Here is a 109,347-nt window from a genome sequence, read left to right on the forward strand (position 1 = left end):
TTCCGAGCATTCCATGCAGCAGGGCTCCAATGCAGCGGCCATCTGCTACATGGAAATGCAGCATCCTGGCGGAAAGCTGTTCGGTGTCGGCATCAACACCAACATCGTGGCGGCATCGCTGGAGGCAATCGTGTCGGCGGCCAATCGCATGTTACGGCACTAATTTTCCTCGTAGTGACGAGGAAGGGGCGGTCCTCCGGTCCGCTCCTTTTCATGTGATGCGGCGGCGAAGCGGCGTGATTTCGCCTTTGTCGCGTGGTAATCATTGGTTAACCACAACCGTGAGCGCCGGAACCATCGCCATGACCGACAGCGCAGAAACCCGAACGAACCAGCACGGCGGCCCCGACTTGCGCGCCGCAATTCGTTCGGTGAAGAACGACCTCGCCGACCGTGACGACGTGGTGGTTGATCTGAGGGAGATGCAGCGCGCAAGGCTGGAACTGCTTGCCGAGGAACTGCAATCCGTCTTCGCCCAAGTGCCCAGCGAGGACGATCGTTTCGACTTTGCCATCTCCGCCGGAGTCCAGCCCAGGCTATGGATCGACGCCGTCGCGCATGTCGCCATGGGTCGCGACCGACGCAGCTATCGCTTCGTCCGCGATACGCGCCTCGGGCGTGTGGTGCTGGCCGAGACACTGGACGTGAAGTCCGTTGCCGAACGTGTCACCCGATACGTGGCGGAGCGCATCGTGGAACGCGAACGCGTGCTCGAGGGAGAGGCGGAACCCGTACGTCTGGAAGCGGTCCCTGCACAGCCAGATGCGCAGCCTGCCAGCTTGCCATCGCGAAGCGATGGACGCGCGGAAGTTTCCGTCTCTTCGTCGCCGTCCGATTTCGCCCAGCGGAAGGGCCCGGACACGCGGGAGCGAACCGGTCAGGTCATGCGGGGATTCGGCATCGTGCTTCTTGGGCTGGTGGTCGGTGCCGGGCTTGCGGCTGCGATCGCCTGGGAACATGTCGCGCCGATGCTCGGCCTCGTGCCTTAGGGGCGCTTTGCGCCCTCGCCAAAGAGCTGTTCCCTCTTTACCGTTTCCACGCGTGTGGCCGGACCCGTGATGCCGCGTCGTTGCAGTTGCACAGACCAGGCGCCCGGCGATCCACCGATCTCGAAGAGGTTATACTGGGCCGGAGTGCGGCCTTCCTCGTGGCTCTGACCGCCAGCTGGAACGCCGACGACCGGCACGGTGTGCGCTCCGGCTGGGCTGGCGATCCACGAGGTGGTCGCCAGATGCGTGTGACCGTGCAGAACGAGTTCCGCGCCATGCTCGGCAATCATCTTCTGAAACCGGCGGATGCCGAATAGGCGCTTGTGAGCACCGGTCGCTCCCCGCACGGGTGGGTGGTGAATCATCACGACCCGGAACAGGCCCTGCTTGCCAGTTTCATCCAAGACGGAAGCCACGCGCGAGGCCTGTGCCTGCTCGAAGAAGCCGGCGGCGACGAACGGGGCAGTCGCGCGGGCCGACGATATGCCGATGAAGGCAGTGTTTTCGCGCACGCGCAGATAGGGGAAAGTGTCCCTGTGCGCGCCGAGGCTCATGCCGTCGCCCGTCATCCAGGGCGCCCAGGCCCGGCAGGCCTTGTCGTGCGCGCCGGGAACGTAGGCATCGTGATTGCCGGGAATGACCGAGACATGATCCGTTTCGAAAGGGAGCTTTTCCAGCCACTGACGGGCTGCCGCGATCTCCTTGTCGAGGGCCAGATTGGTGAGGTCGCCCGTCAGCGCGACATGGTCGGGCGCATTGGCGCGCATGTCTTCGACAATCGCGCTGATCACGCCGTCATGATAGCTGTCGCGGCGCGTGCGGTGCCAGTTGATGTAGCCCGTGATGCGCTTTGAGATGAGATCGCGATAGGATACCCCCGGAAGGGGACCCAGATGGACATCGGAAAAATGAGCGAGTTTGAACATGAGGCACTTCTAAGCGAGCAAAACAGCACGTGCCAGTCCTTGCGTTGCGCAAGCCACGAGGTCCGGCAGTGCGTCTGACAACGCGGTTTCGCAACCGGCTGTTCCACGGCTGGTTCCTCATCCGACGACCGATGACGCTCGGTGTGCGCGGGATCGTCCATGACGAAACGGCGCAGACAGTGCTCTTGGTGCGCCACACCTATGTGGCGGGTTGGCAGTTTCCCGGAGGTGGTGTCGAGAAGGGAGAGACCGCCGAGGCGGCTCTCGGGCGCGAGATCGAGGAGGAGGGCAACGTGGCGATTACCGGGCCGGCCGCGCTGGTGTCGCTGCATCAAAACAGGCAAGCCAGTCCGCGCGACCATGTCGCGCTCTACCTGGTGCGCAGTTTCGAGGTACGGGGTCCAAAACGACCCGATCTCGAGATCGCGGAGGCCGGGTTCTTCCCCCTCGATTCCCTCCCGGACGGAACCACGTCTGCAACGAGGCGCCGGCTCGCCGAGGTCTTCGGCGGCGAGCCGGCGGCAGCGGAGTGGTGAGAGTTACGCGGCCTTCTTGAAGCGGTCGCGATCGTGCGGGGCATTGAGGTCCAGCATCGGCCCCTTGGGAACGATACGGGTCGGGTTGATCGTTTCGTGGCTGCCGAAATAGTGATGCTTGATGTGCAGCATGTTCACCGTCTCCGCCACGCCGGGCACCTGATAGAGCTCCCGCACGTAGTTCGACAGGTTGGGGTAGTCGGCGATGCGCTTCAGATTGCACTTGAAGTGCGAGTAGTAGACCGCATCGAAACGCACAAGCGTCGTGAAGAGGCGCCAGTCGGCTTCGGTCACCCGGTCGCCGACCAGATAGCGGTCATGCGCCAGTCGCTCCTCGATTTCCTCCAGCGCGTCGAACAGTTCGTCGAAGGCTTCCTCGTAGGCATGCTGGGTGGTCGCGAAGCCGGCGCGATAGACGCCATTGTTGATGGAGGGGTATACGCGCTCGTTGATCGAGTCGATTTCACTGCGCAGGGGCGACGGATAGAGGTCGAGGGAGGCATCGCCGAAATCGTCAAATGCGGCGTTCAGCATGCGGATGATTTCAGACGACTCGTTTGATACGATCGTTTCGGTCTTCTTGTCCCAGAGCACGGGCACGGTCACCCGTCCCGTGAACTCAGGGTCGGCCTTGGTGTAGATCTCGCGCAGGAACTCCTTGCCGTAGAGCGGATCGCCCGTGGCGCCGTCTTCCTGCAGGAACGTCCATCCGTTCTCGCCCATGAAGTGGTGCACGACGGAATAGGAAATCACGTCGTCGAGCTTCTTCAGCTTGCGGTAAATCAGTGTGCGGTGGGCCCAGGGACAGGCATAGGAAACGTAGAGGTGGTAGCGGCCCGCTTCCGCCTTGAAACCACGGCTCGAACCCTCGGCGGGCTGCCCGTCCCTCGTGACCCAATCACGGAATTTCGATTCCTGGCGCACGAACCGACCCTCGGTCTCCTTCGTGTCATACCACTTGTCCTGCCATTCACCATTGACCAGAAGACCCATCGTCGTTGCTCCTTGTGTTGCCGGGGATTTAAGTGCCAACGGCCCAAGGGCAAACGGGTTGCGGTGTTGACGCATTGTCAACGGGCGCGGATGAAGGAGCGCACCGGGCCATTTCGTTGCTGGACGCCTCATGGAAAGGGTGCTAGCCAGCTTCACGATTTCGGGAGAGACAATGTGAGACGAGTTTCGGTTCAGCGACGACGATCGATGGAACGCGCCTAGCGGGCGCGCGCGGCCAGTCGTGGCCGTCTCCATTTTTGTCTCCTCGATCCGGAATCCTCAGCCATGAGCCTCGCAGATGTCGCCTACGTGCCGGAAGACGCCGCGCACGACCCGGAAATCGAAGCCATCAACGAAGAAGCGTTTGGCCCCGGCCGTTTTGTGCGCGCCGCCTTCAAGATCCGTGAAGGGGGGCCGCACGCGCGGGACCTTTCGTTCGTGGCGCTGCATGGGGACAAGGTCATTGCCTCGGTCAGGCTGACGCCGATCAACGCCGGCGAAGGGCAGGCCCTGCTGCTTGGACCGCTGGCGGTGAGGCCGGCCTGGAAAAATCTCGGCATCGGAAAGAGGCTGGTGCGCATAGCGGTGGAGGCAGCCGCGGTGGCGGGATGGGGGGCCGTGGTGCTCGTCGGCGATGCGCCCTATTACGGTCCGCTCGGTTTCAAGCCCATACCCCGCGGTCAGCTGACCATGCCGCGGCCCGTCGACCCGGCACGCCTGCTGGCCGCCGAACTACACTCCGGCGCCGTCGAGATGTTGACTGGAGAGGTTCGCCACGCCGCACTGGCGCGCGCAGCGGGGGAGCGCGCCTAAGGCCACTCTTCGAGCGTTCGAGCCGGGACGCCTCCAACGGCCCAAGAACACGAAACCAGGACACGAAAAGATGACCCGCTGGCGGACCGTCTTCGACAGGGACCGGCTTGTGATGGCTTGCTTGCGGTGCCTGGTTTCTTAGGCGACTACCGCCCCTCGCGATACCACATCGAGCCGATCACCGTCAGCAAGAGGGCCAGGCCGAAGAAGCCAGCAAATAGTGGGACGCGGCTGACCGAGCGCAAGACGCTGTCATCGGTCTGGCGCAGGCCCATCCAGTCGCGGCCGGCGGTCTCCGCACCAGGGCGTACGGGAACGATGTTCGGAATTTGCAGATTGCCGGTCAGGCCGGCCTCTATGCGGCGCGCGATCCCGCCCGTGGCCCCGGCGACGGGATCGAGGAGTTCCGTCGTCGACACGGTGCCTTCGAATTCCGGTGCGTTCACGGGCCCGACATGAGCAAGCGTTGTCAGGTCTCCATGCCCGATCTGGTAGAGCCCGATCTCCTCGACCTCCGCGCTGCCCGTGAAGGTGCCGGGGGCGGACTCGCTGAGCGCGATCTCAAGGGTTTCTCCGGAAGGGGCGAGCACCGTCGCGCTCCCGACTTCCTCGGCCATGGTCTGGCGCGTGACGTCGAGCGTCATGCCGCGACCATCCGCCGTAAGGCGCTCCTCCTCGAGTTCTGGTTCCTTCATCAGCCAGTGGGCCATGCGACGGTAAAGCGAGACGTGCGGGCCACCGCCTTCGAATCCTCGTGCCCAAAGCCAGCCATGGTCTGAAAGGAGCAGGCCGACACGACCTTCGCCACGCCTGTCCAGTAGAAGCAGGGGTTCCTCGTTGGCGCCCTGCATCACCACGTCGGCACCGTTGACCGGGCTGATGCCAATCTGGCGGAACCAGCGGCTCCATTGCGGGGGCTCGGCCTGCGAGCCCTCCAGGCCGCGCGTCACGGGGTGGCGCTGTCCGGTCTCCGTGAGCCGCGGGTAGAAGGCCTGTTCCACGACATCGCCCGTCGGACGTGCCGGCAGCGCTGACATCAGAGGGGTCCGCGCGATCGACTGGATGCCGGCATATTCGGGGCCGGCAGCGACGAGCAGAGCGCCGCCATTCTCCACATATTCGGCGATGTAGTCGTAATAGAGGATCGGCAACACGTCGCGGTGCTGGTAGCGGTCGAAGATGATCAGGTCGAAATCGTTGATGCGCTCGACGAAGAGTTCGCGCGTTGGAAAGGCGATCAGCGAAAGCTCGTGAATCGGCGTGCCGTCCTGCTTTTCGGGCGGGCGCAAGATGGTGAAATGCACCAGATCGACCGCGGCGTCGGAGCGCAGGAGGTTGCGCCAGGTTCGCTCGCCCGCATGTGGCTCGCCCGAGACCAGGAGGACGCGGAGGTTCTCGCGGATGCCGTCGACCAGGGCTATGGTGCGGTTGTTGATGTCGGTGATCTCGTCGGGATGGCTTTCAATGGCCAGTTCCACGATGTTGCGGCCGGCATTGGGCAGGGTGATCCGCAGCGGCATCTCCTGACCGATGACGGCGCTCTCGGTCGAGACACGCTCACCATTGATCAGGACGCTGACGGAAATCGAACTGTCCTCGTCCTCAGTCGAGATGACGCGATAGGACATGTCGATCTCGCGGCCGACAATACCGAAACGCGGGGCCCGTTCGAAGCGGATTCGGCGGTCGAATTCGTCGTCCTGGCCGGTGATCAGGGCGTGCAGAGGACCGGGAAGATCGGATAGCGCGGCCGGCACGTCATGCACCTGGCCGTCCGTGATCATGATCGCGCCGCCGACGCGCGAGGGGGGCACGTCGCGGAAGGCGCTTTCGACCGCGCCGAACAGCCGCGTCTGGGTGCGGTCGTCCGTTCCCGGACCGCCGGCCTCGACGGTGCGAACCTCGAACTGTGGATAGCGCTCCAGACGCGACTGGAGCGCCTCCAGCGCCTGGTCGGCCTGGTCCATGCGATCGCCGATATCCTGGCTCTGGCTGCGGTCGACAATCAGGGCCACCACGCTCTGCAGCGGCTCGCGCTCCTCGTCGAGGAGGACGGGATTGAAGAGCGCCAGCGCGAGTGCTGCGAGCGCCAGAAGGCGAAGGAAGCCGCCACGGGCCCGCAGCAACAGTCCGGCGATCACGAGAAGGGCGAGCGGGATCAGGGTGGCGCCCAGCCAGGTGAGGGACAGCAGCGGCTCGAAGGTGACAGTCCAGTTCATTGGCCAAGCCTTTCGAGAATGGCGGGCACATGAACCTGGTCGGATTTGTAGTTGCCGGTGAGCATGTACATCATGATGTTGACGCCGGCGCGCATGGCGAACTCGCGCTGCATGGGGTCGGAAGGAACGGTCGGCAACATCGGGCGGCGGTTGGCGTCCTCGGCCCAGGCTCCGGCGAAGTCATTCGCCGTGATCATGATCGGGGTCACGCCGTCACCTTGGCGAACGGGGCGTTCGGGATCGGCCTCGCCATCGCCCATTGCCTCCACCCAGAGCGGTCCGCCGGCATAGCGCCCGGGGAATTCGTGCAGGATGTAGAAGGTCTTGGTCAGCACGTGATCGTCCGGCACCGGCTCGAGTGGCGGCACGTTCATGCCGCTCAGGATTTCGCGCAGTCGCATTGTGCCAGGGCTTGCGGCCCCGTCGAAGAGGCCAGCGCCATACTGGTCGCGCGTGTCGAAAAGCACAGTGCCGCCCTGCTGCATGTAGGCGTCGATGCGCGACAGGGCCTCGTCGGACGGCATCTGCGTGGCCTCGTCCACTGGCCAGTAGATGAGCGGGTAGAAGCTCAGTTCGTCGGTTTCGATGTCGACGCCGGAAGGTTGTCCGGGTTCCAGTGCCGTCTTGTCGGTCAGGAAGCGCGAGAGGCCGGCAATCCCGGCCCGGCTGATGGAATCGATCGAGGAATCGCCGGTGATGACATAGGCAATGCGGGTCTCTGAAATGGCCGCGATCGCCTCGTCATCGCCTGGACGCGCATCGTCGAACTGCGCCAGGCCCGTGCCGGGGGCCAGGACCGAGCCGACGGCCAGTACGAAGACTGCGACGCCGGCTGATCTGCCCGCGAGCCGCGGGCGGCGGCGCAGAAGCCCGCCCATCCACAAGACGATGAGGGAATCGAGGATCATGAGGGCCACCGCCGCCGCCAGCAGCGGGCCGCGCAGGTCCTGTTGCTCGTCGAAAGCGTAGGCAATGCGGGTCACCGGCAGTTCGGTCTGGGGAACGTCAATCGCCGCGAGCTGCGAGTCCGGCCCAAGAAGGTTGTGAGCGATGACGCCATCGTCGGTCCCATAGAGGCCGGGCGGATTGCGCAAAGTGACGGACTGGGTGCTTCCCGATATCTCGAGCGGCCGCGCGTCAGGCGACGGCGGGACCAGCGTGCCATTGGCGCTAATCATGCGGTAAGGCGGCAGGGACGCGCGGCGTTCTTCGCCGCTGGCATCGACAACCGCCTGGTTGCGCGAAATCTGGACGATGCGCCGCAGCATCTCGACGAAGCTGCCGGAGATGGGCAGGTTCGACCAGGTGGCCTCTGGTGTCACATGAAAGAGCACCAGCGTGCCATCGCCGCGCCGGTCGCCGGTCACGAGCGGGGTGCCGTCGGCAAGGTTGGCCCAGGTCCGGTCGACAATGTCGGCGGAAGGCTCCGCGAGCACCTGGCGGGTCACCGTGACTTCCGAAGGCGGGCTGAGATCGGCAAAGGGCCCCGACGGCGGGAACTCGCTGACTGCCTGCGGTTCGGTCCACGAAAGCGTGCCGCCCAAGGCGCGCTCACCCAGCCTCAACCGGACGGGCAAGAGGTCGGGGTCGTTTTCTGCGGCAGCGAGTCTCGACCCCGCAAATCGGACGAGCGTGCCCCCGCCTTCGACCCAGTCGATCACGGCGCGCCGCGCAGCTGAAGGCAAGGTTCCGACATCGGCCATCACGATGACCGCCGGCCCCTGCTCGATCAGTTCTGGAATGGCCTCGGCGAGGTCGGGACTGGAAGCGCTTACGATGTCGGCATAGGGCTCGAGCGCGCGGTTGATGTAGTGGAGGGGCGACAGGAGCGGTTGCGCCTGGTCGCCTTCGGCCTGGGAAATGAGGGCGACGCGGCGGCGGCGCCGGCTCTCGTCGAGGACGCGCGTCGCGGCAGCATGCATCTCTCCGTCGATCGAAAGAGACGAGAAATCGTTGCGCAGCTCGAAGGGTACACGAATCTCGCCGCGGGCTTCCATCTCTCCCGTCGCAAACGAAATGGCGGCGTCGGCGAGGCGGCGACCGCGATCGTCATAGGCCCCCACGGTGACGTCGCGCGGTGCCGTGTCGCTCTGCGGACGGATGGCGGTCACGGCAAAGACATCGGCGAGATTGTCGCCGCCGGTGAGGCCCAGCATGGTGGGCTGGTCGGGTTGCGCCCATATGAGGCGACCAATGCCGCTATCGGCGAAGATCTGCCATACGGCCTCGTCCTCGTCCGCGGCGAGCCCGTCTGTGAGAAGCGCCAGGCCGGGGGCTGGAAGACCTTCGAGAGCCGAGGCAATGCGTTCGGCGGCGGCAACCCTGTCGACTGGCACCGGTCGGGGGGCGGCAGCGTTCAGCCGATCGCGCGCGGCGGCAGCATCGAAAGGACCAGCCGGCTCATTGGCCTCCTCCGCGGAGAAGGCCAGTATGACGGGCACGCCGCTGGCTTCCGCATCGGCGATGAGGCGCTCGGCCGTGGCCACCCGCACTTGCCAGTCGGAAGCCGAAGCCCAGCCATTGTCCATCAATATCGCCGTGGCCCCGCCGCCAGCCGCCATGCGCTCACGCGGGTTGAGCACGGGGTCGGCGAGGGCCAGAATGATGAGTGTCGCCATCACAAGGCGCAGCAGGGTGAGCCACCATGGGCTCTGATGCGGCGTCTCTTCGCGCTTCAGAACGCTCGCCAGGATGCGCAGCGGCGGGAAAATTTCCATCTGCGGCTTGGGCGGTGTCATGCGCAGCAGCCACCAGATCACCGGCAGGACCACGAGCCCCGCCAATACCATGGGTGCGCCGAAAGAAAGCGGCAGCCAAGTCATGCCCGGCCTCCGCCCGCGAAGGCAGCCTGATTGAACATCGCGCCATGAATGCGCACGAGCGCCTCGGAGGCCAGCCGGTCGGTGTGGTTGACCGTAAAGCTCCAGCCGCGTTTTCTGGCCCAACTCGACAATTCGTGGCGGCGCGCGGCATAGACGCGGCGATAGTCGTCGGCAAGCGTCTCCGCACGGCCGGCGGTCAATCGCAAGCCGCTTTCGGGATCACGGAATTCGGTGCGGCCGGAATAGGGAAAGTTCTCTTCGGCCGGGTCGGCAATCTCGATGAGGTGGGCGCGTACGCCACGCTCGGCGAGCGGCGCGAGCCATGCCAGAGTGTCCTCGACCGGATCGAGAAAATCGGAGGCTATGATCATGTCGCTGTAGCGCTTGATCTGGCTCAGTTCGGGCCGGGCCGCCGGGACGGGCGTCTGAAGTAGAAGCGAAGCAAGACGTTCGGCGCCGTTGCGGGTCGAAATCGGGTCGGTGAGGCCGGGCCAGGCGATCCGCTCGCCCGATCGCGACAGTAGCTCGGCCAGCGCCAGGATGAGAACGAGTGCGCGCGAGTCCTTGGACACAGTCGCGGCCGCCGATTTGTACAGCATCGAAGGGGAGGGGTCGGCCCACAGCCAGACGGTATGGGCGGCCTCCCATTCGCGGTCGCGCACATAGGTGTGGTCGTCGCGCGCGGAACGGCGCCAGTCGATCCGCGACAGGGCCTCACCCTCGACATAGGGACGGAATTGCCAGAAATTTTCGCCGATGCCACGCTTGCGGCGCCCGTGCCAGCCGGCGATCACCGTGTTGACCACACGCCGCGCATCGACCAGCAGATCGGGCACGAGAGAGGCGCGCTGCCGCGCGCGACCGAGCGCTTCGCGCGTGGCGACGCGAGAGGTTGCCTCGCCGATCGCCGCCATCAGCCTTCCGACTTGACGAGCTGCGCGATCACGTCGCGCACTGTCGTGCCTTCTGCGCGGGCGGCGAAGCTGAGCGCCATGCGGTGCTGGAGAACCGGCTCGGCCAGTGCGTGGACGTCATCGATCGACGGCGCGAGCCGGCCGTCATAGAGCGCACGGGCGCGCGCGCACAGCGTTAGCGCCTGGCTGGCGCGGGGGCCTGGTCCCCAGGCGACCAGCCGGTCGACCTCCTCGTTGCCTTGGCCCGGGCGGGCGGAACGGACCAGCCTCAGGATGGCCTCCACCACGCTTTCGGGAACCGGCATGCGGCGGATGAGCTGCTGGATTTCGAGCAGCCGGTCCGGGCTCATCACGTTCTCGGCGGCGGCATCGCTGGTGCCGGTCGTCTCGATAAGGATGCGGCGCTCCGCCTCGATGTCCGGATAGAGAATGTCGACCTGCATCAGGAAGCGGTCGAGCTGGGCTTCGGGCAGAGGGTAGGTGCCCTCCTGCTCGAGCGGATTCTGCGTGGCGAGCACGTGAAAGGGTTTCGGCAGGTCGTGCCGATGGCCGGCAACGGTGACGTGATATTCCTGCATCGACTGCAGAAGCGCCGACTGGGTGCGCGGGCTGGCGCGGTTGATCTCATCGGCCATCAGGAGCTGAGCGAATATGGGACCAGGCAGAAAGCGGAAGGAGCGGCGTCCGGTCTCATCCTGCTCCATCACTTCGGAACCGAGAATGTCGGAAGGCATCAGATCGGGGGTGAACTGGATGCGGCTGGCATCGAGGCCGAGGACGACCCCTAATGTTTCCACGAGCTTGGTCTTGGCCAGGCCCGGCACGCCGACCAGCAGCGCGTGGCCTCCCGCCATGATCGCGACCAGCGTCCGCTCGACAACGCTTTGCTGACCGAAAATGACCCGCCCCACGCCGGCACGGACCCGGGCAATGTCCTCCAGCGCCCTTTCGGCCTGGGTCACCATTTCAGCCTCGGTCAAAGCCGGTTCCTTTACAATTACGCTCATTCGCGTTCGTCCCTCGTTTGCCGGAAATCGACGATCCGCCGCCGCGCGATCGGGCCGCAGCGATACCGCTTTGCAAGAACGCTGCCAAACGGCAGATTAAATGACCCGGGATGGCTGACAAGCAGAACAACAGTGACTATTTCGTGACGATGGCTTCCAATCCAAACGATAGCAGACAGGGCCTGAGCGAGGCTAGCGATGCGGCCGGGCTGCAAGCTCTGATTGCGAGGGCGACCAGCTCCGAGCGAGGGTCGGCGCCAGTCGACAAATGGAATCCCGACTTCTGCGGCGATCTCGACATGGAGATCAAGGCAGATGGGACCTGGTTCTACATGGGCACCCCGATCGGGCGGATGCCGCTGGTGCAATTGTTCGCCTCGGTGCTGCGCAAGGATGAGGACGGCAAGACCTATCTGGTAACGCCGGTGGAAAAGGTTGGCATCCGGGTCGAGGATGCGCATTTCGTCGCCGTGGAGATGAATGTACACGGCACGGGACAGGATCAGGTTCTGACCTTCCGGACCAATGTCGGGGATGTGGTGGAGGCAGGTCCGGAGCATCCGCTGCGATTCGTCGATGAGGAAGGGACCGATGGCCTGAAGCCCTATCTGCACGTGCGCGGGCGGCTTGAAGCGCTGGTGGCGCGACCGGTCATGTACGAGATCGCCCAGATCGGCGAGGAAATCGAGATCGACGGCGTCACGATGTTCGCGGTGCGCTCCAATGGCGCGGTCTTTCCGGTCATGCCAATGGACCGGCTGAAGCGGCTGAGCGGAGACGCATGATGGATGCGATGACCGCCCGCCCGTTTTCGGCTGCTGATTTCCGCCGCCGCGCCGCACGCGAGACGGGCCCCTTCAGCGGCGACGACTGGGGTGACCACCGGCTGAACCCGGATCTGCGGGAGCTCATTCTTGGCAACACGTTGCGCGACGCGGCGGTAATGATTGCCGTGGTGGACCATGGTCCCGAAGCGAGCGTGATCCTGACCCAGCGCACCGCCAATTTGCGCAACCATGCCAGCCAGATCGCCTTTCCTGGCGGGCGCATCGACGCGGCCGATCCCACGCCCGAATTCGCTGCGCTGCGCGAGACACAAGAGGAGATCGGCCTGCCACCCGACGAGATCGAGGTGGTGGGGCGCATGCCGGACTACGTATCGGGCAGCGGCTACCGCATAGCGCCCGTGCTGGGCATCGTGCGGCCTGGCTTCGACTTGTCGATCAACCCGCACGAGGTGGACGATGCCTTCGAGGTGCCACTGGCCTTCCTGATGGATCCTGCAAATCACCGGCGCGACAGCCGCGTCTGGAACGAGCGCGAGCGCTTCTTCTACGCCATGCCATTCGAGGATCGTCACATCTGGGGCGTCACCGCCGGCATCATCCGCACCATGTACGAAAGGCTCTACCGTTGAGCCTTCGCCCCTCGATCAAGGGCAAAGCCGAGTGGCTGGAAGACGAGGTTCTCCAGCGGCTGCTTGCCGCGCTTTCGGCCGATGGCGAGGAGGCCAGGATTGCGGGTGGCGCGGTGCGCAACGCGCTGATCTGCGAGCCGGTCGCCGATATCGATATCGCGACCACGAACCTGCCGGATGAAACCGTGGCGCGCGCGGAGGCGGCAGGCTTCAGGACCGTTCCGACGGGCAAGGAACACGGCACCATCACCGTGGTGGCGAAACACCAGCCCTTCGAGGTCACGACACTGCGCGACGACATCGAGACGGACGGCCGGCACGCCAAGGTGGCATTCGGCAAGGACTGGAAGCGCGATGCCGAGCGACGCGACTTCACCTTCAACGCGCTGTATGCGCGCGCCGACGGCACGGTGGTCGATCTCGTTGGCGGGCTGAAGGATCTGGAAGAGCGGCGGGTGCGGTTCATTGGCGATGCGGAGGCGCGAATTCGCGAGGACTATCTGCGCATCCTGCGGTTCTTCAGATTTTTCGCGACCTACGGGGCAGGGCGGCCTGATGCCGAGGGTCTCAAGGCCTGCGCGAAGCTCAAGGAGGGGATGAGCCGGCTGTCAGCAGAACGCGTGTGGGCGGAGATACGACGTCTGCTCGGCGCAAGGGACCCCTCCCGGGCGCTGCTGTGGATGCGCACGACAAGCGTGTTGTCGACGATCCTGCCTGAAACCGAGAAATGGGGGATCGACACGATCCATCCTCTGGTTGGGGCGGAGACCGATCTCGGCTGGTCACCCGACTCGCTGCTGCGGCTGACAGCGATTGTTCCGCCTGATCCGGCGCGGCTACAGGCGATGGCGGACCGGCTCCGGCTCTCGAAGGCAGACGCGGCGCGGGTTGCGTCCTGGGCGAAGGCGCCGGCAATCGAACCGGACACGGACGAACGCGCCATGGCCAGATTGCTCTACCGGCATGGACGGGAGGGGATCGAGGACCGGCTGCGACTGTCGTTGGCGACAGCGCGTGGCAAGGCTTTGACCGAGACGTCCGAACTCTACCGCGCCGGCGGGTTCTCGCGCCTGCTGGGCCTGGCCGAAAAATGGAAAAAACCCCAGATGCCGATCCGCGGCGCCGATCTGATCGAGGCGGGATCGATTCAGGGGCCCGAACTCGGGTCTCTGCTCGCCCGCCTCGAAGATGAATGGATCGACAGCAATTTCGCACTCGACCGCGACGCCCTGCTGGCGCGCGCGGCCGTGCTCAAGACATGATCAGGCGGCTTGCCGCACATTCTGGATGCGTGAGCGTATGGCCTCGACCATCGTCTCACGGATGACAGTCTCGCCATGCGCTTCGCGCATGTGCTCAATGGCCCGGCGAATGACCTCGGCCTCTTCTTCGTGCCGAGTGTGCCAGTCGCAACCGGGAACGAGTGTACCGCAATGATATTCCTTCATGGGCTTTCTCCTCTCATGTTGCGTGAGCCGCGCCCATTGCGCGGTGTATAATAGTAACACGGATTGCGGCGCACCGTTTCCATGTTTCGACGATTTGATCGACCTGCATAATCGGTTGTCACGCCGGCAAATTGCCAATGCCGGTGGCAATTGGCGTGGCAAGCTCACATTTGTGCTCCCGCCACCTCCTGCAAGATCCAGTGCTCGAAATGGTGGACCTTGCGCGGCCTGGGGCGCGCGGGGGAGGTGACCAGCCAGTAGCCCAGGCCCGTCGCGGCGCGCTCTGGAAAGGGCGCGACGAGCCAGCCTGCGGCAATGGCGTCTTGAGCCAGGGTCTGCCAAGCTAGCATGACGCCCTGGCCAGCGATCGCCGCCTCGAGGCAAAGAGAAGCATCGGTGAAGCCATGGCCCTGCGGCAGATCGGATTCGTCGATGGCGAATTGATCGAGCCAGATGTTCCAGCCGAGGGTCGAATTGACGTCGCGCAAGATCGGCGAAGTGATCAGATCATGCGGTCCGGTCAGTCCTGCGGCGAGCTCGGGCGCGCAGACGGGGAAGACTTCCTGCGGCATCAGAAAGTCTGCCCGGACGTCAGGCCAGTCCCCTGCTCCGACCCGCAGGGCCAGGTCGATGTCGGTCGTGTCGAGATCTACCAACTCGACAGAAGCGTCGAGCCGGACGCGTATTTCGGGATGCAATCGAGAAAAGCGGGCGAGGCGCGGCACCAGCCATCTGGAGGCCAATACGGGCGCCACGGAAATCACCAGCGTCATCTCGTCATCGGAACGTAGCGAAGCCAGAGCCGCTGCGATCTCACGGAATCCGCTGCTGAGCCTGGGCAGGACCAACTTTCCCGCAGGCGTGGGCACCAGGCCACGTGAAGTTCGATCAAACAGCATGTGGCCAAGCTGGCGTTCTGTCTTGATGATCTGTTGGCTGACTGCACCCACGGTCACGCCGAGCTCCAGCGCAGCCCCCTGGAGGGATCGGTGCCTTCCGGCAGCCTCCACTGCCCGCAATCCATTGATATGCACTCGGTTGAGGTCACGCATATAGTTTTTCTATAACGAAGGCCTCAGGAAATCCATTGTTTCTAGTCGACGTCTGGCGTTCTTTTCCAGATATCGTGGAGGCAAGGAAATGCTGTCACTGGTTTTCTCGATTGTTGCTCGGTGGCGCCGCCGGCGTGGGCTGCGCAGTGATGCCTGTCTGGAACAAGAACGGTGGTCGCGAGATCCGCTCAGCCACCCGTCCATTGCGCGCATGAGCGCCCGGCAGCTTGCCGATCTGCCAGCGGGCGAATTGCGGCCCCGGCCGCACTGCTAGCTGCTCTCCCTGCGCTTCAAAAGGCGCCGGCGCAAGGCCACGAACGGTCTATGGCCACTTCACTTCAGGCGGCATGCTGGAGAGGATCGAGTGGACGTTGCCGCCGGTCTTGAGCCCGAAAATTGTGCCGCGGTCGTAAAGCAGGTTGAACTCGACATAGCGGCCGCGTCGGATCAACTGCTCCTCGCGGTCGGCCTCGGTGTAGTTCTCGCCGAAATTCTTGCGGACGAGGTGGTTGTAGACCACCAGGAAGGCACGTCCGACATCCTGAGTGAAGGCGAAGTCGGCATCCCATCCGCCCTGGTCCTCGGGGGTCTTCAGCCAATCGTAGAAGATGCCACCGACGCCACGTGGCTCGTTGCGGTGAGGCAGGAAGAAATATTCGTCGCACCACGCCTTCAGCCGGTCGTAATCGGCGACGTCGGCATGCTTGTCGCAGGCGAATTTCATCGCCTTGTGAAAGGCCAGCGTGTCGGGATCGTCCTGCGTGCGGCGCCGGTCGAGCACCGGCGTCAGATCGGCGCCGCCCCCGAACCACTGCCGCGAGGTGACCACCATGCGGGTGTTCATGTGCACGGCCGGAACGTTGGGGTTGAGGGGGTGTGCGATCAGCGAGATGCCGGACGCCCAGAAGCGCGGGTCTTCGTCGGCGCCGGGCATCTGCTTGCGAAACTCCTCGGAGAACTCTCCGTATACGGTCGAGGTGTGGACGCCGACTTTCTCGAAGACACGCCCGGTCATCATGGACATCACGCCGCCGCCGCCGCGGCCTTCGTCGCGCTGCCATGGCGTGCGCTCGAATCGACCCGGCGCCCAGACGGCGTGCGGGCCATCGAGATCCTCCTCGATCTTCTCGAATGCACTGCAGATGCGGTCCCGTAGCTCTTCGAACCAGGCACGCGCCGTCTGCTTCTTGTCCTCGATAGCTGCTGGCAATCCGGCCGGAAGGTCGGGGCGCTGCATGTTCGTCTCCAAGACTGCCGCCCCAAACGGGGCACAAATGACTCGCAATTCCTTCCGTGATCCCTAATCTGTTGTCAGGTCGGGTCAAGGAGTCATTTCTTGCGTGTTCCGCCGAGACCTCCGCTTGCGGGCTTGAAGCGCAGCATCGACAGAGGCCGCGCCAACCAGTCCATCAAGCCTCGCGACGGCTTCGTTCGCGAAACTTTCCGTCTGCCGCGCACCGACGCGCGCGCCAAGGCGCGAGAGTGGTTCGACCGCTGGCCGAAACAGGCCTACTGGACCGAGATCGAAAGCTGGTTCGAGCGGCCGGGCGACATCATCGAATTTACCATCAGACGGCTGCCGACTGCGGATTGAGAAATGGTGCTTGTGCGCCCCCTCCACCATGCTTCGCATGGTCCCCCGCCCCGTAAACGGAGGAGGATCAAGGTCGCGTTCGGCCGCTACGCTTCGAATCCTCCCCTGCGCAGCGGGGGAGGGGGACCGCCGAAGGCGGTGGAGGGGGCTTGCAAACCCCGCCATCTACAGGGCGTCAGCACGCACCAAGACGCGCGAGGACCTCGCGTGGGATTTCGTAATGGCGGATGGCGTCGTCGTGGCGGCGAAGGCCGCAGAGTTCGCGCTGGATGAAATAGGCATGGACGGCGCGCGCGGCCGCCTTAAGGGTGGATGCCCGCAATTCATCGTCGTTCCGAGAAGCCCGATAGGCCGATAGCGCCTTCTCCACCCGTTCGCCGGCACGGCCGAGAGAGATGGCCATCTCCTCGGCCAATTCGTAATCCAGCGTGTCGACGCCGGTCTGGAGCCTCCGGCCGGCGCTGCTTCCGGGCAATCTCAGCGACATGGGCGAACTACTCCGCCGCGACTCGGTCGCCGAGGAAGCCCCCTGACTGGCGTTTCCAGAGCTGGGCATAAAGGCCGTCGCGGGCGATCAACTCCTCGTGGCTCCCCTCTTCGACGATGCGGCCCTGGTCGATGACAACCAGCCGGTCGAGGGCGGCGATGGTCGAGAGGCGATGGGCAACTGCAATGACGGTCTTACCCTCCATCAGCCTGTCGAGGTTGTCCTGGATGGCGGCTTCCACCTCTGAATCCAGCGCCGAAGTCGCCTCGTCCAGGATCAGGATCGGCGCGTTTTTCAGGATCATGCGGGCGATTGCGACACGCTGGCGCTGGCCGCCTGACAGCTTCACGCCACGCTCGCCGACATGAGCTTCATAGCCTTTGCGGCCCTTCGGGTCGGCAACTTCCATAATGAAATCGTGGGCCTCGGCGCGTTTGGCTGCCGCGACGACCTCCTGGTCGCTGGCATCCGGCCGGCCGTAGGCGATGTTGTCGCGAATGGAACGGTGCATGAGCATCGGCTCCTGGCTGACAACGCCGAACTGAGCGCGCAGCGAGGCCTGGGTGAGGTTACGAATGTCCTGCCCGTCAATGAGGATACGCCCGCCTTCGATATCGAACAGGCGCAGTGCGAGATTGGCGATCGTCGTCTTGCCGGCGCCCGATGGTCCAACCAGTGCGATACGCTCACCGGGGCGGATGTGGAGATCGAAGCCGTTGATAATGCCACCGTCTTTTCCGTAGTTGAAGGAGACGTTTTCGAAGCGCAGCTCGCCTGCGGCGCGCGGCAGCGTTGCGGCATCGGCGGCATCCTTGATCGCGGGCTCCACGGAAATGGTGCCGGTGGCATCCTGGACGGTGGCGAAGTTGCGGATCAGCCCGTTGACGTTGAACATCATGTAGCCGGACATCTGGTTCAGGCGGTAGACCAACCCCATCGCCGCCGCGATGGCGCCGGTCGACGCCGTGCCATTCATCCAGCTCATCACCGCGATGGCAAAGATTGCCGCCATCATCACGCCGTTGATGAGCGCGACCGCGGAGCGAACGCTGGTGATGGCGCGGGTGAGCCCGCGTACCGCCTGCAGGAAGCTCTGCATGCTGTCGCGGACGAAATCGTGTTCGTGGCGACCGGTGTCGTAGAGCTTGACGGCGACGATGTTCGTGAAGGCATCGACAAGGCGGCCATTGAGAATCGATCTCTCGTCCGCCGTTCGACGTCCGGCCTTGCGAAGTCTGGGCAGCAGGATCCACGCGGTGACGACGTAAGCTGCAAGCCAGAGCGCGAGTACCACGGCCATCCACGGATTGACGATGGTGAGAATGGTCGCCGCGAGCACCAGAAATGTCAGGAAGCTCCACAAGGTCTGGAGCGAGGAAACGATGAAGTCGCCCGTCGCCTCGCCACCCTGCATGATCTTGGTGGCGATGCGGCCTGCGAAGTCATTCTGATAGAAAGAGTAGGGCTGCTCCAGCACGCGTCGGAATGCCTGCCAGCGCACGAGCTGGTAGAAGCTCGGCACGACCACCTGCTGCTCGACCACCGCATTGGCGATCATGACTCCTGCGCGCACCACAAGTATCAGGAAGAGGAAGGCCACCAGCTCCGGCCAGTGATCCGCGAGCAGCGTGGCAGGCGAGGACGATTCCAGCAGATCGATCAAATAGCCCAGCGCCCAGTAGAGCGCCGCGTCAACGGCGCCCGCCAAGCCGCCAACGATCAGCAGCAGGATGAAGGGGCCGCGTGCCTGGCGCGCAAAAAACAGGATGAACTGGAATGCATCGCGGGGCAGAACCTCGCGCTCGGTGTCGGCGAATGGCTCGATGACGCCCTCGGCGCGCCGCCACATGCGTTCGCTCAACGTGTATCTGTCGGGATCATCGTTCAATTCGGACACCTCGATCCAGATACATAGGAGGCGGCATATGAAATGTCGCCTCCTCTGCCTGAATTGCTGCTATTCGGCCGCCGCTTCGCGGATCGATTCCTGCTCGTCGTACATCAGGAATCCGCCCGACTGACGCTGCCAGAGCTGGGCGTACAGGCCACCTGACGCGATAAGCTCATCATGCGTGCCTTCCTCGATGATGCGGCCCTTGTCCATGACCACCAGGCGGTCCATTGCGGCGATGGTGGAAAGCCGGTGTGCGATGGCGATAACCGTCTTGCCTTCCATCAGACGATAGAGATTCTCCTGGATCGCCGCCTCGACCTCGGAATCCAGCGCCGACGTCGCCTCGTCGAGAATCAGGATCGGCGCATCCTTGAGCATCACGCGCGCGATCGCGATGCGCTGGCGCTGACCGCCAGAGAGCTTCACCCCCCGTTCGCCCACATGGGCATCATAGCCCCTGCGGCCCTGCGGATCGCTCAATTCGTCGATGAACAAGGTCGCCTCCGCCTTGCGCGCGGCTTCGAGCATCATCTCCTCCGTCGCGTCCGGACGACCGTAGAGGATGTTGTCGCGAACCGAGCGGTGGAGAAGCGAGGTGTCCTGGGTGACAACACCGATATGAGCGCGCAGCGAATCCTGGGTCACATCGGAGATGTTCTGACCGTCGATCAGCAAGCGGCCTGCCTCGATGTCGTAGAAACGCAGGAGCAGATTGACCAGCGTCGACTTGCCCGCACCCGAGCGCCCGACGATGCCGATCTTCTCGCCCGGGGCGATCTTGAGCGACAGGTCCTCGATGACGCCTTTGTCCTTGCCGTAGTGAAAGCGGACATGGTCGAACGCGATCTCGCCATGTGCCACGACCAGTTCCTTCGCATTGGGCTTGTCCTCCACCAGGTGCGGCAGCGAAATCGAGCTGATGCCGTCGCGAACCGTGCCGATATTCTCGAACAGCTGCGAGAGTTCCCACATGATCCATTGCGACATGCCCCAAAGCCGGAGCACCAACCCCAACGCCAGTGCCACCGCGCCGACGCTGACCAGACCGCCGATCCAGAGCCAGATGCCGATCGCGCCGACCAGGAAAAGGCAGGCTGAGTTGAGCATGTACAGAAGACCGTACAGACCAGTGATCTTGCGCATCTGCGCGTAGACCGTGTCCAGGAAGCCGCCCATGCCCTCGCGCGCATAGGAGGCCTCACGCCTTGCATGCGAGAAGAGCTTGACCGTCTGGATGTTGGAATAGCTGTCGACCACGCGGCCGGTCATGATCGACCGTGCATCAGCCTGCCGCTCCGCGATCTCGCCAAGGCGCGGGATGAAGTAGCGCATCAGGAGTACGTATCCGACCAGCCAGCCCGCGAGCGGCAGGGCCAGGCGCCAGTCGGCGGAGCCGACCAGCAGCAGCATACCGATGAAATAGACGACCACGTAGTTGAGGATGTCGACGAGCTTGATCACCGTCTCGCGCACGGCGAGCGCTGTCTGCATGAGCTTGGTGGCGATGCGGCCTGCGAATTCGTCCTGGTAGAAGGTCATCGACTGCTTGAGCAGGTAGCGATGCACCTGCCAGCGAATGCGCATGGGATAGTTGCCCATCAGGACCTGCTGGCTGACGAGCGACTGCAGAAGCACGATGCTGGGCAGGACGAAAAGCACGACGACGGACATGCCGGCGAGCCTCCAGCCCTCCTCTGCCAGGAACGTGTCCCTGTCCCGGTCGGCCAGCCAGTCCACGATGTTGCCGAGGAAGGCGAACATCGAGACCTCGATGATGGCGATCATGGCAACGAGAATTGCCATGATCGAAAGATAGAGCCAGGAGCCTTTCGTGTAGTGCAGACAAAAGGCGACCAGCGTGCGCGGCGGTTCGACCGGCTCGTCGGCAGGGAAGGGGTCGAGGCGCTTCTCAAACCATTTGAAAAACATCAGTCAGTCCTATCATTTGTGCCCGCTGCGCAGGTCTATGCGGTGTGGGCGCATCACGCCCTGTCTGGTCTTCGGGCCGTCGAGCCGGGGCCGCCTGAAAGTGTCGTCAGCCGTAAAGCCATGATCCCCGCTGGGCTGCTCGACAGGCTTCGTCGCTTCGCCCAGAGCCCGCGCGAAAGCGGGCGATAATCCAAGGCTCGAAGCCGCGGGGTCGCCTGCGGGCAGGCTGGGATCGTTGATCGGCAAAAGGACCTTGCGGCCCGGTTTGTTGCTGTCGGATGGCATGGCGCGATTCCTCGTCGGTCGGAAACGGAGTTCCGGCGGGAATCGTGACCAGTCTGTCGAATGGAGAGAAGTGGTCTTGCCGAACCCGCCGTCAGGCGATCCGCTGCTGGCGCATGCGGATGAAGGCGATGCACATTAGAATATCCATTGATGCCTCCATCGGTTCGGGTTGACGTTGGGGCGGCTATACCCGCATTGCCTCTTTTTGGCCAGTGGCAAGTGCGGACGGCGGGACCCATACTGACAGGCTGTGACGTTTGGGACACGGCTCGAAGCGTGTTCGAGGCAAGGCGCGGTTCCGTATCGGAACGGCATGGCATGTCGGCTTGCAGCGGTCTCATGGGGCGTGGCTAGCGCCTCAACCTTGGTTGAGGTCAAGAGGAGAATTGATCGTTTTGGATGCGGTTCAATGCGACCCGAACGTCGGAAGTCGACAGCAAACTCCACGCATCGCCCTCTATCAGCCCGACATCGCCGGCAACACCGGCGCCATTCTGAGGCTCGGGGCATGCATGGGAATGGGGGTCGACATCATCGGTCCCGCAGGTTTCGACATGTCCGACCGCGCGCTGAAGCGCGCCGGAATGGACTATCTGGCGATGGCCGGGCTGGTGCGTCATGTCGACTGGAGCAGCTTCGAGGCGTGGCGAGCAGAGAAGCGCCATCGACTGGTGCTGTTCACCACGCGTGGGGCGGTCCCGCTATGGGACTTCACGTTTCAGCGTGACGACGTACTTCTCTTCGGACGCGAGTCGGCGGGCGTTCCCGAGATCGTGCACGCCGCTGCGGATGCGGCGGTGCTGATCCCCATGCCGGGCGGCGGCCGCAGCCTGAACCTCGCCATGAGCGCAGCGATCGCGGCAGGCGAGGCGACGCGGCAAATGGCGCCACCATGATGCCATGCGATTGTCGTCACCCGACTTGGCTCTGCCACCATGCCAGAGCCTGGCAGGTATGAAGCGCGGCCTGTGAAGGGGCCGCGACAATCTGCCGTCATGGCCCCGTGGCGTCTGGACAATCGCCCCGCCCGCGCATAGAAACCTTCGCCAACTGTAGGGGGAGTCTACAGGCCTTTTGGCTTGTGTTCTCGTGGCTCGACGACGTCCGGCTTCGCGAACTCCCCCGTGTAGACGAGCCAAGAGGACAAGTCCCGTGAGCGCCAACGAAACCAACGACGCAAGCGCCGAGCACAATCGCCGCGATTTTCTCTACATCGCCACCGGAATGGCCGGCGTTGTCGGAGTTGCGGGCGCGGTCTGGCCGTTCATCGACCAGTTGCGGCCGGATGCCTCGACCCTTGCCGTCGCGCAGATCGACGTGGACCTGACCGAAGTCCAGGCCGGCCAGTCGATCACCGCCATGTGGCGGGGCAAGCCGGTGTTCATCCGCAACCGTACCGAGGCCGAAATCGAGGCCGCGCGCGAAACGCCGCTGGCAGACCTGCCGGATCAGCTGGCGCGCAACGAGAACCTTCCGGCCGATGCTTCCGCCGACGATGTCTCGCGTTCCGCGGGCGAAGGCCGCGAAAACTGGCTGGTGATGGTCGGCGTGTGCACGCATCTGGGCTGCGTTCCGCTGAGCCAACAGGGCGATTTCGGCGCCTGGTTCTGCCCCTGCCACGGATCGCATTACGACACGGCCGGCCGTATCCGGCGCGGCCCCGCGCCGGAAAACCTGCACATTCCGGCCTACGAATTCATCTCCGATACGGTCATCAGGATCGGCTAAGCTACAAAGAGAGCATCTGACATGAGCGGTGGACATTCTACCTATACGCCAAAGACCGGCCTCGGGCGCTGGATAGACGCGCGCCTGCCTCTGCCGCGTCTGGTGTACGATTCCTTCGTTGCCTACCCCGTCCCCCGCAACCTGAACTACATGTACACGTTCGGCGGCATTCTCTCGATCATGCTGATTGTGCAGATCGTCACCGGCATCGTGCTTGCAATGCACTATGCGCCGCACACGTCGCTGGCATTCGATTCCGTCGAGCACATCATGCGCGACGTGAATTCCGGCTGGCTCATGCGCTACCTTCACGCCAACGGCGCGTCCTTCTTCTTCATTGCCGTCTATCTCCACATGTTTCGTGGTCTCTATTACGGGTCCTACAAGGCGCCGCGCGAGCTGCTGTGGATCCTCGGCGTGATCATCTACCTCTTGATGATGGCGACCGCCTTCATGGGCTACGTGCTGCCATGGGGCCAGATGAGCTTCTGGGGTGCGACCGTCATCACCGGCTTCTTCTCGGCGGTTCCGCTGGTTGGCACCGCGATCCAGGAACTGCTTCTGGGCGGCTTTGCGGTCGACAATCCGACGCTCAATCGCTTCTTCTCGCTGCACTACCTCCTGCCGTTCATGATCGCCGGCGTGGTCGTGCTGCACGTGTGGGCACTGCACGTGACCGGCCAGACCAACCCAACCGGCATCGAGGTCAAGTCGAAGACCGACACCGTCCCCTTCACGCCCTACGCGACCATCAAGGATGGCTTTGCCATGGTCGTGTTCTTCCTGGTGTTCATGTACTTCGTATTCTACATCCCGAACTATCTCGGACACGCCGACAATTACATCCCGGCCGATCCGCTGGTGACCCCCGCTCATATCGTGCCGGAGTGGTACTTCCTGCCCTTCTACGCCATCCTGCGCGCTGTCACCTTCGACATCGGCCCGATTTCGGCGGCCCTTGGCGGCGTTCTCGCCATGTTCGGCGCGATCGTGGTGTTGTTCTTCCTGCCCTGGCTCGACACTTCGCGTGTCCGCTCCGCGGTCTATCGGCCCTGGTACAAGCTGTTCTTCTGGATCTTCGCCATCAACGCCGTCTTCCTCGGCTGGCTGGGATCCAAGCCTGCCGAAGGCCTCTATGTCGCCCTGGCACAGGTTGGCACCTTCTACTACTTCGCATTCTTCCTCATCATCATGCCGATCCTCGGTCTGATCGAGACGCCTCGGCGCATGCCGAACTCGATCACCGAGGCCGTGCTCGAGAAGAACGGCGGAAAGGCTGTGCCTCATGCCGCCCAGACCGCCGCGGAAACCCAGAGCTGAGAGCGCACCGGCAGACAAGGACCTTAATCATGAAGACTATCCTCAAGGGGCTGACCGCGCTTGCACTTGGACTGGGAATCTCCGGTGCCGCTTCGGCCGCCGAATACCCGATCTATGAGCCGATCGAGCAGAGCTGGTCGTTCGCCGGACCCTTCGGCACCTACGACAGGGGGCAATTGCAGCGTGGCTTCCAGGTCTATCGTGAGTCCTGTGCGGCTTGTCACGGCCTCGATCGCGTAGCCTTCCGCAATCTTTCCACCCTGGGCTATTCCGAAGAGCAGATCATTGCTCTGGCCGCGGAATACGAGGTCGAGGACGGGCCGGATTCATTCGGCGACATGTTCATGCGCCCGGCAATCCCCGCGGATCGTTTCCCCGACCCGTTCCCGAATGCTGAAGCTGCCGCGGCGGCAAACAACGGTGCGGCGCCGCCGGACCTTTCCTTGATGGCCAAGGCCCGTCACGCCGAGCGTGGGTTCCCCCGTTTCGTCATCGATATCTTCACGCAGTACGAGGCAGCCGGCGCCGACTACATCTATTCGCTGCTGCAGGGCTATCAGGAAGCACCTGAGGGCTACGAATTGCAGCCCGGCACCTACTACAATCCTTATTTCCTGGCGGGTACGTCGCTGTCGATGCCGCAGCCCTTCTCCGACGGCATGCTGTCCTATAATGACGGCTCGCCCGAGACGATCCACCAGTACTCCCGAGACGTAGCTGCCTTCCTCATGTGGACGGCGGAGCCTCATCTCGAAGCACGCAAGCAGACCGGCTTCGTGGTGATGATCTTCCTCCTGCTGTTTGGCGGGCTCGTCTACATGTCGAAGCGCAAGGTTTGGGCAGCCGTCCCGCACTGACAGGCAACTTGACCGTATCGTTTCCAGAAGGGCGCCTCGGGGCGCCCTTTTTCCTGAGCAGAATGGTTTCGACATCGGCACCGTGCTGTTGCATGAAGGAGGCGCAGATTCTCCCGAGGCACGACATCCATGAAGACATCTCTCGCAGAGACCCTCCTCTCGTCCATCCGGACCATTCCCGACTATCCCAAGCCAGGCATAATGTTCCGCGACATCACCACGCTGCTGGGTGACGCGCGGGCCTTCCGCAGGGCGGTCGACGAGTTGGTCCATCCCTACGCCGGCACGAAGGTCGACAAGGTGACCGGGATCGAGGCAAGAGGCTTCATTCTCGGCGGTGCCATTGCTCATCAGCTTTCGGCGGGTTTCATACCCATCCGCAAGAAGGGGAAACTGCCGCACGATACGGTGAGGGTCGCCTACAGCCTCGAATACGGCATCGACGAGATGGAGATGCACAAGGATGCACTCAGGCCCGGGGAGAAGGTCATCCTGGTCGATGATCTGATCGCTACGGGGGGAACGGCCGAAGGAGCGGTCAAACTGCTCACGCAGATGGGGGCGGATATCGTGGCTGCCTGCTTCGTCATCGATCTGCCGGAACTCGGTGGCCGTGCCAAGCTCGAAGCCCTCGGCGTTGAGGTAAACACGCTGATCGCGTTCGAAGGGCACTAGCGGAACGATTGGTGGTGTCCATGCGTATCCTGAATTGATGACGATTCAGGGTGCCGACCTTACGGAAGGTTCTACAAGATCGGCGCAGCCGGGCACCGAAAGTTCTCGGCGCCAGCGCGCTATCCGCGGCAAGTCCGTCTGGGGTGTGGCTGCACTCGGCTCACTGCTGCTGCTGGGAGGCCTCATCGCGCTGCTGCCCGAACGCATCCTGTTCAGCTACAGGCTTCATTTTTCCATTCTCGAGCTGGATCGCGACCGGCCACTTCGCGCCTTCAACCACCGGACCGCTGATGGGCTCAGCCTCCGCTCGTGGTACGTCATGCCGCGCGACGGACTGCCGACCATCGTCTATTTCGCGGGGCGAGATGGCGATATCATTCACAAGCCGGCACATTTCGTGGAAGCCGTGGAGGCAGGCCATGGCCTGCTGCTGGTCGGATATCGTGGGTATGGCGGCAATCCCGGCGCACCTCAGGAAACGCGCATGCACCGCGACGTGCTTGCGTTACTCGACCAGGCCGCCCAAGCCGGCATCACGCGCAACGGCTCCATTCTCTATGGCTATTCGATGGGATCCGCCTTCGCGGCGCATGCGGCCGCCTACAGCGCGCCACTCGGCGTCGTGCTGGAGGCGCCCATAAGCACGTTCTTGGCCGCCGTGCGTCTTCAGGCCGGCCGCATTCCGGGTTTCCTCGTCCGCACGCGTTTCGACAACCTGGCACGCATGCGCGAGATCAGCGCGCCCGTGCTTCTGCTGGCGGGCGAACAGGACCCGGTGACACCGCCCTCCTTTGCCTACGCGCTGGCACGGAGCAACCCGCAATTCGCGTCGGTCGAAGTGGTGGCCGGTGCCAATCACTTCAACATCATGCGCCTGGGAGGGCAGCGTCACGTCGACGACTTCCTCAGCATCCTTGCCAACGACAGAGTGAATGGCCCGGCTGCGGCACAAGCCGCCATCGGGCTGCCAGCGCCGTTCGAAGGGTGACGCCTATCCCGACTTCACCAGCACGGCGTTTTCGAATTGCAGCACCTTCTCGCCAGCCCCGTTGAAGGCTTCCGCGACGATGGTCATCATGCGCCAGCCCGGCCGCGTCGCAAGGGCTCGGTGCCCCGTCGCGCGGCGGGTATAGGTGATCCTATCGCCGGCATAGACCGGCTTCAGCCATTTCAGGTTGCTGAATCCGGGCGAGGGGCCAAAAGCAGGACGCGGTCCATCCCCTGTCCAGTCGCGGCCCTCCAGGTCCTCGCGGTGTTCGAGGTTGAGGCGCATCCAGATAGCGCAGGTATGCCACCCGGAGGCGCAAAGGCGACCGAATACACTGTGTTCTGCGGCCTCCTCGTCGACGTGGAAGCGCTGCGGGTCATACTTCGAAGCGAAGGTCTTGATCTCTTCGGCCGTGAAGGTGTGGCTGCCAAGCTCGACCGTCTCTCCAATGCGGAAATAGTCTTCCAGGCTCATGACGCGGCCTCGCGGGTCAGGAACATGCCGGTGTTCTTGAGTTCAAGGACCGTTTCGCCGCGCTGATTGACGAGCTGGTGACGGCACGTAACGAAACCAAGCCCTGGACGGCGCGCCGACAGACGCTTTTCCTCGACCACGGAGGTGCCGGTCAGCGTGTCACCGGCGAGCACCGGCTTCTTCCATCGAACATAGTCTACGCCGGGGGCACCCTGGGACGTCGAATCAAGCAGGAAGCGATCGCACATCATGCGCATCAGCATACAGCAGCTGTGCCAGCCGGAGGCACCCAGGCCACCGAGGATGCTTGCCTTGCCGGCCTCTTCGTCCAGATGCATCGGCTGCGCATCGAACTGGCTGGCGAACTCGATGATCTCCTCGGCGGTGACGGCCTTCGAGCCCAGATCGATTGCGGTCCCTTCCTCGAAATCCTCGAAGGCCCATCTCGGTGCCATCGCTTCCTCCACACGCTGCCTCAGACGTTGAACTTGAACAGCATCACGTCACCGTCCTGGACGACATATTCCTTGCCCTCGTCGCGCGCCTTGCCGGCATCGCGGGCAGGGACCTCGCCGCCAAGGGCCACAAAATCGTCAAAAGCGATGGTCTGGGCGCGGATGAAGCCCCGCTCGAAATCGGTGTGGATGACGCCAGCGGCCTGCGGCGCTTTCGATCCCTTGGCGACGGTCCAGGCACGGGTCTCCTTCGGGCCGGAGGTGAAAAAGGTGATGAGATCGAGAAGATCGTATCCGGCGCGAATGAGGCGGTCGAGGCCTGGCTCAGTCAGGCCAAGGGCCTCCATGAACTCCGCCGCTTCGTCAGGCGACAATTGAGCGATTTCGGCCTCGATCGCCGCCGAGATGACGACGGCGCTGGCGCCCTGATCAGCGGCCATCCTGGCGGCCGCCTCGGTGTGGGCATTGCCCGTCGCGGCTTCCGCTTCCGACACGTTGCAGACATAGAGCACGGGCTTGGACGTCAAAAGATTGAGGCCGCGCAGGATCTTCAGATCTTCCGCCGCGATGCCGGGCAGTAGAAGGCGAACCGGCTTGCCCTCCTGAAGCAGCTCTAGCGCCTTTTCCATCATCGGAAGGACGGTGAGCGCCTCCTTGTCTTTGCCGGTGGCACGCTTGCGGATCTGAACGATGCGGCGCTCAAGACTTTCGAGATCGGACAGCATCAACTCGGTCTCGACCGTGTCGGCATCAGCAACCGGATCAATACGGCCCTCGACATGGGTGATGTCGTCATCCTCGAAGCAGCGCAGGACGTGCACGATGGCGTCGACCTCGCGAATGTTGGCGAGGAACTGGTTGCCGAGGCCTTCGCCCTTGGAGGCGCCGCGTACCAGCCCGGCAATGTCGACGAAGGAAATGCGCGTCGGGATCGTCTCCTTCGACTTCGCGATGCCGGCAATCTTCTTCAGCCGCTCGTCGGGAACCGCGACGTCGCCGGAATTCGGTTCGATCGTGCAGAAGGGATAGTTTGCCGCCTGCGCGGCGGCGGTCCTGGTCAGCGCGTTGAAGAGCGTCGACTTGCCGACGTTCGGCAGGCCGACGATGCCGCATTTGAAGCCCATGATGTCAAGCGTCCTGTGGGAGGAGGTGAATTCGATCAGGGCTATGGGGGAGGGGTCCATGATCGTCAAGCCTTCGAGCGTGGCTTGTGATCAAATCAGGCCAGTGTCGTCCATATCAGCCAACCGGCTGCTGCGCATACAACGCCTCCGATCAGGATCATGATGCCGTCGCGGGCGATCATACCGAGCGCGAACAGCGCGACTGCCCCTGCCACGATGGAAACGGAAAATGGAACCGTTTCAAAAGCGGGAGCGAGGAGGACCATCAGTGTGCAGATCGCCGCAGGCAACATGATCCAGGGTCGCTGGGTGAGGAAGGACATACGCTCGGCGCTGACCTTGTCGATCCAACCTGCCGGCTTGCGCAACCAGGATACCGCCTTGTCGAGACGCTTCTTCTTCATCTCCCTTCGGGTCAGGAAACCGGGCAGCCACAGCGTTTCTCGCCCAAGGACGATCTGAAACGCGATGAGCGAGATGATGAGCGAGCCTATCGACGGCATGCCCGGAACGCCGCTCACCGGCGTTATGAGAAAAAGCGCGGGCACGAGCAGCAGCGGGCCGAATGCATCGCCACCGATCTGCTCGACGATGTCGCCAACCGACACGGTATCGTCCTCGCCGGCTTCCTCAAGCTGATCGAGCACGTCTTCCAGATCTTCGAGCTCTTGCCTGTCGTCCATGAATCCTTCGCCGGGGCGGCGACGACCACCGTCGCCAATCCGACAAACGCATCACCTTCGGAAAAGGTCCGCGTGCGGGATGTCAGTCGCGGTTGAAGAGCTTCTTGAGCATGGCTGCCAACGGCCCGTTTTCGGGGGGCTTGACGGCCGGCTGGCGGGGCCGAGCCTGTCGGATATGACTCTGACCTTTCGGTACCGGGCGCTGGGAAGCTGCTGCGGCCGCCGGCGCACTGGGGGACTTGCCCTGCGCCGCCTGGGCAACCTTGCTCATGAAGCCCGCATCGTCCCCCCGCACGAGGAGTTCGGCCTGATCGGCGATGCTCTCCAGCAAGGGATCGAGCCATTCGGAGTCGACCTTCGCGAAATCGCCGAGGACATGACTGGTGACGAGGTGCTTGGCGCCAGGATGCCCAATGCCGATGCGGACGCGGCGATAATCCTTTCCGCAATGGGCGTCGAGCGACTTGATGCCGTTGTGGCCGCCGCTGCCACCGCCCGTCTTCACCCGGACCTTGCCGGGTGCGAGGTCGAGTTCGTCATAGAGCACGACGATGTCCTGTGGCGACAGCTTGTGGAAGCGCATGGCCTCCCCCACGGACTGACCCGACAGGTTCATGAATGTCTGCGGCTTGATCAGGAGGACCTTTTCGCCGCCGATGCGCCCATCGGCGATGAGAGCCGAGTGCTTCTTCGACCATGGCGAAAAGGAATGGCGGCGGTGTATGGCGTCCGCCGCCATGTAACCGACATTGTGCCGGTTGTTCTGGTATTTGGGCCCGGGATTTCCCAGGCCCGCAATGATGAGCATCGTCCAGCTCCCGAAGGAATTGGGGAAGACTATTCCTTGGCTTCCTCGCCGCCCTCTTCGCCTTCCTCGCCCTCGGCCGTCTCTTCCTCGACCTCGGTCGCGGCGGCTTCGGTCTCGTCGACGCCTTCTTCCTCGGCAGCCGTCAGGACGGCGGGCGCGGCGATCGTGGCGATCGTGAAATCCCGGTCCGTGATGGTCGGGGTCACGCCCTTGGGCAGGGTCACCGAAGAAATATGGATGGAGTCGCCGATCGCCAGGCCCGTCAGATCAATCTCGAAAGCTTCGGGAATGTCGTTGGCGGGGCAGGTGCACTCGACCGTGTGGCGCACGATGTTCAGAACGCCGCCGCGCTTGATGCCGGGGGAAGCTTCCTCATTGAGGAAGTGAACCGGAATCTCGACCGTGACGATGGTGTTCTTGCCCACGCGCAGGAAGTCGACATGCATGGTGAAATCACGCACGGGGTCCATCTGGAAGTCTTTCGGCAGCACCTGGTGCTTTTCGCCGTCGACGTCGATGGTTGCGATCGTCGTCAGAAAGCCGCCGGCGTGAATCTTGAGATGCACGTCCTTGTACGGCAGGGTGATGGCCAGGGGTGGCTTGTTGTCACCGTAAATGACTGCGGGTACCTTGCCGCTGCGGCGAATTTCACGGGCGGCCCCCTTGCCGACCCGATCGCGCGCCTCGGCCTTGAGCTCGTAGCTCGCGTGGCTCATGGCATTTCCTTTCAAGTTTTTGGCGGAGCGTTTCAAGGCAAGGCCCTGAAACGTCGAAAGCGGCCCACTCGCCTCCAGTCCGATGCCGAACCTTCGTGAGATGCCGCCTCCAGCCGCGCTGCCTCCAAGGGTGTCTGCGCGGGTGGCGCTCCTATAGCCGAAGGCCGCATAGGGCGCAAGCGCGGTCAAGACGTTGCGATAGCCCTTCGTGGACCCTATTTCCGTCCCCATACCAGCACATGATCCCGTTTCACCAAACATCACAGAGAGGACACCGCATGCTGCATGTCGACATTCCCACCCTGCCCGAGTTCAAGGCGCTTTCGTCCATACGCGCGGATGCCTGCGTCTCGATCTATCTCGACACGACACCGCTGACGCAGGACGCGGGGTCCGCCCGGGTGGAGTTGGGCAATTTCGCACGTACGGCACGCGAGAAGCTGGAAGCGGCGGGGCTCGACAAGCGGCGTCTCGGCGCCCTCATGGAGCATTTCGACGGACTGGCGGAGGATGACGAGTTCTGGCGCCTGCAGGCCAACAGCCTTGCGGTCCTGGCCACGCCCGACAAGCTCTCGGTCTATCGCCTCGCCAATGATCTCCATGAAATGGTCGAGGTATCGGACCGTTTCCATCTCAAGCAATTGCTTCGGGCTCTCACCTTTCCCCATTCGGCATTCGTTCTGGCCCTTGCAGAGAACCATGTCCGGCTTGTCGAGGTCTTTGCGGACCTGCCCGCCCGGGAAGTGCGTGTCGATAACATGCCGAAAGACGCGGCGGACGCGCTGGGCAAGTCGACACTCAACGATCGTTCTCATTCCGGACGCATACACGGCTCGGAGGGCCAGAACGTTCGTCTGCGCCAGTTTGCGCGCAAGGTCGACGCCGCCCTTCGTCCGGTTCTGTCTGGTCGGGAGATCCCGCTGATCCTGGCGGCCACGGGCCGCCTTGCTTCTCTCTTTCCCTCTGTCTGCAGCTACCCGAACCTTCTCGAAGACATCATCGCCGACAGCCCGGACCGGATGAGCGAGGCTGACCTCGCGAACGCGGCGCGGCCGATACTCGACACGGCCTATGCCAAGGATATCGAGGGGATGAAGGAGCTCTACGAGACCCGGTCGAGCCAGGGTCGGGCCACGGCCGACATGTCGGACGCGGCACGCGCGGCCACCTATGGCGCGATCGAGGCGTTGCTTGTCGATATCGACACGGTCGTGCACGGCACCGTCGATGACGAAAGCGGTGCGGTGACTTTCTCCGACAAGGCCGATGCGGGCAACTACGGCGTGGTCGACGAAATTGCCGGCCGGGCACTGGCCTCGGGGGCGCGTGTCCTCGCGGTGCGCAAGTCCGACATTCCCGGCGGCGGCGAGCTGGCGGCGATCCTTCGTTATGCGGTCTGACGGGGGCGACCTGGGTCGATCCGGTAGTGCCTTGGAATCGCGACAAAACTGTGCGATGCTCACTCCAGTTCGGGTTTTTGCAGACGACCCGGAGACTGGAACGTTATTGGACGACCTTTCCCCGACTACGTGAACTCTCGACGACAGCGAGTTCGCGCGCGCCGCGCGGACGCATACCAAACGACTGGGAGAGGAGTTTCCCCATGAGCAGCCAGACCGGCACCGTCAAGTTCTTCAACACCACCAAGGGTTTCGGCTTCATCACGCCGGACGGCGGTTCGAAGGACGTCTTCGTTCACATTTCCGCTGTCGAGGCCTCTGGCCTGCGCACGCTGGTCGATGGCCAGAAGGTGACCTTCGACGTCGAGCCCGACCGGATGGGCAAGGGCCCCAAGGCGGTCAATCTCGCCGAGGCGTAAGCCACAACCGGCAAAGAATCTCAGCAGCTTGAGATTGAAGGGCGTTCGGTGAAAGCCGGACGCCCTTTTTGGTTTTTCCGGTCTTCAAAATCGCTTGCCCGTTTTCGAGAAATGAAGGAACATCGCTTCCGTTCGGGCATTGCCGGCCCGGAGACTGGAATGGAATGCCCGGGTTGGTCGCAGACATGAACAAGGCAGACATGGCATCGGGTTTCCCGCGAAGAAGCGGATCGCGGCAAGATCCCCATATGCGGAACACTGTTTCTTCTCCCCCAGCAAAACACCGAGATTGCGGAGCCGCAGCGGCGGCGAGGGCTTAACGCGGGAGACAAGGAGCTTTCCCCGATGTCACAGAACGGTACCGTAAAGTTCTTCAACCAGGACAAGGGCTACGGCTTCATCACGCCAGACGACGGCCAACGCGACGTGTTCGTGCACATCTCGGCGGTCCAGGCTTCGGGTCTTACCGGGCTCCAGGACGGCCAGAAGGTGAGTTTCGACACCGAGCCGGACAATCGCGGCAAGGGCCCGAAAGCCGTCAACCTTATGGTGCTGTAGGGCACGGATCTTTAAGTCCGCGTCCGCGTCGCTGGTGCTGCGCGCTTGAGCGCGCAGCATGCCTGGCGATGGATGACGCGGTGCGCTAGGTCAGGAACGGATTGTTTCGGCGCTCATCGCCGAGCTTGCCGCCTGGCCCGTGACCACAGATGAACCCGATCTCATCGCCCAGCGGCAGCAGCTTGTTCTTGATGGAACTGATCAGGGTCGCGTGATCGCCGCCGGGAAGATCGGTGCGGCCGATCGAGCCGGAGAAGAGAACGTCGCCGACATGGGCGAAGCCCGCTTCGCGGTTGTAAAAGACGACGTGGCCCGGCGCGTGACCCGGACAATGCAGCACTTCAAACCGGTGATCCCCAAAGGAGAGCGTTTCGCCTTCCGTCAGGAAACGATCCGGTGTCACGTTGCGAACGCTACCCTCCAGCCCGAACATGCGCGCCTGCGCCTCCAGGTTTTCGAGCATTGGCCGATCGCTTTCATGCGGTCCCACGATGTCGATGCCGAGGCGCTCCTTCAGGTCCATGGCGCCGCCCGCATGATCAATATGGCCGTGGGTCAGCCAGATGGCTTCGATCTTCAGGCCGTTGTCGTCAATCGCCGCCATGATGCTGTCGACGTCGCCACCCGGATCGACCACCACGCCCTGGTGCGTTTCCTCGTCGAAGAGGATCGTGCAATTCTGCTGGAATGGCGTGACGGGGATGATGCCGGCTTTCAGCTGACCCATGGCGTTCTCCTTGCGGTTGGCGGTCTGACATAGAGCTTGAACGCAGTCTGTGCCACCCTCGGATGCCCGTCGAGGAGGATGCAATGGGGAAATCGGACTACAGGCGCCCAGCCGAGAAGATCGACATGGCGTTGGAGGAAAGGGCGATACGACGCGACACGAGCATCGCCTTTCTGGTGACGGTAGCCGCGTATTTCGGGGCTTACCGCCTCCTGCCGAAAGTCTTCGAGTTTCCGCAAGATGTCGCCCATGCGCTCGGCCTGGCGGCTATCGTCTGGGCGGTGCCTGCCCTCATATTGATGATCGCGATCCTGATGGTGTCGACGGGCCGCCGCTATTCTGCCGCCGACATTGGCGGGCAGGCAGCCGGATCGCCGAGCGAGACGCTGGCGGTCAGGGCGGCCTTCCTGCAGAACACGCTTGAGCAAACCGTTCTTGCGGCCGGCTTCTATTTTGCGCTGGCTGCTCTGGCGCGTGGCCCGTGGCTGGCGCTTCTGCCGGCCGCGGCCGCCTTGTTCGTGGTCGGGCGGACGCTCTTCTTTTTCGGCTATACACGCGGCGCGAAGGGACGCTCGCTCGGAATGAGCCTTACCATGCTGCCGAGCGCCGTCGGCTACCTGGTGCTGCTTTGGCTGCTGCTATTCGGAGCCTGAGCTGCTCATTCCGCTGCGGCGCGCTTGGGCTGAACCTCGGCCGAATAATCGTTCATCAATGTCGTGGTCAGCTCGCCGACCTCGAAACGATAGGGACCGATCTCCGAGACCGGGGTGACCTCGGCCGCTGTGCCGGTGAGGAAGCACTGCTCAAAGCCTTCCATCTCTTCAGGAAGGATGGTGCGCTCGACGACCTCGATACCGCGCCGCTTGGCCAGATCGATGGCCGTGCGCCGCGTGATGCCGTCCAGGAAGCAGTCGGGTGTGGGGGTGTGCAGACGGCCTTCCTTGACGAAAAAGACATTGGCCCCGGTCGCCTCGGCGACATGACCGCGCCAGTCGAGCATCAGGGCGTCCGCATAGCCCTTGGCCTCGGCGGCATGTTTCGACATCGTGCAGATCATGTACAGTCCGGCGGCTTTCGACTTGGAAGGTGCGGTGCGCGGGTCGGGGCGACGCCAGTCGGCCAGGTCCAGGCGAATGCCCTTGAGACGCTGCTTAGGATCGAAATAGCTCGGCCACTGCCAGATGGCGATGGCGAGGTTGATGCGGTTCTTCTGGGCGGAAACGCCCATCATCTCGCTGCCGCGCCAGGCGATGGGTCGGACATAGGCATCCGACAGGCCCTGCTTGGCGAGCAACTGGTTGCACGCATTGTCGATATCGGCGACTGACCAGGGAATCGTAAAGCCGAGGAGGCGGGCGGATTCGTGGAGGCGCTCGGTGTGCTGGGTCAGCTTGAAGATTTCGCCCCCATAAGCCCGCTCGCCCTCGAACACGGCGCTGGCATAATGGAGGCCGTGGGTCAGGACATGCACCTTGGCCTCTGACCATTTGACGAATTCGCCATTCATCCAGATATGACCGTCAAGCTGGTCGAAGGGAACGGACATGGTATTACCTCCCGTGGGGCACTCGCCCCTTAATGCAGGCTGCGGCGTTCTGGCGCCGAAACGAGGTGGCAAAATGTTAAGCGCGAGTCCGGAAGTTCCGATTATCCGACCAGTGCCGACGTTTTCGTGCGCCAACGGCCTCAAAGCTTGCCAAAAATTACCAGCCGGGCTAATTTATGTCAACATGGCTGACATAAATTTCCGCAGGGGTTGGGCATGACTCTCGTCACCCGCAGGCAGGGCGCGGTCGAGGCCGCCCCAAGCGATGGTCTCGCCACGCAAGACGAGATCGACTTCGCGCTGATCGAGCTGCTCTTCTTCGCGTATCGCGACTTCACCTCGGATCCCGATCAGATTCTGGCCGATTACGGATTCGGCCGAGCGCATCACCGCATCCTTCACTTCGTGAATCGCAAGCCCGGCATGACCGTCGCCGAGTTGCTGGATGTGCTGAAGATCACCAAGCAGAGCCTGGCACGTGTCCTCAAGCAGTTGATCGATGCGGGCCATGTCGTTCAGCGTCAGGGGGCAAGGGATCGGCGACAGCGGCGTCTGTATCCGACGGAGCAAGGCAGCAGCCTGGCACTGGCTCTGGCCGCGCCACAGTCCCGCCGCATCGCCCGCGCATTGGAAGGCGCCTCTTCGGGCGACCGCGCAGCGGTCGAGAGCTTTCTCAAGCAGATGGTCGACCCGGATCTCAGGCCACAGATCGATCGGGTGCCGGGCGGCGTCCGCACTGAGTGATACCAGCGGGCCAAAGATGTCAGCGACGGGTGGGGTCAGAAAGGAAGGAAGTCGACATGTCAGAAACGTCGAGACCGGATGACGACGCGCCGCACCTGCTTGTGGTGGACGATGACACGCGTATCCGGAGCCTGCTGAAGCGGTATCTTGCCGAGAATGGCTTTCGCATCACGATCGCCGGCAATGCGGAGGAGGCACGCGCCCGGCTGAGGGGACTGGAATTCGACCTCATCGTGCTGGACGTGATGATGCCGGGCGAGACGGGAGTGGAACTGACCCAGTCCCTGCGCGCGGAGCGGGATGTCCCGATCCTCATGCTCACGGCACTGACGGAGACCGACAATCGCATCGAGGGCCTTGAAGCCGGTGCCGACGATTATCTACCCAAGCCCTTCGATCCGCGCGAACTTATCCTGCGCATCAACAACATCCTGCGCCGCGGCGGTCCCCAGCAACAGCCGAAGCTCGAACAGGTGGTGTTCGGCCCCTATTCCTTCCAGATCGCGCGCCGCGAACTGAAGAAGGGCGGCGAGGCGCTCAAGCTGACCGATCGGGAACAGGAAATCCTGGCCATCTTCGCACAGCGTGCCGGAGAAACGATCCCGCGCCACGAACTTGTCGGCGAGGATGCCACGGTCGGAGAACGCACCATCGACGTGCAGATCAATCGCCTGCGGCGAAAGATCGAAAAGGATCCGGCAAACCCTACCTGGCTGCAGACCGTTCGCGGTATCGGCTACCGTCTGAGCGTCGAATAGGATGGCCCGACCGGTCTGATTGGCCGGCCGGGTCCCCCGCGAAACGCGGGTGTTCAGTCGCGGTAACGGCGTTCGTCGCGCTCCCTGCCGTCAAACCTGCTCTGACCCCGCCAGCCTCGCTCCCAGTGGTCCGGCGCGCGGAACTCCGGCTGACGGTTCTGCTCTGAAGGGCGTGTAGCGGGACCGCGATCGCTGCGGTCGGGCACACGGATCTCGGGCTGCCGAGGCCTTTCAGTCGGACGGACATGGGAAGGCCCGGGTCGTCCGTGCGGGCGCTCCCACCTGTGGCGGTCGCGGTAGAAATCGCGGCGGCTGTAGTGGCGGTCCCAATAATCGCCGAAGCGGAAGGTGATGATGGGGGTGCCCATGCGGTACATGGCGTCGGGGCCAACATAGCGGCGGCCACGCTCGACAAATGCCAGATAGTTGGACGACATCCAGCCGCGCAGGCCGTCGAAGTCCACGTCGCACCAGGCGCGCTGGCTGAGGCAGCCATAGACATAGATTTCCTCGCCAGCCCGCGCGATATCGACGACGGGGTAGTCGACGCCGGGTCCCGCCCGGACGTTCACATTGTGGGTCGCGTAGGCGAGTTGTCCGGCAACGGCGATGCCCGGCAGGGACAGCAAGCCCAGGGTGGCCAGAATTCCAATGGTCTTGATCGTCATCGTGTCTATCTCCTGCGTCCATGTTCGGCGGACGTTTGCACGGGTTCTACACATTCGTCGATGAACCGTTGCTGAACCGATCGGCGTTCGGGGCCGCCGCCGGAACCTGACCGACAGCGATGCGTTTCCGCTTCACAGCGCTACCGGGGTGTGCAAATCTTTCCGACATGGCAAGCAGACTGGTCTTCATCAAAAGGCTCGCGATTTTCCTTGGCCTCTGGCTTGTCCTCACGGGTGCGTCGCCGTCCGGCCTCGCCTTCGGGATTCCGACTGCCGTCATGGCCGCCATGTTCAGCATGCGCCTCCTGCCATCCGGGGGGAGGGGGGTGCGGGTGGGGGCGGTGATGGCCATGGTGCCGGGTTTTATGGCCCAGTCGGTGCGCGGCGGCATCGATGTCGCGTGGCGCGCCTTCCATCCAAGCCTGCCGGTCGCGCCGGGCTGGCTGCACTGGCGCACGAAGCTGCCGCGGGGCGGACCGCGTGTCACGCTGGGCAGCGAACTGAGCCTCCTGCCCGGCACGCTGGTCGCCGGCAGCCGGGGCGACATCCTCTATGTCCATTGCCTCGACATCCGCAAGGACATCGCCGGCGAGATCGCGGCCGAAGAGGCGCGCATCGCCCGCACCATAGGCGAGGCGCCCGGATGAGCGAATTTCTCCTGCTCGCCGCGCTCTTCCTCCTGGGAACAATCGCGCTCGGTTTCCTGCGTGTTCATTGGGGCCCAAGCCGCGCGGACCGGATCGCCAGCGCACAGCTGGTCGGTACCGGCGGCGTTGCCATGACGCTGCTGCTCGCCGCAGCCGGCGGCAACAGCGCCATCATCGACGTGGGGCTGGTGCTCGCCCTGCTGGCCGCCTTCGCGGCGGTCGCCTTCGTGAAGTCGACCAGCGCCGACGGGGCCGGCGACCCGGAGGAGAACGACGAATGAGCGGCTTCGCCAATGTGCTGACGGTCATCCTGGTCAGCGTCGGTCTCGTCTTCTTCCTGGCCGGTTCGGTCGGGCTGCTGCGCTTCCCCGACCTCCATAGCCGCCTCCATGCGCTGACCAAGGCCGACAATCTCGGGCTCGGCCTGATCGCGCTCGGCGTCGCGTTCCAGATCGGCGAGCCATACGCGATCGTCAAGCTGGCCCTGGTATGGTTGCTGGCTGTCCTGGCCGCGGCCAGTGTCGCGCAACTGATCGCGCGCAGTGCGCTCGACCGCCTTCCGGCGGAAGGTCAGGCGGACAGGCAGGCATGAACGCCGCCCTCCTGCTCGACGCGGGCCTTTGCCTCCTGATCCTGACAGCGGCCGTCCTTGCCATGACCGGTCGCGACCTGTTCGGGGCGATCGCCTTCTTCATCGTCTACGGCATACTCATTGCGCTGGCCTGGGTGCGGCTGGAGGCCGTGGATGTGGCGCTGGCCGAAGCCGCGATCGGCGCCGGTCTCACCGGTGTGCTCCTCATCGGCGCCTGGTCGCTGCTGCGGCGCGCCGGCGTGTCCGAGGCGCATGAACTGTCACATTGGGGGCTGAGGCTCGTCGCCGGACTCGCATCCGCGGCGACAACCGTTGTTCTCGCCGCCGCGGTACTGGCATTGCCGCCCGGGCGCGAGGGTCTTGCCCCGCTGGTCACGGAGCGACTTGCGGATCACGGCGTGTCCAACCCGGTCACCGGGGTGCTGCTCGATTTCCGTGCCTATGACACGCTGATGGAGAGCATCGTGCTGCTCGTGGCGCTGGTGGCGGTCTGGGCGTTGACGCCGGCTTCCGCCTGGGGCGGCGTGCCGGGCATGCGCCAGCACGCGCGGCCCGACGGCGTGCTCGCCATGTTCGGGCGGCTGCTTCCGCCCATCGGCCTGGTGATGGCCGTCTACCTCGTCTGGGCCGGCAGCTCGCAGCCGGGTGGGGCCTTCCAGGCCGGAACCGTGCTCGCCGCCGTCTGGCTGCTCGTGGTGATGGCCGGCATCTATGACGAGCCGCCGATCTCAAGCGGGCTGCTGCGCACCGCGCTCGTGGCCGGCCCGGCAGTATTCCTTGCCATCGGCATCGCCGGCCTGGGTGCCGGCGCCTTGCTGGCGTATCCGGATGAATATGCCTATGGCCTGATCCTCCTGATCGAGTTCACCCTGACCTTCTCGATCGGGGCTACCCTGGCGCTGCTGGTCGCAGGCCGCGCGAGGCGGGCGGCATGATGGCGACTATCGATTCAGCCCTCCTGTTTGCACTCACAGGCTGCGTCCTCATCGGCCTCGGCCTCTACGGCTTCATCGTGCATGCGCATCTCCTGCGGCGCATCCTCGCCTTCAACGTGATCGGCTCGGGCATCTTCCTGCTGTTCGGCGCGCTCGGCTATCTGGGCGCGGGCCAGGGCACCGATCCCGTGCCGCAGGCCCTGATCATCACGGGCATCGTGGTCGCGCTTTCGCTGACGGCCTTCGCCATTGCGCTCGTCATCAAGCTTGCCGAAGAAGAGAAGACAGCCGTCCTCGACGCGGCGAAGACCGCCGAGGACCTCCACGAATGACGGGCGTTATCGTGAGCGCGTTCCCGGCGATCGAATTGTCGATCGCCCTGCCGCTGGTGGCATTGCTGACAGCAATCCTGATCGGCGGCAAGCTGGCGCCCCGCCTGATCCTGGCGGTTGGGCCGCTCATGATGGCGCTGACAGGTATCGTCGCCTGGCAGGTCGCCGAGGGCGATCCGACACGGGTCGAACTGGGTGGCTGGGAAGCGCCGCTCGGCATCGCGCTCTTTGCGGACGGCCTGTCGAGCAGCTTCCTGCTGCTGACGGCGATCATCATGTCGGCTGTCGGCATAGTGGCCATGGCAGGCTTCGACGCGCGAGATGGCGAGACCTCGCGGAGCTACAGCTTCTGGGCCCTGTTCTACGGCATGTGGGCAGCATTGAACGGTGTGTTCCTCGGCGCCGATTTCTTCAATCTCTATGTCGCCATCGAACTCCTGACCATCACGGCGGTCGGCATGGTCGCACTGGGCGGCACGCGGGCGGCGATCCGCTATCTGCTGTTCGCACTGGCGGGATCGCTGGCCTACCTTACCGGCGTGGTGTTGCTCTATGCGGAGGCCGGCACACTCGACATGTCGCTGCTCGCCGCCAACGAGGGCGACGCTTCGGTGAGGCTCGTCGCCGGCGGGCTGATGACGGCAGGATTGCTCGCCAAGACGGCACTGTTTCCCCTGCACGCCTGGCTGCCGCCGGCACATGGAGGCGCTCCCGCGCCGGCCAGCGCCATGCTGTCGGCGCTGGTGGTGAAGGCTTCATTCTTCATCATCGTACGGCTCTGGTTCGACGTCATGCCGGAAGCGGCCGGCCCCGTCCTCGTGCAGCTGATCGGCATTCTGGGCGGAACGGCGATCCTCTATGGCTCGTTGCTCGCGCTGCGCCAGGCGCGGCTCAAGATGATCATCGCCTATTCGACGGTCGCCCAGCTCGGCTATCTCTTCCTGATCTTCCCGCTCTCAGGCGGCATAGCGGGAGAGATGCCCTGGGCAGCGGGCGCGTGGTCGGGCGGCATGTTCCATGCATTGGCGCACGGCCTCGCAAAGGCCGCTGCCTTCCTGGCGGCCGGGCTCATCATAGAGGCGCTTGGCCACGACCGCATCGATGACATGAAGGGAATTGCCCGGGCCATGCCGGTCACGGTCTTTGCCTTCGGCATCGCGGCCATTTCCCTGATGGGCCTGCCGCCGAGCGGGGGGTTCATGGCCAAGTATCTGATGCTGACGGCGGCCCTCGCCGGCGGCCACGTGGTGATCGCGCTGGTGATGATGGCGGGTGGCCTACTGGCCGCAGCCTATCTGTTCCGGCCGGTCAACCGGGCCTTCAGCGGATCCGACATTCCCGAAGTCGCGTATGTCGCCTACTGGCGGCAATGGGTACCGCTGATCCTCGCCCTTCTCGCAATGCTTCTCGGCGTCGTCTCGGCGGGACCCTACGAGTTTATCCAGATCGGGCGGGCGGTGACCGCGGAGGTCGGCATAGAATGAACGCGGCGATGCCGATCCTCCTGCTCCTGTGCCCGCTGATCCCGGCGCTGGTGATCTTCTTCCTGCGCGAAGAGAATGACCGGCTCCGCACCGTCATCAATCTCGGCAGCGCACTAGTGAAGCTGCTGCTGATCGCGTGGACGCTCGAAGGGGTCGCGCGGGGCGTCGAGTTCGAGTATCGGCTGGAGTTCGTACCGGGGCTCTACCTGCTGCTCAGGGTCGACGCGCTGTCGCTGCTGTTCATCACATTGTCCTCGTTCCTGTGGCTGATCACCACCATCTACGCGATCGCCTATTTCCGGGGCAGCGAGAACCTGTCGCGCTTCTTCGGCTTCTTCAATCTCTGCGTGTTCGCAACCACGGGCATCGCCTTGTCCGGATCGCTGATCACCTTCTTCCTATTCTACGAGCTGCTGACGCTTTCGACATGGCCGCTTGTCGTACACAAGGGCGACGACAAGTCGATCGCGGCCGGGCGGACCTATCTCATCTACACCATGGCGGGCAGCGCGGCGCTTCTCCTGGGCATCGTCTGGCTGGAGGGCATGACCGGACCGATCGAATTCGCCGGCGAGCCGGAGCTCGACGAATTGTCGCGGCTGTCGCTCACGGTGATCTTTGCGCTCTGTATCGGCGGGCTTGGCGTGAAGGGCGCCATGTTTCCGTTTCACGGCTGGCTGCCCCAGGCCATGGCGGCCCCCGCGCCGGTGAGCGCGCTCCTGCATGCCGTCGCCGTGGTCAAGGCGGGGGCCTTCGGCATCGTGCGCTTCATCTACGATGTCTACGGCATCGACCGCGTGGCGGAACTGTCGCTCGGCCTGCCGCTGGCGATCGTTGCCTCCTTCACCATCATCTATGGTTCGCTGCGTGCCCTGCAGCAGACCGACATCAAGCGCCGCCTGGCATTCTCCACCGTTAGCCAGGTCTCCTACATTGCGCTCGGCGCAAGTCTGGCAGGTCCGTTCGCGACGATCGGCGGGCTCGTGCACCTCGTCCATCAGGGCTTGATGAAGATCACGCTCTTCTTCGCGGCAGGTGCGCTTGCCGAGCGTCGCGGGATCACCTCAATCGACCAAATGGAGGGTGCGGGGCGGCACATGCCGCTCACCATGCTCGCCTTCTCGATCGGCGCGCTCGGTATGATCGGCATCCCTCCGGTCGCGGGCTTCGTCACGAAGTGGTATCTGGGCGTGGGCAGCCTGCAAGGCGGCTACACGTGGGTCCTGATCGTTCTGGCCGGTTCCAGCCTTCTCAACGCCGCCTATTTCCTGCCGCTGCTTTATCGCGCCTGGTTCATGGAGCCCGCGGCGAGGCCGGCAGGAGAGGCGCCGGGCGAGGGGCCAGCCGGCCTGATCCTGCCGGCCGTGGTGACCGCGCTCGCCTCGCTTGCCGTCGGACTCTTCGCCGGCTTCGCGTTGAGTCCGCTCGGCTGGGCGACACTGATCGTGGAGGAGCAGTACACCCCATGAACGCCGAAGCCCTGATCCTCCTCGCCCCCGTCGTGGCGCTGCCGCTGCTGCTTTCCGTGCTTGCCCTCTCGCCGATCTTCAACAAGCGCGCCCTCGACCTGCTGCCGGTTGCCCCGCTGCCCGGGCTGATCGCAGCCTTCCTCGTGCCTGCGGGAACGGTGCTGGAAGCGCCCGCACTGCTGTTCGGCTTGCGGCTGGAGATGACGGGGGAAGGCGCTCTCTTCCTCGGCTTCGCTTCCGCCTTGTGGATGGCGGCCGGCTTCTTTGCCCGCGCCTACATGAAAGGCGGACGTGACCTGGCGGTCTTCTGCGCTTTCTGGTGCCTGACGCTGGCAGGCAATCTGACCGTCTTTCTGGCGGGCGACGCCGCCACTTTCTACCTCGCCTTCACCTGTGTCTCGCTGGCCGCCTATCCGCTCGTGGTACACGAACGCAATGTCCGTGCGATGCGCGCCGGGCTGGTCTACATCGTGCTGGCGCTGATCGGCGAGACGCTGCTTCTCCTCGGTGTGCTGCTTGCCGTCGCGGCCGCCGACGGGATCCTGATCTCGGACGTCAGGGACGCGCTTGGCGCTTCGGGCGACAGCCTCACCATCGCGCTTCTGGTCGCGGGCTTCGGCATCAAGGCCGGCATGGTGCCGCTGCATGTCTGGCTGCCGCTTGCGCATCCCGCCGCCCCGACGCCGGCCTCCGCGGTACTCAGCGGAGCGATCGTCAAGGCCGGCATATTCGGACTGATCCAGTTCCTGCCGCTGGGCAGCGACGCGGGAACGTGGGGACAGATCCTCATGGCCATCGGCATTTTCGGCAGCTGGTTCGGCATCCTGGTCGGGCTGACCCAATCCAACCCGAAGACGGTGCTTGCCTATTCGACGGTCAGCCAGATGGGCATCGTCATCGCAGCGATCGGCGGCGGGCTGGAAGTCGGGGCAGGTGCCGTCGCGGTGGCGGCTGCAACGCTCTATGCCCTGCATCACGGACTGGCCAAGGGCGCGCTGTTCATGGGCGTCGGGGTGATGCAGAAGATCGGGCGCAAGGGTTCCGGCTACGTGACGGCCGCGCTCACCCTGGTCGCGCTTTCGGTCGCCGGCCTGCCACTCCTGGGTGGGGCGCTTGCAAAACTCGCCATCAAGCCTCCCCTGGGCGGCGGTGTGGCGGAACTGCTGGTGACGGCGAGCGCGGCGGGCACCAGCCTGTTGCTTCTGCGGTTCCTGTTTCTGGTGCAGGACCTGCGCAGCAAGAGCAATTCGGCGCGGCCGCCTCTCGCCATGACCCTGCCCTTCGCAGCCATGGGCGCGGGTGCGCTCGTGATGCCATGGCTGCTGTTCGAGGACTGGTCGGGACAGGACCTCGCCTATGCGTTCGAACTGGGCAATCTGGGCACGGCGCTGTGGCCGCTGCTGGCGGGTGGCGCGCTGGCCGCGGTCTTTGTCGGCTTCCGGCCTCGCAGGCTGCCCGCGGTGCCCGAAGGCGATCTGGTGGTGCCCATCGAAGCGCTGGCGCGGCGTGGCATGGCGGCCTGGCGCCGGGGCGCCGAGACGCTGCCGCACGCGGCGCCCGAAGTGCGCCGGCCGCTGCTTGCCGCCGCCGGACTGTGGCTCGGCCGGGTCGAAGGCCGGCTCGCCAACTGGGCGGTTGCCGGAACGCTGATGGTCCTTCTCCTGCTGGCGATGCTCCTGGCGGATCGGCTGCTCGGCTGAGGCCCTGGCCGGGTTCAACCGGAGGAGCGGCCCTCCATTTCGCGCGCCTCGTTGACCGGTTCGGCAATGGAATCGCTGTCGTACTCGGAAGGCGGTGCGTCCGGGCCTTCCAGAGGCTGCTCTTCGATCGTTGTGGTGCGCCGCAGATTGAGGGGCGGCGAGCGGCCCTGCTTGTCCTCGCCCATATAGAGCGTCATGTGCGGGAACGGAATCTCGATGCCGTGCCTGTCGAAGACCTGCTTGAGGATCTCGTTGTAGGCGCGGCCCGTGCCCCACTGCATGCCGGGCCGCGTCTTGATCCGCGCGCGCACCATCACGGCCGAGTCGCCGAAGGAGGTCACCCCCTGGATGTCGAGCGGTTCGAGGATGTGGAAGCGATGGTCGGTCTCCATGAGGATGTCGTAAGCCTCCTGCATGGCCGCCTTCACCTCGCCGATGTCCTCGCGATAGGCCACGCCCATCTCCGCCACGTGGTAGGAGAAGCCCTTCATCATGTTGGAAACCGAATCCACCGATGAAAACGGGATCAGATGGACCGTGCCGTCCAGGGAACGGATCGAGACCGAGCGGATCGTCAGGCGCTCCACCACGCCGGTGAGGCCCGCGACCGCGACGACGTCACCTTCGTTCATGATGTTCTCGAACTGGATGAAGATGCCGGTGATGATGTCCTGGACGAATTTCTGGGCGCCGAAGCCGATGGCGAGGCCGAGCACGCCGGCACCGGCCAGCAGCGGCGCGATGTTGACGCCGATCTGGGCGAGCGCCAGCATGCCCACCATGACGGCGAGCGCGATGGTGAAGGCGTTGCGGAAAAGCATCAGCAGCGTCTTCTCGCGCGCGGTCGGCACCGAGCCGAAATTGGGATTGAGCCGGTATTCGACCCAGGACGACATCGCCAGATAGGCGACGAAGCCGGCGAGGATGATGAAGGCGGCCGAGATCAACGCGCCCGTGGCGCGCTGACCGGCCTCGGTGGCCACCCAGCCCATGAAATCCAGCAGCGCCCAGGCCTGGGCGATGGCGATGATGACGGCGATCAGCACTATGGTGCGCACGATCTGCATGACCCGCGGCACGAAGGCCTGCAGACGCGTCTCGAGCAGCGGCAGCCGCTCCTTGACGTCGTCGGGCAGCCGCAGGCCGGCATTGATGAAGCGCGATATGAAGGTGATGACGAAGGCGCCGACGGCGATCGCGATGATCGACTGGACGGTCGCGCGCAGCATGAAGGGCAGCGCCTCCTCGGGATTGGTGAGCCAGACCACCAGGAGGGCGATCAGGTAGAACATCGCGATAAGGTGCCAGTAGGCGCCGATCATGGCCAGCGACCTCGACAGGGCGTCTTCCCTGCCGGCCCGGGACCGCGCGGAGAGGGCTTCGCGGACCTGGGTCTTGTTCTGCAGGATGATGAGGATGCCGATGAGCACCGACGTCGTCATCACCAGGACGCGCACGGCCTGGGCCGCGCCGGGGGTCAGCTGCTCGGCGATGATCGGTGCGACGAACATGAATGTGTAGCCCACCAGCGAGATCAGGCGCCCGACCCAGAAATACCAGTAGGCGGCCGTCGTGTCGCTCATCGGCAGGAAGCGCAATTGCGGATCGCGGGGTTCGAAAATGGCCCGCAGAACCACCTTGATCGTCTCGACCACCAGAAACGCATTGAGCAGCAGCGTCTGGTTGATCTGCATGCGACCAAAGGGGCCGGGCAGGAAGTTAAGAGCCACGAAATAGCCCGCTGCCCAGGCAAGGATCACGGCGGCCAGGTCGACGAGTGCGGCGCCAAGGACACCGCCCGAGCGGTTGATCCAGCTTGCCCCGGCCATTCGTCCGGCGATCGCGTGCTGAATGCGCGCCGCCACAAGCCTTAGCACGAGGAAGGAGGCGAAAAGTGTGCCGCCCAGGATCAAGAGATTCGTCATGGTGGAGCCGAGGCGCCCAAGGTCGGCCTCCGCCGTGCTGGTGAACAGCTCGCCGACATCGCCGACCACGTCGACGATCGAGGACACGCTGTTGGAGAGACCCTCGGCGATGCCGCGGGTGTATTCGGCCACCTGCCGGGCGATGGTGGGGTCGATCACGCCTTCGGCCCGGCCCGCCTGCGCTTCGGCATCGTTCGCCCCCGGTGCACCCGCTTCGCCGGACCCGGCGCGTTGACGCAGCAGCTGGAGCAGTTCGGCGCGGGTGGCATCGTCTTCGAGAAGCCTGAAGAGCTCTTCCAGATTGCCCTGAGGCGCGGGCTGGGCGATCTGCGTATCGGCTGCCGGGGCTTCCTGTGCCGCAGCGGTTGTCATCATGATCGCAAGCGCGGCGAACAGGGCGGCGAAAAAGCGCATTCAGTCGACTCCTTGACACAAAATCAGCGCACAGGATGGTTCTTGCGGTCGCGAGGTCAAGCCTTGCAGCCAAGAAGTTGCTGCCCTGCAACGAACCGGCGCGAATTGTGAATGGAAGGCTGGACGACTAGAGTAAGAGGGGGCCGCAACGGCAGCGCGGCGAATGTGGTGGTGGCAGGAGCGAGATGGCGGCGTCTGACTGGGAAGGCTCGGAAGGCTGGAAGCGCATGTGGCGCTGGCGCAGGCTGGCCCGCCTGCCGGGCGCCAGGCTGTTTCGCGGCGCCTCGCGCTACCTGCCCAAGCGGCTCTACGCGCGCTCGCTCATCATCGTGATCGCGCCGATGATCCTTCTGCAGTCGGTGGTCGCCTTCGTTTTCATGGAACGACATTGGCAGACCGTGACCCACCGGCTCTCGGCCGCGGTCACACGCGATATCGCCGCCATCATCGACATGATCGAAACCTTCCCTTCCAGCGACAATCACGCTGAAGTGATACGCATCGCACAGGAGCGCCTGAATCTCAGGGTGGACCTGCTGCCACCCGATCCCTTGCCACCGCCCGGCGCGCGGCCTTTCTTCGGGATCCTGGACGAGTTCCTCAGCGCGGAAATCAGCCGCCAGATCAACCTGCCATTCTGGATCGATACGGTGGGCGATTCCAACATCGTGGAAATCCGCGTGCGGATGGAGGAACAGGTGCTGAGGGTCTTCGCGCGTCGCAGCCAGACCTATGCCTCCAACACGCACATCTTCCTGTTGTGGATGGTGGGGACCTCGCTTTTCCTGCTGGCGATCGCGGTCGCCTTCCTGCGCAACCAGATCCGGCCGATCACGCAGCTTGCCGAAGCGGCGGAGAGCTTCGGCAAGGGCCGGCCGATGCCGGCCGGCTTCCAGCCACGCGGCGCCGAGGAGGTGCGACGTGCCGGTATCGCCTTCCTGCGCATGCGCGAACGCATCGAGCGCCAGATCGAACAGCGTACCGCGATGCTCACCGGGGTCAGCCACGACCTGCGTACCATCCTGACCCGCTTCAAGCTGCAACTGGCGCTGGTGGGCCCGACTGCCGAGGTTGACGCGCTCAACCAGGACATCGACGACATGCAGTCCATGCTCGAAGGCTATCTTGCCTTTGCGCGGGGGGAGGCAGCCGAGGACACGGGCAGTTTCGACCTCGCCGCCTGTCTGAGAAGGCTGGAAGACGAGGCGCGTCTCCAGAAGCGAGAACTGACGACGGAACTGGAAGGTCCGCCGGAGGTCCAGGTCCGGCCGACGGCGTTCTCGCGCCTGATGGCAAATGTCGTGGGAAATTCACTGCGCTATGCGGAGCGTGTCAAGGTGAGCGCACGAAACCTGGAGGGCAGGCTCGTTGTCTGCGTGGACGACAACGGCCCCGGTATTCCGGCCGATCGTCGCGAAGACGTGTTCAAGCCCTTCGTCCGGCTCGACGAGGCGCGCAATCAGGACGAGAGCGGCACGGGGCTGGGCCTTTCGATCGCCCGCGACATCGCGCGCAGCCATGGCGGAGACATCTCGCTGGAAGACAGCCCCCTGGGCGGATTGCGCGCGACCATCCGCGTGCCGGCCTGACACCATCCAGACAACCACATCACGAACGGAGCCGCGCATGCGCCTGCTGATCCTGGCCCTCGCTATCATGATGTCGTCCGCGGCCCTGGGAGCCGAAGAGGCGCCGGAACTGCGCCGACACCTGGAACGGGAGGGCGTGGCGGGTGTCATCGCGATCTACGACCCGATGCGTGGGAGGCTTCGCGTGTCGGACGCGGGGCGGGCCGTTGCCGCCTCCGTGCCCGCATCGACCTTCAAGGTGCCGGCCTCTCTCATCGCGCTCGACCTCGGCCTGGTCCGGGACCCCGACGCCGACATCTTTCCCTTTCAAGGCGAACGCTTCTTCGTCGAAAGCTGCAACCGCGACCAGACATTGACCTCAGCCCTCCGAAACTCCTGCCTGCCGGTCTTCCAGCGCCTGGCCCGCATGATGGGAGACGAGCGGCTTTCGGCCGGCCTCAAGTCGCTCGGCTTCGGCAACGCGGCGGCAACGGGGACCTTTCCCTACTGGCTCCGCGGCGACATGCGCATCACGCCGCTTGAACAGATAAGCTTCATGGACAGGTTACGCAGGGGCGCCCACCCCGTATCCGCGCGGGCGCACTCGATGGTGACAGAGATGATCGAAATCGAACGCCTGGGCGATGTGGTGATCCGTGGCAAGACCGGCTGGTCGACAGCAGGCACCGGTGTCGGCTGGCTCGCAGGCTGGGCGGAAGGGAGAGGTGAAACGCGCGTCTTCGCGGTCAATCTGGAAATGACGCGGATGGCGCAGGCGCCGCTGCGCCTGAAGGTGGTCAAGGCCGTACTTGCTGCCGAGGGTCTGATCGACTGAGCATTGCCGGTACGGCCTTCAGTACATTCGGCCACCGTTCGGGACCTTCAGATCGACTGTCGACAGGACCACCTCGCCTTCCTCGTCGGGAAAGCCGAGCGTCAATACCTCGGACATGAACTTGCCGATCTGGCGCGGCGGGAAGTTGACGACCGCCAGCACCTGTCTGCCCGGAAGTTCCTCGGGCGTGTAGTGGCGGGTGATCTGGGCCGACGATTTCTTGACGCCGATATCCGGACCGAAATCGATCTTCAGCTTGATGGAGGGTTTGCGCGCCTCGGGATAGGGCGCGGCCTCGACGATCGTGCCGACACGGATGTCGACCTTCAGAAAATCGTCGAAGCCGATCTCCGGCGCTCGCGTCCCGTCCGCCATGACCGTTCAGGCCGACCCGCAGGTCTCGAACAGGGCGCTGTCGAGCGCGTCGCGGGCGCTGGAACCCGACCAGATGACAAACTGGAATGCCTGATAATAGCACTCGCAAGCTTCGAGGGCGCTGTGGAGCAGCACCTCGACCTGCTGACTGGACGGATCGAGGCCGCCCGCGAGCAGGAGCGACTGGCGGAACATCACCGCGCCTTCCTGCTCCCAGAAGTCGAAATGCCCGAACAGCATCTGCTCGTTGATCAGCGACAGGAGCCGCATGACCTCGAGCGTACGGTTTTCCGGCACCTTGATGTCGAATGCGCAGGCGAGGTGAAGAGCCTCGAATTCCTCGATCCAGGAGTAAGAGACATGGTAGTCGGTCCACGTGCCGGCGACGGCGATCGAAATCTCGTCATCACCGCTGCGCTCGAAGGACCAGTCGTTCGCATTGGCGACGTGCTCGATCACATCGACCGGGTGCGCGTCGCGCGCGATGTCGTATTCGAGAATATCCATTGACCGCTCTTTATCTGCCTGGTGCCATACACGGATCAAACCCGTGCCGAACTGCACGCCAACCCTAGCACTCGTACCCTGTGCGGAGCATGCGCGGCCAAAGCCGCACCAGACCCCCTCTCCCGATGCGGAACGCTCCGAAAGCCGTTCCGAATCAATCAACAAATTCAGTCTATTGATGAGGAGTCTGGTGAACAGTCCCTTTTTGGGACATTAGAGCGGAAGATGTGGAAAGGTTATGGGAGGGCGCCGGTCAAACCGACCTAAGCGACTCTGCGGAAAGGTTTTCCGCGTCCGGGCGCCCTGTTGAAAACCGCTACTGCTTTTTCGCAGCTGCCCTTGCCGCGGGCTTCTTTTCGGGCTGCTGCAGGCGAATTTCGAGTTCCGCGATGCGCGCAGCAAGCTTTTCGTTCTCGGCGCGCGCCTTGAGCGCCATCTCGCGGACGGCTTCGAACTCCTCGCGCTGAACGAGGTCCATCGAGTTCAGCATGCGCTCGGCCTGCGAGCGAAATGCCGTCTCCATCTCCCGGCGGACGCCCTGGGCGGCGCCGGCTGCATCTGTCATGAGCTTGGCGAATTCGTCGAGAATACGGTTCTGACCAGTGGACATGGTGGCGTGCCTCATCGTTTCATGTGGAAGTAGGCCCGGTGCCGGGCGAATGCAAGGTCGCAGCATATCGCTCCGGCTTGACCCGTCCCGTCGGGCACCGCATATCAGCGGCGCCGGCAACCCGTGCCGGTCAAGGAAAGGGATCCGACCTTGCCCGAATCGCTTCTTCTCCCGCTTTCGGCCATCGCATTTCCGAACATCGACCCGATCGCCCTGCAGATCGGTCCGCTGGCCATACGCTGGTACGGGCTGGCCTGGATCGGCGGCCTTTTGTTCGCGTGGTGGTACGCCAAGCGGCTGGTGACGAACGAACGCCTCTGGCCAGGTGGGCAGCCACCCTGCAAGGCTGTCGACATCGACGATTTCCTGATCTGGGCGGCGGTCGGAACGCTGCTCGGCGGACGCGTCGGTTATGTGCTTTTTTATGATTTCGCGAGCTTCGCGGCCAATCCGCTGCAGATATTCGCCATCTGGCAGGGCGGCATGTCCTTTCATGGCGGTTTCCTCGGCACCACCGCGGCGATGATCCTGTTTGCCCACAGGCGCGGCATGAATGTGTGGAGCCTGTTCGACGTGGTGGCGGCGGGCGTGCCCGTCGGCCTTGGTCTGGTGCGCCTGACCAATTTCATCAATTCCGAACTCTGGGGCCGGCCAACCGACGTGCCGTGGGCGTTCGTGTTCCCCAATGGCGGACCCTTCGCGCGTCACCCGAGCCAGCTTTACGAGGCCGCGCTGGAAGGTCTGCTGCTCTTCCTCGTGCTGCGGCTGCTTACCCATTGGGCGTTGCAGCTGCGGGCGCCTGGGCTGGTGGCCGGTGTTTTCGTTGCGGGCTACGGCCTCTCGCGCATCATCGTGGAGTTCTACCGGGAGCCGGATGCCCATATCGGCTATCTGGCCGGCAACTGGCTGACGATGGGGATGATTCTGTCGCTTCCGATGGTTCTGATTGGGCTTTGGGCAGTCGTCTCGGCCCGCATGGCAATGAACACGCCGACGCGATGACGCCGCTTCGCACGCGCATGGTCCGGCTGATCTCGGCCGCGGGGCCGCTGTCGGTGGCCGACTACATGGCGCATTGCCTGTTCGATCCAGAACATGGCTACTACACGACGCGCGAGCCCTTCGGCGCGGCGGGCGATTTCACCACCGCGCCCGAGATCAGCCAGATGTTCGGCGAACTGATCGCGGTGTGGATGGCGGGCGCATGGCAGGCGGCCGGGGCCCCCGCGCCCTTCGTGCTCGCCGAGATCGGACCGGGACGCGGGACGCTGATGAAGGACATGCTGCGGGCGCTCTCGCATGCCGCCCCGCGCATGCTGTCGGCGGCGCGCATCCATCTGGTGGAGACCAGTCCGCGGCTCAGGGATGTGCAGAAACGCACGCTCGCGAACAGCGCCGCCGAGCCCATCTGGGTGTCGGATATCGACCAATTGCCGCAGATGCCCTTCTTCATCGTCGGCAACGAACTGTTCGATGCGGTCCCCCAACGCCAGTATGTGAAGGCCGGGCAAAGGTGGCGCGAGCGGATGGTCGGGCTCGACGACGAAGGCCAGCTCTGTTTCGTGGCGGGATCGGGCGGGCTCGCGCCGGATCTGCTGCCGGCGGATGCGGAGTCGGCTCCCGAGGGCGCGATCGTCGAGATCTCGCCGGCGCGCGAGGCGCTGATGACGCGGATCGCCACGCGCATTGCGTCCGATGGCGGGGTGGGCCTCTTCCTGGATTACGGCTATTTCGGCCCGGCGCTGGGGGACACGCTTCAGGCCCTGCGGCGGCACGCCTTCGACGACGTCCTGGCGCATCCGGGCGAGGCGGATATTACCTCGCATGTCGATTTCGCCACGCTTGCGCGGGCGGCGGAAGCGGCGGGCCTTCAAACGCACAGCATGGAGCAGGGGGCGTTCCTGCTGCAAATGGGGCTTCTGGAACGGGCCGGCGCGCTTGGCGCTCGTGCCGACGCGGCGACACGCCAGCGGCTCCAGAGCGAAGTCGACCGTCTGGCGCGGCCCGAACAGATGGGCCGCCTGTTCAAGGCGCTGATGATCTCGCGGCCCGGCACGGCCCTGCCGGCGGTCGATCGAATGGACGATTGACTTGGCCCGACGCCTGCCTCACCATTTCCAACAAATCGGATCGGCGGGGGAGGGCGCGAAGACCCGCGAGCCGGGCCGAAGGGAGCAGGAAAAGGCGGCACATGCTTGACAACGCGCGGCTGGAACCCGTCCGGTCCCCGGCTCTCGACGCCCATGAACCGGCTGGCATCCGGCACGGTTTCTTCACCCGGGCGGGCGGCGTGTCGACCGGGTTGTTCCAGGGATTGAATGTCGGCCTCGGCTCGGGCGACGAGCGCGCTGCGGTGCTCGAGAATCGCCGGCGCGTGGCGCGCTGGCTGAAGGTTGCGCCGGAGGGGCTGGTCGGCGTGCATCAGGTCCATTCGCCCGAGGTCGTGGCGGTCGAGGCACCTTTCGGCGTCGACCGGCCGAAGGCGGATGCGATGGTCACCGACAGGCCGGGCCTCGCGCTCGGCGTGCTGACGGCCGATTGCGGGCCGGTCCTGTTTGCGGATCCGCAGGCCGGCGTGATCGGCGCGGCCCATGCCGGCTGGAAGGGCGCGCTGACGGGGGTGCTTGAAAACACGATCGCCGCGATGGAAAAGCGCGGCGCGAGAGCGGGGCGGATCGCCGCGGTGCTCGGCCCCTCGATCACCCAGGAAAACTACGAGGTCGGGCCGGAATTCGTCGAGCGTTTCGTCCGCTCGGACGCCGCCAGCGAGCGATTTTTCGCCGCTTCCGCAAGGGCAGGGCATGCGTTTTTCGATCTGAGGGGCTATACGCTGCTGCGGCTGGAGCGTGCCGGCGTCAGGATGGAGGCCGTTGCGCGCTGCACCTATGCGCTGGAGAGCGAGTTCTACTCCTATCGCCGCGCGACGCACCGAAACGAACCCGATTACGGCCGGCAGGTGTCGGCCATCGTCATGGAGAACCGTTGAATGGCCCTGCATTTCGACGCCACGGAATTCGATGCGCGCCGCGACCGGCTGCTGATGGAAATGGCCAACCGCAAGCTCGACGCCATGCTGCTCTTCGCGCAGGAGAGCATGTACTGGCTGACCGGCTACGACACGTTCGGCTTCTGCTTCTTCCAGTGCCTGGTCGTGAAGTCGGACGGGGAGACGGTGCTTCTGACCCGGTCGGCCGACATGCGCCAGGCGCGGCATACCTCCAACATCCCCAACATCGTCATCTGGGCAGACCGCGGCAAATCCGACCCGACGGCCGATCTGCGCAATCTCTTGAACGATCTCGACCTGCTCGGCTGTTCGATCGGCGTCGAATACGACACGCATGGCCTGACGGGCCGCAATGCGCGCCTGCTCGACGAGCAGCTGAAGACCTTCGGCAAGATCGAGGATGCCTCCGACGTCGTCTCGCGGCTGCGCGCCTTCAAGAGCGCGGCGGAGATCAAGAAGGCGCAGAAGGCGGCCCAGCTGTCGGATGCCGCCTTCGAAGCCGCCTTGCCGCTGATCAAGCAGGGCAGCGACGAGGGCGCGATCCTGGCCGCCATGCAAGGGGCCATCTTCGAGGGGGGTGGCGACTACCCGGCCAACGAGTTCATCATCGGCTCCGGCGCGGACGCGCTTCTCTGCCGCTACAAGGCGGGACGGCGCAAGCTCACCAAGAACGACCAGCTCACGCTCGAATGGGCCGGCGTCTTCCACCACTACCACGCGCCGATGATGCGCACCGTGCTGGTCGGCAAGGCCACCAAGCGCCACCAGGAACTGTTCGATGCCGCGCGCGAGGCGCTTGCGGCCGTGGAGCGCGCCATGCGACCCGGCAACACTTTTGGCGACGTCTTCGACGCGCATGCCCGCGTGCTGGAGGCGCGCGACCTGACGCGTCACCGGCTCAACGCCTGCGGCTATTCGGTCGGCGCGCGTTTCGCGCCCTCCTGGATGGACATGCCGATGTTCCATTCCGGAAACGAGGAGCCGATCGCGCCCGACATGACGTTGTTCGCGCACATGATCATCATGGATTCCGACAGCGAGACGGCGATGACGCTGGGCCGGACCTATCTGACCACAGACTCCGACCCAAAACCGCTGTCGCGTCTCGATCTCGACTTGATCGTTCGCTGAGCGCATAATGATGCTGGAATGTATCGTCGCGCCGCGCAGCAGCTACGTCTTTGCGCACGGTCGAATGCAGGAGACGGGGCAATGACACCGATCGGTGTGACGCGATCCGCAGGCTTGCTGGCATGCCTTCTCCTTGCAGCCTGCACCAGCACGGATGCGGTGCTGCAACCCTCGGCGCTGACCACCACCGAACAGCCCCCCGCGGTCCAGACGGCCTCGCTCGGGGCCGACTTCCGGCTCGGCTTCGATCCCGTTGTGGGCGCGACAGGGGAGGCGACTCAGCCGCTTTCGGCCCGGCTGTCGTCGCTTGCGGCGGATAATGGCATCCCGCTGGCCACTCCGGGCGGCGCGGCCACCCTGTCCATGAAGGGATATTTTTCGGCGATCTCGGAAAATGGCATTACCACGGTGATCTATGTCTGGGACGTGGTGGACGGCACCGGCACCCGCCTGCACCGCATCCAGGGACAAAAGCAGGCGACCGGCGGCTCCAGCGAGGGCTGGAGCGGCGTCGGAGCGGACACGATGGAAGCGATCGCAGACGAGACGATGAACCAGCTGGTGACGTGGCTTGCCAGCCGGCAGGGCTAGATTCCGGCCACACGGAAACCCTTTCTTCGGGATAGAGCGATGAATCGCGGTCGCGGTGCTTGAAATCATTCACCACCCGGCTAAAAGCCCCGTCAACGCCGTCGCCGGGGATCCTTCATGAAACTTTTCGCGGGCAACTCAAATCGGGTGCTGGCCGAGTCAGTCGCCCGATATCTCAACATTCCGCTCGGCAAGGCCAGCGTGCGCCGTTTCGCTGACCAGGAGATCTTCGTCGAAATCCAGGAGAACGTGCGCGGCGAGGATGTCTTCCTGCTGCAGTCGACCTCCTATCCCGCCAACGATCATCTGATGGAAATGCTCATCATGATCGACGCCTTCCGCCGTTCCTCGGCCAGGCGCATCACGGCGGTGATTCCCTATTTCGGTTATGCCAGGCAGGATCGCCGGGCATCGGGGCGCACGCCCATCTCGGCCAAGCTGGTGGCCAACATGATCACCCGGGCCGGCGCCGACCGCGTTCTGACGCTCGACCTGCATGCCGGCCAGATCCAGGGCTTCTTCGACATCCCGACCGACAATCTGTTCGCCGTTCCCGTGATGAGCCGGGACATCCGCCAGAAATACCAGCCCTCGAACGTCACGGTGGTGTCGCCCGATGTGGGCGGCGTGGTCCGAGCAAGGGCCCTGGCGAAGCGGCTCGACGCGCTGCTGGCCATCGTCGACAAGCGCCGCGAGCGGCCGGGCGAGTCGGAGGTCATGAACGTGATCGGCGACGTGAGCGGCAAGGACTGCATCATGATCGACGACATCGTCGATTCGGGCGGCACGCTGTGCAACGCGGCCGAAGCGCTGCTGGCCAACGGCGCCACCTCGGTGACGGCCTACATCACCCATGGCGTTCTGTCGGGTGGCGCGGTGGCCCGCATCACGGGCTCGAAGCTCAAGGAACTGGTCATTACCGATTCGATTCAGCCGACGTCCAGCGTGGAGGCGGCCGGCAACATCCGCGTGTTGCCGATCGCCGATCTGATCGGCGAGGCGATCTCGCGCACCGCCACGGAAGAATCCGTATCGAGCCTGTTCGACTGACCGTGGGCGTGCAAGTCCCCATGCCTTGCGCGCGGAAAGCCGACCAACCATATGCTTTTGATCTGGACAGCCCGCGACCCAGTCGCTATACGGCCTCCACTCGGCGGGTGATTAGCTCAGTTGGTAGAGCAGCTGACTCTTAATCAGCGGGTCGTAGGTTCGATCCCTACATCACCCACCAGTATTTCCAGATCTTCGATCGAAGCGATTTATTCGTCGCGGCTGACGACCTCGAAATAGCTGTCGAGGCGGCCGGGCTCGTCTTCGAGGACCTTGAGGGCCAGGTTCTGGCTTTCGAGCTGCGCCATCCAATCATCCCAGTCGACAAGTTCGGGTCCGCCAAGCGCGGTGGGTCTGTCGGGGCCCGTGTCCTGATCCTGGTAAGCGGCCTGGTCGAAGAGCATGGTGAGGACCGGCGCATCGGCGCCCCCCGGGGTCGAGGACTGGTCGATGAAGGCCGGTGCGCCCATGCGCGAAGCCGCCCAGTCCCTGATTTCGTCGCGGTCGGTGAGGATGTGCGTCTCGGTCATTGCAGGTCCTTCAATTCAGTCTGTTGCAGCTTTCAACCCGCCAAGCCGCCCCGGGTTCCGGGCGGCGTGGGGAACACGTGCGGCATTGAGAGGTTTTGGAAATGACGGCCGGCTGCCGCGGCGCGTGTGAACTGCAAGCGGTCGGCAATTTTCAGCGGAAGGATGAACAGCGACATGCCCCGTCTGATCCAGTTCGTGCTGACCAATTTCGCCGCCGGCTTCTGCCTCGCGGCGGGCGCAGCCTCCTGGGCCATGGCGGCCGGGCTGGGACCCGCCGGAATGACGGGACAGAACTGGCTAGCCGCGGCGCTGTTCGTGCAGGCCATGGGGGCAAGCGGCGGGCTCGGCTATCTCGCGACCGCGGTGCTGCTCAAAGGCGAGCGGTAAAGCGCCGCGGCCGCCTCGACCTCTCCGGACAGGCTTTGCCTCCAGCGCGTATAGATGTATCCAGTCTCCGTTGGTCCCGCAGGAGACATTTGTGGAACGGCGCAATTCCTGGCTCATCCTCTCGGTATCTCTTGTTTTTCTGTTGACGGTGGTGGGGCTCGCGACGGCCCTTCTGTGGCGTGGGCATGCCGACGCCGTCGCGCGGGCGGAGATTCAGGTCACCGCGGCTGCCGGCGCGGTCGCCGCGCAGGCCAGCTGGCTTCTGGAGGCCGGCGGGCAGACCTTGCGTCGCGCGGAACAGGCGATGGCCAGCGACAGACCGGCCCAGGCTTTCGCCCAGGTCGCAGCAGATCTGCCTCCCGGCTTCGAACTCAGCGTGCACGACGGCGACGGGCAGCTCGTCTTCCCGCTCGACGCAACGGATGCCACGGCAGATAGCGGTTTCATCGATCTCGATGCCGGTGCCTTCACCCCCGATATCGGCATTTCCGCGTTCGTGCCGGAGCTCTCCGGCGGGGTTGGGGGCTTCTACGTCAGGCGGACGATCGGCGAGGACCAGACAGGCCGGACGATCCTGCTTCACGTCCCGGCGGGCCTGCTTTCGGAATTCTGGCGTACCCTGGCGCTCGGTCCCGATTCCGCCATCAGCATTTTCCGCGAGGATGGTCTCCTGGTCGCCCGTCATCCGGTGCCGACCGGTTCACTCGACCTGAGCGACCACCCCCTGTTTGCCGAACACCTGCTCCTGGCGCCTTCCGGCGTCTACCATTCCTCCGAATCGCCGGCCGACGGCGTTCCGCGAATCGTCGGCTACACGACGGTCGCGGGGAAGCCACTGGTTGCGGTGGCCGCCTTGTCGACCGCTCATGCGCTCGGACCCTACTGGCAGCGGCTCTACGCCCTTATCCTGCTGGGTCTCCCCGTTCTCATCATCCTGGCGGCCCTGGCATGGTGGCAGGCCGTCCTCTTGCGCCGCGAGGAGGCAACGCGGCGAAAGCTGGAAGCCACTGCGGATCACAACCACATGCTTCTGCGCGAAGTGCATCATCGCGTGAAGAACAACCTCCAGATCATCATGTCGATGGTCCGGATGCAGAAACTGCCGGCCGAGGCCGAACTCGACCTGCGCAACCGCGTCATGGCCATGTCGGCGCTTCACGAGCACCTGCATGGGCCCGGTCCAGCCGGGCTGGTCGAACTCGGCACCTATCTGGGCGAGTTGATGGAGGGCGTGAACAGAAGCTACGGAAATCGCATGAAACTCGTGCTCGACTTCGAACCGGACATCTTCGTCGATGCGGATGCGGCAACCCCGCTCGGGCTCATCGTCAACGAGCTGGTGACCAACGCCAACAAATATGCGTTTCCCGATGGAGAGTTCGGCACGATGACCGTGCAGCTTGCGCGTCGGGGCGGGACGGCCGAAGTCGCGGTGCTGAACGACGGCATACCTTTCGACGCCACGCCGAAATCGAAAGGCGAAGGTATTCGCCTCATCCGCAGCCTGGCCCCGCAGGTCAGCACGGATTTTGTCCTCACCGGCGACAAGGGCCTGGAATTCAGGATCAAGGTGCCGATCACGGACCGCCCGACCGAGGACTTGTCAAACCCGGATCAGACTTCGCCGGGATAAGGGCTGGACCTGAGCAGCCTCGCAGATGGAGGGCGTTGCGGCACAGCGTGGCGACTTCGCTCGAGCGCCCGCCTGCACACGCTCGACAACTGGCCCAACCAGATGGGCATGCCTGCAACCAGAATATCCGCCCGCATGATGCGCCTGGCGCTTTCACCGGAAACCTTACGATCTGGAACCAACCGAGGCTGAAAATTGTTCAGTCGGAACGTGCGGCATCGCCGCGCGCTCTGTTTTTGCATCAAGGAAGGGATCATCATGGAAGGCGTTGGTTGGATAGGTGCCATCATCATCGGCGGGATCGCCGGGTGGCTGGCGGAAATGTTCATGAAGAGCAGCATGGGGATGTTGATGAACATCCTGCTGGGCATCGTCGGTGCGGCGGTCGCCAGTTTCCTGTTCGGTCTCGTCGGCATCCAGTTCGGCGGATGGCTTGGCTACCTGATCGCAGGCTTCGTAGGCGCCTGTATCCTCATTGCGCTGGCTCGAGCGATAAGACGGTAGCGCAGAAACCGATGCGAGGGGCGCAGCCTGTGTCGCCCCTCGACGCGACAATCGGCATGGAGTTCAAACATGGACGACACCACCCGTAAAAGCGACGATCGCCACGACAAGGGCAAGTCGGAGCCGGAACCGGTGAGCGTGCCGGAAAACGGGGATTTCCGCTACGATTCCGAGCAGGAGGCGGCGGAAAACCGCGAAGACGGGAAGAGCGGTCCGGACGAGAACTAACCTGGCCCGAAATGAACTGACGACGGGCGCGGCTTGCCAAAGCCGCGCCCGTTTTGCGTTCGCGGTCGGCAAACCGGCTTGATCGCCGTCAACGCGGGAGGCCACCAGGCAGGCTATTCCACCTACGGTACAGAAGTGAGGAGCAAGTCATGCATGCAGGCGATCTGATGACGACCGGCGCGGCCATCGTGCATCCGTGGGATACAGTATCCGAAGCGGTGGCGACGATGGTCAATTACGGGGTCAGCGGGCTGCCGGTCGTCGACAAGGAGGGCGGCGTGGTCGGCATCGTGACCGAGCGCGATCTCTTGCGCCGCGTCGAGTTGGGCACCGAGCACCGACGCCCGCGCTGGCTGGATCTGTGGTTCGAGCCGGGCGACCTGGCGGAGGAATACAGCCGGTCGCATGGGCGCAAGGTAGAGGACGTCATGACGCGTGACGTGGTTACGGCCGATGTGGAAATGCCGGCCAGCGAGATCGCCACGCTGATGCAAGTCAAGGGCGTCAAGCGCCTGCCCGTGCTGCGCGATGGAAAGCTGGTCGGCATCGTCAGTCGCGCCAATCTGATTGCCGCGCTGTCGCGACGCTTGAGCCAGCCAGAAGCGGCTGGGGCCGAGGATATCGAACTGCGCCGGCGGGTTCTCGACGAGATCGTCGACAAGGCCTGGGCGCGGGGCGCCTCGGTCGACGTGCATGTGCGCGACGGCAAGGTGGCACTCCGGGGCAATGTTGGCGACGAGCGCATCGCGCGGGCGATGCGGGTGGCCGCGGAGAACACGCCAGGCGTGAAGGACGTGGTGTCGCTTCTGCGGACCTTGCCGCAGGAAGCGGGAACGGCATGACATGCGGCGGGTAGCGGCTATCGTGGCCGGTGTGGCACTCGTGTGGGCGGCGCAGGTCGCGGCTGCCGATCGCGAGAGCGAATTCCGCGGTCGCCGGCTGGCGGAGGCCAATTGCTACGATTGCCACGCGCTCGCGCTTTACGACGAGAGCCTAGATCCGCGTGCGCCGCCCTTCAGGGAGCTGGCGCTGCGCGGCGATGTGGAAGCGCTCCGGGCGGACATGGCGGGCGATCTTTTTGCCCGCCATCCCAAAATGCCCGATTTCGAGCCGACACCGGACCAGATCGACGATCTGGTCGACTTCATCGAAAGCCTGGCGCCGTGAGGCAGATGCCTCAGCAGGCGACGGTCGGGTAATCCTTGCCTTCCCAATGGGCCAGCTGCGCGGCGAAATGGCGTTGGAAGGAAAGGGGGCCGTCGCGCTCCATCCACTCCTCGTCATAGATGGCGATGTAGATGGTCAGCGACAGGAAGAAGTGGGCGCCCATCTCGAACAGCTTGACGAAATCGTGGGCGATCAGCGCCTCGCGCTCCTCGTCGGTGAGCGAGTGGACGGTCGAGCGCTCGGCGTCGTTGAGCCTGGGGCCGATCGACTGTTCCCAGGTGGCGACGAAGGCGCGCGGTTCTTCCTTGTAGCGGCGCAGCAGTTCGGGGTCCCGGTCGACGGTGAAGAGGAACTTGTTGACGTAGTATTTGCTCATGCCGCCTTCTCCTTCGGATACCAGGTGAAATAGGCTTCCATGGTGTGGAAGAGGTCGAGATTGTCGACGTAATCGGCCTTCTCGGCGCCCGCTATGCCCATCATCAGGATCAGGTCCATGAAACCGTGCGTGGCGTTGCCGCTGTTGGCCATGGATTCGTGGGTGACGTTTTCCAGGATCGCCTCGATGTTGCCGGTGGAGATCCATTCGATCGCCTGGCGGTCGAATTCCGGATCTGGGCCGGTCTCGCGGAACTGGCGCGGGCCACCCAGCTCGAGCGACAGGTGGCCGCTGCCGATGGCGGCGATGCGCTTGTCGGAGGGGTAGGAATCGATGACTTCGCGGATCGCGCAGCCGAGCTCCCAGAAGCGGCGGGGCGAGGGCAGAGGCGGGGCGAAGATGTTGGTGTAGATCGGCACCACGGGCAGGTCGGCCTGCGGCCTTGTGGTGATGATCGGGCAGATGATGGAATGGTCGATCTTCAGTTCGTGGCTGAAGGCCATGTCGAAGCTGCGGTCCATCAGCCCGCGCAGCATGTAGTCCGACAGTTCCTCATGCCCTTCGAGCACGTAGGTCGGCAGGTCGAACTCGCGGATCTCGTTGTAGAAGGTCGCGTCGTAGCGTGGCGCCTTGCCGATCAGGAACTGCGGATAGTTGTCCAGAAACAGCTGGTGGAAATGGTCGGACCCGACCATGACCAGGATGTCGGGCTCGGCCCGGGTCAGCGTCTCGCGATAGGCCTCGATCTTGCGCTTCCACTCCGGCGCCTGCGGAATCTGCTGCTCCGGCGGCATGGTCGTCGCCTTCAAATAGAAGGGATGATGGGTCGTCGCCAGAACGGCGCACAGTTCTGCCATTTGTCGTCCTCCTCAGGCGCGGCCGATGCGGGCCGCCCGATGCCAAGTCAATGCGATGGAGGCCGCGCGCGCAAGGCGGCCGGCCTCCTGAAATCTCCGATCAGGTGCGAAACAGATCCTGTTCCACACCGGCCGCCTCGAACAGATAGTCGCGGCTTTCCTCCAGCTCACGCTTGAGGCGCGCGACGTCCACGTCCACCAGTTCGCCGCGCCATTTGCGGATCTTGCCGGCAACCAGGACCGTGTCGACATTGGTGCGGTCCATCAGCGTAACCACGGCGCCCGGCACGTTGTTGAGCGGATGCACGTTGATGGCGCCCGCATCGAGCAGGACGATGTCGGCTTCCTTGCCGGGCGTCAGCGAACCGGTCTTGCGGTCGAGCTTGAGGCCTCTCGCGCCTTCCATCGTGGCAAAGCGGATCACGTCGCGCGAGGAGAGAAGCGGCGGCAGGTCATCTTCGCCTTCCAGCGCCCGCTGGTTGATGAAGGCGCGCTGAAGCGTCATGGCGGACCGCATCTGGGTGAACGGGTCGGCGGACATCGTGCATTCGACATCTGACGATAGCGAAGGCTGCATGCCGAGGTCGAGCGCCTTCTGGATGGGCGGCATGCCGTGTCTCATCTGCATCTCGATCGGCACGGCCAGCGACACATGGGCGCCCGCATCGGCAGCGCGCTGCCAGGCCATGTCGGACATGCCGGTCATGTGGATGAAGATGTTATCTTCGCCGAACTGCCCGGCTTCGGCCAGTTCGTCGAAGGCAGGCCGCATGCCGAATGTGCCGACAACATGCAGCGCGATCGGCAGGCCGAGTTCGCGGCCGATCTCCCAGGCGCGCTCATAGCCCGGCAGATAGATTTCGCCGCCCATGACCATGGTGAGCAACTGGTCGTCGGACGAAAAATGCTCCTCGCGGATGCGCCGTGCGTCCTCGGGATAGCGGGCATCGTCGCCCCACCCCTCGAAATAGCCGAAGACCGACCGGCGACCGGCATCGCGCAAGGCCTCGATCGCGGCATCCGAATGTTCGGGGGAATGGTGGATCTGGGAGACGTCCATGACGGTCGTCACGCCGGTGTCGAGCTGGGCGATCGAGCCGAAGAGCTCGTTGATGTAGACGTCCTCCGGTCGGTAGACCATCGAGAATTTCTGCAGGATGGTCTCGTAGTAATTGACCTGGTTTTCCGGCCGGCCGTCATTGATGAGGATGCCGTCGGCGAGGAAGCTGCGGAGCCCCGTCTCGAACTGATGCAGATGGGTGTCGATGAAGCCCGGCATCACGATCATGCCGGCCGCCTCGATGATCTCGGCATCGCCGGCTTCGAGATTCGGGCCGATCTCCTCGATGGTGCGGCCGGAGATCAGCACGTCGGCCTCGGCAAAATCGCCGACGTCAGGGTCCATCGAGAGAACGTGTCCGCCCCGGATGAGGATACGGCGACCTTCGCCACCCGAACCCGCGGGCATTTCCTGAGCACTGGCGGCACGTGTGGCCAGAAAACCGGTGGCCGCAGCCGCCCCCACAACCATCGAAGCTTTCAGAAAGTCGCGTCGCGATTCACACTTCACCGGCGGTCTGCCAGCATCACACATCCTGCACATGATCTCTCCTCCCGTTGCCTTGCCGTGACCAGGGCAGTGCGGCCTGCTCCTCCCTGAGACGACCGACTCCGCCAAGTTTTCGCTTAGCGAAAATATTTTCGCATTAAGACTAGCGCCGGGGGAGCCAGCGAGTCAATCCGCTTGTGGGCGGCCTGTGGTGCGGCTCGTAACGGCAGCTTGTCATGGCGCTGTTCCCGACGAATTTGCCAGCCGGACGCAGCGGGACTGGCTCCGACCGCCAGGAGCGGGTCAGGCCATCAAGCGGACAAGCGATGATTCAGCTTGCGCCCATCATGGATTGCAGAACCGGATAACGCGAAATCGTCTCGGCCAGACGGGCAGCGGAGATGCGCAGCTCCTGAAGCCGCTCCTCGACCAGCTGCTCGGCCGTCAGGAGGCCGGAGTAGCCCGAGGAGTTGAGTGCCCCGATCGACCTGCCGGAAGGTCCGCGAATGGGGACGGCGATGGCGGTGATCCCGTAATCGAGCTGGTCGACGGTCGTGGAATAGTTCGTTTCGCGGACATCGGCCACGATGGTTCGCAACTCGTCCTTGTCGACGACCGTCTTGCGGGTCAGTGCGACCGGTTCCATGTCGCGCAGGTAACACTCGAATTCCTCGGGCGGGAGTCCGGCCAGAAGAACGCGGCCCAGCGAGGTCGCGTGGGCTGGGTATCGGGCGCCCACGACAGCGGAGGGGCGGCGTGCGCGTTGTTCGGAATGGTGGGCGATGTAGAGAACGTCATGGCCCTGCAGCGTGCCGATCGAGGACGCGTCGCCGAAGACCTCGACCAATCGCCTGAGTTCCGGCTGCAGCACCTCATCGACCCGTGCGGAGAAGTAGAAGGCAGAGCCGAGGCCCAGCACTTTCGGCCGCAGATGGAAGCGCTTGTTGCTCTGGCCGACATAGCCGAGCGCCTGCAAGGTGATAAGGCTGCGGCGGGCGGCCGCAGGGCTGAGGCCCACACGACGGGCAACGTCGCTCAGCGTCATCTCGGGATGCTGGGCGTCGAAGCTCTCCAGGATCGCGATGCCCTTGGCGAGCGCCTCCACGAATTCCGCCGGCCGGCCGCTCTCCTGTGTGGCGTGAAGCATTCTCTGCACTCCATTGCGGCCCGCATAGGACGCAAGCCTGTTGAGCATGGCAATCCCCAAGAGCCAAAGCGGCCTTGACACAGCCGTCTATCACGCCGTAGTTTCCGTATGAAGAAAAAACTTTCGCTATCCGAAAATTCCGGGGAGGAAAGATGCGGATTGGCAAGCAGGACGGCGCCTTTACGGCGATTGCGACCTCGGACGCGGACTCCATCACGATACGCGGCCATGATCTGTGTTCCGAGCTGATCGGAAAGATCGATTTCACCGACTATTTCTGGCTGCTGACGCTGGGCGAAAAGCCTACCGAACTGCAGCGCGACGTCACCAATGCCTGCCTCGTCGCAATTGCCGAGCATGGGCTGGTGCCGAGCGTGCAGGCTGCACGCATGACGCTGGCCGCCGGGCCGGATGCCTGGCAGGGTGCGATGTCGGCGGGCCTGCTCGGCATGGGCAGCGTCGTGGCCGGCAGTTCGGAGCAGGCCGGCCGCTACATCGTCGAAGTGCTGGAGGCGAGCCGCAAATCAGGTTCGGATCTCGACAAGGCGGCGCGCGATAGCCTCGAAGAACTCAAGAGCCGGAAGCAGAAGGTTCCGGGCCTTGGGCATCCCCAGCACAGCGCGGGCGATCCGCGCGCCAATGTACTTCTGGAATTCGCCGACAAGCGTGGTGTCTCCGGCGACAACATCGCCTGTCTGAGGGCGATCGCCAAACATGCGCCGGAGATCATGAACCGCCCGCTGCCGATCAACGTCTCGGGCGCCATCCCTGCCCTGATGCTGGATGCGGGCTGGCCGATGGAGGCGATGAAGGGCGTGCCGCTGCTCGCGCGCACCGCCGGTCTCGTTGCCCATCTCTTCGAGGAATCGCAGCGCTCGATCGGGTTCATCATGTCGCACAAGGCGGATCTGGCCATCGGATATGACGGCAAGCCGGCCGGCGGGTCGAAGGAATAGGACGGAGCGATGACCAAGATCCTCAAGGACGTGCGCGTCATCGAGATGGGCACCTACATCACGGGTCCGGCAGCCGGCATGCATCTGGCCGACCTCGGCGCCGATGTGATCAAGGTGGAGCGGCCGGAGACGGGCGACCCGTTCCGCGCCTTCAAGGGCGGGCTTTATTCGCCGCACTACCAGACCTACAACCGCAACAAGCGGTCGATCGCACTGGATACGAAGAAGCCGGAGGACCTCGAGGTCTTCCACGAGCTGATCAAGGGTGCGGACGTCTTTATCCAGAACTTCCGGCCGGGCGTGGCCGACAAGCTGGGCGCCGGCGAGGCCGAGCTTCAGGCCCTCAATCCAGGCCTCGTCTATTGCGCCATCACGGGTTTCGGTCAGACAGGTCCCTCGCGCGACCGCCCGGCCTACGACACGGTGGCCCAGGCCGCGAGCGCCTATCTGCGCCTCTTGACGCCACCTGCCAATCCGCGCGTCATCGGACCGGCGATCGCGGATGCCGTGACCGGGCACTACGCCGCGCTGGGCATCGTTGCAGCACTTCTGGAGCGGGTGAAGACCGGCAAGGGAAGGCGCCTCGACATCTCGATGCTCGAGGCCATGTGCCACTTCAACCTCGATTCCTTTACCCACTATTTCAGTGTTGGCGAGGTGATGGGGCCGCTCAGCCGACCGATGGTTTCGCAGTCCTACACATTCGAATGCGCGGACGGGAAGTGGATCGCAATCCACCTGTCGTCGCCGCAGAAATTCTGGGAGGGGCTGACGCGTTCGGTCGAGCGGCCCGACCTGCTGACAGACGACCGTTTCGCCGAACGGTTGGAACGCATCAAGCACCAGCAGGCGCTGATCGATGAGCTGACGCCGATCTTCAGGAAACGCAGCCGCCAGGAATGGTGCGACATCCTTCTCGAAGAAGAAGTGCCGCATTCGCCGGCCTACGATTCCGACGAGGCGCTGGAGGATCCGCAGGCCAAGCACCTGCAGATCGCGGTGGAGGCCGAGCATCCCGAGATGGGCGCGTTCAAGACGGTGCGCGCGCCCTACAGTTTCGACGGCGAGGCCGACACGCATGTGCTGCCGCCGCCGACGCTCGACGAACATGGTGAGGAAATCCGGGCGGAAATCGCCCGCGTGAAGGCCGGCTGAAGGCCGGCGACGGCGCAATGCGGGGTCGGCTGTCCGTCGCTCGCACACACGCAAAAGCCAAGGGAGGAGTGAACATGAACAAGCTCAAGGGACTGCTGCTCGCAAGCGTATTCGTCTTGCCGACGATGGCGCAGGCGCAGGAGACGATCAATCTCACGGTGGCATCGAGCCATCCGACCACCATTCCATGGATCGGCTTCATCCAGAGCCATTTCATGACCGAGGTGGACCGCATCCTCGAAGAGGGCGGCAACTACCAGATCGAATGGCAGGAAGCCTTCGGCGGCCAGCTCTATGCCGCCAACGCCACGCTGTCGTCGGTCGAGGACGGCGTTACCGATATCGGCTGGGTGTTTTCCTATCTGGAAGCCGCCAGCATGCCGCTGTCGCAGGTGACGGCCTATACGCCGTTTGCCACCAACAACCCGCCGGCGCAGCTCGACACGATGCGCGAGCTCATGGAGACCTTCCCCGAATTCCGCGAGGAATGGGAGCAGTACAATCTGGTCTATCTGGGCGCGACCGGCTCGGACAGCTACGACATCTACACCACGCAGCCGATCGAGACGCTGGACGATCTGCAGGGCATGCGCATCTCGGCGCCCGGCGTCCTGGCCACCTGGCTGCGTGGCACCGGCGCAAGTGCAGTCGACGGCGCGTTGCCGACCTTCTACACGGACATCCAGACCGGCGTTTCGGACGGCGTGCTTTCGCTGGCGCTCGGCGTCCTGCCGGCCCGGCTCTATGAGGTTGCGCCCTATGTGACACGCGTGAAAATGGGCACCGTCTTCTCCGGCGGGCTGGCCATGAATCGCGACACCTGGGACACGCTGCCCGAAGAGGTTCAGGAAGCGATGCTCGCCGCAGGCGACCACTATTCCACCTCGCACGCCCAGGATCTGGTCGAGCGCCACGAAATGGCGATGGAGCGGATCGAGGAACTGGGCCAGGACCAGAGCACGCCGGTCGTCATATCCGACCTGTCGGCGGAAGAGCGCCAGCGCTGGGTCGACGGGCTGCCCGATCTCGCCGGCGAATGGGTCGAGTCAGTGGAGGCCCGCGGCCTGCCCGGTCGCGCGTTCCTGGAGGCCTACATGAACGGCCTGCGCGAGCGTGGCGAAGAGCCGGTGCGCGACTGGGACGGCGCGGAATAACATCCGAGCCGGGAGCAAGACGCCGTGAGCACACAAGATAGTCAGCGAGGCGCCCCGGGTTCGGGGCGCCTTGTCGCGCTCATCGTCTCCATATGGGGATGGATGGTCGACGGCATGGCGGCCTTCGGCACGGTGCTCATCGTCGTGCTCATGGGCATCATCTGCAGCGATGTCGTGGCGCGCAACCTGTTCAACGCCTCGCTTCCGCTGGTTGCGGAACTCGGCGCGCTGACGCTGGTGATGATCGTCTATCTTCAGCTCGGCGCGGCCGTCCGTCACAACCGCCTGGCACGCGCCGAGATCCTGCTGGCCGCCCTGCAGGCGAAGGCACCGCGCGCGGCTGCGCTGCTGGAAGCCTGCTTCCAGCTCGTCGGCGCCGCCATGCTGGCGCTCATCGCATGGTCGACGCTCGGCATCATGGAGGCCGACATCGCACGCGGGCGCTATATCGGCGTGACCGGCGTCATTACCCTGCAGACCTGGCCGTTCCGGCTGGTCATCCTGTTCGGCGTCTGCATCGCGACAATCCAGTTCCTGGTGCAGATGGTCAGCGCACTGACCCGCGACGCGCCCGCCAGAGAGACTGCGGCATGAGTTCGATCGAAATCGGCTGGATGGCCATTGCCGCACTTCTCGGGCTCATCCTGATCGGCATGCCGATCGGGCTCGGCATGCTGGTCGTGTCGTTCGTGGGCGTCTATTTCATCCGCAACGAGGCGGTGGCGGTGCGCATGATCGGCGCGGTCGCCAACGATTCCCTGAGCCAGTATCTCTACGCCATCGTGCCGCTCTTCGTGCTGATGGGGCTTCTGGTGACGGCATCGGGCGTCGGCAAGGACACGTTCGACGTGTTCGAGCGCCTGCTGCGGCGCGTGCGCGCGGGGCTCGGCGTGGCGACGGTCTTCGCCAACGCCGTCTTCGCCTCGATCACCGGTGTCTCGATCGCCTCGGCGACGGTCTTCTCGCGCGTCGCCGTGCCGGAGATGACGCGCTACGGCTATACGAAGCGGTTCGCCACCGGCGTCGTTGCAGGCTCCTCCGTACTGGGCATGCTGATCCCGCCATCGCTGCTGATGATCGTCTATGCGGTGCTGTCGGAGCAGTCGGTCGGGCGCATGTTCCTGGCCGGCGTCGGTCCGGGCCTGCTGTTGTCGGCCGCCTTCACGGTCACCATCCTCTATCTGGCCTGGCGGCACCCGAAATTCGTTTTCGTCGGCCACGAAGCATCAAGGCCGGAGACCGATTTCCCGGTCTCGCAGCTCTTCTTCAAGGGCGTGCCGATCGTCTCGCTCATCGTTCTGGTGCTGGGCGGTCTCTATAGCGGCTTCCTCAACCCGACCGAAGCGGGCGCCATCGGTGCATTCGGCGCGCTGGTGCTGGCGATCTCCCGGCGCTCGCTGACGCCCGGCAGTTTCTGGCAGATCCTGGTCGAGACGGGACAGATCACGGTCTCGGTGCTGTTCCTCATCATGTCGGCCAGCTTCTTCTCGCGCATGCTGGCCATGTCGGGCCTGCCCAACATGCTGGCGGAGCTGCTTCTGTCGGGGCCGATCGGGCCCTACGGCTTCCTGATCCTGTTCATTGCCCTGGTCATCGTGCTGGGCTTCCTGATCGATTCCATTTCGATCATGCTGATCCTGCTGCCGATCGCCTTGCCCATCGCCGTCGCCGCCGATTTCGACCTGATCTGGTTCGGTGTCATGACGGTTATTGCGGTGGAGATAGGCCTGTTGACGCCGCCATTCGGGCTGTCGGTCTATACGATCAAATCGGCCATGAACGATCCCGGCCTCAAGGTCGGGGAAATTTTCCGGGGCGCCTTCCCCTTCGTGCTCACCATGCTGGTGGTGCTCGTCATCATAGGCTTTTTCCCGGCCATCGCGACCTGGCTGGCAAGGATGTGAGACAGAGGAGCGTGAATTGTCCAAGCTGCTGATACTGGGCCCGAGCCTGCGCGAGGCGTCGTCCAGCGCCGCGCTGGCGCGCGCCCTGACCAAGCGGATGTCGCCGAAGATGGCGATCTCGACTTTCGAGATCGGGCAGCTGCCACACTACAACGCCGATCTCGGCAAGCCCGATGCGGTGGCGGAACTGATTGCGGCCATCGACGCGGCCGACGGGGTTCTGTTCGTGACGCCGGAATACAACTATTCCATTCCCGGGGTCCTGAAGAACGCGATCGACTGGGCCTCGCGTCCGGCCTACGCGTCGGTCTTCCGTGGCAAACCATGTTTTGTCGTCACCACGTCGGGCGGCGCGATGGGCGGTGTCCGGGCGCAGTCGCATCTCAAATATATCCTCAACGGCATGCTGGCCCGTGTCTTTCCCTGGCAGGAGGCCATCGTGCCCTTCGCCAACAAGAAGACCGAAGAGGGCCGCTTTGCCGACGAGGAGACGATCAGCTTCATCGAGACGGCCCTCAACGCATTCGCCGACTGGGCTCGCCTGGTCGGGACGAAGGAGGGCCAGGAGATCTGAGGGCTCGCATCGGCGCGCCACAGGACAATGAACAGGGAGGAAGACATGAACGCCACATTGCCGCTTCTGCCGACATCGCTCGTCGGATCCTATGCCCAGCCCGAATGGCTGATCGACCGCAAGAAGCTGGCGGGACGCTTTCCCCCGCGTACCCGCGCGAAGGAATTGTGGCGTATTCCGCCAGAGCATCTGGAGGAGGCGCAGAACGACGCCACGCTGAACGCCATTCGTGATCAGGAACGCGCCGGCCTCGACATCATCACCGATGGCGAAATCCGCCGCGAGAGCTATTCGAACCGCTTCGCCACCGCGCTCGAGGGCGTCGACATCGACAATCCAGGCACGGCGCTGGACCGGTCCGGTCACCCCAATCCGGTGCCGCGCGTTGTCGGCAAGGTGCGCCGCATGCACGCCGTCGAGGTCGATGATGTGAAGTTCCTGCGCGCCAATACCGACCGTGTCATCAAGATCACGGTGCCGGGTCCCTTCACCATGAGCCAGCAGGCGCAGAACGACTTCTATCCCTCTGAGGCGGAGCTTGCGCTGGATTATGCCGCGGCGGTCAACGAGGAGATCAAGGACCTGTTTGCCGCCGGCGCCGACATCGTGCAGATCGACGAGCCCTACATGCAGGCGCGACCCGAAAAGGCCCGCGAGTTCGGTGTCGACGCCCTCAACCGCGCGCTGGATGGCGTGCAGGGCGAGACGGCCGTTCATATCTGTTTCGGTTATGCGGCCATCATCCATGCGCGGCCGGAAGGTTATTCCTTCCTGCCGGAATTCGCCAAGGTGAATGTCGATGCGGTGTCCATCGAGACCGCGCAGTCCAATCTCGACACCGCGGTGCTCAAGTCCCTGCCGGACAAGAAAATCATTCTCGGCGTACTTGATCTGTCCGACATGGAGGTGGAGAGCGCCGAGACCGTCGCCGAGCGCATCCGGCGTGCGCTGCCCAATGTGGATGCGAAACGTGTCGTGGTGGCGCCGGATTGCGGGCTCAAATATCTGCCGCGGGATGTCGCCTTCGGCAAGATGAAGGCAATGGCCGATGGCGCGGCGATCGTGCGCAGGGAACTTTCCTGAGGCGCCTTCGCGACGATTCGATCAGGAGGCGGCCGCGGCCGCCTTCTTCTCCGCCGGCTCTTCCCGAACCGCGTTGAGCTGGACGCGCAGCAAGCGGCGCAACTCGTCGAAATCCCTGTCGGACAGGTGGGAGAAAGCCTCGCCTTCGATCTGATCGGCGATGTTGTCGGCCTCGGCCAGCAGCTTCGAACCCGCTTCGGTCAGCCGCGCCGTCAGAATGCGCCGGCTCTGCGGGCTCTCGACCCGCGCCAGAAGCCCGCGCCTTTCAAGTCCCGACACGATCTCGTTCATGGTCTGGGGCGTGACGAAAAAACGTCGCGACAACTCCGCCGACGAGATGCCGTCGCGCGCTGCGACGATACTCAACACCGTATACTGGATACCCGTCAGGCTGATGCTGCGCAGATCCTGCTCCAGCCGGCTGCGCACGGCCTGGTTGGCCTGGTTGAGAAGATACATGGTTCTCGGACGTAGCTTGACCCGCTGCGCCGCGACATCTCGTTGTCTTGACAATATCAGGGTTCCTTATTTATGGGACCATGATCTGTTTACCGCATGGAGCCGCAAAATGACAGCCAGCAATGGGACACAAGGCCAGGAGAAGCCCTGGGGCGAGTTCGTCACCGTCGACATCGAGGAAGGCATCGCGTGGATCACGCTCAACCGTCCCGACAAGCGCAACGCGATCAATCCCGGCATCGTCTACGAGATGGTCGCCGTGCTCGACGCGATGGAGGAGGACGACGAGGTCAAGGTGCTGGTCGTCACCGGCGCGGGCGACGCCTTCTCGGCCGGTCAGGACCTGAAGGAATATTTCCGCATCCCCGACGCCGGCCCGCCTTTGGCGCGTGAGCGTCTCTACCGTGCAAACGCCGCCTGGCAGTGGCGCCGCATGATGAACTTCCCCAAGCCCACCATCGCCATGGTCAATGGCTGGTGCTTCGGTGGCGCGTTCCAGGTGCTGATCGGCTGCGACCTCGCGGTGGCCGCGGACGACGCGACATTTGGCCTGTCGGAGATCAACTGGGGCATCATTCCCGCCGGCATCGTGACCAAGTCGGTGGCCGAGGTGATGAGCCAGCGCGACGCGCTCTACTACATCATGACCGGCGAGACCTTCGACGGAAAGCGCGCCAAGGAGCTGGGCCTTGTCAACATCTCCGTGCCGCGCGAAGAGCTGCGCGAGCGCACCCGCACGCTCGCCAACACGCTGAAGGAAAAGAACCCTTACGTGCTGCGTTCGGCCAAGACCGCCTATCACCACGTCAAGTCGATGTCCTGGGATGCCGCACTCGACTATCTGATGGCGAAGTCCGACCAGACCAAGTTCCGCGATCCCGAAAAGGGCGATCAGGCGGGCATGAAGCAGTTCCTGGACGACAAGTCCTATCGTCCCGGCCTGCAGACCTACAAGCGCGAGAGCTGAAGCATGGGTGCCACCAGGAGCAACATCGACAGGCTTCTGCGTCCGCGTTCGGTCGCGGTCGTCGGGGCTTCGGCCGAGCCGTTCTCGCTCGGCGCGAACGTGATGGCGAATTTCGGGACGTTCGGCTTTTCGGGCGATCTTCATCCCGTCAGCCGCCGTTTCGAGGAGGTCGAGGGGATCGCCTGTCGCAAGGCGATCTCGGAGCTTCCCGAGGGCGTCGACATGGCGGCCCTGGTGGTACCCGCCGGCGCCGTGCGCCAGGCGATCGAGGATTGTGCCGCCAAGGGCATGGGCGGCGCCGTCATCTTCGCGTCGGGCTTCGCCGAACTGGGCGAGGAAGGCATCCGGGAGCAGGAAGCGATCGCGCGCATCGCCAATGAGGCCGGCATGGCAGTGCTGGGCCCGAACTGCCTCGGCTTCACCAACTTCGTGGCTTCCGTGCCGATGACGTTCGAGCGCATCCAGCCGATGAAGCTCGGAGGTCCGGGCGTTGCGGTCGTTGCCCAGAGCGGGGCCATGACCGGCAACATCCGCGAGGCGCTGAGAAGCCGCGGCCTGCCGATCGCCTATGCGATCTCGACCGGCAACGAGGCGGTGCTTTCGGCGGAACAGGTCCTGGCCGCGCTCGCCGATGACGAGGCGGTGGGCTCCTTCGCCGCCTTTGTCGAACAGATTCGCGATCCTGCCGCATTCCTGTCGTTCGCAGCCAAGGCATGGGAGCTCGGCAAACCCGTGGTGCTCATGCATCCCGGCCGCAGCCAGCGCTCGCGCGAGGCCGCCCAGTCGCATACGGGCGCCATGGCCGGCGATCACGCGGTAATGGAAACCTTCGTCAACGCTGCCGGCGTGACGCTGGTCGACAGTTTCGACGAACTCTTCGACACCACCTTGCTGCGTCACCGGTATCCGCGGGCCGAGATCGGTGGGCTGGGCATCGTCACCAATTCCGGAGCCGTGCGTGGGTTCTGCCTGGATTTCTGCGAGGATCTAGGCCTGAAGCTGCCGCTGCTTGGCGATGCCACTTCGGCGAAGCTCGGCGAGGTGCTCCCCGATTTTGCGGCCATCGACAATCCGCTCGACATCACCGCCATGGGCATGAGCAAGCCAAGCCTCTTCGGCGACACCAGCGCAGCGATGCTTGCGGATGACAGCGTCGACGCGTTGCTTCTTGCCGCGATGGGCGGGGCGCCCAAGCAGGTCATGGCAAAGTGGAATTCGCTCAAACCCGTGATGGAGAACGCGACCAAGCCGGTGGCCATCGCCTTCCTGGGCGACGAGTTGCCGATGCCGTCCGAATTTCTCGACGAGGTTCGCGCGGCCGGCGTTCCCTTCTTCCGTTCGCCGGAACGGGCCATGCGCGCCTTCAACAACATCGCGAAACTGGACCGCCGGCCCGATCTGCCGCAGCCGGCGCCGGTCTCGGCAGGCGAGCCGCGCGCGGTTGCCGAGCATGAGGGCAAGGCGCTGCTGCGCGCGCGCGGGCTTGTCGTTCCCGAGGGCGGGCTGGCGGGCGAACTCGACGCTGCCAAGGCTATCGCGACACGCATCGGCTATCCCGTCGCGCTCAAGGTGCAGGCAGCCGACATCGCGCACAAGAGCGATCTCGGCGGCGTGAAGCTGAACCTCGCCGACGAGGCCTCGCTGACGAAGGCCTGGGGCGAGATCGAAGCCTCGCTTGAGAAACACGCCGCCGGCAAGGCGATCGACGGCATGCTGGTCGAGACCATGGCACCGCGCTTCGACCTCGAGCTGGTGGTCTCGGCACGCCGCGACCCGTCCTGGGGCGTGGTGCTGATCGTGGGTCTGGGCGGGGTGCTGACTGAACTGATGCACGACATCCGCATGATGCCGGCTGGCCTGCCTCGCGATGCGATCGAAAGGGAGCTCGACCTGCTCAAGGGCGCGGCCCTGCTGCGCGGTTATCGCGGCTCGAAGCCGCTCGACGTCGAGGCGGTCGTGGAATTCCTCGATCGGCTGGGCCGGCTGGTGCTCGAAGACGGCTCGATCGTCGAAGTCGAGATCAATCCGCTCGTCGTCTACCCGCAAGGGCAGGGCGTGGGCATCCTCGACGTCCTGATGACCAGAAAGGACTGAAAAATGGCTTCCTCCTATCCCGAACTCGGTCTGTTCATCGACAACCGCCTGCGCCCCGGCCGGGGCGAGGGTGAGCGTGTCGTCATCAACCCCGCCAGTGGCGAGGCGCTCGCGCGCCTGCCGATCGCCTCGCGCGACGATCTCGACGACGCGCTGGCAAGTGCCGAGCGCGCTTTCGCGGGCTGGCGCAAGACCTCGGCGCTCGAACGCTCGAACATTCTGCGCAAGGCGGCCAACATCATTCGCGCGCGTCTCGACGACTATGCCCGCATCATGACGCTCGAGCAGGGCAAGGTGCTGATGGAGTCGCGCATCGAACTTTCCGCCGCGGCCGACATCATCGACTGGTTCGCCGAGGAGGGCCGCCGCGCCTATGGCCGCGTCATTCCATCCCGCCAGCCCGACATCCGCTATTCGACGCTGATGCAGCCGGTGGGGCCTGTGGCGGCCTTCTCGCCGTGGAATTTCCCGGCAGTCATCCCCGCACGCAAGGTCGCGGCTTCGCTGGCGGCGGGCTGTACCTGCATCATCAAGCCGGCGGAAGAGACCCCCGGCACCATGCTGGCGATCGCGCAGGCCTTTGCAGAGGCGGGCCTGCCGGAAGGCGTCCTGTCGGTGGTGACCGGCCATCCTTCGGAAATCTCCACCTATCTGATCGCCTCGCCCATCATCCGCAAGGTCTCCTTCACGGGCTCGACCTCCGTCGGTCGCGAGATCGCGCGGCTGGCTGGCGACAGCATCAAGCGCGTGACGCTGGAACTCGGCGGTCATGCGCCGGTGCTGGTGCTGGAAGATGCGGACGTGGAGAAGGCGGCCGCCACGAGTGCGGCGTTCAAGTTCCGCAATGCGGGCCAGGTCTGCATCGCGCCGACGCGCTTCTACGTGCACGAAAAGGTGCATGACGAATTCGTCGAGAGCCTGTCGGCCAAGGCCGGTGCGCTGAAGGTGGCCGATGGTCTGTCGCAGGGCGCGCAGATGGGGCCGATGGCCAATCCGCGTCGCCCGGAAGCCATGGAAAGCCTTATTGGCGACGCGGTCAAGGCGGGTGCCCGTGTCGCGGCCGGCGGCGAGAGCGGCGCCAATCGCGGTTTCTTCTGGCAGCCGACGGTGCTGGCCGACGTGCCAGAGACCGCGCGGATCATGAACGAGGAACCGTTCGGCCCGGTCGCCGTGGTGCGCCGCATCTCGTCCACCGACGAAGCCATCGCCGCCGCCAACCGTCTGCCCTTCGGCCTTGCCGCCTATGCCTTCACACGGTCGACCGCCAACAGCATCCGTCTGGGCGAGGAGGTCGAGACCGGCATGCTGGGCATCAACAACATGATGATCAATCTGGCCGAGACGCCTTTTGGCGGCGTCAAGGACAGCGGCTATGGCAGCGAAGGCGGCTCGGAAGGGTTGGAAGCCTATCTGAACGTCAAGCTGGTCAGCGAAAGCTGATCGGCGGGAGCACTGAGGATGGATTTCGGTTTTTCCGACGAACAACGCATGCTGCGCGACAGCGTGCGCACGCTCATGGATCGCCATGCGCCGACCGACATGGTCGCGCGCCATGACCGCGAGCGGCTCTATCCCTACGATCTCCACAAGGCCTGGGCGGAGGCGGGGCTGATTGCCTTGCCATTTGCCGAAGCCAATGGCGGTCTCGGCGGCTCCGTCATCGACATGGCGATCGTGGGCGAGGAGATCGCCTATACGAGCGCCGACTTCTTCATGGCCTATGCGGGCGGCGTGTTCTGCGGGCTGAACATCGAGCGCAAGGGCAGCGAAGAGCAGAAGGCGGCGTTCCTGCCGAAGCTGATTGCCGGCGATCTGCGCATGGCGATCTGCATCTCGGAGGCGGATGCCGGTTCGGATGTCGGGGCCATGCGCACCGTCGCAAAGCAGGAGGGCGAGACCTGGCGGGTCGATGGCCACAAGCTCTGGTGCACCGGCGCGGGCGTCAAGGACACCCTGCTCAATGTCTATCTGAAGACCGACACCACGGTTCATCACTCCAAAGGCATGTCGCTCTTTCTCATCGACAACGACACGCCCGGCATCGAGCTGAAGAAGCTCGATATGCTGGGCCGCGGCGCCACCGGCACCTACGAGATCCGCTTCGACGGCGTGAAGGTCGATCCGGACCGGATCGTGGGTGGCGTGAATGGCGGGTGGGGCTGCATTCTCGCCGGCCTGCAGGTGGAGCGCATCACGTCGGCGGCGGGCAATTGCGGTGCGGCGCGTGCCGTGGTCGACCTCGCCGCAGAATATGCGAGCGAGCGCAAGCAGTTTGGCAAGCCGATCGGCGCCAACCAGGCGATCGCTCACATGCTGGCCGACATGCGGACCCAGGTCGAAGCCGCGCGGACGCTGATGTGGCAGGCCGCCTGGAAGGTCTCCGAAGGGCACGACGCGCTGGCCGAAATCTCGATGGCGAAGCTGTACTCCTCGGAAACCTATGCCAAGGTAGCCAGCATGGGCATGCAGATCTTCGGGGCGTATGGCTACTCGATGGAGTTTCCCATGCAGCGCCATTATCGTGATTCCCGCAGCGCGACGATCGCCGCCGGCTCATCGCAGATGCTGCGAAATCTGATCGCGCGCTCCATGGGGCTGAAGGTCGAGTGAGGCGCCGGCCGCTTCACGGAAATCTTGCATTCCGAGACTGATGCATCTAAATAGCAGGATGCCTTATATAGCGCATGTGATGCCGGCGATGTCGCCCGCGTCCAAACTGGGAGGAACTAGCATGCAGCGCACATTCCAGATCGCCGGAACGCTCATCGCGGCCGCCGGGATCGCACTCGCATCCACGATGGCGGCTTCGGCACAGCCGGCACGCGCCACGATTGGTACCGGCCCCGCCGGGACCGCCTACAACCAGATCGGCACCACCGTCTCGGCAGCCATTCAGGATGCCCTCGGTATACCGGCTACCGCGCGCCCGTTCAGCGGAACGTCGCAATATCTGCCCATGCTGCACCGTGGCGAGATCACGATGGGCATCAATTCCGCGCTGGATTCGCAGGAAGCGTTCGCGGGGCAGGGCGCCTATGACCAGCGGCTCTCGGAAATTCGCGCGCTGACCATGATCTCGCGCTCGCCCTACGCCTTCTACGCGCGGGCCGATTCCGGCATGACCAATGTCGGCGATCTGGCCGGCCAGGCGGTCGTCACCGAATACCGCGCCATCGCCTCCTTCAACCAGGTCAACGCCGCCATCCTGGCAACCGCCGGCCTGACGCCGGACGACGTGCAGGGCGAGACGGTCGCCGGCATTCCGGACGCCACGCGCGCACTGGTCGAAGGCCGTGTCGTTTCGTCTGCCTCCATCGTCGGCATCCCGGCACTGCGGGAGGCCGATGCCTCGGTCTCCGGCGGTCTGCGCGTTCTGGCGCTAGGCGACAATGAAGACGCACTGGATGCCGTTGCCGGCTTCACCGCGACCACGCTGAACCCCGGTCCCGCCTTCGTGGGCATTTCCGAGCCGACGCGGGTCGCACAGTTCGACGTCTTCATGAATGTCGGCACCAGCCTGAGCGACGACGATGCCTACGCCCTCGTGAAGGCGATCCACGAAAGCTGGAGCACCATGCAGGAAAGCCTGCCGATGCTGCGCGCCGTTCAGGCCGATCAGCTGGCCTCGCTGAACTTCAGCCACCCCTACCATGAAGGTGCGGTGCGCTACTTCGAGGAAATCGGTCTGTGGACCGAAGAGCACCAGGCACGCCAGGACGAAGTGCTGGCCGGCAACTGATCAAGTGATCCGGCGGCGATGACGCCGCCGGCGACCTGCGAATTGCGGCCTTTCGCCCGAGATGGCGGAGGGCCGGTTTCCTCCGACGAGACGGATTTCTACCTTGGCCTCTGTCACCCACAATCTGCTTCGCCTCTACCATTTTTTCCTGTTGGTCGGCGGTATCGTGTGGGCGGCGAATTTCCTGCCGCGGATGGGCGTTTCCCTCATCGAGGCGGAGTGGCTCGGACCCTATCTCGGCGTGGCCGTCGCCGCGGCCTATCTCAGCCAGCCCTATGGCAAGAAGGCTGGATTGGCGGATATCGCGCTGGGGTTCGCCTCGATCGCGAGCTGGCTCTGGCTCGCCTACAATTTCCAGTTCTGGATCCTGGACATCGCAGGCGCGACGCCGGCGAAATACATTCCGGCTCTCATCGCCATCCTCACCCTGATGGAGGCGATCCGGAAGGTCTGCGGCCTGTCGATCACTCTGCTGGTCTGGGCGCTGCTCGTCTATGGCCTGTTCGGCTATCTGCTCGATCCACCGCTGCAGGCCGACCGCGTCTCGCTGCCGGGGCTGTCATTCTACCTCTACTCAGACACCAACGCGATTCCCGGACTCGTCCTGGTCATCATCGCCTCCATCGTCATTGCCTTCATCGTGCTCGGCAAGCTGATGGAGGTCAGCGGCGCCACCCAGTTCTTCACCGACATCGCACTTTCGGTGATGGGACACCGGCGTGGCGGTCCGGCGAAGGTGGCCATTCTCGCCTCGTCGCTGTTCGGTTCGATCAGCAGTTCGCCGGTCGGCAACATCATGTCGACGGGCATCGTGACGATCCCGCTGATGAAGCGGACCGGCTTTCGCCCGCATCACGCAGCCGCCATTGAGTCCGTGGCCTCCACGGGGGGCCAGATCGCGCCGCCGGTGATGGGCGCCACCGCCTTCCTGATGGCCGAGTTCCTGCAGATCAGCTACGGACAGGTGGTGCTCGCCGCGCTGCTGCCGGCGGTGCTCTATTATGTCTGCCTGTTCATGCAGGTGGACGCGGTGGCCGCCCGCGACAACCTCAAGGGCATGAAGCGGGCAGACCTGCCCAAGCTCGGCCCGGTGCTGGCGAAAGGGTGGATATTCGTCGTGCCGCTGGCGGTGCTGATCTATCTCATCTTCTGGGGCAACATGACGCCGGGCTTTGCCGCATTGTCGGCGTCAGGGCTGCTGCTGGTACTCGCGCTGTTCATGGGGCGCATGCGCACGCTCGAGGAATGGCGGCGGCTTGTCATCGACGGCGGCGCGACGATCGTGCCCCTGGTACTGATCGCCGGCGCGGCGGGCGTCGTGGTCGGCGTGATGAACATCACCGGCCTCGGCCAGTCGCTCTCCTTCGTCCTGGCCCGCATCGGCGAGAACTGGGGCCTGTTCGGCATGCTGCTGATCACGGCGGTCCTGTCCATCATCCTGGGCATGGGCATGCCGTCGACGGCGATCTACATCATTCTCGCCTCGATCATCGCGCCGGCTCTCGTCAACATGGGCATCCCGATCCTGGCGGCGCATTTCTTCATCTTCTATTTCGGCGTCCTGTCCTTCCTGACACCACCGGTCGCCGTTTCCAGTTTCGTGGCGGCGGGCCTCGCCGGCGCGGACATGTGGAAGACGGGCTGGGCCGGCATGCGCTTTTCCTTCGTCGCCTATCTCATCCCCTTCGTGTGGGTCTACGATCCGGCGCTCCTGATGGACGGCAGCTGGCCGGCCATCGTCCTGGTGGTCGCCACGACACTGGCGGCCATCATGCTGGTGACCCGTTCCATGGCGATCCGGTTGGCCGGCGCGGTCAGCTGGGGATTCTATCTGGCGCATTGGCTCGTGGCTGTCGCCATTGGCGTCTCTCCCATCATTCTCGGCGCGGAATCGGTGATGGCAGCCATGCTTGCGGCTGCCGGCATCGGCTGGTGGCTCGTGACCGGCTATGTGGCCGCCCGGAAGGAGCGAACGGAAGAGGCGGCCTGAACGTCGCCTCCCTGTGCAAGCGCCGGGACTGGAACCAGCAGGCGTATCAGCCGTTGGCGAACTGAGCCGCCACGGTTGCGGGGTCTGCGCGTTGCCGCTACTAAGCCCCGCGACAGGTGTCATGCCGCCTTTGCATGACGCCATCATATTCCAGCGAATCCGAGAGCCGCCCGAGTATGGACCAGACGCCCTATTATCTCATCGACCGTGAGAAGCTGCTTCGCAACATGGCGGTGATGGACCGCGTGCGCGAGGAGAGCGGCGCCAAGACGCTGCTGGCTCTCAAATGCTTCGCGACCTGGTGCGTCTTCGACACGATGAGCCGGCACATGGACGGCACGACCTCCTCCTCGCTCAACGAGGTGAGGCTCGGACGCGAGAAATTCGGTGGCGAGACGCACGCCTACTCGGTTGCCTATGCCGATCACGAGATCGACGAGGTGGTCAGTCATGCCGACAAGATCATCTTCAACTCGATCGGCCAGCTGGAGCGCTTTTCCGAGCATTCCAAGGGCATCGTGCGCGGGTTGCGGCTCAATCCCGGCGTAAGCAGCTCCGACTTCGACCTGGCGGATCCCTCGCGGCCCTTCTCGCGGCTCGGCGAATGGGATGCCAGCAAGGTCGAGGCGGTGATCGACAAGATCACCGGCTTCATGGTGCACAACAATTGCGAGAACGAGGATTTTTCGCATTTCGACCGCCTGCTTTCCGAGGTCGAAGCACGCTTCGGACATCTGTTCGAGAAGGTCGAATGGGTGAGCCTGGGCGGCGGCATACACTTCACCGGCAAGGATTACCCGCTCGGCGATTTCTGCGCGCGGCTGAAGGCGTTTTCCGAGCGCTACGGCGTGCAGGTCTATCTGGAGCCGGGCGAGGCCGCGATCACCGGCACGACGACGCTTGAAGTGACGGTGCTCGACACGCTCTTCAACGGCAAGAACCTCGCCATCGTCGATTCCTCGACCGAGGCGCATATGCTCGACCTGCTGATCTACCGGCAGAGCGCCAAGATGGAGCCGAACGAGGGGCCGCACGAATATATGATCTGCGGCAAGTCGTGTCTGGCCGGCGACATCTTCGGCGAGTTCCGTTTTCCGAACGAACTCAAGCCCGGTGACAGGCTGTCGATCCAGGATGCGGCGGGCTACACGATGGTGAAGAAGAACTGGTTCAACGGCGTCGCCATGCCCGCCATCGCGATCCGCGAGAAGGATGGATCGATCACGTCCGTTCGCACATTCGACTATGAGGATTACGCCGCCAGTCTCTCGTGAGGCCTGGCAGAACGAAACGCTAGCGATCTGCAGGTGGAAATGAAGAAGAACGTTCTGATCATCGGCGCCGGGGGCGTCGGCCAGGTAGTGGCCCACAAATGCGCCCAGAACAACGATGTGCTGGGCGATATCCACATCGCCTCGCGCACGATCGACAAATGCCGCGCGATTGTCGAGAGCGTGCATCTCAAGAAGAACATGAAGCAGCCGGGCGTTCTCGAGGCACATGCACTCGATGCGCTGGACGTCGAGGCCACCAAGGCCCTTATCCAGAAGACCGGCGCGCAGATCGTCATCAATGTAGGGCAGGCCTTCATCAACATGTCGGTTCTGTCGGCATGCCTGGAGACGGGCGCGGCCTATATGGACACCGCCATTCACGAGGAGCCCGACAAGATCTGCGAGACGCCCCCCTGGTATTCCAATTACGAGTGGAAGCGGCGCGAGGAATGCGCGGAGAAGGGCGTGACCGCCATCCTCGGCGTCGGTTTCGATCCGGGCATGGTCAATGCCTATGCCGCGCTGGCGGCACGGGACTATTTCGACAAGATCGAGTCCATCGACATCATCGACGTCAATGCCGGCGACCATGGCAAGTATTTTGCCACCAATTTCGATCCGGAGATCAATTTCCGCGAATTCACCGGCACGGTGTGGTCATGGCAGGACAGCCAGTGGACCGCCAACACCATGTTCGAGGTCGGCCGCGAATGGGACCTGCCGGTGGTCGGCAAGCGCCAGACCTACATGACCGGCCATGACGAGATCCACTCGCTGCAGCGCAATCTCGACGTGCCTAACATCCGCTTCTGGATGGGTTTCGGCGAACGCTACATCACCGTCTTCACGGTGCTGAAGAATCTCGGCCTTCTGTCCGAGCAGCCGGTGACGACCGCCGAAGGGCTGGAGGTCGTGCCGCTCAAGGTGGTGAAGGCCGTGCTGCCCGATCCGTCCTCGCTTGCGCCGAACTATACCGGCAAGACCTGCATCGGCGATCTCGTCAAAGGCCAGAAGGACGGCAAGGAGCGCGAGGTCTTCATCTACAACGTCGCGGATCATGCCGAGGCCTATAAGGAGGTCGGCAGCCAGGCGATCTCGTATACGGCCGGCGTGCCGCCGGTAGCCGCCGCGATGCTGATCGCGGACGGTACCTGGGATCCGGGCACCATGGTCAATGTGGAAGAGCTGGACCCGCGGCCTTTCCTGGCCATCCTCAACCGCATAGGCCTCCCGACCCGCATCAAGGAAGGCGAGAAGGACGAGGCATTCACCTACGAAGGGTGAGGATCCGTCGCCACGCATAATGAAAAGGCCGGCGATCAAGCGATCGCCGGCCTTTTTTGTTGGTGCTTGCTGCAATGGCCACCGCGCCGAGGGCGCGGGAGCGAGGCCTAAGCCGCTGCGCGCTGGCGGCGCGGACGGCGGCGCTTGTTGCCTGCGGGACGCTGCTGCTCGCCCTGCCTCTGGCCGGATCTGGCCTCTGCCGACTTCTGGCCAGGCTTCTGATGTCCGCTTTTCATGCGCGGGCCGTTGCCGGGCCGCTGACGCTGCGCGTCGCGGCGCTCCTTCGAGGCCTCGTCGGCTGCCTGCGCGGCTGCCTGCCGGCTCGGTTCCGTGCCGCCGACGACCTCGAGCGCGATGCCCGTCAGCTTCTCGATGCCCCGCAAAAGGTGCATCTCGGCTGCCGAGCAGAATGCCACGGCCTTGCCCTCGGCACCTGCACGCGCGGTGCGGCCGATCCGGTGGACATAGGATTCGGCAACTTCCGGCAGGTCGAAATTATAGACGTGGGAAACGCCCGGAATATCGATCCCGCGCGCCGCCACATCGGTCGCCACGAGCACGCGAATCTCGCCGTCGCGGAACGCCTTGATGGCGCGCTCACGCTGGCCCTGGCTTTTGTTGCCGTGAATGGAGGCCGCTGCCAGCCCGTCCTTGACGAGGTTCTTCATCAGCTTCTCCGCGCCGTGCTTGGTGCGGGCGAATACCAGCGAGAGATCGCCGGGACGCTGCTTCAGAAGATTGGTCAGAAGACCGGTCTTGGCACGCTGGTCGACAAAATGAACCGACTGGGCAACCCGGTCGGCGGTGCGTCCGGGCGGGGAGACCTCGACCCGGACCGGATCGACCAGATAGGCACGCGACAGATCCTCGATCTGGTTCGGCATGGTGGCCGAGAACAGCATCGTCTGGCGCGGCGTGCCGACCAGCTTGGCGATCTGGCGCAAGGCGTGGATGAAGCCGAGATCCAGCATCTGGTCGGCTTCGTCCAGGATCAGCACCTTCGCGGTGTCGAGCCGAATCGCCTTGCGCTCGACGAGGTCGAGCAGGCGACCGGGCGTGGCCACCAGAATGTCGGTCCCGCGCTGCAGCGCATTGGTCTGGGCGTTGATCGACTGGCCGCCAACGACCGCAGTCACCTTGAGATGCGAATGGCGCACGAAGCCACGCAGATTGGTGGCGATCTGGTTTACCAGTTCGCGCGTCGGCGCCAGGATCAGCGCATGGGTGGCCCGCGGGCCGGGGCGTGCGCCGTAGCCGGAGAGCTTCTGGATCAAAGGCAGGCCGAAGGCGGCCGTCTTGCCGGTGCCGGTCTGGGCGAGGCCCACGAGATCGCGGCCTTCGAGCAGATGCGGAATGGCCTGCACCTGGATCGGGGTGGGCTGGGTGAAGCCCAGTTCGGTTACGGACTTAAGAATGGCGGGCGAGAGCCCGAGAGTGGAAAAATCAGTCAATTTTCTAGCCTTTCAGGCGGCCAGCGAATCCATCGCGGCCGCGAATCAATATGCGCGGGGCCACGTCCTTCAAGACGCCTGTCGCGCGGTTGCGGTTGCGACCGCGGCGGATTCAGACCGCCTGGTCGTCAGCACCCCGCGTGAATTGGGAACCTGTTGGAGAAGATCGGTGGCGAGGATCGCGACCGAGACGTCCGCCCTGCCTCTTTCTCATGGCCATGCCGACAAGGTCGGAGATCATGGGGGCGGGCTGCTCACGCGGCAGCCAAGCGGGTACGGCCCGTATATCGGGGTTGGCGGCGCACAAGTCAAGCCGATGCCTGCATGGGAGGTATCCGGCCGGCTTGTTCAATGTGGCTGCGAGCAGCTAGAATTCACGCTGCCGTAAGGGCGCGCGACCTTCAAGACGCGCCTTCGTCCATCGTCGGGAGTTCGAAAAGGAGGAACGAGCCAGCATGTCGCAAATTCCAAAATGTCTTTCCAGCCGCCTCGGGGGCGCCCTTCTGGGGGCCATCGTCTTGAGTGTCGCGGGTGCCAGCCCTTCGCTGGCAATGCAGGAGATCGGAACGATAGAGGCCACGATCGGTGGCCAATCCGGCACCTGGACGACGCTGCACCTGGCTTCGGAAGATACCGCGACGGCTGAACATTCGCAGGTCGGGCCAATGACTTCGATATCCATCCAGGGTCACGATCCGGAGTCGGGATCGATGATGCGCAACGTCCTGTCGCTCGATGTCACATTGATGGGGGAGGGCCCTTCGGCCGAGACCTTCGATTCGACGCTGTCCCTGTTTCCGGAAGGCATGTCCGGACCCTTCTTTACCAGCGGCGACGGGCAGATGGAGGTCAGCTTCCAGTTCGACGATCTCGATCTGTCCGAGAGGGGCCACGCGCGCGGCCGCTTCTCGGGGCAGCTCTGCCGCCAGGACGGGATGTTCGCGGAGCCCGATCTCGATGACTGCCGCGCGATCGAAGGCACCTTCGATACGCAATTGCACCTCGCCGAGTATTAGGCCAGCGGGCAATGCCGATTGAGCGGCAGGCTGGTTGGGGCTAAGGAGGGCGAACCAACACTCGCGAGACCTCCTCATGCTGAAGACCCCGTACCTCCTATTCCTCGGCGATGCCCCGGACCAGCTTGCGGCCAAGACGGCCCAGGGTGTGCGCGACTGGCGTCCCGAATTCGCGTTGGGGCAGATGCGACTTGCAAACTGCAAGGCCGATCTCGGACTGGATGAGATGGACATTGCCCAGGCCTGGGAGGCTGGCGCGCGCACGCTGGTCATCGGCGCGGCCAATCGCGGTGGCGTGATGTCGGACGACTGGATGCCGATACTGATCGAGGCGCTGGAAAAGGGCATGGACATCGCGTCGGGCCTGCACGATCGCCTTCAGGATCGCCCGGAGATCGTGGCTGCGGCCAAGGCCTCGGACACGCGGCTGATCGACGTGCGGACGCCGCAGAACAAGTATCCCATCGGCAATGGGGCCGCGCGCAAGGGCAAACGATGCCTGGCGGTCGGCACCGATTGTTCTGTCGGCAAGATGTACACCGCACTCGCCATGGAAAAGGCGATGCGCGAGGCGGGCATGAAGGCCACGTTCCGCGCGACGGGCCAGACGGGAATCCTCATCACCGGGTCGGGCGTGCCGCTGGACGCGGTCGTGGCGGACTTCATGGCCGGTTCGATCGAGTGGCTGACGCCCGACAATGACGACGACCACTGGGACCTGATCGAAGGGCAGGGCAGCCTGTTCCACCCTTCCTTCTCGGGCGTGACCATGGCGCTGATTCACGGTGGCCGGCCGGATGCGCTGGTCCTCTGCCATGAGCCCACGCGCACCCACATGCGCGGGCTTCCACATTACAAGCTTCCGACACTAGAGGCGCTGCGCGATCTCTCGCTGGAAACGGCGCGAATCGTCAATCCGGACGTCCGTGTGACGGGTGTGTCGGTGAACACTGCGGCCATGAGCGAAGATGAAGCCAAGGCCTATCTGACCAAGGTGGAAGACCGGATGGGCCTGCCGACGGTCGATCCCTACCGGCATGGCGCGGCGCGCCTGGCCGAGGCGCTCTGACGCGGTTGCCGCCGAAGCGCGGCGGGCGCTAGGGTGCAGGAAAGCTGTTTTGCGGCAAATCATTCTGGAGGAAACCACATGAACCCATCTGCCCAGGTCGCCATCATTACAGGCGGAAGCTCCGGCCTCGGTGAGGCAACGGCGCGCGCGCTTGCGGCAAAAGGGGCGAAGGTCGCCATTCTCGACGTCGCCGAGCAGCGGGCACAGAAGGTCGCCGAAGAACTCGGCGGCGTCGGCATCAAATGCGACGTGTCCAATGAGGACAGCGCCAAGGCAGCCATCGCCGCGGCTGCCGAGAAGCTCGGCGACCCGCGAATCCTGGTCAATTGCGCGGGCATCGCAGTCGCCATGAAGACGGTCAGCAAGGACGGCGCTCACCCGCTCGACATCTATCGCAAGGTTCTGGAAGTGAACCTTCTCGGTACCTTCAACATGATCCGCCTCTTTGCCGTGCGGGTTCAGGATCTCGAGCCGCTGGAAGGCGGAGAGCGCGGCGTGATCGTCAACACGGCCTCCGTCGCGGCCTATGACGGCCAGATCGGCCAGGTCGCCTATTCGGCCTCCAAGGGCGGCGTGGTCGGCATGACCCTGCCGATCGCACGCGATCTCGCACGGTCCGGCATCCGGGTCTGCACCATCGCGCCCGGCATCTTCAAGACGCCCATGCTGGCCGGCCTGCCGCAGGAAGCGCAGGATTCGCTCGGCCAGCAGGTTCCGTTCCCGCCTCGCCTCGGCGAACCGGCCGAGTATGGCGCGCTTGCCTGCCATATCGTCGAAAACCAGATGCTCAACGGCGAGACGATCCGCCTCGACGGGGCCATCCGCATGGCCCCGAAATAGGGCCGTCGATCTTGGCCCAGGAGGCGCCACGGGGCCCGCTGGCCGGGCTGAAGGTGATCGAGATGGCCGGGCTCGGCCCCGTGCCCCTGGCCGGGCTGATGCTGGCCGAGATGGGCGCCGAGGTTCTGCGGGTCGAGCGGCTGGGCAGCGGCGCCGATCTGCTCGGCCAGCCGAAACGCTACGACCTCGACCGGCACGGACGCAAGATCGTCAAGCTCGATCTGAAACGAGCCGAAGGCGTCGACCTGCTGGTGGAGATGGCGAAGGCCGCCGACCTGCTCATCGAGGGCTTCCGACCCGGCGTGATGGAGCGTCTGGGCCTTGGTCCCGAAATCCTGCAAGCGGCCAATCCGGGCCTCATCTACGGCCGCATGACGGGCTTCGGCCAGGATGGTCCAATGAGCAAGAGGGCGGGTCACGACATCACCTATCTCGCTCATTCCGGCGTTCTTCATGCCATCGGCGAGAAGGGCGGGCGGCCGATCCCGCCGCTCAACCTGGCGGCCGATTATGGCGGCGGGACCATGTTCCTGATCATGGGCGTCCTGGCCGCCCTGTTCGAGCGCGGGCGCTCGGGCCGAGGACAGGTGGTGGACGCCGCGATGATCGACGGCGCGGCGATGCTGGCGGCCCCGTTTTTCGGCTTTCTGGCATCCGGGTTCTGGCAGGACCGACGCGGTTCCAACCTGCTCGATACCGGCGCGCCTTTCTACGACACCTATGAGACGGCGGATGGTGGCCATCTCGCGGTTGGTTGTCTGGAGCCGCAGTTCTTCGCCGAATTCGCCCGGCTGCTGCCGCTCGACGACACGCTGGCGCAACGCCAGTACGACGTCTCCCTATGGGGCGAGATGCGCGAGGCCATCGCGGCCCGTCTGAAGGAGAAGACGCGCGACGAATGGGCCGAACACTTCGGAGCAACGGATGCCTGCGTGGCGCCGGTCCTGTCGATGAGCGAGGCGCCTGCGCACCCGCACAATGCGGCCCGCGAGACCTTTGTCGAGGCGGGCGGTTTCACGCGGCCGGCGCCGGCACCACGTTTCTCGCGCAGCACCACGCGGGTCCGTGGGTTGGAAGAGGCGGCACCAGGCGAAGCGCTTGCGAGGTTCGGGATAGACCCGGGGCGCTGCGAAGAACTGCTTTCGGCCGGCATCGTGGGCAAGGGTTGAAGAATATGACCGAGAAGAAGGAGGTCATCCGACCGACGGATGACGAGGCGACCGGGCTGGCGCGGTCCCTTATGCGCTCCGCTCGCTATGGCGCGCTTGCGGTGCTTGACCCCGAGACCGGGGCGCCTCAGGCCAGTCGCGTTGCGGTTGCGACCGACCTCGATGGGACGCCGATCATCCTTGTCTCCTCGCTGTCGGGTCACACGCCTGGGCTTCTGGCCGATGCGCGCTGTTCGCTGCTGCTGGGCGAGCCCGGCAAGGGCGATCCGCTGGCACATCCCCGCGTCACCATCGCCTGCTGCGCCGAGCGCGTCGAACGTGGCAGCGAGGATCATGTGCGCATCGCGCGCCGTTTTCTCGCCCGCCATCCCAAGGCAAAGCTCTATGCGGATTTCGGCGATTTCGCCTATTTCCGGCTGCATCCCGAAGGTGCCAGTCTCAATGGCGGCTTCGGCAAGGCCTATCGGTTGACGGCCGACGACCTCCTCTCGGACAAAACGGTGGCTGAAGGACTTGCAGGCAGCGAAGCAGGCGCGGTCGCCCACATGAATGCGGACCATGCCGACGCCATCGCGCTCTATGCGCGCCATTACGGCAAGGCCGCCGCCGGAGCCTGGACCCTGACCGGCATCGATCCTGACGGCCTCGATCTTGCACTCGGCGACAAGGTGCTGCGGATCGGTTTCCCAAGGCCGCTGCATGCCGCAGGCGAGATGCGCAAGGCGCTGGTCGCGATGGCGGCCGAATGCCGGGAAGCGCTCGGGGAATAAGCCATGACGCCGATCAGGATCGAAAGCGCCGACGATCCCCGTATCGCAGCCTATCGCTCGATCCGTGAGCGCGACCTCGCCGGGCGGCACGGCGCCTTCGTGGCGGAAGGCAAGGTGGTCCTGAACGTGCTGTTTGCCTCGCGGCGCTTCACCGCGGATTCAGTGCTGGTGCTCGAGAACCGGCTGGCGGGGCTCGAGGCAACGCTCTCGCAGGCCCCCGAAGACATGCCGGTCTACCTTGCCTCGCAGGATGTGATGGACGCGATCGCCGGTTTCCACATCCATCGCGGCATACTCGCCATCGGGCGTCGGGGGGCCGAGCCTGATGCAGCCGATCTGCTGCGCACCCTTCCGCAAGAGGCGCTGCTGGTCGTGCCGATCGGGATCTCCAACCACGACAATATAGGCGCGATCTTTCGCAACGCGGCGGCGTTCGACGCGGATGCGGTGCTGATGGACGCTTCATGCTGCGACCCGCTCTACCGCAAGGCCATCCGCGTTTCGGTGGGCGCGGCGCTGAAGGTGCCGTTCGCGCGGGGCGGAAGCGCGGCCGCACTGGTGGAGCTGTTGCGCGAAAGGGGTTTCGACATTCTCGCCCTCACCGGCGGCGGAAACATGGATATCGGCGATGTCGGGCCCGGAGGGCGCCGGGCGCTGCTGCTGGGGACGGAAGGGCAGGGGCTGCCTGCCGATGTGCTTTCCGCCGCCAATACCGTGAGAATTCCGATGTCGGCAGGCATGGACAGCCTCAACGTCGCAGCCGCCTCGGCCATCGCGCTGCACCGTCTCTGGCGCGGCGCGCGTTAGCTCGCGTCGACGCGATGCTGCAGGGCGCGGATGCGTTCGGCCAGGCTGATGGCCCCCTGACCGGCGTCGTCGGAAGGCAGGACGTCGATCATCTCCGAGATGCGGGAATCGGGCGCCTCGAGCCTTGCGGCCATCGCCACCACCTCTGCGGCGAGTTCATGCATCTGCTCGCGGAGCTTTTCATCGTCGCCCCCTGCCTGCACCAGCTGCCGCAATTGGCGGTTCTCATGCTGAAGTTCGGCCAGTTGAGCCTCGATCGAGTCGTCTTCGGAGTGCTCTGTCTGCCCATCGACCTGGGTATTGTCGCCGGCCGCTGGCCGCGCCTGGCGGCGCAGGCGCGCCAGTTCCTTCTCGCGCCGCTCCAGCCTTTCTTCCGCATTGGTCAGATTGGTGATCATGCGTGCCATCTTGCGCTCAAGATCCGCAATCTTCCGCCGCGTGGTATCTGCTTGTCCCTGCAGTTGCCGGTTTTCGGCGATGGTTTCGCGCATCTTGCGCTCCGCCTCCTTGCGGCCGCTGCGTGCAACGGCAATGTCGCCCGACAGTTTCTCGATCTCGGTTTCGCGCGCCACGAGTTCGATCTGCCTGCTGGAGGCGGCAAAGCTGGCATCGTCGTAAAGCGTGCCGATCTTGTCGATCTCCTGGGCCTGCTCGTCGATGCGGGCGCGGGCCGCCGAGAGCCTTTCCACTGTCTGGGCGAGTTCCTGCTGGGACTTCTCGAGCCGGCCCGTCAGCCTGGCAATTTCGGCTTCGAGGGATGCCGATTTCTCGCGGGCGGCATCGCGCTGCGCGGTGAGGGCCTTCGAGTCCTCCTGGCGCCGCCCGATCTCGACGGCCTGACGCGAAGCCTTTTCCGCGGTCACCTGGAGCTTCTGCTCCAGCCGACGGATGGACATGGCGAATTCGGCCCGGAGCGCATCCTTCTCCGCCTGTATCTCGCTCAAGGTCAGCGGGATTGAGGATTCGACGCGCTTGCGCGTGAGGTTGACCGCGCGGCGCCAGATGACGGGAGCCACCATCAAAGCGAGGAAGCCGGCGCACAAAAAGCCCAGCAAAAAGAAAAGGATGCTCTGGATCACGCTGTCATGCTTCCGTCCGCGCCGTCGCCGCCACAGTCAAGCGTCCCGGTCGGCGATGTGGACAGACTTTGCCATGAGCCTGCGACTCGAATCCAGCCCCGGAAGTGGCCGCGCAAGAACGCGGCCCTCAACGTGATGCTTCAGAAAGGGTTCCAGGTGGGGTTCTGGGTCAGCTTGAGATAGCCGATATTGACGCCCAGGCGGGCGCCGACGCCGGTGCGCACGGGCACCAGCAGGACATCGCCGCGACGCATGACGTTGAAGCCCAGGCCCGCTACGACGTAGGCCGAGCCAGCAACACCCACATACCGGTCGTAGAGGCTCGGCACCTGGTCGAGATTGTAGACGAGGATCATGGTCCTCGATCCCTGTCCGCCAAAATCCCAGCCGAGCGATGGACCTTGCCAGAAGACCCTGTGGTCGCCGACATTCTTGGTGAACAGCGTGCCTTCGCCATAGGTCAGGCCGCCGATGACGGCTCCCGAACCTTCCTCGCCGAGAATGTAGCCGTTCGGCAGGCCGAGCGAGGAGAAAACGTGCTCGACGACCGAGGCAAGGCCGCCGGAGGTGGCGCCGAAGAAGTGGTGACCGGCGTCGAGGACTTCCTGCGCCGAAAAAGTCCCGTCGGACTGCGCTTTGGCGGGCGTGGCGGCAACGACAAGTGCGCAAAACACGGCTGCCAATGCTACGCGCATCCCATTCTGAATCCTGGATCCGAACGACATATCGCTTCTCCTTCCGGAAGGTCCGTCTCTAAGTGCCGCGGTGGCGTTTCGAGCACCGACCGAGGCAAATCGATCAATTGCCAGTCTAGCCCGTAATCCTTTTTCAACCATTAATGCGCGGTTGCACGCCCGGCTCGAAAGGCTGTCTTGCTTGCGGTGCGCGGCTCGCTGTGTAACCAAAATACCCAGTCGAAAAAGCGATTCGCGGGTGATCCGGCCTTGGAGGAGGCGGCGGGATCCAGGCTTGAGAGGGGCGGTATTCTGATGACCGATGTTTTGACGCTGAGCGCGAGCGATCTCGCGGCGCTGCTGTGCAGCCGTATCTGCCACGACATCATTTCTCCCGTGGGAGCGATCAACAACGGTCTGGAACTGCTCGACGAGGGTGGGGCCGATGAGGATGCGATGCGCCTCATTCGCACCAGCGCCCGAAACGCTTCGGCACGGCTGCAGTTCGCGAGGCTGGCTTTCGGCGCGGCCGGTTCCGCCGGGATGCAGATCGACACAGGCGATGCCGAGACGGTCGCCAACGCGTTCTTCGCCAACGAGAAGGCCGAACTGGTCTGGACAGGCGAACGCGCGCTTCTGCCCAAGGCGAAGGTCAAGCTGCTGCTCAACCTTCTTCTGATCGCCAATGCCGGAATTCCGCGTGGCGGCAAGCTGAAGGCCGAGCTGCACGATCTCCAGACACAGCCCCGCTTCGTGCTGAGTGCCAACGGACCGATGGTGCGTGTGCCCGCGCGGTTCCTGGAGCTGCATTCCGGCCAAATGCCGGACGAGCCGATCGACGCGCATGCCGTGCAGCCCTATTACACGCTGCTTCTGGCCCGCGAGGCGGGGATGAACATCTCGATCCGCGCCGGGGCCGAAGAGATCGTGCTCACGGCGGCCTGAGCGGGGAGCGATCCTTCCCGACAATTAACGGCAGATTAACCGTTCCGTTTTCCGGGCTGTTTACGGATAGGGGCTACTCTCTTCATATCACTTGCCGTCAATCGAGCGGCAGGCGCCATGTACTGAGGGTGGCAGACATGAAACGCTGCATGATCGTCGACGGATCCAACGTCATTCGCAAGGTTGCGCGACGCATCCTCGAGGGGCCGGACATGATCATCGTGGATGCGAGCCACGGTGACGAGGCCCTTGCCATGTGCACGGCCCAGATGCCCGACATCATCCTGGTGGACAACAATCTGCCCGACATGGCCGGTGTAGACTTCATCCGCAGCGTCACCGCCATCGACGCTTCCTGCAAGCCGGACATCCTGTTGTCCATGACGCAGCTCGACATAGGCACGATCATGCGGGCGAAGCGGGCAGGGGCCAAAGGCTACATGCTCAAGCCGTTCAACCGGCCGCAGCTTCTGGAGCGCTTCCGCCAGATGGAACTGGCTGCCGCCTGACCGATCGACCTCAATTCGACGACTAAGAAAAATGCCGGCCAAGGGCCGGCATTTTCTCTTCAAAGGGGATGGTCAGGCAGCCGTCAGGCGCTTTCGCGCATCTCTTCGGGCTCGCGCAGCACGTAGCCGCGACCCCACACCGTTTCGATGTAATTCTGGCCGCCGGATGCCGCATCCAGCTTCTTGCGCAGCTTGCAGATGAAGACGTCGATGATCTTCAGCTCCGGCTCGTCCATGCCGCCATAGAGATGGTTGAGGAACATCTCCTTGGTCAGCGTCGTGCCCTTGCGCAGCGAGAGCAGCTCGAGCATCTGGTATTCCTTGCCCGTCAGGTGGACGCGCTGTCCGCCGACTTCGACGGTCTTGGCGTCCAGGTTGACGATAAGGTCGCCGGTCGTGATGACCGACTGGGCGTGTCCCTTGGAGCGGCGCACGATGGCGTGAATGCGCGCAACCAGCTCATCCTTGTGGAACGGCTTGGTCATGTAGTCGTCGGCGCCAAAGCCCAGCCCGCGCACCTTGTCCTCGATGCCGGCCATGCCGGACAGGATGAGGATCGGCGTCTTCACCTTCGACAGGCGGAGTGTCCGCAGGACCTCATATCCCGACATGTCGGGAAGATTGAGATCGAGAAGGATCAGATCGTAGTCGTAGAGCTTGCCGAGATCGACGCCCTCTTCGCCAAGGTCCGTCGTGTAGACGTTGAAGCTCTCCGATTTGAGCATCAATTCGATGCTCTGAGCGGTTGCACTGTCGTCTTCTATCAGCAGAACGCGCATTTAAATCCCCTTCTCTGCCCCCGGACCTGAAAAGCGCGGGTTCCGGCGCCGCAGCGATGATGGCCTCGTAACAGAGGCTGCCACCGAATGGTTAACAAAATCTGATTCGGACCACGAAGCCAATTCCACGACATGCAGATTTAGCCCTATTTTGTTGAAAGCACGGTAAAAACATGGCGGTCCGAATTTCGAGCGATGCATTAAGAAATGCACGCAAGTGACTCAATGTGAGTCGATTTGCGAAGTTTGCGTGGGCCGGCCGGCTTATTTACCGCCCCTTAAGCCCTGACCTCTATGATTAACAATGGACGTAAACGAAAGGTTACCGTCGCACCGCAAGAGGGGCTCTTTGGTCAGCGAATTGCGGTTGTCCGCGGCGCGCCGACGGCGCTGCTCGTATGCCAGTGACGGGTTGGTTGTGTAAGGGAGTACCAAGCCATGAAGTCACGCGACAACCTCGTGCGCCTGAAACAGTTTCAGGTGAACGAGAAGAAGCGGCAACTGCAGCAGCTTGATGCCATGATCGCCGAGTTCGATCGGATGGCTGCCGAACTCGATCTTCAGATCAATAATGAAGAGAAGAAGGCCGGCATCACCGACATCAACCATTTCGCCTATCCGACCTTCGCGAAGGCCGCGCGGCAACGTCGCGACAACCTGCAGAATTCGAAATCCGACCTCGTGACCCAGCGCGAGGCGGCCGAAACACTTCTGCGCGAGGCCGAGGTCGAACTCGAGAAGGCCGAATTGCTCGAATCCCGCGATTCGCGGAACCGTGACGCCGACGGTTCTCGTCGCGCCGTCATCGGATAGGCGCTGCCGCAGCGCATGATCGTGCCAGGCGCCGACCGGTACACTTGCTAAAGACAGCTTCATGGTGCTTTGCTCCCGCGCACCATGTCGCAGCTTCCCGACCAGAAAAGCCATCCGGCCGATGAAGCGCCCGCCACGCGCGGCGCGCCAGGCGTGCTGGCCTCGCGTCCGGCTGGTTGGCTCATCGGCATCATCGCGTCCGGGGTCGTCCTTGTCGCGCTCGTGGAGGGGCGCTTCTTCCTGATCCCGCTGGCGATTGCGCTTCTCATATTCAGCCTCACCAGCGCCGTGATCGACTTCTTTGCGCGTCAGCGCATCGGTCCGTTTCATATCCCGCACTGGCTGGCCACGATCGTCGCGATGCTCACCATCGCCGCGTCGCTTCTGGCGCTGTTCGGCATGGCCACCACGCAGATCGACGCGGCGATGGTGGTGGTTCCAGGCTATGCCGAACGGATTCAGGAGGCGGTGGCGGCGCTATTCGTGTGGCTGGGCGACGACGTTGCCCAATCCATACTCGTCGCGTTTCAGGACATCGATTTTGGCGCCTATGTAAGGACGCTGGCGGGACAGGCCGGCAACCTTCTGGTGTCCACCGTGCTGGTGATTTTGTATGTCGGCTTCATGTTCGCCGAGCGCGGCTGGTTTGCCGCCAAGGTGATGCGCCTGTTTCCCGATCCCGGCCAAGCGGCGAGGGTCGAGGAGATCATCGCCTCGATCGCCCACAGCGTGCACCATTACATCCTGGTCAAGACGGCCGTCAGCGCCGCTACCGGAGTGACAGTCTATCTGCTCCTGGCGCTTCTGGGGCTCGATTTTGCCGAGACGCTGGCGCTTCTTTCCTTCATCCTCAACTTCATTCCCAATATCGGTTCGATCGTTGCGACGCTCGTGCCGACGCTGGTAGCGCTCGTTCAGTTCGACAGCTGGGTGATGGTGATCGTGGTGCTTGGCTCGGTGGGGGCGCTGCAATTCGTCATCGGAAACGTCATCGACCCCATGTTGATGGGGCGGGCCCTGCATCTGTCGTCCTTCGCGATCGTCCTGTCGCTCACGTTCTGGGGCGCGATCTGGGGGATCGTCGGCATGTTTCTGGCCGTGCCCATCATGGTGATCGTCATGATCGTGTGTTCACATGTCCCCAGCCTGCGGCCGATCGCCATCCTCCTGTCGCGCGACGGCAGGATCAGCGAAAGAAGGACGACACCGTCGGACAGCGTGTAGGAGGCGCCGGGGCGGACGGATCAGTGGCGATATTGCTGGATACGGGTGGTGCGAAGACCGGCGAGGCCATATTCGTCGATTGAAGCCTGCCAGGAGAGAAACTCTTCCACGGTGAGCTTGTAGCGATTGCAGGCCTCTTCGAGGCTGAGAAGCCCGCCGCGCACCGCGGCGACAACCTCCGCCTTGCGACGAATGACCCAGCGACGGGTGTTGGTCGGCGGAAGGTCGGCAATGGTCAGCGGGCTGCCGTCCGGGCCGATGACGTACTTCACTCGCGGTCGAACCAGATCGGTCATACTTACTCTCTACAAAAGACCACACAACGCAATGGAACTCAGTCTAAACGGCCAGCTTTAAAAATTGGCTAAGCATGGCGTAAGGGTTCGGCAAGGAAGATGAATCAGGTGTTACGCCTTTTCGCCGCATTTGAATCCAATGCCGGAGGTTGCCGCACGGGGGGCGGCGTTGGCGTTCAGCGGCCTTTTCACCTATATACGCGCGAGACAGCCGCCACCCTTGAAACGCGTACATGGTAGCATGATGAACAGCCTCGACCTTCCCGGCCGCCCCGAAGAGACGCGAGTCGTTGTCGCGATGTCCGGTGGCGTCGACTCGTCCGTCGTGGCGGGACTGCTTGCGCGTGAAGGCTATGACGTGGTGGGCGTCACGCTCCAGCTCTACGATCACGGCGCCGCGGTTCACCGTGCCGGCGCCTGCTGCGCGGGGCAGGACATCGACGACGCGCGCCGCGTCGCCGAGACGCTCGGCATTCCGCATTACGTGCTGGACTACGAGCGGCGTTTCCGCGATGCGGTGATCAACCCCTTCGCCGAAAGCTACGCAGCCGGTGAGACGCCGATACCCTGCGTCGCCTGCAACCAGACGGTCAAGTTCGCCGATCTCCTGCAGACCGCGCGCGACCTCGGTGCTGCGGCGCTGGCAACCGGCCACTATATCCGCTCTCGTGCCCAGGGCGCTCACCGGGCCCTCTACCGGCCCGTCGATGCCGATCGTGACCAGAGCTATTTTCTGTTCGCCACGACGCAGGAGCAGGTCGATTACGTGCGCTTTCCGCTCGGCGGCATGTCAAAGCCCGAGGTCCGGCAGGCTGCCGAGGAGATGGGGCTGTCCATTGCCGCCAAGGCCGACAGCCAGGACATCTGCTTCGTGCCGCAGGGGCGCTATTCCGACGTCATCGCGAAGTTGAGGCCGGAAGCCGCCGAAGCTGGCGACATCGTGCACATTGATGGCCGGGTGCTCGGTCGGCACGAAGGGATTGTCCGCTATACGATCGGGCAGCGGCGCGGGATCGGCGTGGCGACGGGCGATCCGCTCTACGTAGTCCATCTTGACGCCGCACGGGCCCGGGTGGTCGTCGGTCCGCGCGAGGCCCTGGAGACTCGCCGCGTCTTTTTGCGCGACGTGAACTGGCTCGGAGACGGTGCGCTCGCCGAACTTCCCGCAGAGGGCATGGAGCTTTTCGCGAAGGTACGCTCTACCCGGCCGCCGAAGCCGGCGCGGCTGCATGCGGATGCGCGCGGCGTTTGGGTAGATCTCGTCGATGGCGAGGCCGGTGTGGCGCCAGGCCAGGCCTGCGCGCTTTATACTGACGATGGCAACGAGGCGCGGGTGCTGGGTGGTGGCTTCATCGACCGCTCGGAGCGCGGGGTCGAAGCTGAAGCGATGCTGGCGCGGCTGGCATCCATGCCGGCGGCCTGAAGGCCGCTCAATCGTGGCTGACGGTGCCGGCCGTCAGGACCTTCAGTACCCGGATTGCCTCCTCGCCGCCCGTGCGGGGCTCCTCGCGGGTTTCCACGCAATGGATGAAATGCTCCAGTTCGCGCGTCAGCGGCATGCCCTCATGGACGGGGACATAGGAAGGTTCGTTGGTCGTGAAGGCCCACTGGCCGCTGTCCTGCCAGACCGCATGGCGATAGACCGCCAGCTTGCGGTCCCAGGGTTCGACATCGTCGAATACTGCCATCGCCTTGGTGCCGACAACGGTCAGCTTTCGTTCCCGGTAGGGGTTGAGCCGCGACGTGAAGAGGTGGCTGCGCAGGCCGTTGGCAAAACGCATGTGGAGATGGGCGAAGTCGCTGAGATGGTCGAGCAATGCCGCCCCTTCGCCGCGGATCTCCACCGGCTCCTCCCCCGTGATCGCCAGGATCATCGACAGATCGTGCGGGGCAAGATCCCAGAGCGCATCGTTCTCGGTGTGGAATTTGCCGAGGCCCAGCCTGTGGGAATGAATGTAGCGCACTTCGCCCAGTTCGCCCGCGTCGATGAGTCTCTTCAGCTGCTCGAAGGCCGGATGAAAGCGCAGGACGTGGCCCACCATGAAGACGCGGCCGTTGCGCCTCGCCGCCTCGACCGCGCGCTCCGCATCGGCGACGGTCAGCGCGATGGGCTTCTCGACGAGAACGTCCTTGCCGTTTTCGACGGCGCGGATCGCAGCGTCCGCGTGATACTGGGGCGGCAGCGCCATGACGATGGCGTCAATTTCCTCATGGGAGGCGAGGTCGTCGGGCGCGATCATGAGGCAGTTCTGTTCGGTCGCAAATCCTTCGGCGCGCGCAGCGTTCATGTCCGACACGGCATGAAGGGCACCCAAAGCCTTCAATGTCCGGATATGGTTGGAACCCCAATATCCGCAACCCAGTACTGCGATACGCGGCTTCATTGAATTTTGCTGGCTCGGTACATGGCGACGCTGTCACATAAGCCCCGGGGGCGGTGAACTCAACCCCCGGGCACCGGGTGCGTCCATGCTCGGCCTGTTGCAAGCCTGGCCGGACCGCATGTTCCGGGCTGCGCGCTGCCGCGGGCCGCGGCTGGGCCCGAGCCTGTCGCTTTTTGTGCAGCGGTGGGCCGCCATGCCTGATATCGCCGCAAAAGAGCGGTTCCTAAGTGGCCGAAGACACTGTATACCAGCTGCATGCAATCCAAACTGTCCTGGGAGTGAGGTCATGGCCGAATTCAAAACCGACATCGAAATCGCGCGCGGCGCCAAGAAAAAGCGGATCATGGAGATCGGCGAGAAGCTCGGCATCCCGCAGGAGCATCTCCTCCCCTACGGCCACGACAAAGCCAAGGTTTCCGCCGAGTTCATCGCTTCCAAGAGAGGCGGACAGGATGGCAAGCTCATCCTGGTGACGGCGATCAACCCGACGCCGGCGGGCGAGGGCAAGACCACCACCACGGTTGGCCTGGGCGATGGGCTCAACCGGATCGGCAAAAAGGCGATGATCTGTATACGGGAAGCCTCCCTTGGGCCGAATTTCGGCATCAAGGGCGGTGCGGCAGGCGGCGGCTACGCGCAGGTCGTTCCCATGGAAGACATGAACCTGCACTTTACCGGCGACTTCCACGCCATCACCACGGCCCACAATCTTCTCTCCGCGCTGATCGACAACCACATCTACTGGGGCAACGAGCAGGGAATCGACATCCGCCGCATCGCGTGGCGGCGCGTCATGGACATGAATGACCGTGCGCTTCGTTCCATCGTCTGCTCGTTGGGCGGCGTCGCCAATGGCTATCCGCGCGAGGCCGGCTTCGACATCACGGTGGCGTCCGAGGTCATGGCCATCCTGTGCCTTGCCAGCGATCTCAAGGATTTGGAGAAGCGTCTCGGCGACATCATCATCGGCTACCGGCGCGACAAGACCCCTATTTATGCCCGCGACATCAAGGCCGATGGTGCGATGACCGTTCTCCTCAAGGACGCCATGCAGCCGAACCTCGTGCAGACGCTGGAGAACAATCCGGCCTTCGTCCATGGCGGGCCGTTCGCCAACATCGCCCATGGCTGCAACTCCGTGGTGGCCACCACCACGGCGCTGAAGCTGGCCGATTATGTCGTCACGGAAGCCGGCTTCGGTGCCGATCTGGGCGCGGAGAAGTTCTTCGACATCAAGTGTCGCAAGGCGGGCCTGAAGCCGTCGGCCGCGGTGATCGTCGCCACCGTGCGCGCGCTCAAGATGAATGGCGGCGTCAAGAAGGAAGAACTCGGCCAGGAAGATGTCGAGGCGCTCAAGAAGGGTTGCGCCAATCTGGGCCGCCACATCGAAAACGTCCGCCAGTTCGGCGTGCCGGCCGTGGTCGCGATCAACCATTTCCACTCCGACACCGATGCCGAGATCCAGGCGGTCAAGGAATTCGTCGCCTCGATGGGCGAAGAGGCCATCCTGTGCCGCCACTGGGCCGAAGGCTCGGCCGGCATCGAGGAACTGGCCAACAAGGTCGTGGAACTGGCCGAAAGCGGTTCCTCGCAATTCGCGCCGCTCTATCCTGACGACATGCCGCTGTTCGAGAAGATCAACACGGTGGTCAAGCGGATCTATCGTGGCTCGGAGGCAATTGCCGACAAGTCCGTGCGTGCGCAGCTTCAGCAGTGGGAAGAGCAGGGCTACGGCCACCTTCCCGTCTGCATGGCCAAGACACAATATTCCTTCTCGACCGATCCCAATCTGCGCGGGGCGCCGACCGACCATATCGTACCGGTGCGCGAGGTCAGGCTGTCGGCCGGTGCCGGCTTCATCGTGGCGATCTGCGGTGAGATCATGACGATGCCGGGGCTGCCGAAGACGCCGTCCTCGGAACGCATCTACCTGAACGACAAGGGCGAGATCGAAGGGCTGTTCTGATCAGTCCGACGTTTCTTCCAGCGATGCCTCGAGCGCGCCGATCACTTTTGCCATGATGGCGAGGTAGGAGGCGCGCTCGTATTCCTTCAGGCCCATGAGCGCCTCCCTGTTGACGGCATCCACTGCCGCCCTGATGTCGGCGGTCTTTTCCAGCGCCTCGGGCGAGAGCGAATAGAGCATGCTGCGGCCATCCCGGGGATTGGGCCGCTTAACCAGCAACCGGTCGCGTTCCATTCGCGTCAGGGTGGCCGCCATGGTCGGTTGTTCGGTCGCTGCGGCAAGCGCCAGTTGCCTTTGCGACAAGGCTGCGCCCGAACTCAGCGCGAACAGGACAGGCAACTGACCCGAAGAGACTCCCAACGGCTTGAGCCGTCTGTCGATCGCGCGTGCGAACAGGCGGGCGGCCCAGTTCGTCAGGTAGCCGGCGGATTGCGAAGCATCGAGCTTCATCTATATAGCTTGCTATATTTATGCATCGTATGCTATATAGACTGCGTTCACGGCAATCGGCAAGGATGCGTGTCATGGGGTGGAAAAGCAATCCGGATCGCTATGGCAGCGTGGCGATCGCCATACACTGGATATCGGCGGTGGCCATACTGGGGTTGCTCTGGGCAGGTTTCGTGGCGGCTGATACGGCCGACGAGGCAGCCAAGATCCAGGTGCTGCGTCTTCACACCGCCGCCGGTATAGCGGTTCTCTCACTGACGCTGTTTCGCATCGGCTGGTGGCTTTTCGCCGATCGCCGTCCCGTGGAGACGGCCGGCCTGCCGCGCTGGCAGGGCAGGTCCGCCCGGATCGTCCACCGGCTTCTCTACCTCATCATCATCGTGCTCGGTGCCAGCGGCATCGCAATGATGGCCCTGTCGGGCGCGGGCGACGTGGTCTGGGGCGAGGCAACCGGACTACCGGATTTCCAGGACTATCCACCCCGCGCCGTCCACGGCATCGCCGGCCGGCTGCTGGTCCTCCTGGCCGTGGTGCACATCGCAGCGGCGCTCTATCACCAGTTCGTGCGACGGGACGCCACGATGTCGCGCATGCTTCCATAGGTAGTGCCGGCAATCGTCCGTTCGCGGACGAACGAACGATTGCGGGTCACCTCGGGCAGAGGTCGGTGCCGCGTCAGTCGACTTTCATCGACACGGGGCCAGCGCGGGTCTCGCCTAGACGGCCTTCTTTCTCGGCTTGGCTACCTTTGCGGCAGGCTTTTCGGCGGCCGAAGTTTCGGGATTCTCCTCGGCGCCTGGTTCCTCGCGCATCACATCGATCTGCACCTTCGTGACAAGCGCGGCGATGACCGCCAGGATGGCAAGCCACGGCGCTGCCAGTGCCACTGCCCCACCCGCGATGACACCGACCGTTAGCGGCGTTTCGAAAAAGACGTCCCCATCGGCGGCCTTGATGCGAAGCTGGCGCACATTGCCCTCAGCCAGGAGCTCCTTCACGCGCTCGACCAGCTCGTGGCCAGTGATTTCCATCTGCTCGGTAAATCTGTGCTGCTTTTCGGAGTTCTGATCGACCATGGTCGTGACCTTTCGCTGATGCCTTTCAAGGCACGCAAGCTCTGCGCGGCAACGCAGGGCAAGGCATTGACCGTGGTCAACCCGGCCGACACAACGGAAAGGTCTGTCAGAGCCAGCCGGACAATTCGCGCCTGATCAGGCTCTCGATGACGGCCATGCCCTCGTCGCTGTCGTTGAGACAGGGAATGTGCGTGAAGTTCTCGCCGCCGGCCTCGTGGAAGATCTCGCCTGCTTCGCCGGCAATCTCCTCGAGCGTTTCCAGGCAGTCGACGACGAAGCCCGGGTTGAAGACGGCGATCGACTTCACGCCGTTCCTGGCCATCGCCTCGACCGTCTTGTCGGTATAGGGCTGCAGCCACTCTTCGGGCCCGAAGCGCGACTGGAACGTCGTGATCAGCTTCTTCTCGCCCCAGCCCAGGCGCTCGCGCAGCAGTCGCGTCGTCTTGTGGCAATGACAGTGATAGGGATCACCCTTCCTGAAATAGCTCTGCGGGATGCCGTGATAGGAGGCGATGACGACCTCCGGCTCGAATTCCAGCGTCGCCATGTGGTTTTCGATCGAGCGGGCCAGGGCCTCGATATAGATCGGCTCGTCATAATAGGACGGGACGGTGCGAGCTGCCGGCTGGAAACGCAGCTTCTTCAGCGCGTCGAAGAACTTGTCGTTGACCGTGGCGGTGGTGGTCGCCGAGTATTGGGGGTAGAGCGGAAACATGACGATGCGATCGCAGCCCGCATCCATCATCTTCGTCACCACGCTCTCCATGGAAGGGTTGCCGTAGCGCATCGCCCAGTCGACATGGATGTGGTCGTGTTCGGACAAGGCGGCTGCCAGCTTGTCGGATTGCGAGCGCGTGAAAGTGCGCAGTGGCGACTCGTTCTTCTCCTGGTTCCAGATTTCGTCATAGGCAGCGCCCGATTTTTTCGGCCTGCGCGAGAGCACGATTCCCTGCAGGATGGGCTGCCACAGCACGCTCGGCCATTCGATGACCCTCTTGTCGGACAGGAACTCGCTCAGATATCGGCGCATGGACCAGTAATCAGTGGCGTCGGGCGTGCCCAGATTGACCAGCATGACACCGGTCTTGCGCGGCTTGACGGGCGGATGGTCCTTCGGCAGCGGGCCAATGGCGCGCGCACTGCTCCGGTCGATGGTGGTCTGGATGGTCATGAGATCGAATTCCCGTGAGGTGTTGGGCCAAAACTAGACGTTCCGTCCACCGGTTCAATGGTGGGCCGGCCGGAGCCCGGCCGCCGCGACAATTTGCGTCGCGCAACTAGTGCGCGTAGTCGCGCTCGTCTGAAATCACCTTGCCGTCATTGGGCAGGGAGCCCGGCGCGACGATCTCCACACCGCCCCCGAGCTTCGTGATCTCGCGCAGGCTGGCGGCGATGGCGTCCAGGTCGGGGTTGGCGCCGGCGGCCGGTTCTACTTCGAGCCGCATCGCGTCCTGGTCACCCCTGCGGACAACCACGAGCCGCGCACGGGCGATCTCGGCGTGAAGCGCCACGATCTGCGAGACATGTTTGGGGTCGACGAACATGCCCTTGACCTTGGTGCGCTGGTCGGCGCGGCCCATCCAGCCCGCGATGCGCGTGCCGGTGCGCCCGCAAGGCGAGGGCTCGCTCAGCACCGCCGAGAGATCGCCGGTACCAAGCCGCACCAACGGATAGGCCGGGTTGAGGCAGGTGATGACGAGTTCGCCGACCTCGCCATGCGCGACTGGGTCGCCGGTGCCGGGCCGCACGATCTCCACGATCAGTTCCTCGCCCACGACCATGCCGGGCAGCGGCTCGCCCGCGTCGTTCGTTGTCTCATAGGCGATTACGCCGAACTCAGCCGTCGCGTAGCATTGCAGCACGTTGACGCCGCGCGTGGCATATTCGGCCCGCAGCGAGGGAAAGAGCGCGCCCCCGGACACAAGCGCGCGGCGGAGGGATGAGAGGTCGCGGCCGGCTTCCAGAGCCTTGTCGAGGATGATCTTCAGGAAGTCGGGCGTGCCGGCATAGACGGTGGGCTTCAGCATCGCAGCTGCCTCGACCTGCATGTCCGTGTTGCCGGTTCCCGCCGCAAAGACAGCGCATCCCAGCGCCCGCGCGCCAGCATCGAGCATGAATCCGCCAGGTGTCATGTGGTAGGAAAAGGCATTATGGACGAGATCGCCGGGGCGAATGCCGGCGGCGAAGAATGCACGCGCGACGTTGAGGGTCTGCTCCTGCGAGAGTTCGGGCTCGAAGATCGGGCCGGGCGACATGAAGACGCGCTGACCGCTCAGCGCGGCCATGTCGGCATAGCCGCCGAAGGGCGGGTCTTCCGACTGCAAACGCATCAGTTCGGATTTGCGCAGGACGGGCAGGGCCGCAAGCGCCTCGCGCGACATCACCTTTTCCGGGTCCACGCCCTCGAGCCAGTTGCCCAGCCCGGACATGCGCAGCATGGCAGTTCGCAGGAAGCCGGGCAGGCGAGAAAACAGCTCTATCTCGCGTTCTTCCGGGGCGCGCGTCTCGAGCGCGTCGAAATGCAGGCTCATGGTTCCCCCCTGGTTTCTCCGTCACACTTATCGCAGCAGCCTGATCCAGCGCGCAAGGTTGATCAGCGAAATGAGTGCGCTCGCGACATAGGTCCATGCCGCCGCCCGAAGCACGCTGCGGACGGGAGAAAGGTCCTCTTCCTGGAGATACTGCCCATCCTTGAGGATCGGCAGTGCCTTGCCGAAACTGGCGTCGAGCTCGACGGGGAGGGTGACCAGATTGACGATGACCCGCACGGACAACAGCGCCACGCCAATGGCTATCACGCCGAACAGCGCGGCTGGCGCGCGCAGCACTATTCCCAGGACCGGGGCGGCAAGAAAGACGATCCCCGCGAGGCGGTCGCTGACCATCGCCAGCTTGACCAGCCGCTGGCGCATCCCCAGCATCCGCTCGTTGCCCGCATCCTGAAGCGCGTGCGAGACCTCGTGGGCCGCAATAGCGACAGCAGCCAGCGAACGCCCATCATGGTGCTGCGGCAAGAGCCGCACCACCTTCGCCTCCGGATCGTAGTGATCGCCGGTCTGGGTAATCTCGACCCCGACATTGGGCAGGTCGAAGCGATTGAGGAGATGCCGCGCGAGTTCGCCACCCGTCCCCGGAAGATCGGGACGTTCGTCCGAGTGCCTCGAAATCGTATGGCGGACCCAGAGCTGGGGGAGGACGACGGCGGCGAGGAGGAGGGCGACAGCGATCGCGACGAGCATCGGCGGCGGTCACCCTCCTTGTCGCGTCAAATCAGGACATGCCCTGACGGCGTACCAGCGAGAACTGGTTGCCAGCGGCCGCGGTGCAGTTGAGCTGCGTCGCGCTGATCATCATGCAGTTGAAGCTGATGGGGGCCTGGCGCAGCAGCGATTGACCGTTAATCTCGTAGACGTTCTCGCCGCGCCGCCCGTAATTGCCTTCCGAAATGGTGTTGCCGGTATCGTTGGCAACCGTGGTGAAGCGGCCTCCGACAAAGCGCGATGTGGCCACGCCGTCCGTGCTCAGCCATTCACCTTCGATATTCATCGTCGGCGCCGTGGGCGCCTGCGAAACGGGACCGCGCATCGGCGGAGGACCCATGGCCTGACAGCCGGCGAGCGCGGCGGCGAGACCTATGGCTGCCGCACCTTTCAACATCGCGTTGGACATTATGGAAAACTCCCTCTCCTCGGAACCGCTGGCCTTTTCCATTGGCCCGTTTCAGGGGCGAAAGCAAGGCGAGTAAAGGCCAACGCAACGTGAACGCAGCGACGCTGGTTTTGTTGCACTGGCCATGAGTCAGGCAGAAGCATTCAGGGCACGGCGCTCGGCAATTGCACTCAATACGTCGATCAGCGCCAGCCGGTTTTCCGCGATGCCCTTGTAGGCGATCTGGGCGTCACTGAGCGCTCCGAGCTGATCGGCCAGAGACGCGGCAAGCCGGGCCCCATCGGGGTGGGAGGCAAGCCGGCGCAGCGGATCGAGGTGGATGCGGATGGTGAACAGGATATCCCCGCTCACGGGCAAACGGCGCAGTGTCTGGCGCTCGACGCGGATGAAGGTGCCGGCCAGCAGATCCTTGCCGAGCAGGCCACCTTCTTCCGCGCTGATGCCCGCGTCACGCTGCCCTTTCGAGCGGGGGTGGTGCAGGCGGTCATCCTCCTGCAGAGACCAGTTCAGCCGCTCGACAGGCTGAGCCACCCGGAGGTTGTCGAACATCCGCGCGATAAGGGTGGCTGACCGGGTGCCGGCCGAAAAGCCCGGAACCGGGGCATGGATTTCGTCCAACGTGCGTGAGAATTTCTCAGAAAGGCTCCACGACGAGGGAAAGCACAGGGCGGCTGCGGCGAGACGCCAACCCTTCTCGTCCCTGCGCATCAGTACGAGATCCTCCTGAACCAGGCGCGACGCGATCAGAAGCGGTGTATCGGGCCGGTCCGTGAGCGCCACTTTGCGGCCGGCGGGCACGATTTCGATGACGCCGTCGTTCTTTCTGTAGAGTTCGGGGTGGCGCGTCGTCAGATGCTCGGTGAGAAGGTCCAGCACCTCCCTCTGGGCTGCTCGCGTGGATGGCTCGGCCGCGAAGACGGTCTCATGAGCGCTGGCGTAGAGGCGTTCCTTCTGGTCCAGATGATCGACCAGCCGGTCATCGATCTCGATCCATTCGGCGGGGTCGAGCGGCCTCAGGCCAATGGTGAAGGGGATGGCCGACCCGTCATAGGGCGTACGGGCGAGGCTCATGGTCCCGGTCCCGCCGGCGTCGCCACGGGTGCGCGCGCATATGCGACCCGCCGCTCGCCCATGGCATCAAGCTGGCTCATCTTCCATCGCTTCGAGTTCATCGATGAGGCCTTCGATCACCGAAAGTCCCTTCTGCCAGAAGGCGGGATCGGACGCGTCGAGGCCGAAGGGCGCCAGCAGCTCGGAATGGTGCTTGGTGCCGCCGGCCTTGAGCATCTCGAAATATTTGTCCTGAAAGCCGCTCGCGGCGTCCTGGTAAACGGCGAAGAGCGAGTTCACCAGGCAATCCCCGAATGCGTAGGCGTAGACGTAGAAGGGCGAGTGCACGAAGTGCGGGATATAGGCCCAGAAGGTCTCGTATCCCTCGCCAAGCCGGATCGCGGGGCCGAGACTCTCGCGCTGGATCTCCAGCCAGAACTGGCCGATCTGGTCGGACGTCAGTTCGCCGTCGCGGCGGGCCTCGTGCAGCTTGCGCTCGAAGGCATAGAAGGCGATCTGGCGGATCACCGTGTTGATCATGTCCTCAACCTTCTGGGCCAGCATCGCCTTGCGCTCGCGCCGGCTGGTCGTGCGCTCCAGGAGCGAACGGAAGGTGAGCATCTCACCGAAGACGGAAGCCGTCTCGGCCAGAGTCAGCGGCGTGGCGGCCATCAGCGCGCCCTGCCGCGCGGCCAGAACCTGGTGGACGCCATGGCCGAGTTCGTGGGCAAGCGTCATCACGTCCCGCGGCTTGCCCATGTAATTGACCAGCACGTAGGGGTGGGCCGAGGGCACGGTGGGATGGGAGAAGGCGCCGGGAGCCTTGCCGGATCTCACCGGCGCGTCGATCCACCGGCGCTCGAAGAAGTCGCGGGCGATCGCGGCCATGCGCGGATCGAATTCGCCGTAGGCCGACAGCACCATGTTGCGGGCCTCGTCCCACCCAATCACATCCTGCGGCGATTCGGGCAGGGGCGCATTTCGATCCCAGTGGTTGAGCTGCTCCATGCCAAGCCACCTGGCCTTCATGGCATAATAGCGGTGCGAGAGGCGCGGATAGGCCTCCTGGACAGCATCCGCCAGCGCGTCCACCACCTCGCGTTCGACACGATTTGCCAGATGGCGGGAGTCGGCGATGTCGGAGAAGCCGCGCCA

The 109,347-nt window shown here is 64.1% G+C and carries 117 protein-coding genes, 1 tRNA gene and 1 pseudogene (2 of these 119 only partly in view); 71 read left to right on the top strand and 48 right to left on the bottom strand.

Features of this window, described 5'->3' with window-relative positions; translation table 11 throughout:
* Together leuA and GRZ55_RS13065 are read left to right on the top strand one after the other, a co-directional pair.
* A protein-coding gene (gene leuA / locus GRZ55_RS13060) for a 2-isopropylmalate synthase (RefSeq protein ID WP_210257348.1) crosses the window boundary here: on the top strand, nt 1–163 show its end. It extends 1,505 nt beyond the left edge of the window; only the last 163 of its 1,668 coding nucleotides appear in the window; the start codon falls outside the window, past its left edge; the stop codon is at nt 161–163.
* 139 nt (nt 164–302) lie between these two features.
* On the top strand, nt 303–989 hold the full coding sequence (locus GRZ55_RS13065) for a hypothetical protein (RefSeq protein WP_169287381.1): 687 nt from the start codon (nt 303–305) through the stop codon (nt 987–989).
* Here the strand turns inward: GRZ55_RS13065 and GRZ55_RS13070 are convergent.
* Nucleotides 986–1,915, bottom strand: coding sequence for a metallophosphoesterase (locus GRZ55_RS13070; RefSeq protein ID WP_169287382.1), 930 nt, complete (start codon nt 1,913–1,915; stop codon nt 986–988). The genes GRZ55_RS13065 and GRZ55_RS13070 overlap by 4 nt on opposite strands.
* A gap of 68 nt (nt 1,916–1,983) precedes the next feature.
* On the opposite strand from GRZ55_RS13070, the gene GRZ55_RS13075 reads away from it, so the two are divergent.
* Nucleotides 1,984–2,451, top strand: a complete 468-nt coding sequence (locus GRZ55_RS13075) for an NUDIX domain-containing protein (RefSeq protein WP_368856616.1) — start codon at nt 1,984–1,986, stop codon at nt 2,449–2,451.
* A gap of 3 nt (nt 2,452–2,454) precedes the next feature.
* Here the strand turns inward: GRZ55_RS13075 and GRZ55_RS13080 are convergent, their stop codons facing one another.
* Nucleotides 2,455–3,444 carry a glutathione S-transferase family protein gene (locus GRZ55_RS13080; protein ID WP_169287383.1) on the bottom strand — a complete coding sequence of 330 codons (990 nt, stop codon included), beginning with the start codon at nt 3,442–3,444 and terminating at the stop codon, nt 2,455–2,457.
* A 285-nt stretch (nt 3,445–3,729) separates the two neighbouring features.
* On the opposite strand from GRZ55_RS13080, the gene GRZ55_RS13085 reads away from it, so the two are divergent.
* The gene (locus GRZ55_RS13085; protein ID WP_169287384.1) at nt 3,730–4,257 is read left to right on the top strand and encodes a GNAT family N-acetyltransferase; all 528 of its coding nucleotides are present in this window, start codon (nt 3,730–3,732) and stop codon (nt 4,255–4,257) included.
* A gap of 146 nt (nt 4,258–4,403) precedes the next feature.
* Here the strand turns inward: GRZ55_RS13085 and GRZ55_RS13090 are convergent, their stop codons facing one another.
* The 4 genes from GRZ55_RS13090 to GRZ55_RS13105 are packed head-to-tail and all read right to left on the bottom strand — an operon-like array spanning nt 4,404 to nt 11,219.
* The gene (locus GRZ55_RS13090; RefSeq protein ID WP_169287385.1) at nt 4,404–6,476 is read right to left on the bottom strand and encodes a hypothetical protein; all 2,073 of its coding nucleotides are present in this window, start codon (nt 6,474–6,476) and stop codon (nt 4,404–4,406) included.
* The gene (locus GRZ55_RS13095; RefSeq protein WP_169287386.1) at nt 6,473–9,298 is read right to left on the bottom strand and encodes a DUF4159 domain-containing protein; all 2,826 of its coding nucleotides are present in this window, start codon (nt 9,296–9,298) and stop codon (nt 6,473–6,475) included. Before GRZ55_RS13095 ends, GRZ55_RS13090 begins: the two co-directional genes overlap by 4 nt.
* Nucleotides 9,295–10,212 (bottom strand): DUF58 domain-containing protein, encoded by a 918-nt coding sequence (locus tag GRZ55_RS13100; RefSeq protein WP_169287387.1) that lies wholly within the window; start codon nt 10,210–10,212, stop codon nt 9,295–9,297. Before GRZ55_RS13100 ends, GRZ55_RS13095 begins: the two co-directional genes overlap by 4 nt.
* Nucleotides 10,212–11,219, bottom strand: coding sequence for a MoxR family ATPase (locus tag GRZ55_RS13105; RefSeq protein WP_169287388.1), 1,008 nt, complete (start codon nt 11,217–11,219; stop codon nt 10,212–10,214). Before GRZ55_RS13105 ends, GRZ55_RS13100 begins: the two co-directional genes overlap by 1 nt.
* 149 nt (nt 11,220–11,368) lie before the next feature.
* On the opposite strand from GRZ55_RS13105, the gene GRZ55_RS13110 reads away from it, so the two are divergent.
* Genes GRZ55_RS13110 through GRZ55_RS13120 form a run of 3 tightly spaced genes read left to right on the top strand, consistent with a single transcriptional unit; the run spans nt 11,369 to nt 13,898 of the window.
* The gene (locus GRZ55_RS13110; RefSeq protein WP_169287536.1) at nt 11,369–12,004 is read left to right on the top strand and encodes a DUF1285 domain-containing protein; all 636 of its coding nucleotides are present in this window, start codon (nt 11,369–11,371) and stop codon (nt 12,002–12,004) included.
* Nucleotides 12,004–12,636 (top strand): CoA pyrophosphatase, encoded by a 633-nt coding sequence (locus GRZ55_RS13115; RefSeq protein WP_169287389.1) that lies wholly within the window; start codon nt 12,004–12,006, stop codon nt 12,634–12,636. Before GRZ55_RS13110 ends, GRZ55_RS13115 begins: the two co-directional genes overlap by 1 nt.
* Nucleotides 12,633–13,898 carry a CCA tRNA nucleotidyltransferase gene (locus GRZ55_RS13120; RefSeq protein WP_169287390.1) on the top strand — a complete coding sequence of 422 codons (1,266 nt, stop codon included), beginning with the start codon at nt 12,633–12,635 and terminating at the stop codon, nt 13,896–13,898. The genes GRZ55_RS13115 and GRZ55_RS13120 overlap by 4 nt, the downstream gene beginning before the upstream one ends.
* On the opposite strand, the gene GRZ55_RS13125 is transcribed toward GRZ55_RS13120, so the two are convergent.
* The 3 genes from GRZ55_RS13125 to hemF form a co-directional block, all read right to left on the bottom strand.
* Nucleotides 13,899–14,084 carry a DUF1059 domain-containing protein gene (locus tag GRZ55_RS13125; protein ID WP_169287391.1) on the bottom strand — a complete coding sequence of 62 codons (186 nt, stop codon included), beginning with the start codon at nt 14,082–14,084 and terminating at the stop codon, nt 13,899–13,901.
* A gap of 164 nt (nt 14,085–14,248) precedes the next feature.
* Nucleotides 14,249–15,136, bottom strand: a complete 888-nt coding sequence (locus tag GRZ55_RS13130; RefSeq protein ID WP_169287392.1) for a LysR substrate-binding domain-containing protein — start codon at nt 15,134–15,136, stop codon at nt 14,249–14,251.
* A 322-nt stretch (nt 15,137–15,458) separates the two neighbouring features.
* Nucleotides 15,459–16,373, bottom strand: a complete 915-nt coding sequence (gene hemF / locus GRZ55_RS13135; protein ID WP_169287393.1) for an oxygen-dependent coproporphyrinogen oxidase — start codon at nt 16,371–16,373, stop codon at nt 15,459–15,461.
* Between the two features lie 99 nt (nt 16,374–16,472).
* Here hemF and GRZ55_RS13140 point away from each other — a divergent pair, with 99 nt between their 5' ends.
* Entirely contained in the window at nt 16,473–16,730 is a 258-nt protein-coding gene (locus GRZ55_RS13140) for a hypothetical protein (protein WP_169287394.1), read from the top strand.
* A gap of 175 nt (nt 16,731–16,905) precedes the next feature.
* On the opposite strand, the gene GRZ55_RS13145 is transcribed toward GRZ55_RS13140, so the two are convergent.
* The 4 genes from GRZ55_RS13145 to GRZ55_RS13160 form a co-directional block, all read right to left on the bottom strand.
* The gene (locus GRZ55_RS13145; RefSeq protein ID WP_169287395.1) at nt 16,906–17,217 is read right to left on the bottom strand and encodes a DUF6665 family protein; all 312 of its coding nucleotides are present in this window, start codon (nt 17,215–17,217) and stop codon (nt 16,906–16,908) included.
* Nucleotides 17,218–17,224: 7 nt separating this feature from the next.
* A complete protein-coding gene (locus GRZ55_RS13150; RefSeq protein WP_169287537.1) occupies nt 17,225–19,066 on the bottom strand; it encodes an ABC transporter ATP-binding protein in 1,842 nt (613 codons plus the stop codon).
* Nucleotides 19,067–19,174: 108 nt separating this feature from the next.
* Nucleotides 19,175–21,040, bottom strand: a complete 1,866-nt coding sequence (locus GRZ55_RS13155) for an ABC transporter ATP-binding protein (RefSeq protein ID WP_169287396.1) — start codon at nt 21,038–21,040, stop codon at nt 19,175–19,177.
* A gap of 12 nt (nt 21,041–21,052) precedes the next feature.
* Nucleotides 21,053–21,325 carry a hypothetical protein gene (locus GRZ55_RS13160; protein ID WP_169287397.1) on the bottom strand — a complete coding sequence of 91 codons (273 nt, stop codon included), beginning with the start codon at nt 21,323–21,325 and terminating at the stop codon, nt 21,053–21,055.
* 389 nt (nt 21,326–21,714) lie between these two features.
* Between GRZ55_RS13160 and GRZ55_RS13165 the strand changes: the two genes are divergently transcribed.
* The 6 genes from GRZ55_RS13165 to GRZ55_RS13190 all read left to right on the top strand — a co-directional run bounded on the left by GRZ55_RS13165 (nt 21,715) and on the right by GRZ55_RS13190 (nt 26,893).
* Nucleotides 21,715–22,221 carry a tRNA (cytidine(34)-2'-O)-methyltransferase gene (locus GRZ55_RS13165; protein WP_368856617.1) on the top strand — a complete coding sequence of 169 codons (507 nt, stop codon included), beginning with the start codon at nt 21,715–21,717 and terminating at the stop codon, nt 22,219–22,221.
* A gap of 256 nt (nt 22,222–22,477) precedes the next feature.
* Nucleotides 22,478–23,053, top strand: a complete 576-nt coding sequence (gene petA / locus GRZ55_RS13170; protein ID WP_169287398.1) for a ubiquinol-cytochrome c reductase iron-sulfur subunit — start codon at nt 22,478–22,480, stop codon at nt 23,051–23,053.
* Nucleotides 23,054–23,074: 21 nt separating this feature from the next.
* Nucleotides 23,075–24,373, top strand: a complete 1,299-nt coding sequence (locus GRZ55_RS13175) for a cytochrome b N-terminal domain-containing protein (RefSeq protein WP_169287399.1) — start codon at nt 23,075–23,077, stop codon at nt 24,371–24,373.
* A gap of 29 nt (nt 24,374–24,402) precedes the next feature.
* Complete coding sequence (locus GRZ55_RS13180; protein WP_169287400.1) at nt 24,403–25,230, top strand: cytochrome c1; 828 nt, start codon at nt 24,403–24,405, stop codon at nt 25,228–25,230.
* 129 nt (nt 25,231–25,359) lie between these two features.
* Nucleotides 25,360–25,905 (top strand): adenine phosphoribosyltransferase, encoded by a 546-nt coding sequence (locus GRZ55_RS13185; RefSeq protein WP_169287401.1) that lies wholly within the window; start codon nt 25,360–25,362, stop codon nt 25,903–25,905.
* A gap of 37 nt (nt 25,906–25,942) precedes the next feature.
* A complete protein-coding gene (locus GRZ55_RS13190; RefSeq protein ID WP_169287402.1) occupies nt 25,943–26,893 on the top strand; it encodes an alpha/beta hydrolase in 951 nt (316 codons plus the stop codon).
* A gap of 3 nt (nt 26,894–26,896) precedes the next feature.
* On the opposite strand, the gene GRZ55_RS13195 is transcribed toward GRZ55_RS13190, so the two are convergent.
* The 6 genes from GRZ55_RS13195 to GRZ55_RS13220 form a co-directional block, all read right to left on the bottom strand.
* Nucleotides 26,897–27,367 carry a MaoC family dehydratase gene (locus GRZ55_RS13195; RefSeq protein WP_169287403.1) on the bottom strand — a complete coding sequence of 157 codons (471 nt, stop codon included), beginning with the start codon at nt 27,365–27,367 and terminating at the stop codon, nt 26,897–26,899.
* Nucleotides 27,364–27,822 carry a MaoC family dehydratase gene (locus tag GRZ55_RS13200; protein WP_169287404.1) on the bottom strand — a complete coding sequence of 153 codons (459 nt, stop codon included), beginning with the start codon at nt 27,820–27,822 and terminating at the stop codon, nt 27,364–27,366. Before GRZ55_RS13200 ends, GRZ55_RS13195 begins: the two co-directional genes overlap by 4 nt.
* A 20-nt stretch (nt 27,823–27,842) precedes the next feature.
* Nucleotides 27,843–28,946 (bottom strand): redox-regulated ATPase YchF, encoded by a 1,104-nt coding sequence (ychF, locus tag GRZ55_RS13205; RefSeq protein ID WP_169287539.1) that lies wholly within the window; start codon nt 28,944–28,946, stop codon nt 27,843–27,845.
* Between the two features lie 95 nt (nt 28,947–29,041).
* Nucleotides 29,042–29,629, bottom strand: coding sequence for an exopolysaccharide biosynthesis protein (locus GRZ55_RS13210; RefSeq protein WP_169287405.1), 588 nt, complete (start codon nt 29,627–29,629; stop codon nt 29,042–29,044).
* Nucleotides 29,630–29,711: 82 nt separating this feature from the next.
* The gene (pth, locus tag GRZ55_RS13215) at nt 29,712–30,437 is read right to left on the bottom strand and encodes an aminoacyl-tRNA hydrolase (protein ID WP_169287406.1); all 726 of its coding nucleotides are present in this window, start codon (nt 30,435–30,437) and stop codon (nt 29,712–29,714) included.
* Between the two features lie 29 nt (nt 30,438–30,466).
* Nucleotides 30,467–31,153: a 50S ribosomal protein L25/general stress protein Ctc gene (locus GRZ55_RS13220; protein ID WP_169287407.1), complete on the bottom strand. Its 687-nt coding sequence runs from the start codon at nt 31,151–31,153 to the stop codon at nt 30,467–30,469.
* Between the two features lie 278 nt (nt 31,154–31,431).
* Between GRZ55_RS13220 and GRZ55_RS13225 the strand changes: the two genes are divergently transcribed.
* The 3 genes from GRZ55_RS13225 (at nt 31,432) to GRZ55_RS13235 (ending at nt 33,530) form a co-directional block, all read left to right on the top strand.
* Nucleotides 31,432–32,553 (top strand): hypothetical protein, encoded by a 1,122-nt coding sequence (locus GRZ55_RS13225; protein ID WP_169287408.1) that lies wholly within the window; start codon nt 31,432–31,434, stop codon nt 32,551–32,553.
* 203 nt (nt 32,554–32,756) lie between these two features.
* Nucleotides 32,757–32,972, top strand: coding sequence for a cold-shock protein (locus GRZ55_RS13230; RefSeq protein ID WP_169287409.1), 216 nt, complete (start codon nt 32,757–32,759; stop codon nt 32,970–32,972).
* A 345-nt stretch (nt 32,973–33,317) separates the two neighbouring features.
* A complete protein-coding gene (locus GRZ55_RS13235; protein ID WP_169287410.1) occupies nt 33,318–33,530 on the top strand; it encodes a cold-shock protein in 213 nt (70 codons plus the stop codon).
* A gap of 85 nt (nt 33,531–33,615) precedes the next feature.
* Here GRZ55_RS13235 and GRZ55_RS13240 read toward each other — a convergent pair whose 3' ends face one another.
* The gene (locus GRZ55_RS13240) at nt 33,616–34,257 is read right to left on the bottom strand and encodes an MBL fold metallo-hydrolase (protein ID WP_169287411.1); all 642 of its coding nucleotides are present in this window, start codon (nt 34,255–34,257) and stop codon (nt 33,616–33,618) included.
* A gap of 83 nt (nt 34,258–34,340) precedes the next feature.
* Between GRZ55_RS13240 and GRZ55_RS13245 the strand changes: the two genes are divergently transcribed.
* On the top strand, nt 34,341–34,910 hold the full coding sequence (locus GRZ55_RS13245) for an MAPEG family protein (RefSeq protein ID WP_210257342.1): 570 nt from the start codon (nt 34,341–34,343) through the stop codon (nt 34,908–34,910).
* Nucleotides 34,911–34,915: 5 nt separating this feature from the next.
* Here GRZ55_RS13245 and GRZ55_RS13250 read toward each other — a convergent pair whose 3' ends face one another.
* A complete protein-coding gene (locus GRZ55_RS13250) occupies nt 34,916–35,803 on the bottom strand; it encodes a branched-chain amino acid aminotransferase (protein WP_169287412.1) in 888 nt (295 codons plus the stop codon).
* A 216-nt stretch (nt 35,804–36,019) separates the two neighbouring features.
* Here GRZ55_RS13250 and GRZ55_RS13255 point away from each other — a divergent pair, with 216 nt between their 5' ends.
* Together GRZ55_RS13255 and GRZ55_RS13260 are read left to right on the top strand one after the other, a co-directional pair.
* A complete protein-coding gene (locus GRZ55_RS13255; protein ID WP_169287413.1) occupies nt 36,020–36,547 on the top strand; it encodes a MarR family winged helix-turn-helix transcriptional regulator in 528 nt (175 codons plus the stop codon).
* A gap of 56 nt (nt 36,548–36,603) precedes the next feature.
* Nucleotides 36,604–37,305, top strand: coding sequence for a response regulator (locus tag GRZ55_RS13260; protein WP_169287414.1), 702 nt, complete (start codon nt 36,604–36,606; stop codon nt 37,303–37,305).
* Between the two features lie 53 nt (nt 37,306–37,358).
* Here GRZ55_RS13260 and GRZ55_RS13265 read toward each other — a convergent pair whose 3' ends face one another.
* A complete protein-coding gene (locus GRZ55_RS13265; protein WP_169287415.1) occupies nt 37,359–37,973 on the bottom strand; it encodes an SH3 domain-containing protein in 615 nt (204 codons plus the stop codon).
* 167 nt (nt 37,974–38,140) lie between these two features.
* Between GRZ55_RS13265 and GRZ55_RS13270 the strand changes: the two genes are divergently transcribed.
* Genes GRZ55_RS13270 through GRZ55_RS13305 form a run of 8 tightly spaced genes read left to right on the top strand, consistent with a single transcriptional unit; the run spans nt 38,141 to nt 45,132 of the window.
* Nucleotides 38,141–38,620 carry a Na+/H+ antiporter subunit E gene (locus GRZ55_RS13270; RefSeq protein ID WP_169287416.1) on the top strand — a complete coding sequence of 160 codons (480 nt, stop codon included), beginning with the start codon at nt 38,141–38,143 and terminating at the stop codon, nt 38,618–38,620.
* Entirely contained in the window at nt 38,617–38,901 is a 285-nt protein-coding gene (locus GRZ55_RS13275; protein ID WP_169287417.1) for a monovalent cation/H+ antiporter complex subunit F, read from the top strand. The genes GRZ55_RS13270 and GRZ55_RS13275 overlap by 4 nt, the downstream gene beginning before the upstream one ends.
* Entirely contained in the window at nt 38,898–39,212 is a 315-nt protein-coding gene (locus GRZ55_RS13280) for a monovalent cation/H(+) antiporter subunit G (protein ID WP_169287418.1), read from the top strand. The genes GRZ55_RS13275 and GRZ55_RS13280 overlap by 4 nt, the downstream gene beginning before the upstream one ends.
* Nucleotides 39,209–40,147, top strand: coding sequence for a hydrogenase subunit MbhD domain-containing protein (locus GRZ55_RS13285; RefSeq protein WP_169287419.1), 939 nt, complete (start codon nt 39,209–39,211; stop codon nt 40,145–40,147). The genes GRZ55_RS13280 and GRZ55_RS13285 overlap by 4 nt, the downstream gene beginning before the upstream one ends.
* Nucleotides 40,144–40,479: an NADH-quinone oxidoreductase subunit K gene (locus GRZ55_RS13290; RefSeq protein ID WP_169287420.1), complete on the top strand. Its 336-nt coding sequence runs from the start codon at nt 40,144–40,146 to the stop codon at nt 40,477–40,479. Before GRZ55_RS13285 ends, GRZ55_RS13290 begins: the two co-directional genes overlap by 4 nt.
* Nucleotides 40,476–41,963 carry a complex I subunit 5 family protein gene (locus GRZ55_RS13295; RefSeq protein WP_169287421.1) on the top strand — a complete coding sequence of 496 codons (1,488 nt, stop codon included), beginning with the start codon at nt 40,476–40,478 and terminating at the stop codon, nt 41,961–41,963. Before GRZ55_RS13290 ends, GRZ55_RS13295 begins: the two co-directional genes overlap by 4 nt.
* Nucleotides 41,960–43,432, top strand: a complete 1,473-nt coding sequence (locus tag GRZ55_RS13300) for a monovalent cation/H+ antiporter subunit D family protein (protein ID WP_169287422.1) — start codon at nt 41,960–41,962, stop codon at nt 43,430–43,432. Before GRZ55_RS13295 ends, GRZ55_RS13300 begins: the two co-directional genes overlap by 4 nt.
* Entirely contained in the window at nt 43,429–45,132 is a 1,704-nt protein-coding gene (locus GRZ55_RS13305) for a complex I subunit 5 family protein (protein WP_169287423.1), read from the top strand. Before GRZ55_RS13300 ends, GRZ55_RS13305 begins: the two co-directional genes overlap by 4 nt.
* Before the next feature lie 14 nt (nt 45,133–45,146).
* Here the strand turns inward: GRZ55_RS13305 and GRZ55_RS13310 are convergent, their stop codons facing one another.
* Complete coding sequence (locus tag GRZ55_RS13310; RefSeq protein WP_246734723.1) at nt 45,147–47,471, bottom strand: mechanosensitive ion channel domain-containing protein; 2,325 nt, start codon at nt 47,469–47,471, stop codon at nt 45,147–45,149.
* Between the two features lie 227 nt (nt 47,472–47,698).
* Here GRZ55_RS13310 and GRZ55_RS13315 point away from each other — a divergent pair, with 227 nt between their 5' ends.
* Together GRZ55_RS13315 and GRZ55_RS13320 are read left to right on the top strand one after the other, a co-directional pair.
* Nucleotides 47,699–49,060: an ATP-binding protein gene (locus GRZ55_RS13315; RefSeq protein WP_246734738.1), complete on the top strand. Its 1,362-nt coding sequence runs from the start codon at nt 47,699–47,701 to the stop codon at nt 49,058–49,060.
* A gap of 37 nt (nt 49,061–49,097) precedes the next feature.
* Complete coding sequence (locus GRZ55_RS13320; protein ID WP_169287425.1) at nt 49,098–49,874, top strand: class D beta-lactamase; 777 nt, start codon at nt 49,098–49,100, stop codon at nt 49,872–49,874.
* Between the two features lie 18 nt (nt 49,875–49,892).
* Here GRZ55_RS13320 and GRZ55_RS13325 read toward each other — a convergent pair whose 3' ends face one another.
* The 3 genes from GRZ55_RS13325 to GRZ55_RS13335 all read right to left on the bottom strand — a co-directional run bounded on the left by GRZ55_RS13325 (nt 49,893) and on the right by GRZ55_RS13335 (nt 51,366).
* Complete coding sequence (locus GRZ55_RS13325; protein WP_169287426.1) at nt 49,893–50,249, bottom strand: tRNA-binding protein; 357 nt, start codon at nt 50,247–50,249, stop codon at nt 49,893–49,895.
* A gap of 6 nt (nt 50,250–50,255) precedes the next feature.
* Nucleotides 50,256–50,756: a YbjN domain-containing protein gene (locus tag GRZ55_RS13330; RefSeq protein WP_169287427.1), complete on the bottom strand. Its 501-nt coding sequence runs from the start codon at nt 50,754–50,756 to the stop codon at nt 50,256–50,258.
* 316 nt (nt 50,757–51,072) lie between these two features.
* Nucleotides 51,073–51,366, bottom strand: a complete 294-nt coding sequence (locus GRZ55_RS13335) for an accessory factor UbiK family protein (protein WP_169287428.1) — start codon at nt 51,364–51,366, stop codon at nt 51,073–51,075.
* Nucleotides 51,367–51,516: 150 nt separating this feature from the next.
* Here GRZ55_RS13335 and lgt point away from each other — a divergent pair, with 150 nt between their 5' ends.
* From lgt to GRZ55_RS13370, 7 genes are all read left to right on the top strand, one after another.
* Nucleotides 51,517–52,368 (top strand): prolipoprotein diacylglyceryl transferase, encoded by an 852-nt coding sequence (gene lgt, locus GRZ55_RS13340; protein WP_169287429.1) that lies wholly within the window; start codon nt 51,517–51,519, stop codon nt 52,366–52,368.
* The gene (locus tag GRZ55_RS13345; RefSeq protein ID WP_169287430.1) at nt 52,365–53,456 is read left to right on the top strand and encodes a class I SAM-dependent methyltransferase; all 1,092 of its coding nucleotides are present in this window, start codon (nt 52,365–52,367) and stop codon (nt 53,454–53,456) included. Before lgt ends, GRZ55_RS13345 begins: the two co-directional genes overlap by 4 nt.
* 101 nt (nt 53,457–53,557) lie before the next feature.
* Nucleotides 53,558–54,352, top strand: coding sequence for a peptidoglycan editing factor PgeF (gene pgeF / locus GRZ55_RS13350; RefSeq protein WP_169287431.1), 795 nt, complete (start codon nt 53,558–53,560; stop codon nt 54,350–54,352).
* The gene (locus GRZ55_RS13355; protein ID WP_169287432.1) at nt 54,353–55,504 is read left to right on the top strand and encodes a Xaa-Pro peptidase family protein; all 1,152 of its coding nucleotides are present in this window, start codon (nt 54,353–54,355) and stop codon (nt 55,502–55,504) included.
* An 81-nt stretch (nt 55,505–55,585) separates the two neighbouring features.
* The gene (locus tag GRZ55_RS13360; protein ID WP_169287433.1) at nt 55,586–56,095 is read left to right on the top strand and encodes a hypothetical protein; all 510 of its coding nucleotides are present in this window, start codon (nt 55,586–55,588) and stop codon (nt 56,093–56,095) included.
* Nucleotides 56,096–56,212: 117 nt separating this feature from the next.
* Nucleotides 56,213–57,145: a ribose-phosphate pyrophosphokinase gene (locus GRZ55_RS13365; protein WP_169287434.1), complete on the top strand. Its 933-nt coding sequence runs from the start codon at nt 56,213–56,215 to the stop codon at nt 57,143–57,145.
* 105 nt (nt 57,146–57,250) lie between these two features.
* Nucleotides 57,251–57,326 (top strand) — tRNA-Lys (locus GRZ55_RS13370).
* Between the two features lie 28 nt (nt 57,327–57,354).
* On the opposite strand, the gene GRZ55_RS13375 is transcribed toward GRZ55_RS13370, so the two are convergent.
* Together GRZ55_RS13375 and GRZ55_RS13380 are read right to left on the bottom strand one after the other, a co-directional pair.
* Nucleotides 57,355–57,675, bottom strand: a complete 321-nt coding sequence (locus GRZ55_RS13375) for a hypothetical protein (RefSeq protein ID WP_169287435.1) — start codon at nt 57,673–57,675, stop codon at nt 57,355–57,357.
* 32 nt (nt 57,676–57,707) lie between these two features.
* A complete protein-coding gene (locus GRZ55_RS13380; protein WP_169287436.1) occupies nt 57,708–57,851 on the bottom strand; it encodes a hypothetical protein in 144 nt (47 codons plus the stop codon).
* Here GRZ55_RS13380 and GRZ55_RS13385 point away from each other — a divergent pair.
* From GRZ55_RS13385 to GRZ55_RS13410, 6 genes are all read left to right on the top strand, one after another.
* Nucleotides 57,850–58,062, top strand: a complete 213-nt coding sequence (locus GRZ55_RS13385) for a hypothetical protein (RefSeq protein WP_169287437.1) — start codon at nt 57,850–57,852, stop codon at nt 58,060–58,062. The genes GRZ55_RS13380 and GRZ55_RS13385 overlap by 2 nt on opposite strands.
* Before the next feature lie 91 nt (nt 58,063–58,153).
* Nucleotides 58,154–59,695: a histidine kinase dimerization/phosphoacceptor domain -containing protein gene (locus tag GRZ55_RS23785; protein ID WP_169287438.1), complete on the top strand. Its 1,542-nt coding sequence runs from the start codon at nt 58,154–58,156 to the stop codon at nt 59,693–59,695.
* 258 nt (nt 59,696–59,953) lie between these two features.
* Nucleotides 59,954–60,199 (top strand): GlsB/YeaQ/YmgE family stress response membrane protein, encoded by a 246-nt coding sequence (locus GRZ55_RS13395; protein ID WP_169287439.1) that lies wholly within the window; start codon nt 59,954–59,956, stop codon nt 60,197–60,199.
* A gap of 69 nt (nt 60,200–60,268) precedes the next feature.
* Entirely contained in the window at nt 60,269–60,427 is a 159-nt protein-coding gene (locus GRZ55_RS13400) for a hypothetical protein (protein WP_169287440.1), read from the top strand.
* 149 nt (nt 60,428–60,576) lie between these two features.
* Nucleotides 60,577–61,269: a CBS domain-containing protein gene (locus tag GRZ55_RS13405; RefSeq protein WP_169287441.1), complete on the top strand. Its 693-nt coding sequence runs from the start codon at nt 60,577–60,579 to the stop codon at nt 61,267–61,269.
* 1 nt (nt 61,270) lies between these two features.
* Nucleotides 61,271–61,594 (top strand): cytochrome c, encoded by a 324-nt coding sequence (locus GRZ55_RS13410; RefSeq protein ID WP_169287442.1) that lies wholly within the window; start codon nt 61,271–61,273, stop codon nt 61,592–61,594.
* A gap of 10 nt (nt 61,595–61,604) precedes the next feature.
* Here GRZ55_RS13410 and GRZ55_RS13415 read toward each other — a convergent pair whose 3' ends face one another.
* The 5 genes and pseudogenes from GRZ55_RS13415 to GRZ55_RS13430 all read right to left on the bottom strand — a co-directional run bounded on the left by GRZ55_RS13415 (nt 61,605) and on the right by GRZ55_RS13430 (nt 65,523).
* Nucleotides 61,605–61,970 (bottom strand): hypothetical protein, encoded by a 366-nt coding sequence (locus GRZ55_RS13415; RefSeq protein WP_169287443.1) that lies wholly within the window; start codon nt 61,968–61,970, stop codon nt 61,605–61,607.
* Complete coding sequence (locus GRZ55_RS13420; RefSeq protein ID WP_169287444.1) at nt 61,967–62,827, bottom strand: extradiol ring-cleavage dioxygenase; 861 nt, start codon at nt 62,825–62,827, stop codon at nt 61,967–61,969. The genes GRZ55_RS13415 and GRZ55_RS13420 overlap by 4 nt, the downstream gene beginning before the upstream one ends.
* Nucleotides 62,828–62,927: 100 nt before the next feature.
* The gene (locus GRZ55_RS13425; protein ID WP_368856618.1) at nt 62,928–64,295 is read right to left on the bottom strand and encodes an amidohydrolase family protein; all 1,368 of its coding nucleotides are present in this window, start codon (nt 64,293–64,295) and stop codon (nt 62,928–62,930) included.
* 33 nt (nt 64,296–64,328) lie between these two features.
* Nucleotides 64,329–64,430 (bottom strand): annotated as a pseudogene (locus tag GRZ55_RS23790) (twin-arginine translocation signal domain-containing protein); the annotation flags it as partial.
* Nucleotides 64,431–64,707: 277 nt separating this feature from the next.
* Nucleotides 64,708–65,523, bottom strand: coding sequence for an IclR family transcriptional regulator C-terminal domain-containing protein (locus GRZ55_RS13430; RefSeq protein WP_169287446.1), 816 nt, complete (start codon nt 65,521–65,523; stop codon nt 64,708–64,710).
* 152 nt (nt 65,524–65,675) lie between these two features.
* On the opposite strand from GRZ55_RS13430, the gene GRZ55_RS13435 reads away from it, so the two are divergent.
* From GRZ55_RS13435 to GRZ55_RS13465, 7 genes are all read left to right on the top strand, one after another.
* Complete coding sequence (locus GRZ55_RS13435; RefSeq protein ID WP_169287447.1) at nt 65,676–66,479, top strand: citryl-CoA lyase; 804 nt, start codon at nt 65,676–65,678, stop codon at nt 66,477–66,479.
* A gap of 9 nt (nt 66,480–66,488) precedes the next feature.
* Nucleotides 66,489–67,634: a CaiB/BaiF CoA-transferase family protein gene (locus tag GRZ55_RS13440; protein ID WP_169287448.1), complete on the top strand. Its 1,146-nt coding sequence runs from the start codon at nt 66,489–66,491 to the stop codon at nt 67,632–67,634.
* A 74-nt stretch (nt 67,635–67,708) separates the two neighbouring features.
* A complete protein-coding gene (locus GRZ55_RS13445; protein ID WP_169287449.1) occupies nt 67,709–68,788 on the top strand; it encodes a C4-dicarboxylate TRAP transporter substrate-binding protein in 1,080 nt (359 codons plus the stop codon).
* A 24-nt stretch (nt 68,789–68,812) separates the two neighbouring features.
* Nucleotides 68,813–69,382, top strand: a complete 570-nt coding sequence (locus GRZ55_RS13450) for a TRAP transporter small permease (protein WP_169287450.1) — start codon at nt 68,813–68,815, stop codon at nt 69,380–69,382.
* Entirely contained in the window at nt 69,379–70,692 is a 1,314-nt protein-coding gene (locus GRZ55_RS13455) for a TRAP transporter large permease (RefSeq protein ID WP_169287451.1), read from the top strand. Before GRZ55_RS13450 ends, GRZ55_RS13455 begins: the two co-directional genes overlap by 4 nt.
* A gap of 16 nt (nt 70,693–70,708) precedes the next feature.
* A complete protein-coding gene (locus GRZ55_RS13460) occupies nt 70,709–71,266 on the top strand; it encodes an NADPH-dependent FMN reductase (protein WP_169287452.1) in 558 nt (185 codons plus the stop codon).
* Between the two features lie 45 nt (nt 71,267–71,311).
* Nucleotides 71,312–72,349, top strand: coding sequence for a uroporphyrinogen decarboxylase family protein (locus GRZ55_RS13465; RefSeq protein WP_169287453.1), 1,038 nt, complete (start codon nt 71,312–71,314; stop codon nt 72,347–72,349).
* 21 nt (nt 72,350–72,370) lie between these two features.
* Here the strand turns inward: GRZ55_RS13465 and GRZ55_RS13470 are convergent, their stop codons facing one another.
* Nucleotides 72,371–72,808, bottom strand: a complete 438-nt coding sequence (locus GRZ55_RS13470) for a MarR family winged helix-turn-helix transcriptional regulator (protein ID WP_169287454.1) — start codon at nt 72,806–72,808, stop codon at nt 72,371–72,373.
* Between the two features lie 109 nt (nt 72,809–72,917).
* Between GRZ55_RS13470 and GRZ55_RS13475 the strand changes: the two genes are divergently transcribed.
* The 8 genes from GRZ55_RS13475 (at nt 72,918) to GRZ55_RS13510 (ending at nt 84,156) form a co-directional block, all read left to right on the top strand.
* Entirely contained in the window at nt 72,918–73,775 is an 858-nt protein-coding gene (locus tag GRZ55_RS13475; RefSeq protein WP_169287455.1) for a p-hydroxycinnamoyl CoA hydratase/lyase, read from the top strand.
* A 3-nt stretch (nt 73,776–73,778) separates the two neighbouring features.
* The gene (locus tag GRZ55_RS13480) at nt 73,779–75,869 is read left to right on the top strand and encodes an acetate--CoA ligase family protein (RefSeq protein WP_169287456.1); all 2,091 of its coding nucleotides are present in this window, start codon (nt 73,779–73,781) and stop codon (nt 75,867–75,869) included.
* Nucleotides 75,870–75,872: 3 nt separating this feature from the next.
* Nucleotides 75,873–77,309, top strand: coding sequence for an NAD-dependent succinate-semialdehyde dehydrogenase (locus GRZ55_RS13485; protein ID WP_169287457.1), 1,437 nt, complete (start codon nt 75,873–75,875; stop codon nt 77,307–77,309).
* Nucleotides 77,310–77,327: 18 nt separating this feature from the next.
* The gene (locus GRZ55_RS13490) at nt 77,328–78,479 is read left to right on the top strand and encodes an acyl-CoA dehydrogenase family protein (RefSeq protein WP_169287458.1); all 1,152 of its coding nucleotides are present in this window, start codon (nt 77,328–77,330) and stop codon (nt 78,477–78,479) included.
* A gap of 121 nt (nt 78,480–78,600) precedes the next feature.
* Entirely contained in the window at nt 78,601–79,608 is a 1,008-nt protein-coding gene (locus GRZ55_RS13495; RefSeq protein ID WP_169287459.1) for a TAXI family TRAP transporter solute-binding subunit, read from the top strand.
* 103 nt (nt 79,609–79,711) lie between these two features.
* Nucleotides 79,712–81,598: a TRAP transporter fused permease subunit gene (locus GRZ55_RS13500; protein ID WP_169287460.1), complete on the top strand. Its 1,887-nt coding sequence runs from the start codon at nt 79,712–79,714 to the stop codon at nt 81,596–81,598.
* A gap of 176 nt (nt 81,599–81,774) precedes the next feature.
* Nucleotides 81,775–82,872, top strand: a complete 1,098-nt coding sequence (locus GRZ55_RS13505) for a carboxynorspermidine decarboxylase (RefSeq protein ID WP_169287461.1) — start codon at nt 81,775–81,777, stop codon at nt 82,870–82,872.
* A 39-nt stretch (nt 82,873–82,911) separates the two neighbouring features.
* Nucleotides 82,912–84,156, top strand: coding sequence for a saccharopine dehydrogenase family protein (locus GRZ55_RS13510; RefSeq protein ID WP_169287462.1), 1,245 nt, complete (start codon nt 82,912–82,914; stop codon nt 84,154–84,156).
* 107 nt (nt 84,157–84,263) lie between these two features.
* Here GRZ55_RS13510 and GRZ55_RS13515 read toward each other — a convergent pair whose 3' ends face one another.
* A complete protein-coding gene (locus tag GRZ55_RS13515) occupies nt 84,264–85,607 on the bottom strand; it encodes a DEAD/DEAH box helicase (RefSeq protein WP_169287463.1) in 1,344 nt (447 codons plus the stop codon).
* A gap of 455 nt (nt 85,608–86,062) precedes the next feature.
* On the opposite strand from GRZ55_RS13515, the gene GRZ55_RS13520 reads away from it, so the two are divergent.
* The 6 genes from GRZ55_RS13520 to GRZ55_RS13545 all read left to right on the top strand — a co-directional run bounded on the left by GRZ55_RS13520 (nt 86,063) and on the right by GRZ55_RS13545 (nt 91,278).
* The gene (locus GRZ55_RS13520) at nt 86,063–86,623 is read left to right on the top strand and encodes a hypothetical protein (protein WP_169287464.1); all 561 of its coding nucleotides are present in this window, start codon (nt 86,063–86,065) and stop codon (nt 86,621–86,623) included.
* A gap of 76 nt (nt 86,624–86,699) precedes the next feature.
* Nucleotides 86,700–87,692: an N-acetyltransferase DgcN gene (gene dgcN / locus GRZ55_RS13525; protein WP_169287465.1), complete on the top strand. Its 993-nt coding sequence runs from the start codon at nt 86,700–86,702 to the stop codon at nt 87,690–87,692.
* 78 nt (nt 87,693–87,770) lie between these two features.
* Nucleotides 87,771–88,532, top strand: a complete 762-nt coding sequence (locus GRZ55_RS13530; RefSeq protein WP_169287466.1) for a 3-hydroxyacyl-CoA dehydrogenase — start codon at nt 87,771–87,773, stop codon at nt 88,530–88,532.
* Between the two features lie 11 nt (nt 88,533–88,543).
* On the top strand, nt 88,544–89,701 hold the full coding sequence (locus tag GRZ55_RS13535) for a CaiB/BaiF CoA-transferase family protein (RefSeq protein ID WP_306785605.1): 1,158 nt from the start codon (nt 88,544–88,546) through the stop codon (nt 89,699–89,701).
* 5 nt (nt 89,702–89,706) lie between these two features.
* Entirely contained in the window at nt 89,707–90,471 is a 765-nt protein-coding gene (locus GRZ55_RS13540) for a HugZ family protein (protein ID WP_169287467.1), read from the top strand.
* Between the two features lie 3 nt (nt 90,472–90,474).
* Complete coding sequence (locus tag GRZ55_RS13545) at nt 90,475–91,278, top strand: RNA methyltransferase (protein ID WP_169287468.1); 804 nt, start codon at nt 90,475–90,477, stop codon at nt 91,276–91,278.
* On the opposite strand, the gene GRZ55_RS13550 is transcribed toward GRZ55_RS13545, so the two are convergent.
* Nucleotides 91,275–92,357, bottom strand: coding sequence for a hypothetical protein (locus GRZ55_RS13550; RefSeq protein WP_169287469.1), 1,083 nt, complete (start codon nt 92,355–92,357; stop codon nt 91,275–91,277). The genes GRZ55_RS13545 and GRZ55_RS13550 overlap by 4 nt on opposite strands.
* A 140-nt stretch (nt 92,358–92,497) precedes the next feature.
* On the bottom strand, nt 92,498–93,052 hold the full coding sequence (locus tag GRZ55_RS13555) for a DUF1134 domain-containing protein (RefSeq protein ID WP_246734728.1): 555 nt from the start codon (nt 93,050–93,052) through the stop codon (nt 92,498–92,500).
* A 294-nt stretch (nt 93,053–93,346) separates the two neighbouring features.
* Between GRZ55_RS13555 and chpT the strand changes: the two genes are divergently transcribed.
* Both chpT and GRZ55_RS13565 read left to right on the top strand, forming a co-directional pair.
* Nucleotides 93,347–93,976, top strand: coding sequence for a histidine phosphotransferase ChpT (gene chpT, locus GRZ55_RS13560; RefSeq protein ID WP_169287471.1), 630 nt, complete (start codon nt 93,347–93,349; stop codon nt 93,974–93,976).
* 137 nt (nt 93,977–94,113) lie between these two features.
* Entirely contained in the window at nt 94,114–94,485 is a 372-nt protein-coding gene (locus tag GRZ55_RS13565) for a PleD family two-component system response regulator (RefSeq protein ID WP_169287472.1), read from the top strand.
* 83 nt (nt 94,486–94,568) lie between these two features.
* Here GRZ55_RS13565 and ctrA read toward each other — a convergent pair whose 3' ends face one another.
* Nucleotides 94,569–95,264 carry a response regulator transcription factor CtrA gene (ctrA, locus tag GRZ55_RS13570; RefSeq protein WP_169287473.1) on the bottom strand — a complete coding sequence of 232 codons (696 nt, stop codon included), beginning with the start codon at nt 95,262–95,264 and terminating at the stop codon, nt 94,569–94,571.
* 438 nt (nt 95,265–95,702) lie between these two features.
* Here ctrA and GRZ55_RS13575 point away from each other — a divergent pair, with 438 nt between their 5' ends.
* Together GRZ55_RS13575 and GRZ55_RS13580 are read left to right on the top strand one after the other, a co-directional pair.
* Nucleotides 95,703–96,077 carry a flagellar export protein FliJ gene (locus tag GRZ55_RS13575; protein ID WP_169287474.1) on the top strand — a complete coding sequence of 125 codons (375 nt, stop codon included), beginning with the start codon at nt 95,703–95,705 and terminating at the stop codon, nt 96,075–96,077.
* An 84-nt stretch (nt 96,078–96,161) separates the two neighbouring features.
* Entirely contained in the window at nt 96,162–97,301 is a 1,140-nt protein-coding gene (locus GRZ55_RS13580; protein WP_169287475.1) for an AI-2E family transporter, read from the top strand.
* 20 nt (nt 97,302–97,321) lie between these two features.
* Here GRZ55_RS13580 and GRZ55_RS13585 read toward each other — a convergent pair whose 3' ends face one another.
* Nucleotides 97,322–97,597 carry a DUF1153 domain-containing protein gene (locus GRZ55_RS13585; protein ID WP_169287476.1) on the bottom strand — a complete coding sequence of 92 codons (276 nt, stop codon included), beginning with the start codon at nt 97,595–97,597 and terminating at the stop codon, nt 97,322–97,324.
* A 244-nt stretch (nt 97,598–97,841) separates the two neighbouring features.
* Between GRZ55_RS13585 and mnmA the strand changes: the two genes are divergently transcribed.
* A complete protein-coding gene (gene mnmA / locus GRZ55_RS13590; RefSeq protein ID WP_169287477.1) occupies nt 97,842–99,020 on the top strand; it encodes a tRNA 2-thiouridine(34) synthase MnmA in 1,179 nt (392 codons plus the stop codon).
* 7 nt (nt 99,021–99,027) lie between these two features.
* On the opposite strand, the gene GRZ55_RS13595 is transcribed toward mnmA, so the two are convergent.
* A complete protein-coding gene (locus GRZ55_RS13595; RefSeq protein WP_169287478.1) occupies nt 99,028–99,981 on the bottom strand; it encodes a Gfo/Idh/MocA family protein in 954 nt (317 codons plus the stop codon).
* Nucleotides 99,982–100,267: 286 nt separating this feature from the next.
* Here GRZ55_RS13595 and GRZ55_RS13600 point away from each other — a divergent pair, with 286 nt between their 5' ends.
* Nucleotides 100,268–101,947: a formate--tetrahydrofolate ligase gene (locus GRZ55_RS13600; protein ID WP_169287479.1), complete on the top strand. Its 1,680-nt coding sequence runs from the start codon at nt 100,268–100,270 to the stop codon at nt 101,945–101,947.
* Here the strand turns inward: GRZ55_RS13600 and GRZ55_RS13605 are convergent, their stop codons facing one another.
* A complete protein-coding gene (locus tag GRZ55_RS13605) occupies nt 101,948–102,397 on the bottom strand; it encodes a MarR family winged helix-turn-helix transcriptional regulator (protein WP_169287480.1) in 450 nt (149 codons plus the stop codon).
* A gap of 74 nt (nt 102,398–102,471) precedes the next feature.
* Between GRZ55_RS13605 and GRZ55_RS13610 the strand changes: the two genes are divergently transcribed.
* Nucleotides 102,472–102,999, top strand: coding sequence for a cytochrome b (locus GRZ55_RS13610; protein WP_169287481.1), 528 nt, complete (start codon nt 102,472–102,474; stop codon nt 102,997–102,999).
* Nucleotides 103,000–103,113: 114 nt separating this feature from the next.
* On the opposite strand, the gene GRZ55_RS13615 is transcribed toward GRZ55_RS13610, so the two are convergent.
* The 7 genes from GRZ55_RS13615 to GRZ55_RS13645 form a co-directional block, all read right to left on the bottom strand.
* Nucleotides 103,114–103,473 (bottom strand): DUF4342 domain-containing protein, encoded by a 360-nt coding sequence (locus tag GRZ55_RS13615; RefSeq protein ID WP_169287482.1) that lies wholly within the window; start codon nt 103,471–103,473, stop codon nt 103,114–103,116.
* 106 nt (nt 103,474–103,579) lie between these two features.
* On the bottom strand, nt 103,580–104,644 hold the full coding sequence (hemH, locus tag GRZ55_RS13620; protein WP_169287483.1) for a ferrochelatase: 1,065 nt from the start codon (nt 104,642–104,644) through the stop codon (nt 103,580–103,582).
* 106 nt (nt 104,645–104,750) lie between these two features.
* On the bottom strand, nt 104,751–106,004 hold the full coding sequence (locus tag GRZ55_RS13625) for a phenylacetate--CoA ligase family protein (RefSeq protein ID WP_169287484.1): 1,254 nt from the start codon (nt 106,002–106,004) through the stop codon (nt 104,751–104,753).
* A gap of 27 nt (nt 106,005–106,031) precedes the next feature.
* Nucleotides 106,032–106,712 carry a zinc metallopeptidase gene (locus GRZ55_RS13630; RefSeq protein WP_169287485.1) on the bottom strand — a complete coding sequence of 227 codons (681 nt, stop codon included), beginning with the start codon at nt 106,710–106,712 and terminating at the stop codon, nt 106,032–106,034.
* 31 nt (nt 106,713–106,743) lie between these two features.
* Nucleotides 106,744–107,184 carry a hypothetical protein gene (locus GRZ55_RS13635; protein WP_246734730.1) on the bottom strand — a complete coding sequence of 147 codons (441 nt, stop codon included), beginning with the start codon at nt 107,182–107,184 and terminating at the stop codon, nt 106,744–106,746.
* Between the two features lie 87 nt (nt 107,185–107,271).
* Nucleotides 107,272–108,213, bottom strand: a complete 942-nt coding sequence (locus GRZ55_RS13640; RefSeq protein WP_169287486.1) for a DUF3445 domain-containing protein — start codon at nt 108,211–108,213, stop codon at nt 107,272–107,274.
* 66 nt (nt 108,214–108,279) lie between these two features.
* Nucleotides 108,280–109,347, bottom strand: the 3' portion of a protein-coding gene (locus GRZ55_RS13645; RefSeq protein WP_169287487.1) for a M3 family oligoendopeptidase. 795 nt of this gene lie beyond the right edge of the window; 1,068 of the gene's 1,863 nt are visible here — the last part of the coding sequence; its start codon lies beyond the right edge, outside the window; its stop codon occupies nt 108,280–108,282.

The organism is Chelativorans sp. ZYF759, assembly GCF_012911015.1.
In the GTDB taxonomy this organism is placed as follows: Bacteria; Pseudomonadota; Alphaproteobacteria; order Rhizobiales; family Rhizobiaceae; genus ZYF759.

Bases quoted from the DNA above. Each gene is read 5' to 3' on its own strand.
- GRZ55_RS13465 (WP_169287453.1), top strand. From the start codon at position 71,312: ATGAACGCCACATTGCCGCTTCTGCCGACATCGCTCGTCGGATCCTAT.
- GRZ55_RS13195 (WP_169287403.1), bottom strand. From the start codon at position 27,367: ATGAGCCTGGAAGACTATTTCCGCATTGGAGAGACGGTCGAGCTTGGC.
- GRZ55_RS13095 (WP_169287386.1), bottom strand. From the start codon at position 9,298: ATGACTTGGCTGCCGCTTTCTTTCGGCGCACCCATGGTATTGGCGGGG.
- GRZ55_RS13275 (WP_169287417.1), top strand. From the start codon at position 38,617: ATGAGCGAATTTCTCCTGCTCGCCGCGCTCTTCCTCCTGGGAACAATC.
- GRZ55_RS13485 (WP_169287457.1), top strand. From the start codon at position 75,873: ATGGCTTCCTCCTATCCCGAACTCGGTCTGTTCATCGACAACCGCCTG.
- GRZ55_RS13400 (WP_169287440.1), top strand. From the start codon at position 60,269: ATGGACGACACCACCCGTAAAAGCGACGATCGCCACGACAAGGGCAAG.
- GRZ55_RS13615 (WP_169287482.1), bottom strand. From the start codon at position 103,473: ATGGTCGATCAGAACTCCGAAAAGCAGCACAGATTTACCGAGCAGATG.
- GRZ55_RS13150 (WP_169287537.1), bottom strand. From the start codon at position 19,066: ATGTGGCGGCGCGCCGAGGGCGTCATCGAGCCATTCGCCGACACCGAG.
- GRZ55_RS13190 (WP_169287402.1), top strand. From the start codon at position 25,943: ATGACGATTCAGGGTGCCGACCTTACGGAAGGTTCTACAAGATCGGCG.
- GRZ55_RS13065 (WP_169287381.1), top strand. From the start codon at position 303: ATGACCGACAGCGCAGAAACCCGAACGAACCAGCACGGCGGCCCCGAC.
- GRZ55_RS13420 (WP_169287444.1), bottom strand. From the start codon at position 62,827: ATGGCAGAACTGTGCGCCGTTCTGGCGACGACCCATCATCCCTTCTAT.
- GRZ55_RS13210 (WP_169287405.1), bottom strand. From the start codon at position 29,629: ATGGACGACAGGCAAGAGCTCGAAGATCTGGAAGACGTGCTCGATCAG.
- GRZ55_RS13605 (WP_169287480.1), bottom strand. From the start codon at position 102,397: ATGAAGCTCGATGCTTCGCAATCCGCCGGCTACCTGACGAACTGGGCC.
- chpT (WP_169287471.1), top strand. From the start codon at position 93,347: ATGACCGATGTTTTGACGCTGAGCGCGAGCGATCTCGCGGCGCTGCTG.
- GRZ55_RS13580 (WP_169287475.1), top strand. From the start codon at position 96,162: ATGTCGCAGCTTCCCGACCAGAAAAGCCATCCGGCCGATGAAGCGCCC.
- GRZ55_RS13125 (WP_169287391.1), bottom strand. From the start codon at position 14,084: ATGAAGGAATATCATTGCGGTACACTCGTTCCCGGTTGCGACTGGCAC.
- GRZ55_RS13490 (WP_169287458.1), top strand. From the start codon at position 77,328: ATGGATTTCGGTTTTTCCGACGAACAACGCATGCTGCGCGACAGCGTG.
- GRZ55_RS13315 (WP_246734738.1), top strand. From the start codon at position 47,699: ATGTGGCGCTGGCGCAGGCTGGCCCGCCTGCCGGGCGCCAGGCTGTTT.
- GRZ55_RS13380 (WP_169287436.1), bottom strand. From the start codon at position 57,851: ATGTCGCTGTTCATCCTTCCGCTGAAAATTGCCGACCGCTTGCAGTTC.
- GRZ55_RS13180 (WP_169287400.1), top strand. From the start codon at position 24,403: ATGAAGACTATCCTCAAGGGGCTGACCGCGCTTGCACTTGGACTGGGA.
- GRZ55_RS13265 (WP_169287415.1), bottom strand. From the start codon at position 37,973: ATGACGATCAAGACCATTGGAATTCTGGCCACCCTGGGCTTGCTGTCC.
- GRZ55_RS13105 (WP_169287388.1), bottom strand. From the start codon at position 11,219: ATGAGCGTAATTGTAAAGGAACCGGCTTTGACCGAGGCTGAAATGGTG.
- GRZ55_RS13555 (WP_246734728.1), bottom strand. From the start codon at position 93,052: ATGCGCGTAGCATTGGCAGCCGTGTTTTGCGCACTTGTCGTTGCCGCC.
- GRZ55_RS13505 (WP_169287461.1), top strand. From the start codon at position 81,775: ATGGACCAGACGCCCTATTATCTCATCGACCGTGAGAAGCTGCTTCGC.
- GRZ55_RS13305 (WP_169287423.1), top strand. From the start codon at position 43,429: ATGAACGCCGAAGCCCTGATCCTCCTCGCCCCCGTCGTGGCGCTGCCG.
- GRZ55_RS13100 (WP_169287387.1), bottom strand. From the start codon at position 10,212: ATGGCGGCGATCGGCGAGGCAACCTCTCGCGTCGCCACGCGCGAAGCG.
- GRZ55_RS13280 (WP_169287418.1), top strand. From the start codon at position 38,898: ATGAGCGGCTTCGCCAATGTGCTGACGGTCATCCTGGTCAGCGTCGGT.
- GRZ55_RS13445 (WP_169287449.1), top strand. From the start codon at position 67,709: ATGAACAAGCTCAAGGGACTGCTGCTCGCAAGCGTATTCGTCTTGCCG.
- GRZ55_RS13410 (WP_169287442.1), top strand. From the start codon at position 61,271: ATGCGGCGGGTAGCGGCTATCGTGGCCGGTGTGGCACTCGTGTGGGCG.
- GRZ55_RS13360 (WP_169287433.1), top strand. From the start codon at position 55,586: ATGACACCGATCGGTGTGACGCGATCCGCAGGCTTGCTGGCATGCCTT.
- GRZ55_RS13310 (WP_246734723.1), bottom strand. From the start codon at position 47,471: ATGCGCTTTTTCGCCGCCCTGTTCGCCGCGCTTGCGATCATGATGACA.
- GRZ55_RS13440 (WP_169287448.1), top strand. From the start codon at position 66,489: ATGACCAAGATCCTCAAGGACGTGCGCGTCATCGAGATGGGCACCTAC.
- GRZ55_RS13115 (WP_169287389.1), top strand. From the start codon at position 12,004: ATGGATGCGATGACCGCCCGCCCGTTTTCGGCTGCTGATTTCCGCCGC.
- GRZ55_RS13480 (WP_169287456.1), top strand. From the start codon at position 73,779: ATGGGTGCCACCAGGAGCAACATCGACAGGCTTCTGCGTCCGCGTTCG.
- GRZ55_RS13235 (WP_169287410.1), top strand. From the start codon at position 33,318: ATGTCACAGAACGGTACCGTAAAGTTCTTCAACCAGGACAAGGGCTAC.
- GRZ55_RS13455 (WP_169287451.1), top strand. From the start codon at position 69,379: ATGAGTTCGATCGAAATCGGCTGGATGGCCATTGCCGCACTTCTCGGG.
- GRZ55_RS13425 (WP_368856618.1), bottom strand. From the start codon at position 64,295: ATGCCCGCGGGTTCGGGTGGCGAAGGTCGCCGTATCCTCATCCGGGGC.
- GRZ55_RS13230 (WP_169287409.1), top strand. From the start codon at position 32,757: ATGAGCAGCCAGACCGGCACCGTCAAGTTCTTCAACACCACCAAGGGT.
- GRZ55_RS13600 (WP_169287479.1), top strand. From the start codon at position 100,268: ATGGCCGAATTCAAAACCGACATCGAAATCGCGCGCGGCGCCAAGAAA.
- GRZ55_RS13345 (WP_169287430.1), top strand. From the start codon at position 52,365: ATGACGCCGCTTCGCACGCGCATGGTCCGGCTGATCTCGGCCGCGGGG.
- GRZ55_RS13585 (WP_169287476.1), bottom strand. From the start codon at position 97,597: ATGACCGATCTGGTTCGACCGCGAGTGAAGTACGTCATCGGCCCGGAC.
- GRZ55_RS13250 (WP_169287412.1), bottom strand. From the start codon at position 35,803: ATGTCCGTTCCCTTCGACCAGCTTGACGGTCATATCTGGATGAATGGC.
- GRZ55_RS13355 (WP_169287432.1), top strand. From the start codon at position 54,353: ATGGCCCTGCATTTCGACGCCACGGAATTCGATGCGCGCCGCGACCGG.
- GRZ55_RS13295 (WP_169287421.1), top strand. From the start codon at position 40,476: ATGACGGGCGTTATCGTGAGCGCGTTCCCGGCGATCGAATTGTCGATC.
- GRZ55_RS13325 (WP_169287426.1), bottom strand. From the start codon at position 50,249: ATGGCGGACGGGACGCGAGCGCCGGAGATCGGCTTCGACGATTTTCTG.
- GRZ55_RS13320 (WP_169287425.1), top strand. From the start codon at position 49,098: ATGCGCCTGCTGATCCTGGCCCTCGCTATCATGATGTCGTCCGCGGCC.
- ctrA (WP_169287473.1), bottom strand. From the start codon at position 95,264: ATGCGCGTTCTGCTGATAGAAGACGACAGTGCAACCGCTCAGAGCATC.
- dgcN (WP_169287465.1), top strand. From the start codon at position 86,700: ATGCTGAAGACCCCGTACCTCCTATTCCTCGGCGATGCCCCGGACCAG.
- GRZ55_RS13430 (WP_169287446.1), bottom strand. From the start codon at position 65,523: ATGCTTCACGCCACACAGGAGAGCGGCCGGCCGGCGGAATTCGTGGAG.
- GRZ55_RS13545 (WP_169287468.1), top strand. From the start codon at position 90,475: ATGACGCCGATCAGGATCGAAAGCGCCGACGATCCCCGTATCGCAGCC.
- GRZ55_RS13475 (WP_169287455.1), top strand. From the start codon at position 72,918: ATGACAGCCAGCAATGGGACACAAGGCCAGGAGAAGCCCTGGGGCGAG.
- GRZ55_RS13090 (WP_169287385.1), bottom strand. From the start codon at position 6,476: ATGAACTGGACTGTCACCTTCGAGCCGCTGCTGTCCCTCACCTGGCTG.
- GRZ55_RS13200 (WP_169287404.1), bottom strand. From the start codon at position 27,822: ATGGCACCGAGATGGGCCTTCGAGGATTTCGAGGAAGGGACCGCAATC.
- GRZ55_RS13255 (WP_169287413.1), top strand. From the start codon at position 36,020: ATGACTCTCGTCACCCGCAGGCAGGGCGCGGTCGAGGCCGCCCCAAGC.
- GRZ55_RS13575 (WP_169287474.1), top strand. From the start codon at position 95,703: ATGAAGTCACGCGACAACCTCGTGCGCCTGAAACAGTTTCAGGTGAAC.
- GRZ55_RS13185 (WP_169287401.1), top strand. From the start codon at position 25,360: ATGAAGACATCTCTCGCAGAGACCCTCCTCTCGTCCATCCGGACCATT.
- GRZ55_RS13290 (WP_169287420.1), top strand. From the start codon at position 40,144: ATGATGGCGACTATCGATTCAGCCCTCCTGTTTGCACTCACAGGCTGC.
- GRZ55_RS13260 (WP_169287414.1), top strand. From the start codon at position 36,604: ATGTCAGAAACGTCGAGACCGGATGACGACGCGCCGCACCTGCTTGTG.
- GRZ55_RS13300 (WP_169287422.1), top strand. From the start codon at position 41,960: ATGAACGCGGCGATGCCGATCCTCCTGCTCCTGTGCCCGCTGATCCCG.
- GRZ55_RS13530 (WP_169287466.1), top strand. From the start codon at position 87,771: ATGAACCCATCTGCCCAGGTCGCCATCATTACAGGCGGAAGCTCCGGC.
- GRZ55_RS13245 (WP_210257342.1), top strand. From the start codon at position 34,341: ATGGGGAAATCGGACTACAGGCGCCCAGCCGAGAAGATCGACATGGCG.
- GRZ55_RS13220 (WP_169287407.1), bottom strand. From the start codon at position 31,153: ATGAGCCACGCGAGCTACGAGCTCAAGGCCGAGGCGCGCGATCGGGTC.
- GRZ55_RS13155 (WP_169287396.1), bottom strand. From the start codon at position 21,040: ATGTTTTTCAAATGGTTTGAGAAGCGCCTCGACCCCTTCCCTGCCGAC.
- GRZ55_RS13160 (WP_169287397.1), bottom strand. From the start codon at position 21,325: ATGCCATCCGACAGCAACAAACCGGGCCGCAAGGTCCTTTTGCCGATC.
- GRZ55_RS13240 (WP_169287411.1), bottom strand. From the start codon at position 34,257: ATGGGTCAGCTGAAAGCCGGCATCATCCCCGTCACGCCATTCCAGCAG.
- GRZ55_RS13080 (WP_169287383.1), bottom strand. From the start codon at position 3,444: ATGGGTCTTCTGGTCAATGGTGAATGGCAGGACAAGTGGTATGACACG.
- GRZ55_RS13110 (WP_169287536.1), top strand. From the start codon at position 11,369: ATGGCTTCCAATCCAAACGATAGCAGACAGGGCCTGAGCGAGGCTAGC.
- pth (WP_169287406.1), bottom strand. From the start codon at position 30,437: ATGCTCATCATTGCGGGCCTGGGAAATCCCGGGCCCAAATACCAGAAC.
- GRZ55_RS13175 (WP_169287399.1), top strand. From the start codon at position 23,075: ATGAGCGGTGGACATTCTACCTATACGCCAAAGACCGGCCTCGGGCGC.
- GRZ55_RS13610 (WP_169287481.1), top strand. From the start codon at position 102,472: ATGGGGTGGAAAAGCAATCCGGATCGCTATGGCAGCGTGGCGATCGCC.
- GRZ55_RS13540 (WP_169287467.1), top strand. From the start codon at position 89,707: ATGACCGAGAAGAAGGAGGTCATCCGACCGACGGATGACGAGGCGACC.
- GRZ55_RS13130 (WP_169287392.1), bottom strand. From the start codon at position 15,136: ATGCGTGACCTCAACCGAGTGCATATCAATGGATTGCGGGCAGTGGAG.
- GRZ55_RS13635 (WP_246734730.1), bottom strand. From the start codon at position 107,184: ATGGAAAAGGCCAGCGGTTCCGAGGAGAGGGAGTTTTCCATAATGTCC.
- GRZ55_RS13625 (WP_169287484.1), bottom strand. From the start codon at position 106,004: ATGAGCCTGCATTTCGACGCGCTCGAGACGCGCGCCCCGGAAGAACGC.
- GRZ55_RS13285 (WP_169287419.1), top strand. From the start codon at position 39,209: ATGAACGCCGCCCTCCTGCTCGACGCGGGCCTTTGCCTCCTGATCCTG.
- GRZ55_RS13595 (WP_169287478.1), bottom strand. From the start codon at position 99,981: ATGAAGCCGCGTATCGCAGTACTGGGTTGCGGATATTGGGGTTCCAAC.
- GRZ55_RS13630 (WP_169287485.1), bottom strand. From the start codon at position 106,712: ATGCTCGTCGCGATCGCTGTCGCCCTCCTCCTCGCCGCCGTCGTCCTC.
- GRZ55_RS13145 (WP_169287395.1), bottom strand. From the start codon at position 17,217: ATGTCGCTGAGATTGCCCGGAAGCAGCGCCGGCCGGAGGCTCCAGACC.
- GRZ55_RS13395 (WP_169287439.1), top strand. From the start codon at position 59,954: ATGGAAGGCGTTGGTTGGATAGGTGCCATCATCATCGGCGGGATCGCC.
- GRZ55_RS13225 (WP_169287408.1), top strand. From the start codon at position 31,432: ATGCTGCATGTCGACATTCCCACCCTGCCCGAGTTCAAGGCGCTTTCG.
- mnmA (WP_169287477.1), top strand. From the start codon at position 97,842: ATGAACAGCCTCGACCTTCCCGGCCGCCCCGAAGAGACGCGAGTCGTT.
- GRZ55_RS13640 (WP_169287486.1), bottom strand. From the start codon at position 108,213: ATGAGCCTCGCCCGTACGCCCTATGACGGGTCGGCCATCCCCTTCACC.
- GRZ55_RS13335 (WP_169287428.1), bottom strand. From the start codon at position 51,366: ATGTCCACTGGTCAGAACCGTATTCTCGACGAATTCGCCAAGCTCATG.
- GRZ55_RS13415 (WP_169287443.1), bottom strand. From the start codon at position 61,970: ATGAGCAAATACTACGTCAACAAGTTCCTCTTCACCGTCGACCGGGAC.
- pgeF (WP_169287431.1), top strand. From the start codon at position 53,558: ATGCTTGACAACGCGCGGCTGGAACCCGTCCGGTCCCCGGCTCTCGAC.
- GRZ55_RS13405 (WP_169287441.1), top strand. From the start codon at position 60,577: ATGCATGCAGGCGATCTGATGACGACCGGCGCGGCCATCGTGCATCCG.
- GRZ55_RS13330 (WP_169287427.1), bottom strand. From the start codon at position 50,756: ATGGATATTCTCGAATACGACATCGCGCGCGACGCGCACCCGGTCGAT.
- GRZ55_RS13070 (WP_169287382.1), bottom strand. From the start codon at position 1,915: ATGTTCAAACTCGCTCATTTTTCCGATGTCCATCTGGGTCCCCTTCCG.
- GRZ55_RS13470 (WP_169287454.1), bottom strand. From the start codon at position 72,808: ATGTATCTTCTCAACCAGGCCAACCAGGCCGTGCGCAGCCGGCTGGAG.
- GRZ55_RS13565 (WP_169287472.1), top strand. From the start codon at position 94,114: ATGAAACGCTGCATGATCGTCGACGGATCCAACGTCATTCGCAAGGTT.
- GRZ55_RS13385 (WP_169287437.1), top strand. From the start codon at position 57,850: ATGCCCCGTCTGATCCAGTTCGTGCTGACCAATTTCGCCGCCGGCTTC.
- GRZ55_RS13495 (WP_169287459.1), top strand. From the start codon at position 78,601: ATGCAGCGCACATTCCAGATCGCCGGAACGCTCATCGCGGCCGCCGGG.
- hemF (WP_169287393.1), bottom strand. From the start codon at position 16,373: ATGCAGCGCCCCGACCTTCCGGCCGGATTGCCAGCAGCTATCGAGGAC.
- GRZ55_RS13365 (WP_169287434.1), top strand. From the start codon at position 56,213: ATGAAACTTTTCGCGGGCAACTCAAATCGGGTGCTGGCCGAGTCAGTC.
- GRZ55_RS13085 (WP_169287384.1), top strand. From the start codon at position 3,730: ATGAGCCTCGCAGATGTCGCCTACGTGCCGGAAGACGCCGCGCACGAC.
- GRZ55_RS13510 (WP_169287462.1), top strand. From the start codon at position 82,912: ATGAAGAAGAACGTTCTGATCATCGGCGCCGGGGGCGTCGGCCAGGTA.
- hemH (WP_169287483.1), bottom strand. From the start codon at position 104,644: ATGACCATCCAGACCACCATCGACCGGAGCAGTGCGCGCGCCATTGGC.
- GRZ55_RS13270 (WP_169287416.1), top strand. From the start codon at position 38,141: ATGGCAAGCAGACTGGTCTTCATCAAAAGGCTCGCGATTTTCCTTGGC.
- GRZ55_RS13435 (WP_169287447.1), top strand. From the start codon at position 65,676: ATGCGGATTGGCAAGCAGGACGGCGCCTTTACGGCGATTGCGACCTCG.
- ychF (WP_169287539.1), bottom strand. From the start codon at position 28,946: ATGGGCTTCAAATGCGGCATCGTCGGCCTGCCGAACGTCGGCAAGTCG.
- GRZ55_RS13375 (WP_169287435.1), bottom strand. From the start codon at position 57,675: ATGACCGAGACGCACATCCTCACCGACCGCGACGAAATCAGGGACTGG.
- GRZ55_RS13520 (WP_169287464.1), top strand. From the start codon at position 86,063: ATGTCGCAAATTCCAAAATGTCTTTCCAGCCGCCTCGGGGGCGCCCTT.